The sequence below is a fragment of the Aliiroseovarius crassostreae genome (genome assembly GCF_025137635.1).
Lineage (GTDB): Bacteria > Pseudomonadota > Alphaproteobacteria > Rhodobacterales > Rhodobacteraceae > Aliiroseovarius > Aliiroseovarius crassostreae.
Genome location: NZ_CP080772.1, coordinates 624,510 through 739,334, shown reverse-complemented (window position 1 = coordinate 739,334; position 114,825 = coordinate 624,510). Strand labels below are relative to the sequence as shown.

General features: G+C 60.3%; 106 protein-coding genes, 1 tRNA gene and 1 riboswitch (2 of these 108 running past the window's edge). Of the genes, 51 read left to right on the top strand and 56 right to left on the bottom strand.

Annotated features, from left to right (window positions below):
• From K3J57_RS03570 to K3J57_RS03560, 3 genes are all read left to right on the top strand, one after another.
• Window positions 1–2,146, top strand: partial view of a thiamine pyrophosphate-dependent enzyme gene (locus tag K3J57_RS03570; protein WP_259797135.1) — the 3' portion only. 38 nt of this gene lie to the left of the window's left edge; the window shows 2,146 of its 2,184 coding nt (coding positions 39–2,184); its start codon lies beyond the left edge, outside the window; its stop codon occupies window positions 2,144–2,146.
• On the top strand, window positions 2,143–3,186 hold the full coding sequence (locus K3J57_RS03565) for an ACP S-malonyltransferase (protein ID WP_259797132.1): 1,044 nt from the start codon (window positions 2,143–2,145) through the stop codon (window positions 3,184–3,186). Before K3J57_RS03570 ends, K3J57_RS03565 begins: the two co-directional genes overlap by 4 nt.
• Window positions 3,187–3,369: 183 nt before the next feature.
• Window positions 3,370–6,480: a PAS domain S-box protein gene (locus K3J57_RS03560; RefSeq protein WP_259797129.1), complete on the top strand. Its 3,111-nt coding sequence runs from the start codon at window positions 3,370–3,372 to the stop codon at window positions 6,478–6,480.
• Window positions 6,481–6,609: 129 nt separating this feature from the next.
• On the opposite strand, the gene K3J57_RS03555 is transcribed toward K3J57_RS03560, so the two are convergent.
• The 7 genes from K3J57_RS03555 to K3J57_RS03525 form a co-directional block, all read right to left on the bottom strand.
• Window positions 6,610–7,755 (bottom strand): iron-containing alcohol dehydrogenase, encoded by a 1,146-nt coding sequence (locus tag K3J57_RS03555; RefSeq protein WP_259797126.1) that lies wholly within the window; start codon window positions 7,753–7,755, stop codon window positions 6,610–6,612.
• A 186-nt stretch (window positions 7,756–7,941) separates the two neighbouring features.
• The gene (locus K3J57_RS03550; protein ID WP_259797123.1) at window positions 7,942–9,324 is read right to left on the bottom strand and encodes an aldehyde dehydrogenase family protein; all 1,383 of its coding nucleotides are present in this window, start codon (window positions 9,322–9,324) and stop codon (window positions 7,942–7,944) included.
• Between the two features lie 104 nt (window positions 9,325–9,428).
• A complete protein-coding gene (locus K3J57_RS03545; protein ID WP_259797728.1) occupies window positions 9,429–10,790 on the bottom strand; it encodes a glutamine synthetase family protein in 1,362 nt (453 codons plus the stop codon).
• A gap of 58 nt (window positions 10,791–10,848) precedes the next feature.
• Entirely contained in the window at window positions 10,849–11,883 is a 1,035-nt protein-coding gene (locus K3J57_RS03540; protein WP_055188780.1) for a TRAP transporter substrate-binding protein, read from the bottom strand.
• A 51-nt stretch (window positions 11,884–11,934) separates the two neighbouring features.
• Window positions 11,935–13,437, bottom strand: a complete 1,503-nt coding sequence (locus K3J57_RS03535; protein WP_055188778.1) for a TRAP transporter large permease — start codon at window positions 13,435–13,437, stop codon at window positions 11,935–11,937.
• On the bottom strand, window positions 13,437–14,033 hold the full coding sequence (locus tag K3J57_RS03530; protein WP_055188776.1) for a TRAP transporter small permease subunit: 597 nt from the start codon (window positions 14,031–14,033) through the stop codon (window positions 13,437–13,439). The genes K3J57_RS03535 and K3J57_RS03530 overlap by 1 nt, the downstream gene beginning before the upstream one ends.
• Window positions 14,026–14,811: an N-formylglutamate amidohydrolase gene (locus K3J57_RS03525; protein ID WP_259797120.1), complete on the bottom strand. Its 786-nt coding sequence runs from the start codon at window positions 14,809–14,811 to the stop codon at window positions 14,026–14,028. The genes K3J57_RS03530 and K3J57_RS03525 overlap by 8 nt, the downstream gene beginning before the upstream one ends.
• 160 nt (window positions 14,812–14,971) lie before the next feature.
• On the opposite strand from K3J57_RS03525, the gene K3J57_RS03520 reads away from it, so the two are divergent.
• The gene (locus tag K3J57_RS03520) at window positions 14,972–15,844 is read left to right on the top strand and encodes a MurR/RpiR family transcriptional regulator (RefSeq protein ID WP_259794046.1); all 873 of its coding nucleotides are present in this window, start codon (window positions 14,972–14,974) and stop codon (window positions 15,842–15,844) included.
• A gap of 110 nt (window positions 15,845–15,954) precedes the next feature.
• Here K3J57_RS03520 and K3J57_RS03515 read toward each other — a convergent pair whose 3' ends face one another.
• The 11 genes from K3J57_RS03515 to K3J57_RS03465 form a co-directional block, all read right to left on the bottom strand.
• Window positions 15,955–20,016 carry a PEP/pyruvate-binding domain-containing protein gene (locus K3J57_RS03515; protein WP_259797117.1) on the bottom strand — a complete coding sequence of 1,354 codons (4,062 nt, stop codon included), beginning with the start codon at window positions 20,014–20,016 and terminating at the stop codon, window positions 15,955–15,957.
• Window positions 20,017–20,433: 417 nt separating this feature from the next.
• Window positions 20,434–22,275, bottom strand: a complete 1,842-nt coding sequence (locus K3J57_RS03510) for a GtrA family protein (protein WP_259797115.1) — start codon at window positions 22,273–22,275, stop codon at window positions 20,434–20,436.
• A complete protein-coding gene (locus K3J57_RS03505) occupies window positions 22,275–23,009 on the bottom strand; it encodes a class I SAM-dependent methyltransferase (protein WP_055188768.1) in 735 nt (244 codons plus the stop codon). Before K3J57_RS03505 ends, K3J57_RS03510 begins: the two co-directional genes overlap by 1 nt.
• The gene (locus tag K3J57_RS03500; protein ID WP_259786350.1) at window positions 22,999–24,012 is read right to left on the bottom strand and encodes a glycosyltransferase family 2 protein; all 1,014 of its coding nucleotides are present in this window, start codon (window positions 24,010–24,012) and stop codon (window positions 22,999–23,001) included. The genes K3J57_RS03505 and K3J57_RS03500 overlap by 11 nt, the downstream gene beginning before the upstream one ends.
• Window positions 24,013–24,360: 348 nt before the next feature.
• Window positions 24,361–24,435, bottom strand: a tRNA-Gln gene (locus K3J57_RS03495).
• Window positions 24,436–24,629: 194 nt separating this feature from the next.
• Complete coding sequence (gene kdsA, locus K3J57_RS03490; protein ID WP_259797113.1) at window positions 24,630–25,490, bottom strand: 3-deoxy-8-phosphooctulonate synthase; 861 nt, start codon at window positions 25,488–25,490, stop codon at window positions 24,630–24,632.
• A 1-nt stretch (window position 25,491) separates the two neighbouring features.
• Window positions 25,492–27,201 (bottom strand): KpsE/RkpR family capsule polysaccharide export protein, encoded by a 1,710-nt coding sequence (locus tag K3J57_RS03485; protein ID WP_259797111.1) that lies wholly within the window; start codon window positions 27,199–27,201, stop codon window positions 25,492–25,494.
• On the bottom strand, window positions 27,179–27,838 hold the full coding sequence (locus K3J57_RS03480) for an ABC transporter ATP-binding protein (protein WP_173485430.1): 660 nt from the start codon (window positions 27,836–27,838) through the stop codon (window positions 27,179–27,181). The genes K3J57_RS03485 and K3J57_RS03480 overlap by 23 nt, the downstream gene beginning before the upstream one ends.
• Window positions 27,839–28,068: 230 nt before the next feature.
• A complete protein-coding gene (locus K3J57_RS03475; RefSeq protein WP_259797108.1) occupies window positions 28,069–29,391 on the bottom strand; it encodes a Na+/H+ antiporter NhaA in 1,323 nt (440 codons plus the stop codon).
• A 143-nt stretch (window positions 29,392–29,534) separates the two neighbouring features.
• Window positions 29,535–30,581 (bottom strand): permease, encoded by a 1,047-nt coding sequence (locus K3J57_RS03470; RefSeq protein ID WP_259797105.1) that lies wholly within the window; start codon window positions 30,579–30,581, stop codon window positions 29,535–29,537.
• Between the two features lie 3 nt (window positions 30,582–30,584).
• Window positions 30,585–30,944, bottom strand: a complete 360-nt coding sequence (locus K3J57_RS03465; protein ID WP_259797102.1) for an ArsR/SmtB family transcription factor — start codon at window positions 30,942–30,944, stop codon at window positions 30,585–30,587.
• Between the two features lie 186 nt (window positions 30,945–31,130).
• Here K3J57_RS03465 and K3J57_RS03460 point away from each other — a divergent pair, with 186 nt between their 5' ends.
• Together K3J57_RS03460 and K3J57_RS03455 are read left to right on the top strand one after the other, a co-directional pair.
• On the top strand, window positions 31,131–31,757 hold the full coding sequence (locus tag K3J57_RS03460) for a uracil-DNA glycosylase family protein (RefSeq protein ID WP_259797099.1): 627 nt from the start codon (window positions 31,131–31,133) through the stop codon (window positions 31,755–31,757).
• A 9-nt stretch (window positions 31,758–31,766) separates the two neighbouring features.
• Entirely contained in the window at window positions 31,767–32,576 is an 810-nt protein-coding gene (locus K3J57_RS03455) for an SseB family protein (protein WP_259797097.1), read from the top strand.
• Between the two features lie 305 nt (window positions 32,577–32,881).
• Here the strand turns inward: K3J57_RS03455 and K3J57_RS03450 are convergent, their stop codons facing one another.
• Window positions 32,882–33,121 (bottom strand): accessory factor UbiK family protein, encoded by a 240-nt coding sequence (locus K3J57_RS03450; protein ID WP_055188747.1) that lies wholly within the window; start codon window positions 33,119–33,121, stop codon window positions 32,882–32,884.
• A 177-nt stretch (window positions 33,122–33,298) separates the two neighbouring features.
• On the opposite strand from K3J57_RS03450, the gene lgt reads away from it, so the two are divergent.
• From lgt to K3J57_RS03430, 4 genes are all read left to right on the top strand, one after another.
• Window positions 33,299–34,213, top strand: coding sequence for a prolipoprotein diacylglyceryl transferase (gene lgt, locus K3J57_RS03445; RefSeq protein ID WP_259797094.1), 915 nt, complete (start codon window positions 33,299–33,301; stop codon window positions 34,211–34,213).
• Entirely contained in the window at window positions 34,210–35,310 is a 1,101-nt protein-coding gene (locus tag K3J57_RS03440; protein WP_259797092.1) for a class I SAM-dependent methyltransferase, read from the top strand. The genes lgt and K3J57_RS03440 overlap by 4 nt, the downstream gene beginning before the upstream one ends.
• Window positions 35,311–35,390: 80 nt before the next feature.
• On the top strand, window positions 35,391–36,170 hold the full coding sequence (pgeF, locus tag K3J57_RS03435; protein WP_259794031.1) for a peptidoglycan editing factor PgeF: 780 nt from the start codon (window positions 35,391–35,393) through the stop codon (window positions 36,168–36,170).
• Between the two features lie 340 nt (window positions 36,171–36,510).
• A complete protein-coding gene (locus K3J57_RS03430) occupies window positions 36,511–36,654 on the top strand; it encodes a hypothetical protein (RefSeq protein WP_259776792.1) in 144 nt (47 codons plus the stop codon).
• A gap of 148 nt (window positions 36,655–36,802) precedes the next feature.
• Here the strand turns inward: K3J57_RS03430 and K3J57_RS03425 are convergent, their stop codons facing one another.
• On the bottom strand, window positions 36,803–37,303 hold the full coding sequence (locus K3J57_RS03425; protein WP_055188737.1) for an Lrp/AsnC family transcriptional regulator: 501 nt from the start codon (window positions 37,301–37,303) through the stop codon (window positions 36,803–36,805).
• A 273-nt stretch (window positions 37,304–37,576) separates the two neighbouring features.
• Between K3J57_RS03425 and trxB the strand changes: the two genes are divergently transcribed.
• From trxB to K3J57_RS03410, 3 genes are all read left to right on the top strand, one after another.
• Window positions 37,577–38,518 (top strand): thioredoxin-disulfide reductase, encoded by a 942-nt coding sequence (trxB, locus tag K3J57_RS03420; protein WP_259794030.1) that lies wholly within the window; start codon window positions 37,577–37,579, stop codon window positions 38,516–38,518.
• A 4-nt stretch (window positions 38,519–38,522) separates the two neighbouring features.
• Window positions 38,523–39,029 (top strand): RES family NAD+ phosphorylase, encoded by a 507-nt coding sequence (locus K3J57_RS03415; RefSeq protein ID WP_259786340.1) that lies wholly within the window; start codon window positions 38,523–38,525, stop codon window positions 39,027–39,029.
• 187 nt (window positions 39,030–39,216) lie between these two features.
• A complete protein-coding gene (locus K3J57_RS03410; protein WP_259797090.1) occupies window positions 39,217–41,292 on the top strand; it encodes a bifunctional sulfate adenylyltransferase/adenylylsulfate kinase in 2,076 nt (691 codons plus the stop codon).
• Between the two features lie 203 nt (window positions 41,293–41,495).
• Here K3J57_RS03410 and K3J57_RS03405 read toward each other — a convergent pair whose 3' ends face one another.
• Entirely contained in the window at window positions 41,496–41,723 is a 228-nt protein-coding gene (locus K3J57_RS03405; protein WP_259778759.1) for a DUF1150 family protein, read from the bottom strand.
• Between the two features lie 162 nt (window positions 41,724–41,885).
• A complete protein-coding gene (locus K3J57_RS03400; RefSeq protein WP_259772776.1) occupies window positions 41,886–42,296 on the bottom strand; it encodes an Hsp20 family protein in 411 nt (136 codons plus the stop codon).
• Between the two features lie 183 nt (window positions 42,297–42,479).
• On the opposite strand from K3J57_RS03400, the gene K3J57_RS03395 reads away from it, so the two are divergent.
• The 3 genes from K3J57_RS03395 (at window position 42,480) to K3J57_RS03385 (ending at window position 44,455) form a co-directional block, all read left to right on the top strand.
• Window positions 42,480–42,698, top strand: a complete 219-nt coding sequence (locus K3J57_RS03395) for a YdcH family protein (protein ID WP_173485416.1) — start codon at window positions 42,480–42,482, stop codon at window positions 42,696–42,698.
• 199 nt (window positions 42,699–42,897) lie between these two features.
• Window positions 42,898–43,386 carry a 5-(carboxyamino)imidazole ribonucleotide mutase gene (purE, locus tag K3J57_RS03390; protein WP_259786338.1) on the top strand — a complete coding sequence of 163 codons (489 nt, stop codon included), beginning with the start codon at window positions 42,898–42,900 and terminating at the stop codon, window positions 43,384–43,386.
• The gene (locus K3J57_RS03385; RefSeq protein ID WP_259797086.1) at window positions 43,379–44,455 is read left to right on the top strand and encodes a 5-(carboxyamino)imidazole ribonucleotide synthase; all 1,077 of its coding nucleotides are present in this window, start codon (window positions 43,379–43,381) and stop codon (window positions 44,453–44,455) included. The genes purE and K3J57_RS03385 overlap by 8 nt, the downstream gene beginning before the upstream one ends.
• A 346-nt stretch (window positions 44,456–44,801) precedes the next feature.
• Here the strand turns inward: K3J57_RS03385 and K3J57_RS03380 are convergent, their stop codons facing one another.
• Complete coding sequence (locus K3J57_RS03380; protein WP_259794027.1) at window positions 44,802–45,287, bottom strand: DUF2937 family protein; 486 nt, start codon at window positions 45,285–45,287, stop codon at window positions 44,802–44,804.
• A gap of 158 nt (window positions 45,288–45,445) precedes the next feature.
• Window positions 45,446–46,798, bottom strand: a complete 1,353-nt coding sequence (proS, locus tag K3J57_RS03375; protein WP_259772780.1) for a proline--tRNA ligase — start codon at window positions 46,796–46,798, stop codon at window positions 45,446–45,448.
• A gap of 194 nt (window positions 46,799–46,992) precedes the next feature.
• On the opposite strand from proS, the gene K3J57_RS03370 reads away from it, so the two are divergent.
• Complete coding sequence (locus tag K3J57_RS03370) at window positions 46,993–48,357, top strand: FAD-dependent oxidoreductase (RefSeq protein ID WP_259797083.1); 1,365 nt, start codon at window positions 46,993–46,995, stop codon at window positions 48,355–48,357.
• A gap of 147 nt (window positions 48,358–48,504) precedes the next feature.
• Here K3J57_RS03370 and K3J57_RS03365 read toward each other — a convergent pair whose 3' ends face one another.
• A complete protein-coding gene (locus K3J57_RS03365; RefSeq protein ID WP_259797081.1) occupies window positions 48,505–48,696 on the bottom strand; it encodes a hypothetical protein in 192 nt (63 codons plus the stop codon).
• 199 nt (window positions 48,697–48,895) lie between these two features.
• Between K3J57_RS03365 and K3J57_RS03360 the strand changes: the two genes are divergently transcribed.
• The 5 genes from K3J57_RS03360 to K3J57_RS03340 all read left to right on the top strand — a co-directional run bounded on the left by K3J57_RS03360 (window position 48,896) and on the right by K3J57_RS03340 (window position 55,581).
• Window positions 48,896–49,990 carry an AI-2E family transporter gene (locus K3J57_RS03360; RefSeq protein WP_259786332.1) on the top strand — a complete coding sequence of 365 codons (1,095 nt, stop codon included), beginning with the start codon at window positions 48,896–48,898 and terminating at the stop codon, window positions 49,988–49,990.
• The gene (locus K3J57_RS03355) at window positions 49,990–50,694 is read left to right on the top strand and encodes an HdaA/DnaA family protein (RefSeq protein WP_055188709.1); all 705 of its coding nucleotides are present in this window, start codon (window positions 49,990–49,992) and stop codon (window positions 50,692–50,694) included. Before K3J57_RS03360 ends, K3J57_RS03355 begins: the two co-directional genes overlap by 1 nt.
• Window positions 50,695–50,891: 197 nt before the next feature.
• Entirely contained in the window at window positions 50,892–53,108 is a 2,217-nt protein-coding gene (locus K3J57_RS03350) for an RNA degradosome polyphosphate kinase (RefSeq protein ID WP_259797079.1), read from the top strand.
• A gap of 63 nt (window positions 53,109–53,171) precedes the next feature.
• Complete coding sequence (locus tag K3J57_RS03345) at window positions 53,172–54,710, top strand: Ppx/GppA family phosphatase (protein WP_259794022.1); 1,539 nt, start codon at window positions 53,172–53,174, stop codon at window positions 54,708–54,710.
• Between the two features lie 135 nt (window positions 54,711–54,845).
• Window positions 54,846–55,057, top strand: a riboswitch (cobalamin riboswitch).
• A 92-nt stretch (window positions 55,058–55,149) separates the two neighbouring features.
• Entirely contained in the window at window positions 55,150–55,581 is a 432-nt protein-coding gene (locus K3J57_RS03340) for a DUF1636 family protein (RefSeq protein WP_259797075.1), read from the top strand.
• A 26-nt stretch (window positions 55,582–55,607) separates the two neighbouring features.
• On the opposite strand, the gene K3J57_RS03335 is transcribed toward K3J57_RS03340, so the two are convergent.
• From K3J57_RS03335 to K3J57_RS03325, 3 genes are read right to left on the bottom strand one after another with little or no spacing between them, the layout of a single operon-like run.
• Window positions 55,608–56,021 (bottom strand): hypothetical protein, encoded by a 414-nt coding sequence (locus tag K3J57_RS03335; RefSeq protein WP_259797072.1) that lies wholly within the window; start codon window positions 56,019–56,021, stop codon window positions 55,608–55,610.
• A gap of 46 nt (window positions 56,022–56,067) precedes the next feature.
• Window positions 56,068–57,084, bottom strand: coding sequence for an endonuclease/exonuclease/phosphatase family protein (locus K3J57_RS03330; protein ID WP_259797070.1), 1,017 nt, complete (start codon window positions 57,082–57,084; stop codon window positions 56,068–56,070).
• A gap of 3 nt (window positions 57,085–57,087) precedes the next feature.
• Window positions 57,088–57,774, bottom strand: coding sequence for a molecular chaperone DjiA (locus tag K3J57_RS03325; protein ID WP_259786326.1), 687 nt, complete (start codon window positions 57,772–57,774; stop codon window positions 57,088–57,090).
• A gap of 190 nt (window positions 57,775–57,964) precedes the next feature.
• Here K3J57_RS03325 and nhaA point away from each other — a divergent pair, with 190 nt between their 5' ends.
• Window positions 57,965–59,170, top strand: a complete 1,206-nt coding sequence (nhaA, locus tag K3J57_RS03320) for a Na+/H+ antiporter NhaA (RefSeq protein ID WP_259786325.1) — start codon at window positions 57,965–57,967, stop codon at window positions 59,168–59,170.
• A gap of 96 nt (window positions 59,171–59,266) precedes the next feature.
• Here the strand turns inward: nhaA and K3J57_RS03315 are convergent, their stop codons facing one another.
• From K3J57_RS03315 to K3J57_RS03275, 9 genes are all read right to left on the bottom strand, one after another.
• On the bottom strand, window positions 59,267–59,881 hold the full coding sequence (locus tag K3J57_RS03315) for a VOC family protein (RefSeq protein WP_259794016.1): 615 nt from the start codon (window positions 59,879–59,881) through the stop codon (window positions 59,267–59,269).
• Window positions 59,882–60,017: 136 nt separating this feature from the next.
• Window positions 60,018–62,144, bottom strand: a complete 2,127-nt coding sequence (gene scpA / locus K3J57_RS03310) for a methylmalonyl-CoA mutase (RefSeq protein WP_259794015.1) — start codon at window positions 62,142–62,144, stop codon at window positions 60,018–60,020.
• Window positions 62,145–62,225: 81 nt separating this feature from the next.
• A complete protein-coding gene (locus K3J57_RS03305) occupies window positions 62,226–62,756 on the bottom strand; it encodes a hypothetical protein (protein ID WP_259786322.1) in 531 nt (176 codons plus the stop codon).
• Between the two features lie 3 nt (window positions 62,757–62,759).
• A complete protein-coding gene (locus K3J57_RS03300) occupies window positions 62,760–64,805 on the bottom strand; it encodes an acetyl-CoA carboxylase biotin carboxylase subunit (protein WP_259786321.1) in 2,046 nt (681 codons plus the stop codon).
• A complete protein-coding gene (locus tag K3J57_RS03295) occupies window positions 64,795–64,992 on the bottom strand; it encodes a hypothetical protein (RefSeq protein ID WP_259794014.1) in 198 nt (65 codons plus the stop codon). The genes K3J57_RS03300 and K3J57_RS03295 overlap by 11 nt, the downstream gene beginning before the upstream one ends.
• Complete coding sequence (locus tag K3J57_RS03290) at window positions 64,973–65,170, bottom strand: hypothetical protein (RefSeq protein ID WP_173485398.1); 198 nt, start codon at window positions 65,168–65,170, stop codon at window positions 64,973–64,975. The genes K3J57_RS03295 and K3J57_RS03290 overlap by 20 nt, the downstream gene beginning before the upstream one ends.
• A gap of 354 nt (window positions 65,171–65,524) precedes the next feature.
• Entirely contained in the window at window positions 65,525–65,875 is a 351-nt protein-coding gene (locus tag K3J57_RS03285) for a hypothetical protein (RefSeq protein WP_173485619.1), read from the bottom strand.
• Window positions 65,876–65,889: 14 nt separating this feature from the next.
• A complete protein-coding gene (locus tag K3J57_RS03280; RefSeq protein ID WP_259797069.1) occupies window positions 65,890–66,378 on the bottom strand; it encodes a DUF6497 family protein in 489 nt (162 codons plus the stop codon).
• A gap of 16 nt (window positions 66,379–66,394) precedes the next feature.
• Window positions 66,395–67,927: an acyl-CoA carboxylase subunit beta gene (locus K3J57_RS03275; RefSeq protein WP_259786318.1), complete on the bottom strand. Its 1,533-nt coding sequence runs from the start codon at window positions 67,925–67,927 to the stop codon at window positions 66,395–66,397.
• 212 nt (window positions 67,928–68,139) lie between these two features.
• Here K3J57_RS03275 and K3J57_RS03270 point away from each other — a divergent pair, with 212 nt between their 5' ends.
• Together K3J57_RS03270 and K3J57_RS03265 are read left to right on the top strand one after the other, a co-directional pair.
• Complete coding sequence (locus K3J57_RS03270) at window positions 68,140–69,372, top strand: multidrug effflux MFS transporter (protein WP_259797068.1); 1,233 nt, start codon at window positions 68,140–68,142, stop codon at window positions 69,370–69,372.
• 115 nt (window positions 69,373–69,487) lie between these two features.
• Complete coding sequence (locus tag K3J57_RS03265; RefSeq protein ID WP_259797067.1) at window positions 69,488–70,903, top strand: helix-turn-helix domain-containing protein; 1,416 nt, start codon at window positions 69,488–69,490, stop codon at window positions 70,901–70,903.
• A gap of 119 nt (window positions 70,904–71,022) precedes the next feature.
• On the opposite strand, the gene K3J57_RS03260 is transcribed toward K3J57_RS03265, so the two are convergent.
• The 5 genes from K3J57_RS03260 to betI all read right to left on the bottom strand — a co-directional run bounded on the left by K3J57_RS03260 (window position 71,023) and on the right by betI (window position 76,773).
• Window positions 71,023–71,259, bottom strand: a complete 237-nt coding sequence (locus K3J57_RS03260; RefSeq protein ID WP_173485395.1) for an HP1242/YdcH family protein — start codon at window positions 71,257–71,259, stop codon at window positions 71,023–71,025.
• Between the two features lie 198 nt (window positions 71,260–71,457).
• Window positions 71,458–73,113, bottom strand: coding sequence for a choline dehydrogenase (gene betA / locus K3J57_RS03255; RefSeq protein ID WP_259797066.1), 1,656 nt, complete (start codon window positions 73,111–73,113; stop codon window positions 71,458–71,460).
• A gap of 10 nt (window positions 73,114–73,123) precedes the next feature.
• Window positions 73,124–74,584, bottom strand: a complete 1,461-nt coding sequence (gene betB / locus K3J57_RS03250) for a betaine-aldehyde dehydrogenase (RefSeq protein ID WP_259797064.1) — start codon at window positions 74,582–74,584, stop codon at window positions 73,124–73,126.
• A gap of 50 nt (window positions 74,585–74,634) precedes the next feature.
• Window positions 74,635–76,143 (bottom strand): choline-sulfatase, encoded by a 1,509-nt coding sequence (betC, locus tag K3J57_RS03245; protein WP_259794010.1) that lies wholly within the window; start codon window positions 76,141–76,143, stop codon window positions 74,635–74,637.
• A gap of 36 nt (window positions 76,144–76,179) precedes the next feature.
• Complete coding sequence (gene betI, locus K3J57_RS03240) at window positions 76,180–76,773, bottom strand: choline-binding transcriptional repressor BetI (RefSeq protein WP_259786314.1); 594 nt, start codon at window positions 76,771–76,773, stop codon at window positions 76,180–76,182.
• Window positions 76,774–76,975: 202 nt separating this feature from the next.
• Between betI and choX the strand changes: the two genes are divergently transcribed.
• The 6 genes from choX (at window position 76,976) to K3J57_RS03210 (ending at window position 81,494) form a co-directional block, all read left to right on the top strand.
• Window positions 76,976–77,908: a choline ABC transporter substrate-binding protein gene (gene choX / locus K3J57_RS03235; protein ID WP_259794009.1), complete on the top strand. Its 933-nt coding sequence runs from the start codon at window positions 76,976–76,978 to the stop codon at window positions 77,906–77,908.
• A gap of 77 nt (window positions 77,909–77,985) precedes the next feature.
• Window positions 77,986–78,594 carry a hypothetical protein gene (locus K3J57_RS03230; protein ID WP_259794007.1) on the top strand — a complete coding sequence of 203 codons (609 nt, stop codon included), beginning with the start codon at window positions 77,986–77,988 and terminating at the stop codon, window positions 78,592–78,594.
• A 14-nt stretch (window positions 78,595–78,608) separates the two neighbouring features.
• Window positions 78,609–79,439 (top strand): choline ABC transporter permease subunit, encoded by an 831-nt coding sequence (gene choW, locus K3J57_RS03225; RefSeq protein WP_259794006.1) that lies wholly within the window; start codon window positions 78,609–78,611, stop codon window positions 79,437–79,439.
• A gap of 2 nt (window positions 79,440–79,441) precedes the next feature.
• A complete protein-coding gene (choV, locus tag K3J57_RS03220) occupies window positions 79,442–80,482 on the top strand; it encodes a choline ABC transporter ATP-binding protein (protein ID WP_259797063.1) in 1,041 nt (346 codons plus the stop codon).
• Between the two features lie 131 nt (window positions 80,483–80,613).
• Window positions 80,614–80,991, top strand: a complete 378-nt coding sequence (locus K3J57_RS03215) for a hypothetical protein (RefSeq protein WP_173485386.1) — start codon at window positions 80,614–80,616, stop codon at window positions 80,989–80,991.
• A gap of 11 nt (window positions 80,992–81,002) precedes the next feature.
• The gene (locus K3J57_RS03210; protein ID WP_259797061.1) at window positions 81,003–81,494 is read left to right on the top strand and encodes a YdcF family protein; all 492 of its coding nucleotides are present in this window, start codon (window positions 81,003–81,005) and stop codon (window positions 81,492–81,494) included.
• A gap of 20 nt (window positions 81,495–81,514) precedes the next feature.
• Here K3J57_RS03210 and K3J57_RS03205 read toward each other — a convergent pair whose 3' ends face one another.
• From K3J57_RS03205 to K3J57_RS03185, 5 genes are all read right to left on the bottom strand, one after another.
• Window positions 81,515–81,916, bottom strand: a complete 402-nt coding sequence (locus K3J57_RS03205) for a hypothetical protein (RefSeq protein WP_259797059.1) — start codon at window positions 81,914–81,916, stop codon at window positions 81,515–81,517.
• Between the two features lie 175 nt (window positions 81,917–82,091).
• Window positions 82,092–82,691 (bottom strand): rhodanese-like domain-containing protein, encoded by a 600-nt coding sequence (locus K3J57_RS03200; RefSeq protein WP_259797057.1) that lies wholly within the window; start codon window positions 82,689–82,691, stop codon window positions 82,092–82,094.
• A gap of 30 nt (window positions 82,692–82,721) precedes the next feature.
• A complete protein-coding gene (locus K3J57_RS03195; protein WP_259786307.1) occupies window positions 82,722–83,042 on the bottom strand; it encodes an antibiotic biosynthesis monooxygenase family protein in 321 nt (106 codons plus the stop codon).
• 280 nt (window positions 83,043–83,322) lie between these two features.
• Window positions 83,323–83,760 carry a TFIIB-type zinc ribbon-containing protein gene (locus tag K3J57_RS16075; RefSeq protein WP_375542822.1) on the bottom strand — a complete coding sequence of 146 codons (438 nt, stop codon included), beginning with the start codon at window positions 83,758–83,760 and terminating at the stop codon, window positions 83,323–83,325.
• 90 nt (window positions 83,761–83,850) lie between these two features.
• Window positions 83,851–84,258, bottom strand: coding sequence for a universal stress protein (locus K3J57_RS03185; RefSeq protein ID WP_259786306.1), 408 nt, complete (start codon window positions 84,256–84,258; stop codon window positions 83,851–83,853).
• A gap of 472 nt (window positions 84,259–84,730) precedes the next feature.
• Here K3J57_RS03185 and ffh point away from each other — a divergent pair, with 472 nt between their 5' ends.
• The 7 genes from ffh to rimM all read left to right on the top strand — a co-directional run bounded on the left by ffh (window position 84,731) and on the right by rimM (window position 89,506).
• Window positions 84,731–86,248 (top strand): signal recognition particle protein, encoded by a 1,518-nt coding sequence (gene ffh, locus K3J57_RS03180; protein ID WP_055188646.1) that lies wholly within the window; start codon window positions 84,731–84,733, stop codon window positions 86,246–86,248.
• 18 nt (window positions 86,249–86,266) lie between these two features.
• On the top strand, window positions 86,267–86,818 hold the full coding sequence (locus K3J57_RS03175) for a GNAT family N-acetyltransferase (protein ID WP_259793998.1): 552 nt from the start codon (window positions 86,267–86,269) through the stop codon (window positions 86,816–86,818).
• The gene (locus K3J57_RS03170) at window positions 86,815–87,363 is read left to right on the top strand and encodes a GNAT family N-acetyltransferase (RefSeq protein ID WP_259793997.1); all 549 of its coding nucleotides are present in this window, start codon (window positions 86,815–86,817) and stop codon (window positions 87,361–87,363) included. The genes K3J57_RS03175 and K3J57_RS03170 overlap by 4 nt, the downstream gene beginning before the upstream one ends.
• Complete coding sequence (locus K3J57_RS03165) at window positions 87,360–87,656, top strand: chorismate mutase (protein ID WP_173485378.1); 297 nt, start codon at window positions 87,360–87,362, stop codon at window positions 87,654–87,656. Before K3J57_RS03170 ends, K3J57_RS03165 begins: the two co-directional genes overlap by 4 nt.
• A 93-nt stretch (window positions 87,657–87,749) precedes the next feature.
• Complete coding sequence (gene rpsP / locus K3J57_RS03160) at window positions 87,750–88,115, top strand: 30S ribosomal protein S16 (protein WP_259772815.1); 366 nt, start codon at window positions 87,750–87,752, stop codon at window positions 88,113–88,115.
• A 71-nt stretch (window positions 88,116–88,186) separates the two neighbouring features.
• Window positions 88,187–88,816, top strand: a complete 630-nt coding sequence (bluB, locus tag K3J57_RS03155; protein ID WP_259793996.1) for a 5,6-dimethylbenzimidazole synthase — start codon at window positions 88,187–88,189, stop codon at window positions 88,814–88,816.
• 150 nt (window positions 88,817–88,966) lie between these two features.
• Window positions 88,967–89,506, top strand: a complete 540-nt coding sequence (gene rimM / locus K3J57_RS03150) for a ribosome maturation factor RimM (protein WP_259786301.1) — start codon at window positions 88,967–88,969, stop codon at window positions 89,504–89,506.
• Here rimM and K3J57_RS03145 read toward each other — a convergent pair.
• A complete protein-coding gene (locus tag K3J57_RS03145) occupies window positions 89,503–90,492 on the bottom strand; it encodes a phosphotransferase (RefSeq protein ID WP_259797055.1) in 990 nt (329 codons plus the stop codon). The two genes, rimM and K3J57_RS03145, sit on opposite strands and share 4 nt — an antisense overlap.
• 51 nt (window positions 90,493–90,543) lie before the next feature.
• On the opposite strand from K3J57_RS03145, the gene trmD reads away from it, so the two are divergent.
• The 3 genes from trmD (at window position 90,544) to rpmE (ending at window position 92,495) form a co-directional block, all read left to right on the top strand.
• Window positions 90,544–91,506, top strand: coding sequence for a tRNA (guanosine(37)-N1)-methyltransferase TrmD (gene trmD, locus K3J57_RS03140; RefSeq protein WP_259797054.1), 963 nt, complete (start codon window positions 90,544–90,546; stop codon window positions 91,504–91,506).
• A gap of 381 nt (window positions 91,507–91,887) precedes the next feature.
• Complete coding sequence (gene rplS, locus K3J57_RS03135) at window positions 91,888–92,262, top strand: 50S ribosomal protein L19 (protein WP_055188631.1); 375 nt, start codon at window positions 91,888–91,890, stop codon at window positions 92,260–92,262.
• Between the two features lie 11 nt (window positions 92,263–92,273).
• Window positions 92,274–92,495: a 50S ribosomal protein L31 gene (rpmE, locus tag K3J57_RS03130; protein ID WP_173485372.1), complete on the top strand. Its 222-nt coding sequence runs from the start codon at window positions 92,274–92,276 to the stop codon at window positions 92,493–92,495.
• Window positions 92,496–92,706: 211 nt separating this feature from the next.
• Here rpmE and rimK read toward each other — a convergent pair whose 3' ends face one another.
• Window positions 92,707–94,089, bottom strand: coding sequence for a 30S ribosomal protein S6--L-glutamate ligase (gene rimK / locus K3J57_RS03125; protein ID WP_259797053.1), 1,383 nt, complete (start codon window positions 94,087–94,089; stop codon window positions 92,707–92,709).
• 484 nt (window positions 94,090–94,573) lie between these two features.
• Here rimK and K3J57_RS03120 point away from each other — a divergent pair, with 484 nt between their 5' ends.
• From K3J57_RS03120 to K3J57_RS03075, 10 genes are all read left to right on the top strand, one after another.
• Window positions 94,574–95,386, top strand: a complete 813-nt coding sequence (locus tag K3J57_RS03120) for a division plane positioning ATPase MipZ (RefSeq protein WP_259776749.1) — start codon at window positions 94,574–94,576, stop codon at window positions 95,384–95,386.
• A gap of 277 nt (window positions 95,387–95,663) precedes the next feature.
• Window positions 95,664–96,611: an ABC transporter permease gene (locus K3J57_RS03115; RefSeq protein WP_259793993.1), complete on the top strand. Its 948-nt coding sequence runs from the start codon at window positions 95,664–95,666 to the stop codon at window positions 96,609–96,611.
• Window positions 96,608–97,441 (top strand): ABC transporter permease, encoded by an 834-nt coding sequence (locus tag K3J57_RS03110; RefSeq protein WP_375542821.1) that lies wholly within the window; start codon window positions 96,608–96,610, stop codon window positions 97,439–97,441. The genes K3J57_RS03115 and K3J57_RS03110 overlap by 4 nt, the downstream gene beginning before the upstream one ends.
• On the top strand, window positions 97,438–99,066 hold the full coding sequence (locus K3J57_RS03105; RefSeq protein WP_259797052.1) for an ABC transporter ATP-binding protein: 1,629 nt from the start codon (window positions 97,438–97,440) through the stop codon (window positions 99,064–99,066). The genes K3J57_RS03110 and K3J57_RS03105 overlap by 4 nt, the downstream gene beginning before the upstream one ends.
• The gene (locus K3J57_RS03100; RefSeq protein WP_259797051.1) at window positions 99,063–100,508 is read left to right on the top strand and encodes an aldehyde dehydrogenase family protein; all 1,446 of its coding nucleotides are present in this window, start codon (window positions 99,063–99,065) and stop codon (window positions 100,506–100,508) included. The genes K3J57_RS03105 and K3J57_RS03100 overlap by 4 nt, the downstream gene beginning before the upstream one ends.
• Before the next feature lie 78 nt (window positions 100,509–100,586).
• Window positions 100,587–101,021: an acyl-CoA thioesterase gene (locus K3J57_RS03095; protein ID WP_259797050.1), complete on the top strand. Its 435-nt coding sequence runs from the start codon at window positions 100,587–100,589 to the stop codon at window positions 101,019–101,021.
• Window positions 101,022–102,197, top strand: a complete 1,176-nt coding sequence (locus tag K3J57_RS03090; RefSeq protein WP_259797049.1) for a winged helix-turn-helix domain-containing protein — start codon at window positions 101,022–101,024, stop codon at window positions 102,195–102,197.
• An 80-nt stretch (window positions 102,198–102,277) separates the two neighbouring features.
• Entirely contained in the window at window positions 102,278–103,018 is a 741-nt protein-coding gene (locus K3J57_RS03085) for an SDR family oxidoreductase (protein ID WP_259797046.1), read from the top strand.
• Window positions 103,019–103,201: 183 nt separating this feature from the next.
• The gene (locus K3J57_RS03080; protein ID WP_259797042.1) at window positions 103,202–104,224 is read left to right on the top strand and encodes a P1 family peptidase; all 1,023 of its coding nucleotides are present in this window, start codon (window positions 103,202–103,204) and stop codon (window positions 104,222–104,224) included.
• Window positions 104,225–104,530: 306 nt separating this feature from the next.
• Window positions 104,531–106,009: an NAD-dependent succinate-semialdehyde dehydrogenase gene (locus K3J57_RS03075; protein ID WP_259797040.1), complete on the top strand. Its 1,479-nt coding sequence runs from the start codon at window positions 104,531–104,533 to the stop codon at window positions 106,007–106,009.
• Window positions 106,010–106,139: 130 nt separating this feature from the next.
• Here the strand turns inward: K3J57_RS03075 and K3J57_RS03070 are convergent, their stop codons facing one another.
• The 7 genes from K3J57_RS03070 to K3J57_RS03040 form a co-directional block, all read right to left on the bottom strand.
• Window positions 106,140–106,595, bottom strand: coding sequence for an Hsp20 family protein (locus K3J57_RS03070; protein WP_259786287.1), 456 nt, complete (start codon window positions 106,593–106,595; stop codon window positions 106,140–106,142).
• A gap of 136 nt (window positions 106,596–106,731) precedes the next feature.
• Window positions 106,732–107,559 (bottom strand): trypsin-like serine peptidase, encoded by an 828-nt coding sequence (locus K3J57_RS03065; protein WP_173485360.1) that lies wholly within the window; start codon window positions 107,557–107,559, stop codon window positions 106,732–106,734.
• 94 nt (window positions 107,560–107,653) lie between these two features.
• Window positions 107,654–108,940 (bottom strand): glycolate oxidase subunit GlcF, encoded by a 1,287-nt coding sequence (gene glcF, locus K3J57_RS03060; RefSeq protein WP_259797039.1) that lies wholly within the window; start codon window positions 108,938–108,940, stop codon window positions 107,654–107,656.
• 1 nt (window position 108,941) lies between these two features.
• Window positions 108,942–110,066 (bottom strand): FAD-binding protein, encoded by a 1,125-nt coding sequence (locus K3J57_RS03055; RefSeq protein ID WP_259793981.1) that lies wholly within the window; start codon window positions 110,064–110,066, stop codon window positions 108,942–108,944.
• A 60-nt stretch (window positions 110,067–110,126) separates the two neighbouring features.
• Complete coding sequence (locus K3J57_RS03050; protein WP_259797038.1) at window positions 110,127–111,572, bottom strand: FAD-linked oxidase C-terminal domain-containing protein; 1,446 nt, start codon at window positions 111,570–111,572, stop codon at window positions 110,127–110,129.
• A gap of 157 nt (window positions 111,573–111,729) precedes the next feature.
• Window positions 111,730–113,847, bottom strand: a complete 2,118-nt coding sequence (locus tag K3J57_RS03045) for a hypothetical protein (RefSeq protein WP_259793979.1) — start codon at window positions 113,845–113,847, stop codon at window positions 111,730–111,732.
• On the bottom strand, window positions 113,844–114,825 hold the end of the coding sequence (locus K3J57_RS03040; RefSeq protein ID WP_259797037.1) for a DUF4159 domain-containing protein. The gene runs 1,847 nt beyond the window's last position; only the last 982 of its 2,829 coding nucleotides appear in the window; the start codon falls outside the window, past its right edge — the gene reads right to left on this strand; it ends in the stop codon at window positions 113,844–113,846. The genes K3J57_RS03045 and K3J57_RS03040 overlap by 4 nt, the downstream gene beginning before the upstream one ends.

Sequence of the window (114,825 nt, the reverse complement as noted above, 5' to 3'; positions counted from 1 at the left end):
GGCGGTGGAAACCGGCCGGTTTCCGACCGGGCGCCCGGCGGCAGGTCCCCTGTCTGACACGTTGGCCGTTGAGCTGTTTCGCGCGCAGGTTCTGAGCCGCAATCTCGACCGCCGCTCGCGCAGGATGCAGGCCGCAGGCGAAGGCTATTACACGATCGGGTCCAGCGGGCATGAAGGCATGGCCGCCGTGGCCGCGGCACTGCGCCCGGATGACATGGCCTTTCTTCATTACCGCGACGGCGCGTTTCAAACCATGCGATCGGCACAGGTGCCCGGCACCACCCCCGCCTGGGACATGCTCCTGAGCTTTGCCACCGCGTCCGAGGATCCCTGTTCCGGGGGGCGGCACAAGGTGCTGGGGTCAAAGGCGCTGATGATCCCGCCGCAGACCTCAACCATTGCCAGCCACCTGCCCAAGGCGGTGGGGGCGGCCTATTCGATTGGACTGGGCAAGCGGCATGATTGTGAACACAAGGTGCTGGCCGATGACGCGCTGGTGATGTGTTCCTTTGGCGATGCCTCCTCGAACCACTCCACCGCGCAAGGGGCGATCAACACCGCCTGCTGGACCGCGTATCAATCCGTTCCCCTGCCCCTTCTGTTTGTCTGCGAAGACAATGGGATCGGCATTTCCACCCGCACCCCGCGCGGCTGGGTGGGGGCAAATTTCTCGCACAAGCCGGGGCTGAAATACTTCCACGCGGACGGGCTGGATATGTATGACACCTACCGCGTGGCGCTGGAGGCGGCGGACTATGTGCGCACACGCAAGAAACCGGCCTTTCTGCATCTGTCGCTGGTGCGGCTTTACGGCCATGCGGGATCAGATCTGCAGCAGGCTTACCTGAAGAAAGACGTGTTTGAAGGCTGGGAGGCGGATGATCCGCTTTTGCATTCCGCGCGGCTGCTGACCCAAAAGGGCGTGTTGTCGGCCAAGGAAGTTCTGGCGATCTATCAGGAAAGCGAGGACCAATGTGCGCGTGTGGCCGAAGAGGTGATCACCCGGCCAAAGCTGAAAACGGCAGAGGGTGTGATGGCGTCCCTGATCCCTCCCCCCCGTATCTGCGCCCCCACCAACGGGCCGGACATGGCAGCGCGAGAGGTGGTTTTTGGAAGTGATTTCAAAGCACTGGATACGCCGCAACCGATGAACAAACTTCTGAACTGGGCACTGACCGATCTGATGCTGGAGCATGGCGAGATTGTCATGATGGGCGAGGATGTGGGCCGCAAGGGTGGCGTTTATGGTGTGACGCAAAAGCTGATCGACCGGTTCGGCCCGGACCGGATGATCGACACGCTTCTGGATGAACAGAGCATTCTGGGGCTGGCAATCGGTATGGGGCATAACGGGTTCATCCCGATGCCGGAAATCCAGTTCCTCGCCTATCTGCACAATGCCGAAGATCAGCTGCGCGGCGAAGCAGCGACGCTGCCGTTTTTCTCAAACGGGCAGTTCACCAACCCGATGGTGATGCGCATTGCCGGGCTGGGTTATCAAAAGGGCTTTGGCGGGCATTTCCACAATGACAACTCGCTGGCCGTCCTACGCGATATTCCGGGCATCGTAATCGCCTGCCCCTCGCGCGGGGATGAGGCGGCGATGATGATGCGCGAATGCGTGCGGCTGGCGCGGGAAGAGGCCCGCGTGGTGGTGATGGTGGAACCGATTGCGCTTTACCCGATGCGCGATCTTCACGCCCCCAAGGATGGCGGCTGGATGCGCCCCTACCCCGCGCCCGACCGGCGGATCGGGCTGGGGGAAGTGGGGGTCGAGGGCGATGGCCCGCTGGCAATCCTGACCTATGGCAACGGGCGTTACCTCTCAACACAGGCGGCGGCAGATCTGGCCGCAGAAGGGATCAACACCCGGATCATCGACCTGCGCTGGCTGGCGCCGCTCCCCACGGAGGGGATCCTGCAAGTCCTTGAAGGCGCAGAAAAAGTGCTGATCGTGGATGAATGCCGCACGACAGGCAGCCAGTCCGAGGCGTTGATGGCGCTGCTGCACGAGAGGACCAACCTGCCCCACGCACGCCTCGCGGCTGAGGACAGTTTCATCGCCACCGGCCCGGCTTATGCGGCCACCATGCCGTCGCGCGAAACCATCGCTGATGCCGCGCGCAGATTGTGGAGCGGATCATGACACGGAAGCAAACCGCCATTGTCGTCGCCCCCGGACGCGGCACCTATAACCGCGAAGAACTGGGCTATTTTGCGCGCCATCACGCGGATAAATCCGATCTGATGGCCGGGTTTGATGCCTATCGGTTGAGCCAGGGGCAGGAGCCGCTCTCCGCCCTGGATGGGGCAACCCGGTTCTCCGGGGCCCGCCATACGCGGGGCGACAATGCGTCGGGCCTCATCCATGCCTGTGCAGCTGCGGATTTCCTGTCAATCGACCGCGACAGGATTGATATTCTGGGCGTGACCGGCAACTCGATGGGCTGGTATATCGCGCTGGCCTGTGCGGGGGTGCTGGATCAGATCGGCGGGCTGGAAGTGGTCAACACCATGGGCACGCTCATGCACAAACATATGATCGGCGGACAGCTGATCTATCCGTTTGTGGATGAGACCTGGACAGAGATCCCCGGTGAACGCGCGAAGATCGAGGCAAAGATGTCCGAGATCACCGCCCGCCCCGGCCATATCCTGACCCTTTCGATTGATCTGGGAGGCATGCTGGTCCTTGCAGGAAATACCGAAGGTCTGGCGGCATTCGAGGCCGAAATGCCCGTGACACAAGGGCGTTTTCCAATGCGCTTGCCGGGTCATGCAGGCTTTCACACCGCCATGCAGGAACCGGTTGCGGCCGAGGGGCGCGCCCGGCTGGGGCAGGATCTGTTTGCCCGGCCCAACCTGCCGCTGATTGATGGGCGCGGCAAGATCTGGCATCCGCGGGCCACCGATTTGCACGCGTTGCGCAGCTACACTCTGGGCCACCAGGTGGTTGCCCCCTATGATTTCACCACGGCGCTTCGGGTGGCCGCGCGCGAGTTCATGCCGGATCTGTTCATCCTGCTGGGCCCCGGCACCACATTGGGCGGCGCGGTGGCGCAATCACTGGTGCGGCAGACCTGGCGCGGATTGCAGAACAAGGCGGATTTCAAGGCGCGACAGGCCGCAGCACCAGTGGTGCTGTCGATGGGGCAAGCGGATCAGCGTGCCCGCGTCTGCGGGTAAACTTGCACTCAGGGCCTCCCAAACTTAGCTCAACTTAAAGTTAATCTCCAAAGGCTAAATATCAGAGTTTAGCGCGAAAGAGTTGACGCAGAGACCAAGCTCCTTTCTACTTGAAGTTGGTTTCTCAACAGTCTTTCAGGCAGGCCTTTGGTAAAATTCGACCCACCGAGTTCCCGGCTGCTCGTGCCGCTTTGCGTCGCGCTGGCAACCTTTGTCACGCTGGCCGCCTTTTACCTGTCGCATCGGGAAACACAAAAACAGCAGCAACTCGAAGAAACCCGGATCGCCAGCGCCAATTTTGCAGCACGCCTTCAGACCCATGTGACAGCCCGGTTTGACACGGTTGGGCTGCTGGCCCGCCAGTTCCGCGAACACAGTTCGGTCGACAGTCTCGCCTTTCAGGTTGAGACCGATCTGTACCACCTGATGTTTCAGGAAACACAGGCGCTGAACTGGGTGGACCCGGATGGGGTCATCCGCTTTGTCACGCCGCTGGAGGGCAATCACGCCGCGCTGGGGCTTGATCTGCGCTCCTTGCCAATGCCGCGGGCCGCATTGGAGGCCGCACGGGAAAGAGGGCAGCTTCAGGTCACCCCGCCCATTGAACTGGCCCAGGGCGGGCAAGGTGTTGCGGCCTATATCCCGGTTCAGGACAGCGGCGCGGTGATCGGCTTTCTCAACCTCGTCTTTCGCACCACCCCCCTTGTGCAGACCGCCCTGGGAGGGGACGAGGGCGCGGCCTATGCCATTCGCGTCTTTGATGGGGAAACCGAGATCTTTTCCTCCTCCATCCGCCCCGGACAGAACGCGCCAGTGGCCACCCGGGACATCCAGTTGGCCAACCGCGTCTGGCAGGTTCACGTCAGCCCGTCCGCGTCCATCAGCACGATCCTGACCCAGCGCCAGAATGTTCTGGCCCTTGTTGTGGGGCTGCTGTTGTCAGGGGTGACCGGTTTTCTCAGTCACTTGGTGATCGAGCGCCAATTGTCCTTGCGTGAAAGCCAGAACCGGTTTCAGGACTTTGCCATGGCCAGCTCGGACTGGTTTTGGGAACTGGACAGCAACCTGCGCCTGCTCTGGGCATCGGACGGTCTGGCCGGATTTCTGGATCGATCCCCCGGCGACATTCTCGGGATGGATCCGATCACCCTGCGCGACCCGGCAGATGAGCATCCCAAATGGGACGCGTTGATGGAGGATCTGAAACTCCGACGCCCTTTCAAGGATTTCGACTATTATGTCCATGTGGGCGGGGAAACCAAATGGCTCCGGGTTTCGGGTGTTCCGGTGCGGGATGACGCGGGGGAGTTTTATGGCTATCGCGGGGTGGCGACGGATATTACCGAGCAGGTTTTCAGTGAAGAAAAAGCCCGCGAGGCTGCCGAGCTTCTGGCCAACAGCGTGGAGGACAGCAACGAGCTGTTCAGCCTGTGGGACAGCAAAGACCGGCTGGTTCTGGCGAACCGGAAATTTCGCGACATGCACAGCGACATCCCGGCCGCCATCACCCCCGGCACCACTTATTCGGACTTTGTGCGGGCAGCGATCAAACAGGGCTACATACCAACAGAAACACAGCATGAGGACAGGTTCCTTGCGGCCCGTCTGGCCGCACGTTCACAGCCTGACGCCCCCGCGATCGAGGTGACCCGCAACGACGGAACCATCCTGAATATCCGCGACCAGCATATCGCGGGGGGGGCCATTGTGACCATTGCGCAGGATGTCACCGAACAGCGGCGTTATGAAGACGCCCTGCGCGCCAGTCAGGAACGCTACGCCCTTGCGGTTCAGCAAGTGTCGATCTGGGATTGGGATCTTCTGGAGGACAGGCTGTACACCTCCCCCGGATTTGCCAAAAGCCTTGGCTATTCCCGTGAAGAGTTCGAGGAGATCAAGCAAAACTCCCTTTCATCTTTGCTGCATCCGGATGACCTGGCCGCATATCGGGCCAGGCTGGCCGAACACATAAACGCCCCCGGCCAGATCTTTTCCAACGAACATCGGTTCCGCACACGGACAGGCGCGTATCGCTGGTTCATGGCGCGCGGACAGGCGGTTGCCGATGTCACCGGGCGGGCGGTGCGATCAACCGGTGTTCTGACCGATATCACCGAACGGATCGAGCTTGAGGAGGAACTGCACCAGTCGCGCAAGATGGATGCGATTGGCCAGCTGACCGGCGGTGTGGCCCATGACTTCAACAACCTTCTGACCGTGATCATGGGCAATGCCGAATTGATCGGCGAGCAAAGCCCTGCGCCCGCGGTCGCCCCGCTGGTTGAGGCCACAATCCGCGCCGCAAGCCGGGGGGCCGAGCTGACCCAGCGCCTGCTGGCCTTTTCCATGCGCCAGCCCCTGCGCCCCAAACGGGTGGACCTGCCCGCGCTGCTTGACGGGCTGCCGGGATTGCTCACCCCTACGCTTGGCGCCACCATTGACCTTCACCTGCCCACAAATGATGAGGCATGGCCTGCCTTTGCCGACCCCGGACAGATCGAAAACGCGGTGCTGAACCTTGTGCTCAATGCACGGGACGCGATGCCGGACGGGGGCAATTTGACGATCGACTGTTTCAATCGCCATTTTGACACCCCACCGGACGAGAAAGAGCTGACACTGGAGCCCGGTGATTACGTGGTGATCCGGGTCACGGATACCGGGACAGGCATGTCGCAAGAGGTGATAAAACATGCCTGCGAGCCGTTTTTCACCACCAAGGGGGTTGGCAAGGGCAGCGGGCTGGGCCTGTCGATGGTCATGGGCTTTGCCCAACAATCCGGCGGTCAGGTGGTGATTTCCAGCCGGGAAGGTCACGGCACCACTATTGACCTCTACCTGCCGCGCGCACCGCAATCCCCGGACACTGCCCCTCAATCGCGTCCGATCCCCTCATCCCGGCCCAGTGGTCGCGGGGAGCATATCCTGCTGATCGAAGACGATCCCGCGCTGCGCCACCTCACCGAACAGATGCTGCACAAGCTGGGATATGCCGTGACACCGGCAGAACATGCCCAGGCCGCGCGCCGACATCTGGCACGCGATCCCGGGATCGACCTGATCCTTTCAGACGTCGTGCTGCCCGGCGGCACCAGCGGCCCGGCCTTTGTGGCAGAGGTTTTGGGGCATCGACCGGACATGAAGGTGATTTACATGTCCGGCTATCCCGCGAGCATCTTGGAAAAAGAAGGGCACGGGGCGACACATGAGATCCTGCTGCAAAAACCTTTCAAGATTTCCAACCTCGCCAAGGCATTGCAAAGCAAATTGCAACAGGACAAGCGCGCTGTCTGAGCCTTTTGCCCCTCAAAGGTTCCGACTTTGACCTTCGGCAGGGCAAGGTCGAAACGCTGTAAGAGGCATCCCTATCGTGGACGTTTCGGGACAAACATATGTTTCAAGCCTGCCCCGAAACACTTTGGATCAGATCACCGCGTCAAACAGGGTCCGCAGGTTTTCGCGGGTCAGTTCGACGGGGTTGCCGCCGCAGCTCGGATCTTTGATGGCGCCTTCCACCAGCGCATCCATCTGGTCCGTGCTCACGCCCATCTCGGACAGTTTGCGCGGGATTTCGAAACTGTCGTTGAACGCCTGCACAAAGCTCTGGAAGCCCTTGAAGCCGCCATTGACCCCCAGATACCCCGCCACCCGGTCGAAACGATCCGCGATCTCGGCCGCATTAAATTCAAGAACCGCAGGCATGCAGACCGCATTGGTGGTGCCGTGATGGGTGTTGAAAATCGCGCCAACCGGATGGGACAGCGCATGGATCGCACCCAGCCCTTTCTGAAACGCCGTCGCCCCCATGGCCGCGGCGGACATCATATGTGCCCGTGCTTCAAGGTCGGTGCCATCTGCATAGGCGCGCGGCAGATAGTCGATCACCAGACGCATCCCCTCAATCGCGATGCCCTGCGACATCGGGTGGTAATGCGGGGACGAGAACGCCTCGACGCAATGGGCAAACGCATCCAGACCGGTGCCCGCCGTGATGAATTTCGGCATGCCCATGGTCAGTTCGGGATCCGCGATCACCACGCTGGGCAGGACTTTCGGGTGGAAGATGATTTTTTTCTCATGGGTGAGCGAGTTGGTGATGATCGACGCGCGCCCCACTTCCGACCCGGTTCCCGCCGTGGTCGGCACCGCGATGATCGGGGCAATCGCATCCGCATCCGCCCGCGTCCACCAATCGCCAATGTCTTCGAAATCCCAGATCGGGCGGGTTTGGCCCGCGTAAAACGCCACCATCTTGCCCAGATCCAGACCCGAGCCACCGCCAAAGGCAATCACCCCGTCATGACCGCCGGCCTTATAGGCCTCAACGCCTGCATGCAGGTTGATCTCGGACGGGTTCGGGTCCACATCGCTGAACATGCCGCGCCCCAGGCCAGCGGCCTCCATGATATCCAGCGTCGCCTGAGTGATCGGCAGATCGGCAAGCCCCTTATCTGTCACCAGAAGCGGGCGTTTGATCCCCGCCTGCGCACAGGCCTCAGGCAGTTCCCGGATCCGGCCTGCACCGAATTTCACCGTGGTCGGATAGGACCAGTTTCCAACGAGTTGCATCTTCATATCCTCATAATTGAAGCGTTTCGAGATTGGGTTGCGTAACAGCATGAACTCAAAACGCACGAAACACCGAAATGGCGTGGGCGTTTCCACGTATTATTGTGCCCCAACAACAAGCAGAAACGCTTTGGATGCCTGCCCCCCCATGGGGAATGTCAGGAAAAGGGGGGCAGGCTGTCCCCCTTACGCGGTCACCTTCTTCAGGTGATAGCTTTTCGGGCGAGTCAGATTGTGAAAACCGATCACGGACAGGCCGCCACCGCGCCCGGTGTTCTTACAGCCGGTCCAGCACAGGCCGGGATCAAGATAATCGGCCCGGTTCATGAAGACGGTGCCGGTCTCGACCTGATCCCCCACACGGGCGGCACGATCCAGATCACGGGTCCAGAGGCTTGCGGTCAGGCCAAATTCACTGTCATTCATCAAGGCAATCGCCTCGTCATCGGACGAGACCTTCATGATACCCACCACAGGACCAAAGCTCTCGTCCCGCATCACCCGCATGTCATGGGTCACATTGGTCAGGATCTGCGGGGTCAGATACGCGCCCCCGTCATCCTCGGCGAAGGTCTCGATATGGGCCACGGCCCCCTCGGCCAGCGCCTCGGAAATCTGTGCGCGCACCTCATCGGCAAAGCGCACATTGGCCATCGGCCCCATCGTGGTTTCCGGGTCGAGCGGATTGCCCAGCTTATAGCCTTTCACGATCTCAACCGCCTTGGCGACAAAATCGTCATACAGGCTCTCATGCACATAGATCCGTTCGATCCCGCAGCAGCACTGGCCCGCATTGAACATCGCACCGTCGATCAGCGTATCCACCGCCGCGTCCAGATCGGCGTCCTCCATGACATAGCCCGGATCCTTGCCACCCAACTCGGTGCCAACGCCGGTAAAGGTGCCCGCCGCCGCGCGCTCCATCGCCTGACCGCCGCCCACGGACCCGGTGAAATTCACAAAATCAAACGCGTTGCCCGCGATCAGATCATTGGTCACATCATGTGAGAGGAACACGTTCTGGAACACGTCCTCGGGAATGCCCGCCGCATGGAAGGCTGCCGCCATACGCTCGCCCACCAGCAAGGTCTGGGTGGCATGTTTCAGCACAACCGTATTGCCGGCAATCAGCGCCGGTGCCACCGTGTTGATGGCCGTCATGTAGGGATAGTTCCAGGGGGCCACCACAAAAACCACCCCATGCGGCACGCGCTTGATATAGCGCTTGAACGTCTCGTCCTCGCCCACCGCAATATCGGCCAGCGCCTCAGCCGCAATCGACGCCATGTGACCGGCACGCTCATTAAAGCCACCGAACTCACCGCCATAACGCACCGGGCGCCCCATCATATGCGCAAGCTCTGGCACGATCTCATCATTCATCGCACCAACCGCGGCAACACCTGCCATCACAAGCTGCGCGCGCTCCGCCAAGGGCCGTGCGGCCCAATCCGCCTGTGCTGCGCGCGCACGCGCCGCCGCCGCAAAGGCCTCGTCCCGCGACAACACCTCGCGCTCGGCAAACACCGACCCATCAATCGGCGAGATACATTTCAACACCTGACCCATGCCAGCTCTCCATTCTCAGAAACAACTCCCCTTATTGTCTGGACATAAATATCCTGGGGGGGAGCCGAAGGCGGGGGGCAAAGCCCCCTATTTACATCAGAGCATCACGCCCGTTCGAAACCGCGCGCCACCTCGTAATCGGTCACAACGCGTTCAAAATCCTCGATCTCGACCTCAGCGGCACGCACATAGTGATCCACCGCCTCATCCCCCATCGCAGCGCGCAGCATCGCAGAGCCATGCAGCGCATCGCGGGCCGCACGCAGGTTGCCCGGGATCATGCCCGTCTCCCCCTGATAGACATCGCCCACCGTGGGGGCCTGCAGCTCAAGCCCTTCCTCGATCCCCGCAATACCCGCAGCCAGCATCCCCGCCATCGCCAGATAGGGGTTCATGTCAGATCCCGGAATGCGGCATTCCACACGGATTGCCTTGCTGCCATCGCCACACAGGCGATAGCCCGCAGTGCGGTTGTCCACCGACCAGATGATCCGGGTCGGCGCAAAGGTTCCCTTCATGAACCGCTTGTAGCTGTTGATATAAGGCGCCATGAAATAAGTGTAATCCGGGGCGTATTTCAAAAGCCCGGCCATATAGCTTTTCATCAGCGCCGACATGCCAAGGCTGTCATCCGGATCAAAGAACACCGGCTCGCCATCTTTCCACAGCGACTGATGCACATGGGACGAGCTGCCCACCTTGTCGTGATGCCATTTCGGCAGGAAGGTCACCGCATGACCCTGCTGCCAGGCGATCTCCTTGATCGCGTGTTTGGCAATCGTGTGATATTCCGCCGTGTCCATCGCCGAGGCATATTTGATGTTCAGCTCTTCCTGCCCGGTCTCCGCCTCGCCTTTCGAGTTCTCAATCGGCAGGCCCGCATTCCAAAGGTGGTTGCGGATCGGCCGCATCACGTGCTCTTCCTTGGTGGTCTGCAGGATGTGATAGTCCTGATTATAGCCGGAAATCGGCGCCAGATCGCGGAAACCTTCCTTGCGGATCTCGTCAAAGCTCTTCTCGAACAGGAAAAACTCCAGCTCGGTCGCCATTTTCGCGTCAAAGCCCATGGCCTCGATGCGGCGCACCTGGCGTTTCAGCATCGCGCGCGGGCTATGCGGCACCTCTTCATGGGTGTGGTGATCCAGAATGTCGCAAAGCACCATCACCGTGCCGTCCAGCCACGGCACCGGCCGCAGGGTCGACAGGTCCGGCTTCATCACGTAATCGCCATATCCCCGCTCCCACGAGGTCGAGGCATAGCCATCCGGCGTCGCCATCTCAAGATCTGTTGCCAGAAGATAGTTGCAGCAATGGGTTTCCTCATAGGCGCCCGCAACAAAATGACCCGCATGAAACCGCTTGCCCATCAGGCGCCCCTGCATGTCCGCAAAACACACAAGCACCGTGTCAACCGTACCGGAAGACACCTGCGATTTCAGGTCGTCAAAGCTCAGATTACCGGACATCATGCCCATCCTTTGTCTGTGGTTGCCCCGGCGCGCTCACGCCGGGGCGTATGAGTGTTCAGCCGTAACGATAGGGCCGGCCTGCCTTCTGCATATCGGCATTATAGCGTTTGAAGATGTCAACCACTTTGGCCTTGGTCGGGCTTTCCGAGGCGATCTCGTCCCAGAATTTCACCGCCGCATCTTCGACCTGTGCCCATTCCGCATCCGGGATCGAGGTCAGCTGCATCTTGGTGCCATTCACCCGCAGGCTGGCCTCACCACCCCAATACCACCACTGGCGATAGTAATGCGACTGGTCACAGCAGACCCTGAACAGGGTTTGCAGATCTTCCGGCAACTCGTTCCAGCGGCCCTGATTGGCAAAGAAGCTGCCGGCCCAGGCGCCCGAAATATTGTTGGTCAGGAAGTAGTTGGTCACATCAGCCCAGCCCACGGTGTAATCTTCGGTGATGCCCGACCAGGCGATCCCATCCAGCTCACCTGTCTGCATGGCGACCTCGATATCTTCCCAGGGCAGCGTCACCGGCACCACGCCGAACTGCGCCAGGAACCGGCCAGCGGTCGGGAAGGTAAACACCCGTTTGCCCTTCAGGTCCGCAAGCGAATGGATCGGGTCCTTGGTGGCGAAATGGCACGGATCCCAGGCCCCGGCCGAGATATGCTTCACCCCGACCTTGGAATATTCCTCGTCCCAGATTTCATTCAGACCATATTGGTTAAACAGCACCGGCACGTCGAGCGAGTAGCGCGAGGCGAACGGGAAATACCCCCCGAAAACAGTTACTTCGGTGGGGGAGGCCATGCTGTCATCATCCGATTGCACCGCGTCGATCGTGCCGCGCTGCATCGCGCGGAACAGCTCTCCGGTGGGGACCAGCTGATCGGCGTAATAAAGCTCGATCTGCATCCGGTCGCCGGCAATCTTGTTGAACTTGTCAATGGCGGGTTTCACCACATGTTCGGCCAGCGCCGCACCGGCATAGGTCTGCATCCGCCACTTGATGGTGGATTGGGCAATGGCAGGGGCGGCCAGCGGGGCGGCCAGCGCCCCCACCCCGGCAGTGGTCAAAAACTTGCGTCTCGTTGTCATGTTTCAGTCTCCTTGTGGTTCAATCGGCCCCGTGGCGCGGGGCTCTTATGGTTATTTTCCGTAAACGGTTTCCGGCAGCCAAAGGGCGATCTGCGGGAAAATCATGATCAGCGCGAGGGCCAGCACCATCACCAGTGCAAAGGGGATGATCGAGACATAGATGTCCTTCAACCCGATCTCAGGCGGGGCCATCGCCCGCATCAAAAACAGGTTATAGCCAAAGGGCGGTGTCATATAGGCGATCTGGGTGGTGATCGTATAAAGCACCCCATACCAGATCAGGTCAAAGCCCAGCGCCCCCACCAGCGGCACGTAAAGCGGCGCCACGATGACCAGCATCGCAGTGTCGTCCAGAAAGGTGCCCATGAGGATAAAGCTCAGCTGCATCAGGATCAGGATCATCCAGGGGCTGAGGCCCAGACGTTCGGTGAACAGATCCTCGATCGCCTTCACCGCGCCCAACCCGTCGAAAATCGCCCCAAAAGCCAGCGCTGCCAGAATGATCCACATGAACATGCAGGAAATACCCAGCGTCGAACGCACCGAGGTTTCAAAAACAGCGCGCGTCATCCGCCCCTTCAGGACCGCCGCAAAGAACGCAGCCATCGCCCCGATGGCCGAGCTTTCCACCAAAGAGGTCCAGCCATTCACAAAGGGGACCATCATCGTGGCAAATATCGCCAGCGGCAGCACGCCGGAAAACAGCAGACGGTATTTCTCTTTCATATAGATATCTTTGTGAAAGCCCGGCAGGGTGCGGGTCACAAAGGCCAGCGCCGCCAGACCAAGGGCCAGGCCAAGCGCGGGCTTGGCACCAATCCCGCCGCTCATCACCAGCATCGGCACCAGCACCAGCCCGCCCAGAACGACGTAATTCAGGCGCAGCGGATGGGTGGTGATCTGGTCATATTCCGCCAGATCCTCCGGCGCCATGGCCGGGCCGAGATGCGGCTGCATCCGGGCGCGCAGATAGATATAGACGACAAACATCGTGGCCATCATCAGGCCGGGGATCACACCCGCCAGCCACAACTGCCCCACCGGCTGGCGGGCAATCATTGCGTAAAGCACCAGCACCACCGAGGGTGGCACCAGAATGCCCAGGCTGGATCCCGCCTGAATGGTGCCCGTCACCAGGATCTTGTCATAGCCGCGCCGCAACAGCTCGGGCAGCGCAATGGTCGCCCCGATTGCCATCCCCGCCACGGAGAGGCCGTTCATGGCAGAAATCAGCACCATCAGCCCAACCGTGCCAATGGCCAGCCCGCCTTTCACCGGCCCCATCCAGACATGGAACATCCGGTAAAGATCATCGGCGATTTTCGACTCCGACAGCACATAGCCCATGAAGATGAACATCGGTAGCGTCAGCAGCGGATACCATTTCATCAGCTTCATCGCGGCCGAAAACGGGATCTCGACCCCGCCGGTGCCCCACAGGAACATCCCCGCAATGGCCCCGACAAAGCCGATGGCCCCGAACACCCGTTGCCCGGTCAGCAGCATGACCATCATGCCCGCAAACATCACGGTGGCGATCATTTCATAAGACATTACAGCTCAACCCCACGCAGGCGTCCGATATCGCGGAACAGTTCGGCAAGACATTGCAAGAGCATCAGGAAGACGCCGAAGCAAAGGATGAATTTCACCGGCCACAGATAGGGCCGCCAGGCAGTGGAGCTGCGCTCCAGATAGCCCATTTTCTCGCCCGCCGCGGCGGGGCCTTCGGTCAGGGCGGTGGTGAAGAGATCCCAAAAGAAGGTGACCGGCTCCAACCCGAAATAGCCCAGGCTATAGGCGGTGGAACTGATCGCCCCATAAAGCAGGATCCCCAGATAGGTGATCAGGAACAGAACGGTGAACGCATCCACCATGGCCTTGGTGCGCGGCGACCAGCTTGCGTAAAACAGATCCATCCGCACATTGGACTGCATCTGGATCGAATATGGCCCGCCCAGCACGTAATAGGCCACCATCACGAACTGCGCGGTTTCCAATGTCCAGAGCGACGGATTGAAAAAAGTCTTGGAGACAGAGGACCAGAGCAGCACCCCCACCAGCGCAAAGATCAGATACATGGCAATGCGACCGATAAAGCGGTTCATCGCATCTATCCCGCGCACATAGGCCCGAATGGCATTAGGCATCATTGCCTCCTTCCGGTTCAAGTGCTGCCAGCGCCGGGCGCAGCAGGGTCAGGATTTCTTCCGCCATGGCCACCTCATCCGCAGGCGTCGCAACCAGATCATTGCGCAGCTCAATCATGACATTGGCCAGACCATGAGACAGCCCGTGCTGCTTCAGCGAATGGGTGACCCCGTCCGCCGGACCATAGGGTTCATTGCGGGCAATGCGCCGGTGCGGCAATGCGCAAGACCGGGTCAGCATGGCATCTGCCAACCGGCTGTCCGCATCATGTAAAATGCCAATCTCAACCGCGCGCGGCGCCCCGTGATAGACCGGCGTGAAACTGTGGATCGTGACTAGGACGGTCTGTTGCCCCCGTGCCCTGCGCGCCGTGATCAGCTCGCTCACCGTGTCACAAAAGGGCACATAGATCTGATCCGCGCGCGCGCGCCTCTCTTGCAAAGACAGCCCCCGATTGCCGGGCACCTCGATCAATTCGGATTTTTCGGGCATGGCGGACGGCGCTTCGGGCGGGCGATTGCAGTCATAAACCAGCCGCGACACCCGGCTGGCGACCATCGGCGCGTCCAAAGCCTGCGACAGGTAAAGCGACACGGCGCGGGCGCCGGGATCCCATGCTGCATGGCTCAGACGATCCTCGTCCCGCAGGCCAAGCTCCTCATATTGCGTTGGAATTTGGCTGGAAGCATGTTCACACAGCAACAGCACGGCGCCCGTGCCATCACGGTTCACAACCTCAACCGCCTCCTCTCGCGTCAGACCTGAGCCTTCCGGCATCGCAGACCTCCCTAAACCTGCTAATTTTGGAAAAATCTTTTCATGAAGAGATTTTTGTGTCAATAATTTTTCACGTCCGTAATTTAACAGACACCGCGCACCCTTTTCTTTCAAGGCCCAAACGCCTAAGAAACATGCGTGTCGAACAGTGGAGGAGCCGTTGACCAAGCCACCAGCCACGGTCCGTGACCTGATCCGCGAGCACTATCCCACCCTGACCCAGTCAGAGCGGAAGTTTGCGAATCTCTTGATTGAAAACTACCCGGCGGCGGGGCTTGCTTCGATCACCATCGTCGCTGAAAACGCCAATGTCTCGACCCCCACCGTGGCGCGCATGGTGCAGAAACTCGGCTTCAAGGGATATCCGCAGTTTCACCGCGCATTGCTGTCAGAGCTGGAGGCCAAAGTGTCCGGCCCGACCAAGCGGCGTGACAACTGGGCCAGCGACGCGCCCGAGGGGCATATGCTGCACCGGTTCTCGCTTGCGGTGACCGACAACCTGCAACAGACCTTTTCCAATCTCGACCCGGCCCAGTTTGATGCGGCGGTCCGGCAGCTCGCCAATACCGAAGGGCGGCTTTATGTGGTGGGCGGGCGGATCACCCGCGCGCTGGCGGATTATGCCTTTACCCATTTCCAGGCCATCCGGCAGCGGGTGACCCACATGACCTCCTCCTCTGCCACATGGCCGCATTACGTGCTGGACATGGTCGAAGGGGACACGCTGCTGATGTTTGACGTGCGGCGATACGAGACCAACCTGCAACGGCTGGCGGAGCTGGCGTCAGAACGGGGGGTGAAGGTCATTCTGGTGACGGACCAATGGGCCAGCCCGATCGCCACCGTGGCCGATCACATGTTCAATTGCTGGGTGGAAATCCCGTCCGCCTGGGATTCGAACATCTCGTCCATGATGCTGCTGGAAGCGATGATCACCGCGACGCAGGAGGAAAGCTGGGACAAGACGAAGGAACGGTTTGACCGGCTGGACGAGCTGTTTGACATGACCCGGTTGTTTCGCAAGTTTTCCTGACCGCCAAAGCGTTTCGACTTTTCCCTGTCTCAGGTGAACGCCGAAACGCTTTGGGGCAGAGGTCCCCCCCTGCCCCCGCGGACCAGCCTGCGCCAGTTTCCGCTCCTGCCTCATGCGCTGCGTGACAGCACCACAGGGGCCTCTTCAGGCAGCACAATCGACCCATCGGTTCCGACCGTGACCTGCATCCCCTGCTGTAACCCATCAAGCCCGGAACAGCCGACACACATAAGGATGTCCTTTTCGCGGGCAACAATGGCCATGTGGCTCAACCAGCCGCCAATCTCGCTCAGAACGGCCCCTGCGCGGGTGACATAGGGCAGCCATGACGGGCTGACCATGCGACAGACGATAATGTCGCCATCCTGAAACCCCGAGAACAGCTCGGCGCTGGAGCCGCCATCCTCGCCCACCACAAAAACCCGACCTGTTGCGCTGGCACTGCCCGACACGCAGGTGCCGCCAAGTGCACCGGCCTCTGCCGCTCCATGGAGGGGCGTCGCCGCAGACATCAGCTCGCAGTCACGCAAGGTCAGCGCATGTTGCTTGGGCGCTTTTTTCAGCAGGCGTTTGCCGCGCTTCATACGCCATTTGGCGCGGGCTTTGTAAATCGACGGGTCGGTCAGCGCGAGCCGCGGCAGTTCTTCCATCTTCAGCTGGAAGATCAGCTCCCCCAGATCGGTCTTTTCCGACAGGGCAAGAATGGCCCGGCGCAGCTCGGCCACAACCCGAAGCGCCTCATGCTTGGCCAGCTCCTTCAGGTCCTGCATCGCGATGGCCAGATCCACCGGATCCTGCGGCGCGCCCTGTGGCAGCTCTTCACATTCGGCTGATTGCGACACGGCCCCGTCCAGCATCGGCCAGAGCAGCTCGGGATTTTCCGCATAACGCGGCAGGCTGAGTTCGTAATCCACATCCGCCCGGTGGCCCATCATTGCCAGCAGGGTGCGCCGCCTTGCCTTTTTGCCTTTCAGGCGCGCACATTGGTCGATCATGCTGACCGGTGCGGACTGTAAAACCGGATGCATGAGCCGGGCCTGTGCTTCGGGGTCCTGCCCGGCCTGCTCGGCGGCCTCCCCCTGGGTGAAGCCTGCCAGAATATTGACCTTTTCCGCCTCGACATAGATCCCCTGCACCAGCATGTTGCGCAGGGTCTCAATCGCATTCACGATCTGCGTCTCGGTCAGGGCGCGATAGTCAACCGCCTGCCAGAAGGCCAGATCTTCGTGCAGGGTGGGCATGGTTTTCTCACGGAACTCCGTCAGCATGGCCCGCGCCTGACGGCGCAACTGCCGCGGCTTGCTGCCGGTCAGGCGCAGGGCCATCTGCTCTTTCAACGCGCAATTCACATAGGTGCGGCCAAAGAAATTGACCAGGTGGCCGGGGCGCCCTTCGGGCAGGTTATAGCCCACCCCCAGCTGACGACATGCCATGTCCAGACTGCCCCCGGCGGCCCAGAGCTGCCCCATGAGCGAGAAGGAAAGCGGGGTTGGGCGGGGCAGGACTTCGGACATTTCGTCCTGCTCCAGCACCACACGATCCGCCTCACTGCCCGCGACCATTTTGAAGATCCGCCGCCATTCCGCCGTGCGCGCCTGTTCGGAGGCGCCCCCGGCCCCAAGCGTGGTGATGTCACGGCTTTGCACAATCTGGAACGCGCCCCCGGCATAGGCCCATTCAATGTCCTGCGGGCAGCCGAAAATCTTTTCGATCTTGCGGCCAAGCGCCAGCAGCGGTGCAAGGTCTATCGGCGCGGTTTCATCCGAGGTGGGCAGTTGCGTATAGCGACCAAAGCGCAGGCTTTGCGGTGTGGCCCGGCCCGACACGAGGTCATCGCCACAGCCCGCCACCAGTTCAACCATGCTCAGCCCCGGTGCGGTCGGATCCTGCGTGAACAGAACCCCGGCATAATCAGCCCGCACCATATGCTGGATCAGGATATTGCCGTCATGGCCCTCGGGATCCTGCCCCGCCTTGCCCATGTCATAGCTGCCCACCCGCGCCGCGGTGAACGAGGCGATCACGGTGTCAAGCGCCTGCACCATGTCATCGGGGCGCACATCCAGCACGCTGTCAAAGACACCGGCGAAACTCTGCTCGACCCCGTCTTCGCTGGACGCCGAACTGCGCACGGCGCAGGGGGCCTGGCCCAGCAGGGCCGAAATGCGTGCGGCAAAGGCCTGTTTCCGCTCTGCGGTCAGCGTGGCAAAGGCAAGGATCCCCTCGTTGCGCAGCACAACCCCATTCGGCACCGGCACACCTGCGTTTTTCAGAACCGACAGGCGATAGGCCTTGTTTCCGCTGCCTTCAAGCCGGTCGGTATCGGCGAGCGGGATAACCCGATCCGCCTGCCCCGGCCCGGCCCAGCGGCGCAGCCTGCCCTTGATCCCTGCCCATGACCGGGCCAGCGCCCCGGTGACATAGGCCCGTTGGATCAGGAGCAGCACAAGGCTGGTGCAGAGATAGACATTGCCTGCCGCACTCAGCTGGAACACCAGTGCAAACATGGCCGGCGCCCCCAGCGCCCAGTAAAGGACCGCCTGCCGTCTGGTCTTGGCCACCGCCCAGTGCAGATAGGTTCCCGCGAGCAGAGAAAACAGCAGGGGCAGAAGATAGGTCCCGTCCGGCGCCCCCAGCTGTGCCACCCACAAGAAAGGCGTCTCGACGGTTTTGGCCGCCTGTTCGGTGGCACTCAGCCCCAGCATCATCACCGGCAGGAACAGCAGGGCCATCAGGTTGCGCATCGGCGTCAGCCCCTTGTCGGCGTTGAACTGCTGGATGGCGCGCGCACGACGGGTCGGGTCATCGCGCAGACTGTCCTTGAGGGATTTCAGCTCTGCCGCATGGCGCGCTGACACGATCTGATCCCGTTCGGATTTCAGGGCAATCGGCAATACCATCAGGCGCGACAGCAGCGACAGGCCCACCAGCCCCAGCACGAAATGCGAGCGTTCTGCGACCCAGCTCAGCCCGGTGGCCAGAAGGGTCACGGCGCGTTGCCAGAGCGTGACCTGCTGTTCGGCCAGCCACTCCTGCACATGCGGTTTCGGCTGCGGGGCGACAAAATACTCCCACGGGGTGGTGTAGCGGCCAAGGAACTCGATCCCTGCCTCACTCATTTCCAGCCCCAGCACCTGCGACATGAAACAGCTGCGCCGGTCATAACAGGCGGCAATGGTCGGTTTGTCCTGCAATTGGGCAATGCGAGACTTCAGCTCATCCGTAGGCAGGGCGCGCACCGGGATATTGATGGCACCGGGCAGATGGCCCGTCGCAAAATCACCGGGATAGCGGGTATCCACAATTTGCAGGTTCCCATCCGCCTTCAGCGTTTCGAAATCTTCGGTGCTGAGCAGCACATCCTTGCCCGGATAGTCAGGGATCGCGCGCAGGTCAGACAGGGTTTCCACCGCCTTGTCGCTGTAGCCGCGCCCCTCGACAATCCACTTTTCGATCCCGCCTGCGATAAAGCGGCAGTCGATCCCGCGGGCCGCCAGTTCGGCGCAGGTTTCACTGCTGCGATTGCCATTGTGACAAAACAGGACCACCTGTTTGCCCTCCAGTGGGATGTCGGATTTCAGGAAATCGGGAAACCGCACATGCTGTGCACCCGGCAGGGTGCCCATCCGGCGTTCGGCGGTTTCACGAATATCGAAAAACAGCGTGTCGCTCTGCCCATCGGTCGTGTCCAACAGGCGCTGCGCGTCTGCGGTGCTGATTGCCAGCGGGTTGTCCGTCTGTTTGGAAAAGCTTGTTTCCTTCAGGTTCTTGTCCTGAATGCTTGTCCCATCAAACTGGGCCGGACGGGTCAGCGTGGCCTGCAGGCGCGCAAGTTCACGCGCTTCGTTTGAACGATATTGCCACAGGTTGAGCGCGCCCAGGGCCAGTGCGGACAGAACCAGGAAAGCCACCAGCCGGGTCGGGAAACGGCCCCCTTTCCCCCCAGCGCGGGGGGCAATTCCAAACCGGCGGGCAATCAGGGCCGCCGTGCCGGTGACCGCCGCAAATCCGACCGCAAACACCTGTGAGAGAGAGGAAACGGACCCGATCACCAGCTCCGGTGACGGGATCGCCATGGCCTGCCCCGGGGTCAGGATCCCCACCGAGACGAGCGGTATGGCCAGCCCGAACATGGGAAAATAAGTCGATCTGCTTGGCTTTGTGGCTTGCATGGTCCGTTCCTCACTCACGCCCAGCCCCCCGGCTGCTTTAATATTGATTCAATTAATAGATGTTTCTGATGGTTAAGAAATCCTTAATTAAACAATTGGTTAACGCGAATTTCTCAAAAAACACCAACACAAAGACGTTACTCTGGGTTGTGGCGCCTTTTGTGCGGCCCCCTGTTTTCCAGACACAGGGCTGGAAAACAGGACCCTGCAAACAGGGGCGCCCCGCGGGAGGACCCGCAGGAGGGAGTGCATAAATCAGGTTGGAGAAACGCCGAAGAAAAGCGCGTATATGTGAGGCCGCGCAACACAGCGATCAGAGCAACCCCACGGGGGAACGGCCGCTCAAATGAGGTTGGAAAAACGGTCAGAGATCCGGGTATGTAAGCTGCGGCGGCGCGGGCCGAGGCGCCTTGCGCGTCACTTCAATCGCCAGATATCAAACCGATCCGACACCGCCTCAAGCCTGTACCCCGTCATGATCTGGTCAAACGCCGGGTTGGTCGCAAAAAACGCCATCCAGTCAAAATTCGGCGTGTCGAAATAACCAGAATTCTTGTCCACGATCAGGACATCCGGTTGGAAACCGCGTAGGTCGTCAATGACATGATCACGTGTCTGATCAAGGATTGCTTGCAGCGCGGCGCATTCCTCCCTCTGAACGTCACAATCAAGGCGCTCAAGCTTGTTCACCGGAGCGGGCACCTGCCAGATCGCGGGATATCGGCTAGCCCAATCTGCCCCTGCCAAATAAGCTGTCATCGGCCCGAGATAAACATGCGTGGTCAGCATGTTGACGCGGTCAGCACCCGAGATAACCCCCGCAAGGTGAAACGCCTGCGGATTTTTATACAGGCCCCGCTTCACCCCCATCGTGGTGGCAACGGCAAAAATAATCACACCTGTCGTCACCGCAATCCAATTCGAGCCACCCGAAACGATCAACCATGCCATTCCCAGCAAGAAAAAAGTCACAAACGGGATGCTTTGATAAAAATAGCCGGTCCATTGCGCCAGATAGGATACCAACCCGGCCAGCGTCGCCACGGCAAACAGGCCGATTGCTGCCGATTTTCGGCTGGCAATATAGCCGCTGGAAAACCCGATAATTGCAAGAAAAGCAAAGCGCGAAACTCTGTGCAGGACCACGGCCCCGGCAAATCCATACGCCCCGTAGACCTGCCCGGCAACCGGCACAATCTCGGTGAAATAAGCCGGATGAATGAACGCGACATAGAGCAGATAAAACGCTCCGACAGCGAGGAAGATCCAGTTTGCCGCTGAGAAAATGCGCCGCCAGTCACCTGTTCTCGCCACCTGCCAAAGCGTTATTAGGATTGGCAAAATCAGAAAGTGCGGCTTGAGGCAGACCCCCATCGCGGCAATCAGAGCCAGCCACAGATTATCTCGATCCCGCCCATTCGGCCCCGACGGCAACTGGTCCAGCAACCATGGCATGACCAGAACAACAAACAGATGATCCCTTTGTGCCAGATTTCCATAGGCAGGAACAATCAGCGCAACCGCCAGCAGCAGTTGAAAGAGAACTCGGCGCGGGACGCTCAGAACCGCCTTGGAAGAAATGACAGTCCAGCAAAGCGTAAGAGAGGCCGAAAACACGATGGCAAAGACGACATATTGCGCATTCACCAGCGACAGATCCCCCCATCGTGACAGAAGAACTGCGGGGATCGTATAATAGAAGTTCAGGGGGGGATTGACCTCGACCAAGCCGCTGTAAAGCGGTGTCCCGTCCAGCCAGCGTTCCGTGGCAACCAGATACCAGATGATATCATGGTTAAGTGGCTGGCCCCAGTAATAGGCCAAAACCACAAGGCCGCACAGCCCCGACAGCCCCATCCCAATCCACATATCCTGCCCGCGGTGTGTTTTTTGCACAAAGACCCAACCCGCAAGCAGCAGATAGGTCAGCACCGGCACCGTAACCGCCACCAGTGCCATGGCCTGCCAAAACGGCCGCCCCAGCTGGTCATAGATAACCCAGGTCAGGGCCGTGCTCAGGATCAGGCCACATCCGGCGGCCAGGACAAAGCGGGGGAAATGGAACTGGTGGTCCAGCTCGGTGCGGAAAGTCAGACGGGCATGGCCGAAATAGGAAATCAGGACCGCGGCACTGAACCCGCCGAAATTCGATAAGATCCCGGAAAGCGTGGTAAGGTTGGCCAGCAGCAACGCGGTCAGAAAATGGGTGGCCGTGCCCGCGCCCCCAACCAGCACAAAGGGAACCAGCCGGGAGCGCATCACGCCCCCTCGCGCCTTAAAACAGCGCCGAGCGACAGGCCAACCGGCATCGGCAGGCGGCCGACCAGGTGGCGTTCCGTGGCAAACACCGCCTGAAGGGCGCGGTTCAGCATCGGACCGGGCAGCGCATCATCCGGCGCCTCACTTCCTGTCAGTGCCTTTGCCCCCCGCAATCCAAGGGCCACGGGAAACAGCAATGAATTGAAATAAAACTGAAACTCGACCTTCAATCCGGCCTGCTGCGCAACGGATAACAGGGTCGATTTTGTGTAGCGGCGGAAATGGTGATGGGCCTCGTCATGGCGGGACCACAGCGCCTGAAACGCGGGCACGGTAAGGAAGATCGCGCCCTTTTGCGACAGCCTTCCGGCCAGCGCCTCAAGCGCGGCGCGATCGAGTTCGATATGTTCCAGCACATCGAAAAGCGCAATCACATCATAATGTTTGTCCCCAAAGGGGATCTCATTGGGCAGGGCCCCGAAGGGGATGGTCAGCCCGGACGAGGCCTGCGCCATATTGCGCGCAAATTCATCATATTCGAACGCATCCAGCGCCCCGAACCCCTGCAGCAACGACAGGTTCCCGCCGGTTCCACAGCCAGCTTCAAGGATCTGCGCCTCAGGTCCGGGGCGGATATGCCGCTCCAGCACGGTTGCTATGATTTTCCGGCGCGCAACAAACCACCAATGTTCCGCCTCGATCTCCTGCATCCGCAGGTAAACATCACGATCCACGCCCGGCCCCTTCCGTGTCGTCGACAACCGAACGCACCACGTAAAGCGGGCGACGGCGCACTTCCTCGTAGATGCGCCCGACATATTCCCCGATAATTCCGAGGATGAACATGTTCATGCCGCCGAAACTCAGGATCAGGATCAGGGTCGAGGCATAGCCGGGGGTATCGACCCCGTAGATCAGCGTGCGCAGCAGGATGAAGGCGGAATAGGCAAGCGACAGGCAAAACAGGATCATGCCCATATAGGTCCAGATCCTGAGCGGCGCGGTGGAGGAGGCAAAAATGCCGTCCAGCGCGAGTTTCCACAGTTTCCAGTAGGACCAGACCGTTTCGCCCGCTTCGCGCGCGGGGCGCTCATAGGCGACCTCCTCGACGTCGAACCCCACCCAGCTGAAAATCCCTTTATTGAACCGCGCCCGTTCCCCCAGCAACAGGACCACATCCACCACCTCGCGGTCCAACAGTCTGAAATCACCGACATTTCTGGGAATGGGGTGATCGGCCAGCGCGTTGAAGACGCGATAAAACGCACCGGCGCTGGTGCGCTTCATCCAAGTGTCCCTTTCACGCGAACTGCGGCGTGCATTCACGATCTTTGCCCCGGCTGCCCATTTTTCCACCATATCGCCAATCAGTTCGGGCGGGTCCTGCAGGTCAACATCCATCGGGATCACCGCATCCCCGTCCGCATGGGCAAGACCAGCCGCCAGAGCGGCCTCTTTGCCAAAGTTTCGCGACAGGTTCACCAGCCTGACCTTCCAGGGGGGACTGCTGGTTTCGGCAATCCTGCTTTCGGTCCGATCCGAACTGCCATCATTCACAAACAGGATTTCAAACTGAAAACGGTCCGCCAGCCCGGACAGTGGCTGGGTCAGCGCCTCGAAAAAGGGCGCGATGGCCTGTTCTTCATTGAAAACCGGCACCACCAGGGAAATCAAAGGACGCCCGTCCCCTTGACAGGTGTCGCCGGATTGGGATGTGCCGGGTTTCGTTTCAGCCATAAATAAGTTAATTCTCTTGCATCAAAACATCAAATTCAGACCGGACATAAGGGCAATGCGAAAGCCCCGCTTCTGCCCGGACCGGAGGATACCAAACACAAGCAGGGCGGATCATATCTGTATTCCCACCGCGCCCGGATGCGGCCTCTGGTCCGATCTGCCGTTACGTTATCCTAAAGGACTGAAAGCGCGGCAATCAATCCCAAACTCGTCGCGGAACAAGAGCGGGCTTGCCATCCGTGGCAATCCGGCGACCCCAATAATTGGATTCGCCGAAAATGGGCTCCAATCAAGGCGACCTCATCACCAGATTTCTCTGGCGGCGCTTGGATCAAAATCTTGTGGAAGTGGCTGGGGTGGTAGGATTCGAACCTACGGTACACTGTACCAAAAACAGTTGCCTTACCACTTGGCTACACCCCAGCAGTGAGCGTGTAAGTATCCAAAGCCCGATTGCGGCGCAACCCCAAAATCGCAGATTTTTTCAAAAATTATGCCGTGCTTTTCGGGCGGTAAAAATGGGGGAAAACGGGCATTCGGAGGCAAGGCATCCCTTTGCTCGGAATGGGCGCCAATCGGCTGTTATCCCAAGGGGCAAGCGTTCACTCAGGCTGCGATTACACCCCCGGAAGAGGGCGCGATTTCGCCAGCTGATCAAACGCTGCAAGGTCGGAAACAACGCCCGGCATGTCCGAAAGCGCAATCATGTTGGGGCCATCAGATGGGGCATTGTCCGGGTCAGGATGGGTTTCGATAAACACCCCCGCAATCCCCAGCGACACCGCCGCACGCGCCAGAACCGGCGCAAACACACGTTGCCCCCCGCTGGACGCCCCCTGCCCCCCCGGTGCCTGCACCGCATGTGTCGCATCCATGATCACCGGGTAGCCCAGGCGCGCCATTGTGGGCAGGCTGCGCATATCTGTCACCAGTGTGTTATAGCCAAAAGAGGTGCCGCGCTCGGTCAGCAGGATCTTGTCATTCCCCACCCCGGCCCCCGCCCCGGCTCCGGCCAGTTTGGCGGTCACATGTTGCATATCCCAGGGCGCCAGAAACTGTGCCTTTTTCACATTCACCACCCGGCCCGTCTGTGCTGCGGCCACCAGCAGGTCGGTCTGGCGGCACAGGAAGGCCGGGATTTGTAGGATATCTGCGACCTCAGCTACGCGGGCGCATTGCGCACCCTCGTGCACGTCGGTCAGGACCGGGATGTTCAACGCGGATTTCACCTCGGCCAAAATGCGCAGCCCCTCGGTCAGGCCCGGTCCACGCGGCGACGTCAGAGAGGTGCGGTTGGCCTTGTCGAACGACGCCTTGAACACGTAGCCCACGCCGCAATCAGCACAGATCCGCGCCATTTCACGCGCAATCTCAAGCGCGTGATCCAGCCCTTCAAGCTGGCAGGGGCCGGCAATCACGGTCAGGGGCAGATTATTGGCAATCTGCACCCCACCAGCCGTGACAACTGTAGTCGCCATGTTACGCCGAGACCTGTTCGCGCAGCACCGACGCGGTCAGCGACATCATCAGATAGATCCCGGCAAAGACCAAGAAGGAGAGCAAGGTATTTTCGAACTTGCGCGGATAGGTCGGTTCATCCGGCGCCACGGGCTGCACCCCCAGTTCCAGATAACGGGTCTGCTTGTTCGCCTCGATCCGGGCGGTTTCAAGCTGCTGGAGCGATTGCTGCATCAACAGCACACGGGTTTCCAGATTGGTTTGCGCGATGCGCAGCTGTGCATTCACCGAAGCAAGCGATCCTTCGGCCCCGTTTTCCGTCAGCTTGGCGCGCAGTTCGGCAATCAGCGCCTCCAGCCGCTGAATATCGCCACGCGTGCCCTCAACCCGTGCTTTATTGGGGCGGGAATTGTCCAGAAGCTGTTGTAATGTGAGGCGCTTTTCCTGCAGCTGGGTTTCGAACCCGGTGATCTGGCCCATCAGGGCGGTCGCATCCGACGTGGCATCAAACACGCCCAGTTCTTCTTGCAGCTTCAGCACCGTATCCTGGGCGGCAAGCATATCGCGTTCCGCCTCTTCATAGGTTTCGCGTGCGCCCTGCATCTGGTCATTGCGTAGGCGCTGGGACAGGTTATCCACCCGTTCTTCGGCATAGTTGATCAGGGCCTGCGAAAATTCCTGACTGAGAGCGGGAGAAGGAGCGATCACCTCCATCTTGATGATCCCCTCGGTCGGATCATAGCCGATTTTCACATTTTTCTTGTAGATCTTATAGGCTTGTTCATTGGAAGCATCCTCTGACAAGCGTTGCAACCCGTCGATCTCATCCGCGCCGAACGCCTGTTTAAAGCCAAGATCCGCGTTCAGGCGCAGCATGGCGTCGCGGGAGGTGAGATAACTTTGCACCGTGATGGAATCCTGCGAGGTCGCCAGACCAGAGCCGGAGAACAGCCCCCCAATCCCGCTGCCAGCCGCCCCTTCCGATTTCTGAATGATAAATTCGGACTTGGTGGCATACATCGGCGTGGCAAGGGTGTAGAAATAGATCCCCGCCAGAAGCGTGGGCAGGAACACGAAGAAGGACAGGCGCACCAGGAGCATCGCGAGCTTTTTGCGGCGACGCTTTGCGATATCCATCTGGATATCCATGATCGCCTTGGCGCGATCAGCGGCATCCAGAACCTGAGGCGCCGGCACTTTGGGCTTGTCCACCGTCTGGGGCAGTTTGATCTGGTCCTCATTGGCGGTTTTCTCAGGTGCGACCAGCTCCAGCATCGCGGCGCGTTTGAACGGGTCAATGCCAGCCTTGCGCAATTGCAGCACCGCATCCAGATCAGACACGGCGTTGATGCCGTGTTTCTGGGCAACCCGGCGGGCCATGCGCAATTGGCGTCCCGTCAGGCCCTCTGCGCGGATCGCCGCCATTTCGGCATCCGTTGCCCCCTCAGCGGCGCTGCTCACATCCCCACTCTGAGAAGACTGGCTGGCAGAGGGCGCAGCGGTGGCAAATTTTCCGGTGGGAAATCCGTCCTCATGCCCGGCCAGCGCAGCCTCTTCCATCGGATTGAGCTGGCGCGGCGTTTGCCCACCGGGCGCCGGGCGCGACGGACGCGGCGGCGCGGCGGCGGGTCCGTGATATGTCGCAGCTCCTTCGCCCGGTGTCGAACCCGGTGTAGAAGAAGACGCCCCACGCCGGATGCGGAACTTTTTAGCCTTGGGTTTCGTAGTCATAAAGTTGCTTCGCCTCTTCCAAGGTATCAAACATGTAGAACTGACCATCACGCAGCACGGCGGCTGAGCGGCAGAATTTTTCGATCGTCTTCGCCTGGTGCGACACGATGATGACGGTGGAGTTTTTCAGCCGTTCGGCCAGAACATCCCCCGCCTTGCGGTTGAACTCGGCATCAGTGGTCTGCGGCATCCCCTCGTCAATCAGGTAGATGTCGAAATCCAGAGCCAGCAGCAGCGAGAACGTAAACCGCGATTTCATCCCCGAGGAATAGGTGCCGAGGGGGAAATCATAATACTCCTCCAGCCCGCACAACCAGCGGGTAAACGCCTCGATATAATCGGGGTCCAGCCCATAGAGCTGGGCCACGTAACGCGCGTTTTCCTTTGCGGAAAGCTTGCTGATCACACCGCCCATGAAGCCCAGTGGAAAGGAGATACGGCAATTGCGGATGATGTCGCCCTCATCCGGTTTTTCCAAGCCACACATCATGTTGATCAGCGTGGTTTTCCCGGTGCCATTGCGTGCAAGGATGCCGAGCGAATTGCCCAGCTCAACCCGGAACGAGGCTTTTTCAAGGATCACCTTGCGCCTTTCCCCGGTCCAGAAGGACTTGCTGACATTTACGAACTCGAGCATGCACACGCCCCGATCACTGCTGACTTGCCTGCCGCCCATTGATGACGGGCTTTCTGCGCTTTTAACACGCGCTTGGTTAACAAGGACCTATAGCGCCCCATTTAGGCAACATTATGTCTGAGGGGGCTATCAGAAGACAATGTCAAAACGAAATCCAAACCGAAGTTCCCTCCGGTTTGGGGTGTTTTTTCCATAAAATCCGAGGGAATTACCCCCGAATTGCGCAACAATCAGTGCGCATGCGCCTCTTCTTCGCTGTGTTGTTTCTGAACATTCAACAGTTTTCCCGCGGCAAATGACAGGAAAACAGCGCCGAAACTGAACAGGGCGCCCATCTTGGCGGCGTCCTGCACCGCCCCTGCCGGGAAGGCGACGGAGGCCACGAACAGCGAGACGGTAAAGCCGATGGCCGAGACAAACCCCACCACCACCAGATCCATCGTGCGCATTCCCGCAGGCAGGCCCAGCCGCATCGGATAGGCGGCCAGCCAGCCGAAGAGCAAGATCCCCACCGGCTTGCCGATGATCAGCCCGGCAAGCACCAGCCAGGTGGCCTCGGAAATGGCGTTGAACTCGACCCCGGCATTCAGAAGGCCGAAGAAGAACAGCACCACTTCGACCGGCCCCGCCATCGCGTGTTCCATCTGGTTGAGCGTGTCCTTGAGGTATTTCTCGGCGTCCGAGAAGATCCCGAAGGCGCGGTCAGCATGGGGAATGGCAGGAATGACCGGCAACAGGCCCAGCGCGGGGTGGATGCCCGCCTGTGCAAACCCGTACCAGCTGACGCAACCGGCAAGCGCGTAGGGCAGCCAGCCCAGTTTCGTGCGCACCCAGGTCGAGCGGCGTCGCATCTGATCCCCCACATCCATCTTGCGCGGCAGCCAGTTGAACACGACAAAGGCCAGCACAGATGCCGCCACGGACAGAAGCAGCCATTCCGGGGCCAGTTCGCCCGATGGGTAGAAAATCGCGAGGATGATCAGCCCGGCCGCATCATCGGCAATCGCCAGCAACAGCAGGAAACGCACGGCCGGGTGACCCGCCCCAAAGACCAGACGCCCCACAAGATAGGAAAACGCAATATCGGTTGCGGTGGGAATGGCCCAGCCGCGCGCCACCGCGTCAAAGGTGCTTGACCCCAGCAGCAGCGCGATCCCCAGATAGACCGCAATCGGCCCCAGCATCCCGCCCGCCGTGGCCACCAGCGGCGTGGCCGCTTTCTTGCCGCGCAGCGAGCCGTTTTTGAGGATCACCGCCTCCCACACCTCTTTCCCTGCAATCGCAAAGAACAGCGCCATGAGCATGTCATTGACCAGATAGTGGAACGTCACCACCTTGCCCGCATCCCCATATTGGAAATACTTGGCATATTCCGTGCCGAAAGCCGTTTCCCAGTGGTGAATATCCACCCCAACCCAGCTGTTGAACCACAAAGGGTATTCAACAAAGTGATGGTAGGAATGTGCATTGGTATTGGCCCAGACCAAGGCCAGCAGCGCGCCGCTGATCAGCAGCACCGAATAGGTCGTGATGAAATTCCACACACGATACATGGTTTACCCCGTTTTTTATTGAAACAGACCGGTTGCCCCTGACGGCAACCAGCCTGCTTTCTTCCATTATCCTTCCGAAATAATGCAAAGGGGCCCGTTTCTCAATGGCGCCCTCCTCATGGCCCCCGGAAGTCGGACCCGTGTCAGATCGGGGCAACCATATTCCAGCCAAGACCGGCAAGGACCGCGCCAACGACAGCCAGCGCCAAATATGCGACAAAGACACGCGGTTTCACCAAGGCCCAGACAGCCACGGCCGCGGGGATGCAGCTGACGCCACCTGCGATGACAAAGGACATCGCAGCCCCCTGGCTCATCCCCTGCGCCAGCAGCGCCTCAACCATCGGCACCGCGGCATACCCGTTGAGATAGGCCGGTGCCCCAACAAAAGCGCCCAACAGGATTGGCCCGATCCCCTCGCCGCCCAGAACCTGGGCCACCCAGTCTGCGGGGATATATTTCAGCATCAGGGCTTCGATCAGATAGGCCAGCAACAGCCATTTTCCGAGGAAAAAAGCGTTCTCAGCGGCGGTGGTGCGGAAAATCGCCCGCCGGTCCGCCTCTTGCCAGAAACGCCAGTTGATTGCGCCGGACAGAGGAGAGACCTCGTCCCCCGCCCCGCAGCCCGACGAACAACAGCTTTTCACCGGCGCGTTCTTCAACGGGTCCGCAAACAGGAATGACCCGGCCAGCGCCTTGACCGAAAAACCGCCCATCAAGCCGATCATCACGGCGGCAAACCCCTTGGCCAGCGCGAACTCCACCCCCAGCGTGCCTGCGGTAATGGCAAACATTGCCGGGTCCATCAGCGGCGAGGCCAGCCAGAAGGCCATGACCGCGGAAAGCGGCGCGCCCACGGCCAGCATGGCGGCGATAAAGGGGATCACTTCGCATGAACAGAAAGGCGAGATCCCGCCGAACAGGGCCGCCAGCACAATCATCCGGGTCTCTCGCCCTTCAAAAGCCCGCGCCAGAAGCGTTTCGGCATTTGTGGCTTTCAGATAGGCCACGGCCAGAATGGCAAACAGGATGAAGGGGGCCGTATGGGCCAGCGCGCCAAACGCAAAGGTCAGGGTTGGCCAGATGTCATCCGGGGCGATGAACCAGAGTATGACCGGGATCAGGGCTGACGCCACCAGGGCGCCGTCCAGTTTCCACTTGCGCGGGGCAGTTGCAGGAATATCTGTCATGGCTCAGTCACTTTCCCTCTTCTCATCTTCGCTCGTCTCATCCGCGCAATCTGCGCAGCATTCCGACAACAGATACTGCGACAGGGCCCGCATCACCTCATAATCAGCGGCCGCGCAGATGATCGATCGGCCCTGTTTCACCTGCGTCACCAGCCCGGCGGCGGCAAGGATCTTCATGTGGTGGGTCAGGGTTGATCCGGTCACGCCGGACCGCTCCCCCAATGTGCCGATGGTCAGGCCGTCCGCCCCTGCACGGACCAGAATGCGCAACACGGACAGGCGTTGTTCTGAGCCCAGAGCCGCAAATTGGGACGCGGCGACGGGGGGCGAAAGCGGGCAGAGGGTGGGGACACCTATTTTCATACTTTTAGAAATATCGAAATTATTTCTTTGCGCAAGAGATATTTTCACAAGTCTCGAAATAATGCCCAGCACGCTCCGTGGCAACAGCGTGAAATGGAAACGCCTACATATCTCTTGGTCTTGGCGCCAATGCCCCCTACCCTGTTCCCACTCCGCCCCCCAATTTCCACGACAGCGCCGCAAAAGATGCCCGACCCCGCCACCGACATCACCTCTCTGATCCGCGAGCTGTCTGCCTGCACACTCTGCCGGGATCGGTTTGCCGCCACCCAAACCAACCACGCCCCCCGGCCGGTGGTCTGGTTTCAGCCAGGCGTGCGTCTTCGCATCATAGGCCAGGCCCCCGGAATGCGGGTTCATCAGTCGGGCCTCCCGTTTGACGACCCGTCCGGTGATCGGCTGCGCCATTGGATGGGGCTGGGACGCGAGGTCTTTTATGATCAGCGCCGCATTGCCATCACCCCAATGGGGTTCTGCTTTCCCGGCTACTCTGCAAAAGGCGCCGACCTGCCGCCGCCAGCAATCTGCGCCCGAACCTGGAAGGCGAAGGTGGATCAGGCGCTCGGTGCGGTGCCGCTGACCCTGCTGGTGGGGGGATATGCGCAAAAAGCCTATCTTGGCGGGACATCCAGCGTGACCGAGCGCGTCCAGGGCTGGCGCGACCATGCCCCGCACTGCTTTCCCTTGCCTCATCCGTCCTGGCGCAATACGGGTTGGTTGAAGAAGCACCCGTGGTTCGACGCCGAGCTTTTGCCCGCGCTGCGCGCCCGGATCAAAGCCGTGCTGAACGAGGCACACCCCGACGACAGATAGGCGACTGACATGACCGACACCAACCTTCCCCTCGAAACCCCATTGGACCACGCCCACGGCGCGATGCAGGCAGATCTGGAAAATGATGCGGTGCGACTGCGGTTTTACGAACGCCTCGCAGATGGGGAGCTTTTCGTTTTACTGGCCAAAGAGGCGGCGGGGCAGGATGAGGAGCTCGAGCCGGAAGTGGTTGAGGTTGAAAAAGACAAGTATCTACTTGTTTTTGACACGGAAGAGCGACTTTCGGCCTTCACCGGCCACCCCTCCCCCTATGCCGCCCTGCCGGGGCGCGTGGTTGCCGGGATGCTTGCCGGACAGGGGATCGGGCTTGGGGTCAATCTGTCCGTCGCCCCCTCGTCCATCCTGATCCCGGCAGAAGCGATGGAGTGGCTGGCCACCACATTGCAATCCGGCCCGGAAGAGATTGAGGCACGTGTGGCTGAGATCCACGCCCCCTCCGCCCCCGAGGCGCTGATCACGGCGCTGGATGCGAAGCTTGCGTCGGCAGGGGGGCTGGCCGCGATGGCCTGTCTGGCGGGGGTCACCTATGCGGACGGGCGCAAAGGCCATGTGCTTGGGTTCATTGACGCCATGGAAGGTGCCGAAAATGCGCTGGCCGGCGCGGCCAACGAAGCCCTGACTTTTTCCGGCATCGAAGCCGGACAGATGGATGTTGGTTTTTTTGCGGGCGAAGATGTGATGGCCCGCAAGCTGGCCTCTTACGGGCTGCGCTTTGACCTGCCGGTGCCGGAGACGCCTGAACCGCTGAAACCAATTGCGCCGGGCTCTGACCCGGAGAAGCCGCCAATCCTGAAGTAATCGGGCTTGAAATAATCGGGCCTGAAGTGGCCTGTGTGAGGTGGCCCGTCTGAGGTGGCCTGTGTTCTGAAGCCAATCAGGGGCGCTGCCCCTCGTGCCCGCTCTCAGAGCGGGCCTTCACCCCGAGATATTTGAAACAAGAAAAAAGCGACAGGGAAAAGGGAGGGGGCCGGTCCCGCCAGAGGGGCCAGAGGGAAATGGCAGCGCGGCCTGAGTGGCACAGGAGCTGACACGGGGAACTAACACCGGACCAAATACGGCGCCAAACACGGCACCAGGCGCGGGCAGGCGGCGAGCTTTGGGTGTTACTTGCTTTCCAGCGCCTCGATCCGGGCCTTGAGCGCCTCGTTTTCCTCGCGCGCTTTCTGGGCCATGGCGCGCACCGCATCAAATTCTTCGCGGGTGACAAGGTCACGATCCGCCAGCCAGCGGTCCATCCAGGATTTCATCGCGCTTTCGGCCTCATCCTTGGCGCCCTGAGCCACGCCCAGCGCGTTGGTCATGATTTGCGACAGGTCATCAAACATCTTGTTGCGGCTTTGCATCGGGATCTCCTTGGGCGGCTAGGGGCAATTGCCCTTCATGTGCGGACAAACGCTATATGGGGACAAACGCCGCCGGAGACAAGGTGATGCATGCGCCCTTGCAGGATTTCACCGTCTTGAAGGGGCGGCGGCGTGCCCCCATTGACACCCGCGGGCGGGCCAGTCAGGAATGCGGCCATGATTATGGCCATCCCCTTCCCCGCCCTGACGCCCGAGATCTTTACGATCGAGCTTGGTCCGATTTCATTTGCCCTGCGCTGGTATGCGATGGGCTATCTGGTGGGGATTGCCATTGGCTGGTGGATCATCGCCCAGGCGCTGAAACGTCCGGCACTGTGGCGGGCCGGTCCGCCGATGGAGCGGGCGCAGCTGGAGGATCTGGCCACCTGGATCGTGCTGGGCATTATTGGCGGCGGGCGGCTGGGCTTTGTGCTGTTTTATCAACCCGACTATTACCTGTCGAACCCGGTGGAGATCCTGAAAGTCTGGCAAGGGGGGATGTCTTTTCATGGCGGGTTCCTTGGCGTGATTGCCGCGGTGTTTTTCTGGTCGCGCCGGCGCGGATTGCCCGTGGCATCGGTGGCCGACTGTCTGGCAATTGCGGCCCCGATCGGGATCGGGCTTGTGCGCATCGCAAATTTCATCAATGCCGAGCTGTGGGGCCGTCCGACCGACCTGCCCTGGGGGGTGATTTTCCCGGGCGAGGCTGCGCAGACCTGTGCCAACCTCGCCAACGGGGCCTGCGCCCGTCATCCAAGCCAGCTTTATGAAGCGGCCCTTGAGGGCGCCGTGCTGGCCGCCGTTCTTTTGCACCTCGCCTTCAGGTCCGGCTGGCTGAAACGCCCCGGAGCGCTGACCGGCGGGTTTTTTCTGGGCTATGGGCTGGCGCGGTTCACGGTTGAGTTCTTCCGGCTGGCGGATGCGCAGTTCATCTCGGCCGACAACCCCTTTGGTCACGTGATCCGGCTGGGGGATTATGGCATCACCATGGGGCAGACCCTGACCCTGCCGATGATCGTGATCGGGGCGGCCACGCTGATCTGGGCGTTTCGCCGCCCGCTTGAAGATCCTGCCAGGGACCAGACCACATGAGCGCGCACCAGATCCCCCCCTCGCTAACCGACCTTCTGTTGCGGCGCATCAACAAGACCGGGCCCATGACCCTGTCCGAGTTCATGGGCGACTGCCTGCTGCATCCGGTCCACGGCTACTATGCCACGCGCGACCCGTTCGGGCAGGCGGGGGATTTCATCACCGCCCCTGAAATCAGCCAGATGTTTGGTGAGATGCTGGGATTGTTCATGGCGCAGGTCTGGATCGATCAGGGGCGCCCTGCCCCCTTCACCCTTGCCGAGCTTGGCCCCGGTCGCGGCACATTGATGGCGGATATGCTGCGCGCCACGGCGGCTGTGCCCGGGTTCCACGCGGCACTTGACCTGCATCTGGTCGAAGCCTCCCCCGTGCTGCGGAAAGCCCAGAGGGATCGGCTGGCCCCGGCTGCAATCACCCATCATGACGTGGCCCAGACCCTGCCAGATCAGCCCCTGTTCCTGATCGCCAACGAGTTTTACGACGCCTTGCCGATCCGCCAGTTCATCCGTGATGGCAAGATGTGGCGCGAGCATCAGGTCGGCGAAGAAAACGGCACATTGCGCATGGGGCTGACCGCCCCCTTGCCGCAGGCGATGCTGGACCATCGGCTGGACGATACCCGCGATGGTGATCTTGTCGAGATCTGCCCCGCCCTTGGCCCGATCACCGAAGAGATCGCCACCCGCATCAACACCTATGGCGGCGTGGCGCTGGTGATTGATTACGGCGACTGGCGTTCGCTGGGGGATACGCTTCAGGCGCTTTCGGCCCATCAGACGGTCGGATTGCTTGAAGCTCCGGGCGCGGCAGATCTGACCGCGCATGTGGATTTCGAACGCATTGCCCATTTTGCCGCACCGCTGACCCACTCGCTTCTGACCCCTCAGGGGGTGTTTCTGGAACGGCTTGGGATCACCGAGCGGGCCCAGGCGCTGGCGGCAAAGATGCAGGGACAGGCGCTGGAAAGCCATATCTCGGCACATCGGCGCTTGACCCATCCCGATGAAATGGGGACGCTCTTCAAAGTGCTCGGGCTGACTCGTCCGGGTGCACCGGCGCTGCCGGGGCTGGAAATGGCCCCTTCCGGACCGCGCTGAGCGCCGGGCATTTCGACAGACCTCACCTGACCGGTCCGATCCGACCGCTCACCCACCCGAACCAACCCGATGGTGACCTGATGATGCTGGAAATCCTGAGTTCCGACACGCTGCGTTCCGATGCTTTGCGGCATGGGTTCTTTACCCGAAAAGGCGGGGCGTCCTCGGGGGTGTATCGCGGGCTGAACTGTGGCTCGGGCAGTCAGGACCAATCAGAGCTGGTAAAGATCAACCGTGACCGGGTGGCGGCAGCGATGGAGGTGGCTCCGGCGGCGCTGTGCGGGGTTTTTCAGGTCCATTCCGCAGATGTGGCCACAATCACCGCAGCGCAGGTTGGCGACAAACCACAGGCCGACGCACTTGTGACCGCAACACCCGGACTTGCCCTGACCATCCTCACCGCGGATTGCCAGCCAGTGCTGTTTGCCGACGCCAAGGCGGGGGTGATCGGCGCGGCCCATGCCGGATGGAAAGGGGCGCTGGATGGGGTGTTGGAAAACACGATCGCGGCGATGGAGGCGCTTGGCGCCACGCGAGAAGGCATCCACGCCGTGATTGGCCCCTGCATCAGCCAGCGCAATTATGAGGTCGGGGCGGAGTTTTTTGACAGGTTCACCGCCATTGACCCCAGCTATGGCCAGTTCTTTGCACCGGGTCAGAACACACCGGGTCAGGACAAACGGATGATGTTCGACCTGCCCGGCTTTGGCCTGCATCGCCTGAAGGCAGCGGGCGTGGGACAGGCGAGCTGGGTGGGCCATTGCACCTACGCGGATGAAGACCGGTTCTATTCCTATCGTCGCGCCTGCCACCGGAACGAGGCCGATTACGGTCGGCTGATCTCGTCGATCCGCCTGTAGACCCCTTTCGAAACACCCACTGCATCAAAGCGATCCGCGCGCGTCGCGCGACACCCGTGGCCAGGTCTTCCCGAAACGCTTTCAACCCGCTCTGGTTCAGGGCGATCCTGCCCCGTTTTGGCCCCATTTGCGCGAAACAATCGCGACTGATGCGGCAAATTGGACGGGATCCCCGGGACAATTCCCTTATTTTTTAGGGTTCAACCTGCCACTCCGGCCGATTGTCGCCGATTTGGCAAAAATGCCCAAGGACTGCCCAAACTGTGCCCGAATCCCTCGTTAGACCTGAGATCAACACATGATCACATGTCCCGAAGAGGGCAGAGCAATGAGGCACGACATGAGCAAGCAAGGCAAACCCCGTCCGCAAACCCGTCGCTGGATGAAATGGATCATTGAGGCCGAGGCCGACACCTCTGCCCTGCCCTTCACCCGCGAGAACCGTCAGGCGAAGAAAGACCCAAAAGCACAGGACGCGGCGTAAGCGATATCGCTTGAGAGTGCCGCCGCAAGACAAAAGCCGCCTCCCTCCCGGGCGGTTTTTGTTTGTTTGGCGGCCAGCGCACGCCCAAAACTCTTTGGTGTTTTTGCCCGGAGTTTTTGCAAAACTCCGACGCGTCCTGCTCAGAAGATCAGGGCGTTTCTGCCATCCGCGCTTCCAGCACGTCAAAGGGCACGCCCGGTTCATCCTTGGCGCCGCGAATGACCAGCGAGGTTTTCACCGATCCCACATTGGGCGTGGTCAGCAGGTCTTCGGTCAGGAAGCTTTGGAAGGTCGACAGGTCGGGGGCCACGCATTTCAGGATGAAATCCACCTCGCCATTGAGCATGTGGCATTCGCGAACAAGGGACCATTCGCGGCATTTCCCCTCAAACGCCACCAGATCCGCCTCGGCCTGACTGACCAGACCGACCATGGCAAAGACCTGCACTTCAAAGCCCAGCGCGCGCGAATCCACATCCGCGTGATAGCCTTTGATCAGCCCCATTTCCTCCAGCGTGCGCACCCGGCGCAGGCAGGGCGGCGCGGAAATACCCACGCGCTTGGCCAGCTCCACATTGGTCATACGCCCATCGGCCTGCAACTCGGCAAGAATCATGCGGTCGATCGGGTCTAGCTTATGTCCGGCCATGCGAATTCCTTCTGGCGCCTACTCAATGAAATTGCGCAAACACTAGCCGCCCTTGGTTGCTTGCGCAACAATCTTTCGCCAAAACGCAACATTCTTGCAGATCCGACCATTCGGCAGGCAAAGGCGGCACGGAACGGCAGGATCAGCGAGGGCAACGAGAGGGGCAGACGGGGACACCGCAGGGTCAACACGGGTTCAATACGGGGGCTTCCCTCGGGCCGCCTGCGCCCCTATATCCAGAGGCGTTGAACAATTCAAAGCAGGAATGCCCCGATGTCCGAGACCCGCCACACCAAAGTTCTGATCATTGGCTCCGGCCCTGCCGGTTACACTGCCGGGGTCTATGCCTCGCGCGCCATGCTTGAGCCGATCCTGGTGCAGGGGATGGAACCGGGGGGCCAGCTGACCACCACCACCGAGGTCGAGAACTATCCCTCTTTCATCGACATCCAGGGGCCAGAGCTGATGATGAAGATGGAAGAACATGCGCGCACCATGGGCACCGAAATCATCGGTGACATCATTGTCGATCTGGATCTGTCCAAACGCCCGTTCACGGCCAAGGGGGACAGTGGCACGCTTTATACGGCTGATGCGGTGATTCTGGCCACGGGCGCACGCGCCAAATGGCTGGGCCTGCCGTCAGAAGAGAAGTTCAAGGGCTTTGGCGTCTCGGCCTGCGCGACCTGCGACGGGTTCTTCTATCGCGGCGAGGAAATTGTCGTGGTGGGCGGCGGCAACACCGCGGTTGAGGAAGCGCTGTTCCTGACCAAGTTTGCCTCCAAGGTCACCCTGATCCACCGCCGCGACGAACTGCGCGCCGAAAAGATCCTGATTGATCGGCTGATGAAGAACGAAAAGATCGAACCGCTGTGGGATCACACGCTGGAAGAGGTCGTTGGGGACGAAAACCCGCTGGGTGTGACCGGCGTGCGGGCGCGCCATGTCAAAACCGGCGAGATCACCGAGATCCCGGCCAAGGGCGTTTTCATCGCCATCGGCCACGCCCCTGCCAACGAGTTGGTCAAAGACACTCTGGAAACCCATATGGGCGGCTATGTGGTGACCAAACCCGACAGCACCGCCACCTCGATCCCCGGAGTCTTTGCCGCAGGCGACCTGACCGACCACAAATACCGTCAGGCGGTGACCTCGGCTGGCATGGGCTGCATGGCAGCACTTGAGGCAGAGCATTTCCTGGCTGAGCAGGAGTAAACAGGTGGGCCTGTCTGTGCCCAGCTATTTCAAACCGGTGGTGGGGCGTTTTTGGCGCGCCACCTTTCAGGGGCAGGAGGCCCGGCTTCTTTCCCCGGCCCGCGCCCCAAACGGGCGCTGGCATCATGATGGCGAGAACGCGCTTTACCTCTCAGCCACGCCAGAGGGGTGTCGCGTGGCGGTCAAGGCCTATCAGCGCCCCGATGATCCGCCCCGCGTCATTTTCCCGCTTGAGGTCTCTGCCGCGCATATCGTCGATCTGTGCGCGCCATCCGTGCGGGACGCCCTGGGGATGTCTCTTGAGCGGATCCATGTCTTCTGGGCCGATTTACACGCTCAGGGGCAGTTCCCGCCAACATGGGAGATCAGCGACCAGCTTCGCAGGGCCGGGGCGGAGGGCATGCTGACCCCCTCCCGCTCTCGCCCGGAGCTGACCCATCTGACCCTGTTTCGCTGGAACGAAGACCATGCGCCTGCAGTGCGGGGGACACAGAACCCCATTCCGTTCTAGGCGTTTGAACGACGGTCACATGCCCGGCGCGTTCCAAGGAGCACACGTGTTTTGGAACACTGTTCCCCCAATCCCACACTTGGCACTATTTCCCCCCAAATCGGGTCATTTACTCTAATTATGTCTTTTCGTATGCGGCTGTTCATGTAATGCGTTCACGCGTGAACACACTTTGAGTCGAACCAGAATGCCCGCCACACCGCCCCCCTCCTCACCTACGGAAGACGATCTGCGCTTCCTTCTGCTGCGCCAGCTGGACGCAGCGCCGGAAGGCTCGCAACGCGCGATTGCCGCGGCGGTGGGGATATCATTGGGTCGGTTGAACGGACTTCTGCGTGCCACCGCCGATCAGGGGCTGATCCAGATTGGCAAGCGGGGCGGACCGGACAAGCGGCAACGTTTTTCCTACGTCATCACCGCCAAAGGGGCCGCAGAGAAAACCCGCCTCAGAGATCAATTCCTTGCCCGCAAATTTGCCGAGTATGACGCGCTGCACGCCGAGTTGACCGGTTCGTCCAGCGGTCTTTCCCCTTTGAAACACAGGACACATCCCATGCAAGACAACCTGACCCCCATCCCCGAGCTGTATGTCTCATATGAAAGCGCGCAGAAGCTGAAAGTTGAAGCCGCTGACCTGACCAGCCACGACCTCAGCCCGCGTCAGATCTGTGATCTGGAGCTTTTGATGAACGGTGGCTTCAACCCGCTCAAGGGCTTTCTGAGCGAGGAAGATTACAATGGCGTGGTGGAAAACATGCGCCTGGCAGACGGCTCGCTCTGGCCGATGCCGATCACCCTGGATGTGTCGGAGGAGTTCGCAAACTCGATCGAACTGGGGCAGGACATTGCCCTGCGCGATCAGGAAGGTGTGATCCTGGCCACGATGACCGTGACCGATCGTTGGGAACCCAACAAGGCACGCGAAGCCGAGAAGGTGTTTGGCGCGGATGACGATGCGCACCCGGCGGTGAACTACCTGCATAATGTGGCCGGTAAAATCTATCTGGGCGGCCCGATCGTGGGTATCCAGCAGCCGGTGCATTATGACTTCCGCGGCCGCCGCGACACGCCGAACGAACTGCGGTCGTATTTCCGCAAGCTGGGCTGGCGTCGCGTGGTGGCGTTCCAGACCCGCAACCCGCTGCACCGCGCCCACCAGGAACTGACCTTCCGCGCCGCTCGTGAAGCACAGGCCAACCTGCTTATTCACCCGGTTGTCGGCATGACCAAACCGGGCGATATCGACCACTTCACCCGCGTGCGTTGCTATGAGGCGGTGCTGGATCAATACCCTGCCGCCACCACCACCATGTCGCTGCTGAACCTGGCAATGCGCATGGCTGGCCCGCGCGAAGCGGTCTGGCACGGCCTGATCCGCAAGAACCACGGCTGCACCCATTTCATCGTCGGCCGCGACCACGCAGGCCCCGGCAAGAACTCGGCCGGTGAAGATTTCTATGGGCCCTATGATGCGCAGGACCTGTTCCGCGAGCATGAGGCCGAGATCGGCATCGAAATGGTCGACTTCAAGCACATGGTTTACGTGCAGGACCGCGCCCAATACGAACCCGCCGATGAGATCGAAGACAAGGACAACGTGACCATCCTGAACATTTCCGGCACCGAGCTGCGCCGCCGCCTGCAGGAAGGTCTGGAAATCCCGGAATGGTTCTCGTTCCCGACCGTTGTGGAAGAGCTGCGCAAGACCAAACCACCGCGCGCAGAGCAGGGCTTTACCGTGTTCTTCACCGGCTTCTCGGGCTCGGGCAAATCGACCATTGCCAACGCGCTGATGGTGAAACTGATGGAAATGGGCGGGCGTCCCGTGACCCTGCTGGATGGGGACATCGTGCGCAAGAACCTGTCGAGCGAGCTGGGCTTCTCGAAAGAGCACCGTGACCTCAACATCCGCCGCATCGGCTATGTGGCCTCCGAGATCACCAAAAATGGTGGTATCGCGATCTGCGCCCCGATTGCCCCTTACGCCACCACCCGCCGCGCGGTGCGTGAAGATGTCGAGCAATTCGGTGCCTTTGTCGAAGTTCACGTGGCAACCTCGATCGAGGAATGTGAACGCCGTGACCGCAAGGGTCTCTACAAGCTGGCCCGCGAAGGCAAGATCAAGGAATTCACCGGGATCTCCGATCCCTATGACGTGCCGGTGAACCCGGAACTGACGGTGGAAACCGAGAATGTCGAAGTGGACAACTGCGCCCACCAGGTGCTCTTGAAGCTGGAAAGCATGGGGCTGATCAAGGGCTAAGCCCCTGCCCCGAATGCCCACTACAAAACAGAAAGGCCAGAGCCCCGCTCTGGCCTTTTTTCATTTCGTCTTTTTTTAAAGCGTTTCGACTTTAACCTGAGACAGGGGAAAATCGAAACGCTACAAGAGATATCAATGTTGTGGGCGTTTCGGAATAAACATGTGTCTCAAGTTTATCCCGAAACGCTTGAGAAGCGGCGCGATCAATGCACCGCAACCGGGGTCAGATCATGCTGCCGCGCCAGCGCAAAGGCCAGACGTCGGCCATGCACCACGGCCAGGCATTCCCCATCCTCATGATGCACCGAATAAAGCCGGTCCATGCCGTCCACCTGTGGGCGCATCTCTTCAGGCAGCTCTTCCGGCAAGACCGAGCGGATATAGACGGTCCGGCTTTCGACTTCGGGCAGGAATTCAAATGTAGCATCCATGATGGGCCTCCTTCCTTCTCAAGCGTCAAAGGGCGCTTACGCCTCCCCGTTTTCATACCAGCGGGGGGGGCTTATTACAGATATGGGGTCCGGCGCAGGCCATTGCCCGTCCGATAACATCAGAGTGATTGCAGATTGATGTGGGCTTAACGCAGCGCCCGCTCAGCCTTTGTTGATCTGGATCGTCTGCACCACCTGCTCAGGCTCCGCGCGTTCCAGATCAATATGCAGCAGTCCGTTTTCGGTGGAGGCCCCCACCACCTCGACGCCATCTGCCAGCACAAAGCTCTTCTGGAACTGCCGCCCGGCAATACCGCGATGCAGGAAAACGCGATCCTCGCTGGTCTCTTTCTGCGCACCGCGCACCACCAGCTTGGCATTTTCCACCGTGATCGAGAGGTCCTCATCGGCAAAACCGGCCACGGCCAGTGAAATCCGATAAGCGCGCTCGCTCACCTGTTCGATATTGAAAGGGGGATAGCCATCCTTGGATTTGGCGGCTTGTTCCACCATCCGCTCCAATTGCTCAAATCCCAGCAGGAACGGGTGGGTGGCCAGGGTCATCTTGGTCATCAGTCGGTCCTTTTTCACGATAAAGCGACGCGTGGTCGGGGTCCCGATCGGCAACCCCTTCGGGTAAATATGGGGTGGAGCGCGATCAGGTGCAAGGGGGCGCGCGCTGCCACGGCTTTTCCTTGGCGTTAACGGTTTTGCGCGATAAGCTCTTACCACCACTTGGGAATCGACCTGCTGACCATGAGCAATGCCAAAGAAATGAAAACCAATGACGTGCTCCGGGTGGAGCTTGAGGTTTTCAAAGCGGAACACCGTGATCTTGACGAAGCCATCCACGCGCTTGAGGAAAGCGGGCGGGCGGATCAGTTGCGGCTGAGGCGGTTGAAAAAGCAAAAGCTGGCCCTGAAAGACAAGATTGCCCGGATCGAAGACAAGCTGACCCCGGATATCATCGCCTGATCCTGCAGGGCGCGCGACCGCACACATTCGTATCACCTTCGCCCCCGAAGCGCGGCCTTGGTCGGGACGTTCGGAAAATTCACGAAAAAGCGTGCGGAAGCGGGACAGATTGCCCCTCCCGGCCTTTTGCCCGATTGCATCATACCCCCCTGCCCCTATAAGTAAGCCCAACTTTATTGCGCCATCATCGGGGGACCACATGACGGATGTGAAGGTCGGTATCATTATGGGCAGCCAGTCGGACTGGCCCACCATGAAAGAAGCGGCAAATGTGCTGGACGAACTGGGCGTGGCCTATGAGACCCGGATCGTCTCGGCCCACCGGACCCCGGACCGGTTGTGGGAATATGGCAAAACAGCCGCGGATCGGGGCCTTCACGTGATCATCGCGGGCGCGGGCGGTGCGGCACATCTGCCCGGCATGATGGCCTCAAAAACCCGCGTGCCCGTTGTGGGCGTGCCGGTCCAGACCCGCGCGCTGTCCGGTGTCGACAGCCTTTATTCGATTGTGCAGATGCCCAAGGGTTTCCCGGTGGCCACCATGGCCATTGGCGCAGCGGGCGCGGCAAATGCGGGGCTGATGGCCGCGGGCATCCTTGCCACTGCAGATGAAGAGCTGGCCGAGCGTCTGGACGCCTGGCGCGCAGCCCTCGCCGCCTCGATCCCGGAGGTTCCGGTTGATGAGTGAGATCCTGCCCACCGGCGCCACAATCGGCATTCTCGGCGGCGGCCAGCTGGGCCGCATGCTCTCGGTTGCGGCCTCCCGCCTGGGGTTCAAAACCCATATCTTCGAACCCGGTGCAAACCCGCCCGCAGGCCAGGTGGCCGACCAGGTGACCACCGCAGGCTATGATGACGTGACCGCTCTGGAAACCTTCGCCAAATCGGTCGATGTGATCACCTATGAGTTCGAGAACATCCCAACCGCCGCACTGGATGCGCTGGAAGCCCTCGCCCCGATCCGCCCGGGCCGCGAAGCGCTGCGCGTCAGCCAGGACCGGATCGTTGAGAAGGATTTCCTGTCCGATCTGGGACTGGCCACCGCCCCTTACGCCAATGTGGAAAGCATCGAAGATATGGTGGCGGCGGTTGCCGCAATTGGCGCCCCCTCGATCCTGAAAACCCGCCGTTTCGGTTATGACGGCAAAGGTCAGGCACGGCTCAAGACCACCGAGGATGCGGATGCGGCCTTTGCCGACATGCAGGGTGCTCCGGCGGTGCTGGAGGGGTTTGTCAACTTCACCCATGAGATCAGCATCATCGCCGCACGCGGCGTGACCGGTGAAGTGGCCTGTTTTGACCCGGGTGAAAACGTGCACAAAAACGGGATCCTTGATACCACCACCGTGCCTGCACGCCTGACAGGTGCCCAGCGCACCGACGCCATCCTGCTTGCAGGGCGGATCCTGAGCGCCCTCGACTATGTCGGCGTGATGGGGGTGGAGCTGTTTGTGACGCCAACAGGTCTGATCGTGAACGAAATTGCGCCCCGCGTGCATAATTCCGGTCACTGGACCCAACAGGGCTGCACCGTGGACCAATTCGAACAGCATATCCGCGCCGTGGCCGGGTGGCCGCTGGGGGACGGATCCCGTTTTGCGGATGTGGTGATGGAAAACCTAATTGGTGATGACATGGACCGCGTGCCCGAGATCGCCCGCGAAGCCAACGCCTCGCTGCATCTTTACGGCAAGGCCGATGTGAAACCCGGGCGCAAAATGGGCCATGTGAACCGGATTGTGCCCGCCGCAAAATAAGCTTTGATGCGTTTCGGGAGAAACCTGTGGCCAATGCCCCTCCTGAAACGCCCCGCCTGATAACCTCTTTCGCCGCATTTCGCGTTCCAAATCCTTGGGCAAGACCGAAACAAATCAGTCAGCAAAGTGGCCCTCTGCTCACGCATCGGGCCGCTTCCGGTGGCTCACTTTGTGAGCCTGTTGGGGCTTTGCCCCCGAGCCTTCGGCTCTCCCCCAAGATATTTTTGACAAGAAAAAAGGGAAAGGGAATACTCCAACCTCCCCTTCTTCTTGGTTCAAATACTCCGGGGTGAGCGAGCTTGTCTCGCGAGGGGCAGCGCCCCTTATCACCCAATCTCACCCTGTCTCACGCAAACCGGCGAAAGGGCATGGTGATCACGCCCAGAACAAGCGACAGGATCAGCCAGCCGCCGACAAAGCCGATCCCAGCGCTGATCAGCCCATCGGCGGTCACGGGCACAGCGGGGCGAAACTCGTCCCACGTATCCTGCACCAGATCCGTATCCCGGAAATGCCAGAGCTTGGTCAGACGCATCAGCGGCTCGGTTTGTTTCAGCGATGTGTAGGCGGCATCGAGCCGGTCGAACCGCGCAAGGTTTCCGGCCATCTGGTCACGCAGGTCGTTTTGGAACTCTGAACCACTCATCTTTGCGAGGGCCTCTTCGCGCGTATACCCTGCGGCCTCGGCGGTGAAGTCAAACCCTTTGGCAATCACCATCAATTCGGTGCGCGCACCGGAGAGGCGCTGCAGGTATTGCTGTGAAAATTCAGGAAATTGCGAAAGACCCACTGCCCCGGCCAGCCCGCCTGCCATGGTGATTGCTCGGATCATGTCTTTGCCCTTTTCGGCTTATCTGCGCGTATGGCAAGCATGCCGGGACAGGCGGAGTTGGGTCAAGGGGACGCGGGGCATTCCTTTCCCCCACGCTTATATCCGCGCATCAAAAAAGGGGGCGCGCGGCCCCCTTTTCCAGATCAGTTTCAGCTTTCTTACAGCCCGCGCACGTGGTGCGGTTCATAGATCTCGATGATCTTGGCCACGGCCGCTTCGGGCGACATCTCTTCGCTTTCACCGGTGCGGCGAGAGGTGACTTCGACCACACCGTTTTTCAGGCCGCGCGGGCCCACGGTGATGCGCCAGGGCAGGCCGATCAGGTCCATGGTGGCGAACTTGCCGCCCGCGCGTTCCTTGCGGTCATCATAGAGCGGTTCCAGCCCGGCTTTGGTGAGTTCTTTGTAAAGCGCGTTACAGGCGGCGTCGGCTTCGTCGTCGCCCTGTTTCAGGTTCACGATCCCCACATGGAACGGCGTCACCCCTTCGGGCCAGATAATGCCCTTGTCATCATGCGAGGCTTCGATGATCGCCCCCAGCAGGCGCGACACGCCGATGCCGTGTGACCCCATATGGACCGGCACATGGTTTTGGTCTTTGTCGACCACGGTGGCGCCCATGGCTTCGGAATATTTGGTACCGAAATAGAAGATCTGGCCCACTTCGATCCCACGCGCCACGCGGCGGCGTTCTTCGGGGATCTGATTGAAGATCGCCTCGTCATGGGTCTCGTCGGTGCGGGCGTATTTCGAGGTGAATTCCTCCATCACCCCCTGACACTGCGCCACGTCATCATAGTCGATCTCGCGGTCGCCAAAGGTCATGTCGGTCACGGCGCTGTCATAGAACACTTCCGACTCGCCGGTTTCGGCCAGCACGAGGAATTCATGCGTGTCGTCACCGCCAATCGGACCACTATCCGCACGCATCGGGATCGCCTGCAGGCCCATACGCTCATAGGTGCGCAGGTAGCTGACAAGGTGGCGGTTATAGGCGTGCAGCGCGTCTTCCTTGGTCAGGTCGAAATTGTAGCCGTCTTTCATGTAGAATTCACGGCCGCGCATCACGCCGAAACGCGGGCGGATTTCATCGCGGAATTTCCACTGGATCTGGTAGAGCGTGAGCGGCAGGTCTTTGTAGCTGTTCACATGGGAACGGAACACATCGGTGATGACCTCTTCATTGGTCGGACCATAGAGCATGTCACGGCCATGGCGGTCCTCGATGCGCAGCATTTCTTCGCCGTAATCATCATAGCGCCCGCTTTCGCGCCACAGGTCCGCCGGTTGGATCGTGGCCATCTGCATCGGCACGTGACCGGCGCGGATCTGTTCCTCATGCACGATGTTTTCGATCTTGCGCAGCACTTTGAAGCCAAGCGGCAGCCAGGTATAGATCCCGGCAGCCTGCTGTTTGATCATGCCAGCGCGCAGCATGTAGCGATGCGAGACGATCTGGGCCTCGGCGGGGGTTTCCTTCAGGACCGGCAGGAAATAGCGGGAAAGACGCATGTTGTCCTCATAAATTCCATGTTTGCAAGCGGTCTACGCGATCAGGCAGGCAAGAGCAATGGGCAGGGCGAGCATGGCGGCACCCTGCCCTGTTTCGCCACAAGATATGCCATTTGCGACCGGCCTTGTGTCGCCACTGTGTTTGCGCAACCATCGCGCTGTGCCAAGGTGCCCCCACCTGTTTCGGAGCCCCCATGACCCAGACCATCCTTGAACCCGCCCGCGAAATCCCGGTGATCCATCAGACCGATGTGCTTGTGGTTGGATCCGGCCCCGGCGGGTTGGCCGCCGCATTGGCGGCAGCCCGCGCCGGTGTCGAGGTCACGTTGCTGGATCGGTTCGGCTGTTTCGGTGGCAATATCACCACCGTGGGCGTCGAAGGCTTTGCCTGGTATCGCCATGAGAAAACCGTTGAGGCCGGCGGCATAGGCTGGGAATTCGAAGAGCGCGCCAAAGCCATGGGGGCCGCCGTGCCGGAGAGCCAGTCCCTGTCCTATGAGCTGGACAGTGAGGGGTTCAAACTGGTTGCAGATCGTCTGGTCGAAGAGGCCGGCATCCACCCGATGCTGCATCGCCAATTCGTCGCCCCCCTGCGCGAGGGCAATCACATCACCGGCGTCATTGTCGAAAGCAAGGCGGGGCGCGAGGCCATTCTGGCCAAACGGGTGATCGACGCCACGGGGGATGCGGATATTGCCCATATGATGGGTGCCCCCACAGTGAAAACTCCGGTCGAGGAGATGCAGGCGGCCTCGGTCATGTTCCATATCGCGGGGGTCGACAAAAAGAAATTCATGGAGGGCGTGAAGGCCGATCCACAGACCTATGCGGATTGGTCCTCCGGCGAATGGGAGGTGGAGACCTCCGGCAAAGAGGACGAGATGTTCTCGCCTTTTCTGGCCAAACCCTTTGCCCAGGCCATCCGCGAGGGGCATATGCCCGCGCATCTCAACACCATCGGCGGCACCTGGGGCGCGGTGCATGACAGTGGCGAGATGACCTATATGAACCTTGTGCATCTGGCGGGGATTGACGGCACGGATCCGGACAGCATGACCCGAGGCGAGATCGAGGGGCGCAAGCAGGCGATGACCGCCATTGATGCGCTGCGCCGCTACACACCGGGCTGCGCGCAGGCGCGGCTTAGAAATTTCGGCATGACCATCGGCATTCGTGACACGCGCAAGATCGACGCGGCCTATAACCTCACCGAACAGGATATGCGCCATCAGGGACGGTTTGAGGATACAATCGGGATCTACCCCGAGTTTATTGACGGCTACGGCATCCTGATCCTGCCCACCACCGGGCGCTACATGCAGGTGCCATACCGCGCGATGTTGCCAAAAGGGGTGGAGGGATTGCTGGTCACGGGACGTGCCATCGGCGGGGACAAGGTGGCCCATGCTGGCACGCGCAACATGGCCTGCTGTGCGGTTGCGGGCCAGGGCGCGGGCGTGGCTGCGGCGCTATCGATCAAGTCTGGGGTCTCACTTGATGCGGTGGACATCCGGGCGGTGCAGCATGAGCTGAGACGACAGGGTGTTCGGATTGACTGAGGGGGCGAAACGGGTTGGGAAGACACCTCTGCCCTGATCTGATCTGTCGCGACCTGCCCCGAAACATCCGTACAATCGGGATGTCGTCCCGCGACAGCAGGAGAAAGCCTTCCGGGTTTTATCTGTTTTTCAGATAGCGGCCCCAGCTCAGATCGACCCGGACACGCTGATCTTCACTTCGTTTTTGGTGGCGAGAGAGGTGCCCTGACCCTCTTCATATTTCACACCAACCCCCACCTCTCCCGAGGTGGTAATTCCCGATTTTTTGGGTTCATATTGATGCCCGTCGCACCCTGCCAGAAGGGTTGCAACCGCCCCAATCGCCATAAGAAATCGCATTGCTGTTTGCCTTTTCAACAGTTTGACCACAGTCTGACCCAGGCATCGGGAAAGGAAAAGCGGTTTTCCGCAGCCAGAGGATCAGTCAGCACAATTCTGCCCGCCCGACCCCAAAGGCCCCTCGCCCGGACGTTCACCCGCCCCCTTGAAAAACCACTGTGGTTGGGCGACATAGGGACAGATTTCAAAAGGACATCTCATGCCCCTTCCAGTTGAGACCCAAGCCAAATACTGGACCGCGGCCATGCTCATTCTGGCGCTGGCGCTGTGGTATCTTGGCAATGTGATTCTGCCCTTCGTTCTGGGCGGCGCAATTGCCTATTTCCTTGATCCGGTGGCGGACCGGCTGGAGGCGATGGGGTTGTCACGGGTGCTGTCAACGGTCCTGATCTCGTTGTTTGCGATGCTGATTTTTGTGATTGCAATTCTTCTGGTGGTGCCGACGCTGGTCAATCAGGCCCTTGCCCTGGTCGACGCGGCCCCCAAGCTGCTCAGCCAGCTACATGCCTTCATCAGCACCAAATTCCCCTCATTCCTTGAAGAAAACGGCACGTTGCGCCAGTCGCTCGACAGCATTGGCCAGGCCATTCAGTCGCGTGGCGGCGAGTTGGTCGGCAGGCTGGTCTCATCAGCGATGAGCGTGCTCAACATCGTGATCCTTCTGGTGATCACCCCGGTTGTCGCCTTTTACCTGCTGCTGGACTGGGATCACATGGTGGCGAAGGTGGATGCGCTTTTGCCTTTGGATCACGCCCCGACAATCCGCACAATTGCCCGCGATATCGACAAGGTTCTGGCCAGCTTCATCCGCGGGCAGGGCTCTGTCTGTCTGGTGATGGGGAGCTATTACGCGGTGGGGCTGATGCTGGTGGGGCTGCAATTCGGCCTTGTGGTCGGGTTCATTGCCGGGCTGATCACCTTTATCCCCTATGTCGGTGCGCTGGTGGGCGGCGCCCTTGCGATCGGCCTGGCGCTGTTTCAGTTCTGGGGCGAATGGTGGAGCCTGGGCGGCGTGGCCGCAATTTTCTTTGCCGGACAGTTCCTTGAGGGCAACATCATCACCCCGAAACTCGTCGGCAATTCCGTGGGTCTGCACCCGGTCTGGCTGATGCTGGCTCTGTCTGTCTTTGGCTCGCTATTTGGGTTTGTCGGGATGCTGGTGGCCGTGCCGGTGGCCGCCGCCATCGGCGTGATCGCCCGTTTCGTGATCGGGCAATACAAGATCGGGCGCCTTTATCAAGGCGTGGCCGGTCGACAGAACACCGTAGCCGAAGAAGAGGCAAAGGACCTTTGATGCAGGATCAACTTGCCTTTGACCTGCCCGTGACCCCGGCGCGGGGGGTGGATGATTTTCTGGTCACGCCGTCCAATCAGGCGGCGATGGCGATTGTGAACGGCTGGGCGCTCTGGCCCAATCAGAAACTGGTTCTGGCAGGCGCAGGCGGCACGGGGAAAACCCATCTGGCCCATGTCTGGGCGGATCAGTCCGGGGCGGAGATCATTCACGCCGACCGCCTGGACACAACCGTGATCGAGGCGCTTGCGGGTGGATCGGTGGTGGTTGAGGATGTGGACCGGATCGCCGGGGACCGCGCGTCTGAGACCGCGCTGTTTCACCTGCACAATCTGGTTCTGGCCGAAGGTGGCTGGCTGATGCTGACCGCCGAAGATGCGCCCTCGCGCTGGGGGCTGCGCCTCCCCGACCTGCGATCACGCATGGAAGGCACCACGCTGGCCCGGCTGGAGCCCCCCGATGACATGCTATTATCCGCGGTTCTGGTCAAACTGTTCCATGACCGCCAGATCAGTGTAAATGCCAATCTGGTCGACTATCTTGTGCCCCGGATGGAGCGGTCTTTAGCGGCGGCGGGGCATCTGGTGCAGGCTCTGGATCAGGTCGCCCTGTCCGAACAGCGCCCGATCACCCGTGCACTGGCCCAGCGGGTGTTGGGCATTGCGGCCAGTGGCGACTTTGGTGGCGATTTCGGTGGCGATTAACGCCTTTCCAGTAATTTCCGTGATCCAACGATACCTGGCGAGCTTCAGGGGCTTTGCCCCTCGCGAGGCAAGCTCGCTCACCCCAGGATATTTACGACAAGAAAAAGCGGCAGGCATGTGGGGCCGGCTTGCTGGACAAGCCACGCAGGCAGGCGTAACGTCACATCGCCGTTACAAAACACCGCGATAGAGCTGTCATGACCAAAGCCGAGACCCCCAACACGCCGCTTTCCGACTTTCTGCACGCCCCGTTCCCGGAGGCGGCAGAATTACCCCCCGAGGAGACGGCGGGACCAAAGCGGTTTTTCAACCGTGAACTGAGCTGGCTTGGCTTCAACTGGCGGGTTCTGGAAGAAGCGGAAAATCCGCGCGTCCCGCTGTTGGAACGGCTGCGGTTTCTGTCGATCTCGGCCACCAATCTTGACGAGTTTTACACCGTGCGTGTGGCCGGGCTGCGGGAGTTGGTGCGCGAAGACGTGACCACCCCCGCAGCAGACGGTTTGCTGCCCGCCGAACAGCTGGCACTGATCAATCAGGACGCCCGCGCCCTGATGGCGCGCCAGCAATCCACCTATGACACGCTGACCCGGCAGATGCGCGACCAGGGCATCATTATCGAGAAGCGCGCCGACCTTACCCCGGAGGACAAGGCCCATCTGGATCAGGTTTTTCTGAGCCAGGTTTTCCCGGTTCTCTCACCATTGGCCATTGACCCGGCGCACCCCTTCCCGTTCATCCCCAACACTGGCTTTGCGCTGGCGCTGCAGCTTGAGCGCAGCAAGGACCGGCAGAAACTCAAGGCGCTGCTTCCGATCCCGCAACAGATCAACCGCTTTGTGCGCCTGCCTGCCGCTGAGGGTCAATGTCGTTTTCTGCCGCTGGAAGACCTGCTGCTGGAACATCTGTCGAGCCTGTTCCCTGGCTATGTCGAGAAGGGCAACTGCGCCTTCCGCATTCTGCGTGACAGTGATCTGGAGGTCGAAGACGAGGCTGAAGATCTGGTGCGCGAATTTGAAACCGCTCTTAAACGCCGCAAACGCGGCGAAGTGGTGCGGATGAAAATCACCAAAGGTGCCCCCGATGCCCTGATGCGGATGATCAAACGCGAACTGCGCGTGTCCGGTGACGAGATCGTGGAGGTGGACGGGATGATCGGCATGGCCGATCTGGGTGAGCTGGTGCTGAAAGATCGCCATGACCTTCTGTGGCCCAGTTTCAGTCCTCGTGTGCCGGAACGTGTTCAGGACCACGAAGGGGACATGTTTGCCGCGATCCGCCAGAAGGATATGTTGCTGCACCACCCGTATGAAACGTTTGACATGGTGGTGCGATTTCTGAACCAGGCGGCGCGCGACCCGAATGTGGTGGCGATCAAACAGACGCTGTATCGCACGTCCCATGACAGTCCGATTGTAAAAGCCCTGTGCGAAGCGGCGGAGGACGGGAAATCCGTGACCGCTCTGGTGGAACTCAAGGCCCGCTTTGACGAAGCTGCAAATATCCGCCAATCACGCCGTCTGGAGCGCGCCGGGGCCCATGTGACCTATGGGTTCATCAACTACAAAACGCACGCCAAAATCTCGACCGTGGTGCGGCGCGAAGGGGATGAGCTGGTGACCTATACCCATTATGGCACCGGCAATTACCACCCGATTACCGCCCGCATTTATACCGACCTCAGCTTCTTTACCTGCGACGCGGCGCTGGGACGTGATGCGACCAAGGTTTTCAACTATCTCTCGGGCTATGCCGAACCTCAGGGGCTTGAAAACCTGGCCATTTCACCGCTCAACCAGAAAACCACGCTGATTGCGCTTATTCGGCGCGAAGCAGATCTGGCCAAAGACGGCAAACCGGCCGAAATCTGGGCCAAGATGAACTCTCTGGTCGAACCCGACGTGATCGACGCGCTTTATGAGGCCTCCCAGGCGGGGGTAAAAATCAGTCTGGTGGTGCGGGGCATCTGTGGGCTCAGACCCGGCATCTTAGGCCTGTCCGAAAACATCCGGGTCAAATCCATCGTCGGGCGTTTTCTGGAACATTCCCGTATCGTCTGCTTTGGCAATGGGCACGGGCTGCCGTCGAAAAAAGCGCGCGTTTACATCTCGTCCGCCGACTGGATGGGGCGCAACCTGAACCGGCGGGTGGAAACCCTGGTCGAGGTCAAGAACGCGACGGTGAAGGCACAGATCGTCAGCCAGATCATGGCCGCGAACTTGGCGGATGTGGCGCAGAGCTGGGTGATGGGGCCAGATGGCAGCTTTGCCCGCACCGACCTGTCCGCGCTGGATCACCCGTTCAACTGCCACCGGTTCTTCATGGAAAATCCGTCCCTCTCGGGACGCGGATCCGCCGGGGCATCAGACGTGCCGAAACTGGCCCACAGCCCCGAAGAACCTGCGGATCTGGATTGACCCGGGGCTGCTGAAATGGGCATAGTCAGCAAGGAAACAGGAAGACGGGCAGGGATTTCCAACATGAATACAACAGCTTCCACCGACGAGTGGGGTCCGTTTGGTCGCCCGATCTTTGAAGACCCCTCCGCCCGTGCCTTGTCGCGCGTAGGCGTGGTCGATGTGGGGTCCAACTCGGTCCGCATGGTGGTTTTTGACGGTGCTGCCCGTTCGCCCGCCTATTTCTTCAACGAAAAAATCCTCTGCGGCCTCGGATCCGGGCTTGCCCAGACCGGGTGCCTGAACCCAGAGGGCCGGGCGCGGGCGCTGGCCGCAATCAAACGGTTTCAGCTTCTGGCCAAAGGCATGCACCTGCCCCCGCTGACCGCGGTGGCCACCGCCGCAGTGCGTGAGGCCACGGACGGGCCGGAGTTCCGCGACGAAGTCCTGCGTGAAACGGGGCTCAAACTCTACGTGATTGACGGCGAAGAAGAGGCCCGGCTGTCTGCGCAGGGCGTTTTGCTTGGCTGGCCTGAGGCCAAAGGGCTGATGTGCGATATTGGCGGCAGTTCGCTGGAGCTGGCCAGGATCAATGGAGGCCATGTTGGCAAACGCATCACCTCCCCTCTCGGACCGCTGAAACTGGCCGACACCCCAGGCGGAAAGAAAGGGCTGAAGGCTGAGATCGCCCGGGTGGTGGATGAGCTGGCCGCCGAAATGGGCACGGATCACAAACGCCTGTTTCTCGTGGGGGGAAGCTGGCGCGCCATTGCGCGGCTTGACATGGAACGCCGCAACTACCCTTTGACGGTTTTGCACGAATACCGCATGCCGCTGAAATCACTACAAAAAACCCTGAGCTGGATTGAAAAGGTGGATCTGGAAGAGATCCGGCAACGCACCTCCACCTCGGCCACCCGTATGGCACTGGTTCCGATCGCCGCGCTTGTGCTAAAACGCTTGATCCATGTATTTCGCCCCAAGGAAATCGCCGTCAGCTCCTACGGGATCCGCGAAGGGATGCTTTATGAACAGATGCCAAAGCCCATTCGCAAACGTGACCCCCTGATCGAGGCCTGCCGCTTTGCCGAACAAAAGGACGCGCGCGTTCCTGGCTTTGGCAAAGCCCTCTATGACTTTCTCACCCCGCTTTACAAATCCGCGCGGGCGGACCAGAAACGGGTGATCAAGGCCGCCTGCCTGCTGCATGATGTGAGCTGGCGCGCCCACCCCGACTATCGTCACGAAGTCTGTTTCGACAACGCCACCCGCGCCAATCTTGGGGGGCTCACCCATGAAGAACGGGTGTTTCTCGGCCTGTCCCTGCTGCACCGCTATAAAAACAGCCGCCAGGGATCGCGATTTGAAAACCTGTTTGAAATTCTCGGCGAAAAGGACCTGATCCGGGCCGAGGTTCTGGGCAAGGCCATGCGCTTTGGCGCCATGTTCGCGGTGGATGGGCCACAGGACAAGGCGGAGCTGAAATGGTATCCCAAGAAACGCGAGTTGCATTTGCACCTTGCCGCAGAAGCCCGTGATCTTTTCGGCGAGGTTGCCGAGAGCCGGTTTGACGCGCTCTGTGCAGCACTTGACGCCACCTCAAACGTCAAAACTCTGCGCTGAGCCTTCGCTTTTTCTTGCTGAAAATACCTCGGGGTGAGGCCGCCAGGCCGAGGGGCAGCGCCCCTGCCCCCGTTCTTGTCCCTGTTCATGCCCCTCCCCACATACGCTTCTTGCTTGACACCGGCCGCGTCCTGCGTCACCCATTTCTCAGATGGTTCCCGGATCTTTCCACCAGAAAGTTTCGGGTGAAAAGGGAATGTGGTGCGGTCGGATCTCGGCCAATTCCACAACTGCCCCCGCAACTGTAAGCGGTGAGCTGTTTTGAAAAACCACTGGGCGCCCCCCGGGAAGGATCAGAACCGCCAAGACCCGCAAGTCAGGAGACCTGCCATCTAATGAAACTCAACCCGGGCGGGGTGCCCCGGCAGGAGGATCGCAGGCGGCCAGAATGCCCCCTCTTCCCCCCGCCCCATCCCGCATCTTACGCGCGGAGGGCGTCATGTACCGGACACAGATGCAGACGGTGGGACAGACCACAACAACCACACCGACCCAGAAGGGGCAGCAGCTTGTTCTCTGCACCCCCTGCCCCCATACCGGCCAGATCTGCACCGCAGGTCATGCCATGATGGTTCAGCTTCAACAGGCCATCACCGCCGCACGCGACAGTATCGAGGACGGGTTTGAAATCTCGGGCCATGCTGAAATGGGGGGCTGTGGCCGAACCTGCCTCGTGGCCTATCATGCCACCCGCAGCGAAACACATGTTTTCGGCGATGTGGAAGAAGGTGAGGACATCTCTGCCCTGCTCGATTTCGCTCGCAACAATCACGAGGCATTGAACCGCGGCACGACACCGCTTTCCCCCAGCGGCCTGCAGCGCACCCCTGGGTGCGTCATGGCCATGCGCCGGGGAGCTGCCCTGTTCTGACCTTCAGGCCAGGCCTTTGTGCGGCTTTACAGATCCGTTCCCCCGTCCGGTGTCGCAGCTTCAGGCGGGACAGGAGGCTGTGGCAATTTACGCCGCAAGATAATGTCACCATTGGGAAGCACTTCCGGCGGGTGATAGGCAGACAGATCCCCCATTTCCGCCATCAGATCCTGCCAGCCTTCGTGCAATTGCCTGGCCCAATTTTCGGCCATGCCCTCGGCCAGCCCGTCACGCATCGGGGACATTTCCTGCGCCAGCCCGTCCAGCAACATCTGCAAGCCGCGCGACATCAATTCCGCACCGTCTTCCAGCTTGGGATCCCCCTCGGGGGACGACGGCGGAGACGGCTGGGGGGATTGGGGTTGGCCCGTCTCAGCCAGCCCCGGGGAGGACAAGGCAACAAGCCCTGCCAGCAAGGTGGGTTTCAGGATCTGTTTCATACGGAAAATATGGGGCGCAGAGATCGGTATTTCCAGTGCGCAAGCGTCAAAGATCAATATCCAGCGTGACCGGAAAGTGATCCGAGGCGGTCAACAGCGCCTCGCGCAGGGCCTCAGCCCGATAACAGAGCGGGTCGTCAAACGGGTGCCAGATGCGCCAGACCGGGTCAAACCCGCGCAGGTCCTCGGAAATCATGATATAGTCGAGTAGCGCCTGCAAATATCGCTTCTGGCTCGCAATATAAAACCGGGCAGAGCTGATGCGGGCCGCCGAAGGGCGCGCCAAAAAGCGTGCCGCATGTGGATCATACAGACAGGGGCCTTCGCCCTCGCCCATTACAATTTCCACCCCTGACCGGCCAAACAGCTTTTCATATTCATCAAGCCCCGGACCATCGTTGAAATCCCCCAGCACAATCACCTGTTCCCCCGCTTCAAGAAGCTGGTCCACCCGTTGCCGGATCCAGATACATTGCGCCATCTGCTTGCGGCGGTTTTCGATGCTGATACGGATCGCCTCTTCCGCATTGCGGGCCCCATGCGGGGCTTTCGACTTCACATGCACCCCGATCAGGCGCAGTTTCTGCCCGTTTTTCCGCAGTGTCAGCGCCACCTCCAGCGGGGGTTTGGAAAACACCACCGGATCGGGATTGGCATCCACATCCAGATCCAGATGGAAGGCACCGTCAAAGCGCGGCGCATACTGGCCCTGTGCCGCCCCCCAAGGATCATGTTTTGCCTCAAACTGGTCCGGGTCATATAAAAGCGCGATTTCCTGCTGGGTGTCATTTGCAAACCCGATCAGAGCCTTACGTGCCCGCAGGCCAAAAATCCGCGCGAAACTTTCCAGAGCTTTCACGGTCGAACGGCGGCGATTTTCATCTGGGGCTTCGACCACCATGATCAGGTCGGCTTCAAGCAATTTGAACACCACCCCGGCCGCTTTGAGCTGCGCCCGCCGGGTCACGCCCCTCCTTGTGGCCAGTTCCGCATCCGCAATCGGGCGCCCCGTATCATCAAACAGCGTGTTGAACCATTCGACATTATAGGTAGCGATACGCATGGGTCAGTGGCTCCCCTGACGTGCATTGATCTCTTCCCAGGCGCGGTTCACTGCAATCAGCCGCTTTTCCGCCAGCTTGATCGCCTCTTCCGGCACCCCCCGCGCCACCATCACATCGGGATGACTGTCGCGCACGGCCTGGCGCCAGACCTTGCGAATTTCACGGATCGGCATGTCCTTGGGCACCCCCAGCACCTGATAGGGGCACGCCTCGGCGTCCGGCACGAACCGCGCCCGCAACGCAAAGAACTTCTCTTCCGGGATGCCAAAAATGCGCGCCACATGAAGCAGGAATTCATTTTCGTTGGGGTGGTATTCCCCATCTGCCAGCGCAATGAAAAACAACCCTTCCATGAGGTCGAAAAGCGCCGGGTCGGCTGGTCCGAACATATCGGCAATCCGCTGGGCATAGAGGTCAAACCCGGCCACATCGGTGCGCGCGAGGTTGAACACCCTGGCTGCCTGCTTTTCCTCTCCGCGCGGGATGGTAAACACTTCTCGAAAGGCGGACACCTCGTCACGCGTCACCAACCCATCCGCCTTGGCCATCTTGGCCCCCAGCGCGATCACCGCGATGGCAAAACCGGCTGAACGTTCAGGCGGTGTGCGCAAATGGGCAAACACGTCAGACAGGCTTTCGCCCTTGGCCAGCGCGGACAGCGCATCAGATATGCGGGACCAGATCGACATGGCTCCTTCCTACACGCTCCTGTCCGCAATAACGAGCAGAAAGACGGGGCCAGTCATGATGCAAATCATGTGGCAAATCACGCAGATCGGCTTCGGTGCTTTTCTTCAAGCAATCAGACTGTCCAGACCTTGAACCCGGGCAGTTTGCCCCTATCTGAAAGTGAATGTGACAAAAACGATCAGGGATACAATGCTCACCCGCTTTCTTGACAAATTCTTCCGCCATGATGCCGCTGGTGGCATCCTTCTGATGCTGTCGGCAATTGCCGCGCTGATCGCAGCGAACTCACCCGCGGCAGATGCTTTTGCCAGTATATTCGACGCGAAGTTTTCTGTTTTGCTCAACGGGGAGGGCCTGTCGAAACCGCTTCTTCTGTGGGTCAATGACGGGTTGATGGCGATCTTTTTCTTCCTGATCGGGTTGGAGCTGAAGCGGGAGATCCTGGAAGGGAAGCTGAAAAACCCGCGCGACGTGGTGCTTCCGGGCATGGCGGCGCTGGGGGGGATGCTGGTGCCTGCGGTGATTTATGCTGCCATCAACTGGTCCAACCCCGCCACGCTGGGTGGCTGGGCCATTCCCGCGGCCACGGATATTGCCTTTGCGCTTGGGGTTCTGGCGCTGCTCGGAAAGCGCGCACCGGCGGCGCTCAAGGTATTTCTGCTAACCCTGGCCATTCTGGACGACCTTGGTGCGATTATTGTGATTGCGCTGTTTTACACGGCTGAACTCAAGGTCTCTTACCTGATTTACGCCCTTGTGCCGCTGGTTCTGATGGGGTGGCTGAACATGAAGCGCGTGCACCGGGTTGCGCCCATTCTGATGCTGGGGGTTGTGCTGTGGGTGCTGGTGCTGAAATCCGGGGTGCATGCAACACTGGCAGGTGTGGCCACGGCGTTTTTCATCCCGTTGACGGATAAATGGGGCAAATCCCCCCTGCACGCCTTGGAACATGCGCTGACGCCTTACGTGTTTTTCCTGATCGTGCCGATCTTTGCCTTTGCCAATGCCGGGGTGAGCTTTGAGGGGATGTCGCTTGCAGCCCTGCTCGCCCCCGTGCCTCTGGGTATTGCGGCCGGGCTGGTTCTGGGCAAGCAGGTTGGTGTCTTTGGCCTGACCTGGCTGACGGTCAAGACCGGTCGTGCCGCGCTGCCCCATGGGGTGGGCTGGCAGCATGTCTATGGCATCTCGGCACTGGCTGGCATCGGCTTTACCATGTCGCTCTTTATTGGCGGGCTGAGCTTTTCGGACCCTGCTTTGATGAATGATGTGCGGCTTGGGGTTCTGCTGGCCTCTGCCCTATCCGCAGTGATCGGATTTTCTGTGCTGTATGCCGCGGGAAACCCGGCAGATGAGCGAGGACGCAAGCCTCTGCGTTCGGAGAAGGCCCAGAGTTAAAGCGTTTCGAAAGAACTCCGTCTGGGCGCAGCTCTGTGCCCAGACCTCCCTCAAAGCACTACAGCCCAGGGGTTACGGCCGGGGAGATCCCGTCGTTTACAGTTGCACCATACCCCCCGGGGTATCGATCCACGCAGACAGTCCGGGCGCGCCGGAATGCAGCGTGATCCGCTTGTCGATCACCAACGGGGCCAGCGCCACCGAAAGCGCTTCGGCCTCGGGATGGGTGATCTCCAGCGCGGCCAGACGCAATCCGTGATCGGGCAAGGCAGCGGCGGGGCCTGCTGTCTGCCAGCTCAGCAAACCGGGGGCACAGCCCGCAAAGGGCAGACGCCCATCTTCGGGCACGGCCATCTGCCAGCGATAGGTGCCACGCTCCAGTTCCAACACATCCCCGATGCCCTCAGGCGCCCGGTGCAGCGCCTCTTCAATCTCAGGCACCCGCACCACCCAATTGGTCAGCCGGGCATCGCCGGTAAAATAATCTAGGTCAAACCAGCGGGCGTGGCTTGGCCGCGCGGCGTCCGGGTCAATGGCGATCACTTCAAGGTAGATATCAGGACCAAGCGACAACAGCCGGTTATGCGTGCCCATCAACGGGTGCTGCCCGCCGCCTGCCATTGGCACCCCAAGTGTTGCCTGAATAAATTCCACCCCTTCAGCCAGGGTGGCAGAGGCAATGACAAGGTGGTCGATCGTGCCCAGCGCCATGGATAGTCTCCGATTGGTTCCGGGATGAGGCTGGCGGGAAATGCCGCCAGCTTCAAGGATTTTGTGCCGCTCCGACGTGACAATGACGGGGGCGTTGCCAAGGAAGCGGGAGGACTCCCGCCCCTCACCGCGCAGTTTAGCTGCGAACCTCACGCACGATTTGCAGCACTTTTTCAGCAGCTTGCGGGATGTTGGTGCCCGGGCCGAAGATGGCTTTCACACCACTTTCATAAAGGAAATCATAATCTTGCTGCGGAATAACCCCGCCGCAGATCACGATGATATCCTCAGCACCCTGCTCTTTCAAAGCCTGCACCAACTGCGGCGCCAGCGTCTTGTGACCCGCGGCCTGCGACGAAATACCGACGATATGCACGTCATTGTCAATGGCGTCCTGAGCCGCCTCGTCCGGGGTCTGGAACAGCGGGCCCACGTCGACGTCAAAGCCGATATCGGCAAAGGCGGTGGCGATCACCTTGGCGCCACGGTCATGCCCGTCCTGCCCCATTTTCACGACGAGCATACGCGGGCGGCGGCCTTCGGCCTCAGCGAAGTCTTCGACCGATTTCTGGATCTGGGCAAAGCCTTCATCACCCTCATATGCGGCGCCATAGACACCGGCGAGGGTTTTCACTTCGGCGCGGTGGCGGCCAAATTCTTTTTCCATTGCCATGCTGATCTCTCCGACTGAGGCGCGGGCGCGGGCCGCTTCAACAGCGGCCTCGAGCAGATTGCCACCTTCTTTCGAGCGGCGGGTCAGCTCATCAAGGGCAGCCTGACAGGCGGCCTCATCACGGGTTGCGCGGATGTTTTCAAGGCGGGCAATCTGGCTGTCACGCACGGCCATATTGTCCACGTCGAGGATTTCGATCTCGTCTTCCTGGGCAAGCTTGTATTTGTTCACGCCAACGATGACCTCGTCACCCTTGTCGATCATGGCCTGACGCTTGGCGGCCGATTCCTCGATCCGCAGTTTCGGCATCCCCGAGGCCACGGCCTTGGTCATGCCGCCCATTTCCTCGACCTCTTCCATCAGGGCCCAAGCCTTGTTGATCAGCTCATCCGTCAGGCTTTCCACATAGTAGGAGCCCGCCAGCGGGTCGACCACATTGGTGATGCCGGTCTCTTCCTGCAAGATGATCTGGGTGTTACGGGCAATGCGCGCCGAGAAATCGGTGGGCAGCGCAATCGCCTCATCCAACGCGTTGGTGTGCAGCGACTGGGTGCCACCCAGGGCTGCCGACATCGCCTCATACGCGGTGCGGATCACGTTGTTATAGGGGTCTTGTTCCTGCAGGCTGACGCCCGAGGTCTGGCAGTGGGTGCGCAGCATCTTGGAACGCTCCGACTTCGCGCCGAACTCGCTCATGACGCGGTGCCACAGGGTACGGGCAGCGCGCAGCTTGGCGGCTTCCATGAAGAAGTTCATGCCGATCGCGAAGAAGAAGCTCAGACGTCCTGCGAATTTATCCACGTCCATGCCGGCCTCGATGGCGGCACGCACATATTCACGACCATCCGCCAGCGTGTAGGCCAGCTCCTGCACCAGGTTCGCACCAGCCTCTTGCATGTGATAGCCAGAGATCGAGATCGAGTTGAACTTCGGCATCTCGTTCGAGGTGTATTCGATAATGTCCGAGATGATCCGCATCGACGGCTCAGGCGGATAGATATAGGTGTTGCGCACCATGAATTCTTTCAGAATGTCGTTCTGAATGGTGCCCGCCAGCAGCGATTTGTCATGGCCCTGTTCCTGGCCGGCCACAATGAAACTCGCAAGGATCGGGATCACGGCCCCGTTCATGGTCATCGAGACGGAGACTTTGTCGAGCGGGATGCCGTCAAACAGGATCTTCATGTCCTCAACCGAGTCGATCGCAACGCCGGCCTTACCAACATCGCCAACCACGCGCGGGTGGTCACTGTCATAACCCCGGTGAGTGGCCAGGTCGAAGGCCACGGACACGCCCTGCTGACCAGCAGCAAGGTTGCGGCGATAGAAGGCATTGGATTCCTCAGCGGTCGAGAACCCGGCATATTGACGGATGGTCCAGGGCCGGCCAGCATACATGGTCGCCTTCACGCCACGGGTGAAGGGACCAACGCCGGGAATGCCGCCCATATGATCGAGGTCCTTGGTGTCGTCAGCCGTGTAAAGCGGTTTGACATCAATACCTTCGAGGGTTTCCCAGTTCAGGTCCTCAACCGCGCGACCGCGCAGTTCCTTTTCGGCCAGCTCTTTCCACTTCGCTGTATCGCTCATGGCGTTATCCTTTCATATGCCCGCGTCCCCGGGCGACATCATGTTCTGTGTGGGCAAACGCTGCCCGCGGGGCCGGAGGGGTCAATAGGTGTCCCCGGCGGCGAAAAACAATTTGCGTTCAACCGGGTCGAGCACCATGACCCCGTCCAGTTCAGCCGAATAGGCCAGAACCGCGCCGGGCCGCGTCATCGCCGCGTGAAACCCCGGTTCGATCTGATCGTCCAGGCAGGGGCCAACCTGGGCAGCGGCCCCAAGCGCGTGTTTGCCAAACCAGCCATCATTGGCGAGCAGCATGGTATCGGTGAGCTGATGCGGGCTGACGCCCTCCATCTGGATCGCTGCGCGGCCCACCAGCCCGTAAATGCCCTGCGCGTCAGACGGGCTTTCGCCCATCGGCAGGTCAGGCCCGACCTCATTCGTGCGCACCCGAAAGACGGCGGCGGTGCAACGGGGGCCACTTTCAAACCCCAGCGTATCGCCGAGCTGGAACCACGCTGACAGCGTGGCGCGCAGCTTGCTTTCGCGGTGCAGGTCACAGCCGCCCAGCGTCACCACGGCGGCGAGCGCAACAAGCGCCCCGCTGCGGGACATATGCCGGGCGGCCATGGTCATGGATTATTCGAACTCCATGATCACTTCGTCGACCGCAAGGCTGTCGCCGGGACCTGCGTTGATCTTGGACACCACACCGGTTTTCTCGGCGCGCAGGATGTTTTCCATCTTCATCGCCTCGATGGTGCAGAGCGCCTGACCTTCCTGAACTTCCTGCCCCACTTCCACGTCGAGCTTCACGATCAGACCCGGCATCGGGCAGAGCAGCATCTTTGAGGTGTCGGGAGCGACCTTTTCAGGCATCAGCTTGGCCAGTTCGGCCTGACGCGGGGTGCGCACGCGCACAGCCAGATCGGCGCCACGGCTCCGCATCCGGAACCCCGAGGTGATTTTATTCACCTTCAGAACCAGCTTCTCACCATCCACTTTCAGCTTGGCCAGGCTGTCGCCTGGAGTCCAATCGCTTTCGACGCGCAGCTTACTCCCATCATCGAATTTAACAGTGGAACCTTCTTTGTCAGCTTTGATTTTCACTGCAAATTCTTGATCTTGCAGTGTCACAACCCATTTCTTGCCAACCTTGCGCTCGTGATTGTCCATCCGGCCCGAGATACGGGTGCGGCGGATTTCCGTCACGCGATACATGGCCGCAGCCGAGGCCGCGATCCGCTTCAGCGCCTCTTCGCCAAGGGTCACACCCTCAAACCCGTCCGGGTACTGCTCTTCGATGAAGGCAGTGGTCATGTCGCCCGAGATGAAGATCGGGTGATCCATCACGGCCGAGAGGAACGGCAGGTTGTGGCCGATGCCTTCCACTTCGAAGCTGTCGAGCGCCACGCGCATCGCCTCAATCGCCTCATCACGGGTCGGCGCCCAGGTGCAGAGCTTTGCAATCATCGGGTCGTAATACATGCTGATCTCGCCGCCTTCATAGACGCCGGTATCATTGCGCACCGCATGTTTGCCGGATTTGGCATCACCCTGCCATTTGTCGTTTTCCAGCAGCGGGCCAGCGGCACGTTCGACCGGCGGACGATAAGCGGTCAGGCGACCGATCGAGGGCAGGAAGTTGCGATAGGGATCTTCTGCGTAAAGACGGTTTTCAATCGCCCAGCCATTCAGCTTCACATCGTCCTGGGTGATGGTGAGTTTTTCACCAGCGGCCACGCGGATCATCTGCTCGACAAGGTCCACACCCGTGATCAGCTCGGTCACTGGGTGTTCCACCTGCAGGCGGGTGTTCATTTCGAGGAAGTAGAAGTTCTTGTCGCCATCAACGATGAATTCCACGGTGCCCGCCGAAGAATAGCCCACGGCCTTGGCCAAGGCCACGGCCTGTTCGCCCATGGCGCGGCGGGTCTCTTCGTCCAGGAAGGGCGACGGGGCCTCTTCGACCACTTTCTGGTTGCGGCGCTGGATCGAACATTCACGCTCGCCCAGATAGATGCCATTGCCGTGGCTGTCGCACAGAACCTGAATTTCGATGTGACGCGGCTGGGTCACGAATTTCTCGATGAAGATCCGGTCATCACCGAAGCTGTTGGCAGCTTCGTTTTTCGAGGACTGGAATCCTTCGCGGGCTTCCTCATCATTCCATGCAATCCGCATGCCCTTACCGCCGCCACCGGCGGAGGCCTTGATCATCACCGGGTAACCGATCTCATTCGAGATCTTCACGGCCTCATCAGCGTCTTCGATCAACCCCATGTAACCGGGCACGGTGGAGACTTCGGCCTCCTGCGCGATCTTTTTCGAGGTGATCTTGTCCCCCATGCTTTCAATCGCACCAACCGGGGGGCCGACAAAAGCCACGCCCGCGGCGTCCAGGGCCTCGGCGAAGCGGGAGTTTTCCGACAGGAACCCATAGCCCGGATGCACCGCTTCGGCGCCAGTTTCCTTGATCGCCTTCATCACATTGTCGATGACGATATAAGATTGGTTGGCAGGCGGCGGGCCGATGTGAACGGCCTCATCGGCCATTTTCACATGAAGGGCGTTCCGATCAGCGTCGGAATAAATTGCCACGGTCTGAATGCCCATCTTGCGGGCGGTCTTGATCACACGGCAGGCGATTTCGCCCCGGTTTGCAATCAGGATCTTATTGAACATATCCTGTCCCTTCTTCATGTGTATGCGGAGCGTATCCCCGCGGATTGGCAACAAAAAACCCACCGGTGGATGATCCACCAGCGGGCATGTCTTGCAGGGGGGCAGACAGCTGCACCCCCTCAATTTCGATATCAAAGCCTACATGGGTCTGCTGATCGGCCTTGGCCTCAGCACGCGCCCACATCATCGCAAAGGGCCCCGGCACCGGCCCCGATGGCCGCACCGGTAAGCACATTGCCATTGGCAACACCGGCAATGACCGCACCGGTGGCTGCGCCTGCGCCTGCGCGCTCGAGGTCGTTCCATTGACAGCCAGCAAGCACGGCAGCGATTGCAAGCCCTGCAAAGAGTTTCTTGAGTTGCATGTTCCATCACCCAGATCAGTTGTATTTACACGCAATTCTGTGCGCGGATCCTGTGTGGGGGCAAGTCGAACCGAAGAAGATGCGCGGCGGTTTGCGCATGCGGGGTTTGCTGTCGCCTGTGATGCGGACCTTGCGAAAAAGAAACCCGGCCCGGACCAAGAGGTCCGAGACCGGGGAGAAGAAGGGGAAGGGTTGTGGTTTTGACGAACCACGACAAAACGCGGGGATAATGCGCTTGTCTGATAAGAAGATTGGCACGCAGGCAGCCCATTGCAAGAGACCCCTGGCAAAGTTTTTGCCATTTGGGCCGGTTCTTGCCGGTTGGATTGGGCTGCGAGCGAAAACATGCCTAACTTACGCCCCCTCGAATGCTTCGGGAAACGAGGCGCGGGCGCGATCGACATCGATCACCAGCATCGCTTCGTAACTTGCGGGATCAAAGGGATCTTCCGCCGCGACCACCTCGCGTCCGAACAACCAGCTCAACCGGCCGGCATCCAGATTTCCGCGTTCAAACGGCTGGTCGCCAAAATTTTCCCACAACGCCTGCATGAAGCCCGCATCTGCGCGGCGATCCGCCGGTTTGCGATCCGCATAGCGTTCGCGTGCCTTGAGCGGCGTCGCCCCGTCCTTGCTGGCGCGGCGCAGGGTGAATTGATAATCGGTGCCGGGCAGACGACCCGGAAATCCACGATGTTTCAGCATATATGGCAATGCCATCAGAAGCCCTCCCAGAAACAGGCCCCATCCTCGGGGCGGTAGGCTTCGAAATACTGTGTTGCATCGGGATCCGCCATGCCGAACTCGACCTCACGGTCCGCAAGCACGATAATGATCTGATCCGGCAGGGCGGCGGCCCCGGCCATAAGGCGGGGCAAGACATAGTCCTGACACAGCGCGGCCATGTCCTCTTCCGCCTGGGCAAAGCTCACATGGGCCATGTCCCCGGCAATGGTCGGAGCAAGAAACCGGTAACGCACCGCCACCCCTTCGGCGCTTTCCACGCCCTGGATCACATCCAGAAACTCGACAGGCTGCCCCGAGGGGACCGAGACCGGGTCACCTTCGACCCAGGGTCCGCGCTTGGTTCCAGCCCCTGCAGGCGCGGGCGCAGACAGGGCAAGGCCCAGGGAGAGCAGAGCGGCAAAAGCCCCTACCCCAACCTGGCCCCGAAGGCCCTTATATATCTGCGCCAGCGTCATTTTCATACGTCCTCGACTGCCCTTACAGCGGGATATTGTCGTGTTTTTTCCAGGGGTTCTGGAGTTTCTTGCCACGCAGGGCGGCAAAGGCACGGGCCACACGTTTGCGGGTCGATCGCGGTTGGATCACCTCGTCGATAAAGCCACGTTCCGCGGCCACAAACGGGTTGGCGAAACGCTCTTCGTAATCCGCGGTGCGCTGCGCGATCTTATCGGCGTCGCCCAGTTCGGAACGATACAGGATCTCGGTCGCGCCCTTGGCGCCCATCACCGCGATCTCGGCCTTCGGCCAGGCGTAGTTGAAATCGCCGCGCAGGTGCTTGGACGCCATCACGTCATAGGCGCCGCCATAGGCCTTGCGGGTGATCACGGTCACTTTCGGAACGGTCGCCTCGCCATAGGCAAAGAGCAGTTTAGCACCGTGTTTGATCACACCGCCATATTCCTGCGAGGTCCCCGGCAGGAAGCCCGGCACGTCGACCAGCGTCAGGATCGGAATTTCGAACGCGTCGCAGAAGCGCACGAAACGGGCCGCCTTGCGCGAGCTGTCAATGTCGAGACAGCCAGCCAGCACCATCGGCTGGTTTGCCACAACACCCACGGTCTGGCCTTCGAGGCGCACGAAACCGGTGATGATGTTTTTGGCGTAATCTTCCTGGATCTCGTAGAAATCGCCCTCATCCGCGAGCTTGGTGATCAGCTCTTTCATGTCGTAGGGCGTGTTCGGGTTGTCCGGCACCAGCGTATCGAGGCTTTCGTCGATCCGGGCAGGATCGTCAAAGAACGGGCGCACCGGCGCCTTTTCGCGGTTGTTGAGCGGCAGGAAATCGACCAGACGACGCACTTCGGTCAGCGCCTCGACGTCGTTTTCAAACGCGCCATCTGCCACGCTCGATTTCTTGGTATGGGTCGATGCCCCGCCCAGTTCCTCAGCGGTCACAACCTCGTTGGTCACGGTTTTCACAACATCGGGACCGGTGACAAACATGTAAGAGGTGTCTTTCACCATGAAGATGAAATCGGTCATGGCGGGCGAATACACGGCCCCACCGGCGCACGGCCCCATGATCACCGAGATCTGCGGCACCACGCCCGAGGCCATGATGTTGCGTTGGAACACTTCCGCATAACCGGCAAGGCTGTCGACGCCTTCCTGAATACGCGCACCACCCGAATCGTTCAGCCCGATGATGGGCGCGCCGTTCTGCACGGCCATATCCTGGATCTTGCAGATCTTCTGTGCGTGGGTTTCCGACAGCGAGCCGCCAAACACGGTGAAGTCCTGCGAGAACACATAGACCTGACGACCGTTGATGGTGCCCCAGCCGGTGACAACACCGTCACCTGCGGGCTTATCCGCTTCCATGCCGAACTCGACACAGCGGTGGGTCTTGAACATGTCGAACTCTTCGAACGAGCCCTCATCGAGCAAAAGCTCGATCCGTTCGCGGGCGGTCAGTTTGCCCCGCGCATGTTGGCTGTCGATCCGGCGTTGACCGCCCCCAAGACGGGCTTTCTCACGGCGGTTTTCCAGTTCCTCGAGGATATCTTTCATCTGGCGCACTCCTTGATTTGCAGGCAGGCTAGACTGGAAAACCGTTTCACAAAAGGAAAAACACGCGAATTTGCAAAGTAATTGCAAGGATGAATTTGCAAATTGCATAACTGCAAATTCATCTCGCACTTTCCCCACCTGTGCCCTACCGCACAGCCGTCGCGCAGGAAAAGGGACTGGACGTTTCAACCGCCCGCTTTTAGCGATACGATATGACTTTGCCAGACAACCCAGTTCTTCCGCGATCAGAATTCCTGAACCCTGCCACCCCGCCCAGCCTGTTTACGCTGACTTTTGTTGCGGCCATGGCGGCGGTGTCGATGAACGTGTTCCTGCCTTCCCTGCCGGGGATGGCCGCCTATTTCCGGGCGGACTACCACCTCGTGCAGCTTTCCGTAGCACTCTACCTGTTCGTGAATGGCACGTTGCAGATCGTGGTTGGTCCGCTGTCGGATCGCTTTGGCCGCCGACCGGTCATTTTCTGGGGATTTGCGGCCTATATCCTCGCCACACTGGGCTGCGTGATGTCCCCGACAATCGAGACCTTTCTTTGCTTTCGCATGATGCAGGCCACGGTTGCGGTCGGGATGGTTGTCTCTCGCGCGGCCATCCGCGACATGGTGCCAGGCGATCGGGCGGCCTCCATGATCGGATATGTGACCATGGGCATGTCCCTGGTGCCGATGCTGGCCCCGACCCTGGGCGGTTTTCTTGATCAACTTTATGGCTGGAAGGCAAATTTCTGGCTGCAAAGCCTGACGGGTCTGCTGGCGCTTTTGTTGATCTGGCGCGACATGGGGGAAACCTCCAGCCGCCAGTTTGCAGGCTTTGGCGCACAGTTTCGCGCCTATCCCGCCCTGCTTGGCTCCCCCCGGTTCTGGGGCTATTGCCTGACCGCCACCTTCACCTCAGGCGCGTTCTTTGCCTATCTCGGCGGCGCGCCCTATGTGGGCAGCGAGATTTACGGAATGGACCCCGCACGCCTGGGTCTTTTCTTCGGCACCCCGGCTGCGGGCTATCTGATCGGCAATTTCCTGTCGGGACGGTATTCCGTGCGCATGGGCATGACACGCATGATCCTGGGGGGCTGTCTGGTCACCGCAACGGGTATGGCGACCCCGATCGGAGTGTTCGCCCTCGGGTTTGGCAATGAATACGTGTTCTTCGGCTTTATGATCCTAGTGGGCATTGGCAACGGGATGACCCTGCCCTCAACCAGCGCGGGCATGATGGGGGTGCGCACGGAACTGGCGGGCAGCGCGGCCGGGCTGGGCGGCACGTTGATGATGACGGGCGGCGCGGCAATCTCGGCCCTGTCCGGCCTCGTTCTTGGGGACGGCGACGACGCGATGCCCCTTTTGCTGTTGATGTTCCTGTCCTCGGCCCTTGCGGTCCTGTCGATGCTGGCGGTTTTGTCCCGTGAGAGGCATCTGGGACTGCGGTGACGCCGCGAGCTGACACGTCAAAACAGTTTTGACGGCACCTCTTTGCAAATGCTACGCATAGATCCAGATGGATTTGCAAACCCCCGCAGGCCATCCGGAATTGTGAGGACAGATCATGGCCACCCAGAAACTCTATGCCGGTGTGAAACTGCGCGAAATCCGGTCACGGCTTGGGCTGACGCAGAAAGTGTTTGCCGAAAAGCTTGGGGTCAGCCTGCCTTATCTCAACCAGATGGAAAACAACAACCGTCCGGTCTCAACCGGGGTGGTTCTGGCGCTTGCACAGGAATTCGGCTTCGACGTGGCAGAGCTGTCAACGGGGGACGCTGAGCGCCTGGTCAGCGATATGCGCGAAGCCTTTGCCGACCCGGTCTTTTCCGACATGCCCCCCCTTGCGGATCTTCGGCTGGCGGCCTCAAACGCACCGGCGCTGGCCCACGCCCTTCTGGAACTGCATCGCGCCTATCGCATGGGGCATGAACGCCTTGCGGCAATGGACGAGAATATCGGCGACGCAACCGTCAGCGAATCCCGCACCGCGCAGGCCTCGCCCTGGGATGAGGTGCGCGACTTCTTTCACTATTGCGACAATTACATCGACGCCGTGGACCGGGCCGCCGAACATTTCGCCACGAATGCGATAAATCGCGGCCTCAGCAATTCGACCCTTGCTGAGAGCACCCTGACCGAACGCAGTATTACCATCCGGCACGAAGACAGCCAGATCACCCGCCATTACGACCCAGAACACAAGGTGCTGACCCTGTCCACCCGTCCGCCACGCGCAACACAGGAATTCCAGCTGCTGATGCAGGTGGCCCTGATCACGCAGGACGCCCTTTTGGAGGCCACGCTGGACTTTGCCCGGTTCCAGACCGAGGAGGCGCGCGCCGTCGCCAAGCTGGGTCTGGCCAATTACTTTGCCGGGGCGGCCCTCCTGCCCTATCGGGATTTCCTGGCCGCCGCCCACGACACCCGCCATGACCTGGAACGTCTGGCAGACCGGTTCGGGGCCTCGATTGAGCAGGTTGCCCACCGGCTTTCGACCTTGCAGCGCCCCGGATCCAAAGGTGTGCCGTTCTTTTTCGTTCGTGTCGATCAGGCTGGCACGATCACCAAGCGCCACTCGGCCACGCGGTTGCAATTTGCCCGGTTCGGCGGCGCCTGCCCGCTGTGGAACGTGCATCAGGCCTTTGAAACGCCAGGACGTTTTCTGAGGCAGCTTGCCCAGACGCCCGATGGGGTGAAATATTTCTGCCTTGCGCGCAACGTGACCAAATCCGGCGGCACGTTTTCCGCGCCGGTGCGCCGCTATGCCATCGGCCTGGGCTGTGAAGTGAAACACGCGGGGGCGTTGGTCTATACCGATGACATGGACATATCGAATGACGCGGCGTTCGAACCAATTGGTGTCAGCTGCCGGATTTGCGAGCGCGCCCATTGCCATCAGCGTTCGGTGCCCCCACTGGAACGCAAACTGCGCATAGATCCCTATGCGCGCGGTGTGCTGCCCTATGAGATCGACCGTTGACGATCTGCCGAGTTGAACCACGGAGACCGTCTGCAGTGACGCCCCGCAAGCCCCTCCCCCCCCAAAAAAAAAGACCCCGCCAACAAAGTGACGGGGCAAGGGGAAATTTGTGATACGGATTACGCGCTCAACAGGCGGTAGATCTCGTCCTTCAGGGCGGCGCGTTTCTTGCGCATGCCTTCTTCGGTGAATTGGTCGGTCGGCTCCACGTTGGTTTCTGCACGGTGCACCGCGCGGTTCACCTCATGGTATTCATCGGTCAGCTTGGCAAAATGAGCGTCTGATTGTTTCAGACCCTGCAGTTTTTCGGCGTATTCCGGGAACTCTTCGTGCAGTTCGTGGGGGGTGTTGGACATTCGCGGCTCTCCTCTCGCTTTGTTCGTCCTGAGAGTGCAACTGTCGCCGAGTCGGGGCTTTGACGCGGATCAAAATGCGAGGATTTATGTCGGGTTTCGAATGTGACGGGGAAAGGGGCGCTGCCTGACGCGAGGCGCCCCCCCTGAGTATTTGCACCAAGAAGAAGGGGCGGCCTGTCAAAGCCGCCCCGATTGTCTTTACCGCTGGCTGGTTTCCCAGTTTGGATTGATCCATGGCCCTTCGTTGGCGCGCGGCAATTGGCGACCCAGAATATGGTCCGAGGCTTTCTCTCCGACCATGATCGACGGGGCATTGAGGTTGCCATTGGTGATCCGCGGGAAAACCGAGCTGTCCGCAAGGCGCAGCCCCTCCACACCGATCACCCGCATTTCCGGGTCAACCACGGCTGTTGGATCATCCGCGCGGCCCATACGGCAGGTGCCACAGGGGTGGTAGGCGCTTTCGGCATGTTCGCGGATGAAGTCATCCAGCTCATCATCCGACTGGTAATTCACACCCGGCTGGATTTCGTGTTTCACAAAAGGTTCAAACGCGGCTTGCGAGAAGATCTCACGCGTGAGCCGCAGGCAGGTGCGGAAATCTTCCCAGTCCTGGTCGGTGGACATGTAGTTGAAGAAAATCCGCGGCGCCTCTTTCGGATCTGCCGATTTCAGGGTGATTTCCCCGCGGGACGGCGACCGCATCGGGCCGACATGGGCCTGGAAACCATGCCCTTCGGCGGCGGCCTGACCGTCATAGCGCACGGCGATGGGCAGGAAGTGATACTGGATATCCGGGTATTCCACGCCCGCGCGCGAGCGAATGAACGCCGCACTTTCAAACTGGTTCGATGCCCCCAGCCCTTTTTTGGTGAACAGCCACTGCGCGCCCAGCACCCCTTTCCAGAACAGGTTCCAGTAGCGGTAAAGCGTGATCGGTTGTTTTGAGGCATATTGCATATAGACCTCAAGGTGGTCCTGCAGGTTCTGCCCGACCCCCGCGCGATCTGCGGCAACCTCGATCCCGTGCTCTCTCAGATGCGCCGCCGGACCAATTCCCGAGAGCATCAGGAGTTTGGGCGAGTTGATCGAACTTGCGGCAATGATCACCTCGGCCTGCGCCTTGATCACGTCGATCTTGCCGCCGCGTTCAACCTCAACCCCGGTGGCGCGGCCGTCTTCGATCACCACCTTGCGGGCGAAGGCGCGCACCACCTCACAATTGCCGGTCTTTTGCGCCGGGCGCAGATAGGCGTTGGCGGCGGACCAGCGGCGGCCCTGCCAGACGGTTTGCTCCATCGGGCCAAAGCCTTCTTGCTGCTGGCCGTTATAATCCCCGGTGACCGGGTATCCTGCCTGCTTCCCGGCCTCGACAAAGGCGTGAAACAACGGGTTGCGGCGCGGGCCGCGGGTGACATGCAAAGGTCCCTCCTTGCCGCGCCAATCCTCATCCCCGCCATGACCGCCAGAATGCCATGTTTCCTGGCGTTTGAAATAAGGCAGCACGTCGGCGTAGGACCAGCCATCCGCCCCCTGTTCGGCCCAGTGATCAAAATCCCGGGCGTGGCCACGCACGTAGACCATGCCGTTGATCGAGCTGGAGCCACCGATCACCTTGCCGCGCGGGGTGACAAGCGTGCGCCCGCCCAGATGCGGTTCGGGTTCGGTCTGAAACCCCCAGTCATAGGTCTTCATGTTCATCGGATAGGAAAGCGCCGCAGGCATCTGGATGAACGGGCCGGCATCCGTCCCCCCATGTTCGATCACGATGACCTTTTTGCCAGCCTCGGACAAGCGATAAGCCATGGCACAGCCTGCGCTCCCCGCCCCGATGATCACGTATTCTGCTTGCATATTCAGATCCTTAGAACGGCGCTTCAATCTGGCTCATCCGCACATAGACGGTTTTGAGCTCGGAATAGTGGTTGATTGCGGCCTTGGAGTTTTCACGCCCCACGCCGGACATTTTTGACCCGCCAAACGGCGCCTCGACCGGCGCATCATTGTAGGAGTTGATGAAGCAGGTGCCCGCCTCGAACCCGGCCACCACGCGATGCGCACGGGTGATGTCCTGGGTAAAGACACCTGCGGCAAGGCCGAACTCCGTGTCATTGGCGCGCGCCATGACCTCTTCTTCGGTTTCGAAATCGAGAACGGCCATGACCGGGCCAAAGATCTCTTCGCGGGCGATGGTCATATCGTCGGTCACATCCGCAAAAACCGTGGGCTGCAGGAAGAACCCGTCCCCCTCGATGCGGTCGCCGCCATAAGTCAGCCGCGCGCCCTCTTCCTTGCCCTTGGCGATATAGTTCATCACGATGTTCAGCTGCCCTTCGGACACCATCGGCCCGAACGACGTTTCCGGGTCGAGCGGGTCGCCGATCACCGCGTTTTCCAGACGTTCCGAAAGGCGGTTGAGGAAGGCTTCTTTGATGCCCTTCTGCACAAAGACACGGGTGCCGTTCGAGCAGACCTGACCGGTCGAGTAGAAGTTGCCCAGAATGGCGCCTGACACGGCGTCATCCACATTGGCGTCGTCAAAGACGATCATTGGCGACTTGCCGCCCAGTTCCATGGTGACATGTTTCATGCCCTCGGCGGCGGCGGAATAGACCTTGCGCCCGGTTGGCACCGATCCGGTCAGAGACACCTTGTCGACCTCGGCATGGGTCACCAGTGCCGCCCCGACATCGCCATAGCCCTGCACCACGTTATAGACACCGGCGGGCGCGCCGGCCTCGACCAGGATCTCGGCCACTTTCAGCGCACAAAGCGGGGTGGTTTCTGATGGTTTGAACACCATTGTATTGCCACAGGCCAGCGCGGGGGCGCCTTTCCAGCAAGCGATCTGGGTTGGATAGTTCCACGCGCCGATGCCGACACAGACGCCCAGCGCCTCACGGCGGGTATAGACAAAATCCCCGCCCGGAAGCTGGATATGTTCGCCAGTCAGGGATCCGGCCAGACCGCCGAAATATTCCAGCGCATCGGCCCCGGACGTGGCATCGACAACGGATGTTTCCTGATAGGGTTTGCCGGTGTCATAGGTTTCGAGGATCGACAATTCGTGGTTGCGATCCCGGATAATGTCAGCGGCCCGACGCAGGATGCGGCCCCGCTCGGTGCCGGACATCGCTTCCCATTCCTTTTGCGCAGCACGGGCGGCGGCGATTGCGCGCTCCACGATTTCATGGGTGGCGGAATGCACCCGCGCCACCACTTCGCCGGTGGCCGGATAGATCACGTCGATCGGCGCACCATTGGTGTCCTCGACATATTCGCCGCCAATGAAATGGCTGGCTTTCGGTTGGGTTACGATTTTCATTTTGTGCCTCCGGCGGGGTATTTGGGATCAGAAGAAAGGGCGTGCGCGGATCATTCGCCGCGCGGGAAACGTTTGCTTTCTTCCAAAGTGTCGAGGTTCATGTGGTTGCGCATGTAGCGTTCGGATGCTTTTTGCAGCGGCTGATAATCCCAGGGGAAATAGGCCCCATTGCGAAGCGCCTCATAGACCACCCAGCGGCGGGCCTGACTTTCACGCACTTCATTATCATAGGCGGCCAGATCCCAACGCGTATCGGCCTTGGCCCGGAACCCGGCCAGCACCTCGGCATGGGCGGGATCTTCGGCCAGATTGGTCAGCTCATGCGGGTCATCGGACAGGTTGAAAAGCTGATCCGGGTCCAGCGCGCAGCGGTTATATTTCCAGTCCCCTTCGCGGATCGACACAAGCGGCGCGTAGGAGGCTTCTGCGGCGTATTCCATCGCCACCGGGCTGGTGCGGGCCTGGCCTCCTGCCAGCGGCAACAGGCTTTCGCCATCCACCCAGGGCATCACCTCCTCCAACGACACCCCGGCCAGATCGGCCAGCGTGGGGGTGACATCAAGCGTGGACACGGGGGTTTCGATCAATCCCGGCTCCAACCCGGGCGCCGAAATCATCAGCGGCACGCGGGCTGACCCTTCATAGAAGTTCATCTTGAACCACAGCCCCCGCTCCCCCAGCATGTCGCCGTGATCGGAGACAAAGACGATGATTGCCTCCTGACGGGTTGCTTCAAGAATGTCCATCATCTCGCCCAGCTTGTCGTCCAGATACGAGATATTGGCGAAATAGGCGCGGCGCGAGCGGCGGATATTTTCTTCGGTGATATCGAAATTGCGCCAGTCATTGGCATCGAAAATCCGCTTTGCGTGCGGGTCGTGATCTTCGTAATCCCAGGCGGGCACCTCGGGCAGAAGATGGTCGCAATCCTCGTAAAGATCCCAGTATTTGCGGCGGGCCACATAGGGGTCATGCGGATGGGTGAAGCTGACGGTCAGGCACCAGGGGCGATCATCATTGCCGCGCGCAAGATCATAAAGCTTGGCGCAGGCATTGTAGGCAACCTCGTCATCATACTCCATCTGGTTGGAAATCTCGGCCACGCCAGCCCCGGTGACAGAGCCCATATTGTGATACCACCAGTCGATCCGCTCGCCGGGTTTGCGGTAATCCGGGGTCCAGCCAAAATCGGCAGGATAGATGTCGGTGGTCAGGCGCTCTTCGAAGCCATGCATCTGATCGGGACCGACAAAATGCATCTTGCCGGACAGCGCGGTGTAATAGCCCGCGCGACGCAGGTGATGGGCATAGGTCGGAATGTCCGAACGAAACTCGGCAGCATTGTCATAAACCCCGGTGCGACGGGGCAACTGACCGGACATAAAGCTCGCCCGACCCGGTGCACAAAGCGGCGAGGCGGTATAGCTTTTTTGAAAGCGCACCGACTTTGCTGCCAGCTTTTTCAGGTTCGGCGCATGCAGCCAGTCAGCAGGGCCATCGGGGAAAAGCGTGCCATTACACTGATCCACCATGACAATAAGGATATTGGGTTTGGTCATCTGAGCATCTCCCTGTTCGGCGGTCTTTTCAGCAGATCACTGCCCGCGCGCCTTCAACATCACATCAATGAATTCCAGAACCTGGGCGGTGGCGCGTTTGCCACTGGGGGTTTCTTCGCGCAGGGCATGGCGAATGAACTGCCCGTCGATCTGGGCGGCAATCATGTCGGCAAGGTCATGAACCTCCTGTGCGTCCCCCTTCACCAGCGGGCGCAACCCATAGACAAGATTGGAATGCAGCCGGTGCTGGTAAACGGCCAGAAGGCGGCGCGCCCCATCAGAGGATTGGCTGAGCACATAGAAGTTAAGCCAGGCCGCGATCACTTCGGGGCGGAAGTTGCCCGCTTCGAAATTGGCGCGGACAATCGCCTCGACCCGCGTGCGCGGGGTATCCGCCCCCAACAGGGCCGCCCGCACCTGCGCACCGTAAACGGACAGGATGTGCCGCATGGCCGCGAGGAAAATCTGGTCTTTTCCACCGAAATAGTGATGCGCGAGTGCTGAGGACATGCCAGCCCGCTTGGCGATCTGACTGACCGTCACATCCAGCGACCCCTTCCGCCCGATCTCACTAATCGTAGCGTTTACAAGGGCTTTGCGGCGAATTGGCTCCATTCCCACCTTGGGCATCTGACCATCCTGTTTCGATTTCTTTTGACAGGCTTGCGTTTTTTTAATTGACTCGTCAATCAATAAAAACAAAAAACATGTTCAATGAATGTCGGTTTGACACCAGCAGGGGCTGGGATAGTGTCGCAAACATATGAGAAGGCGGCGTTTTCCCTCTTTCTTTGCTGTAAGTTCAAACCGCACCAACCAACGGGAGCAAACCATGAAATTGAAATCCACCCTATCCGCCCTGGCCCTGATGGCCACCGCGACCACCGCCATGGCGGATGGTCATTGTGGCAAGGTCACCTTCTCTGACGTGGGCTGGACCGACATCACCGCCACCACCGCAGCCACCACGGTTGTGCTGGAGGCACTGGGCTATGAAACCGACATCAAGGTTCTGTCCGTGCCGGTGACCTACACCTCGCTTGCCAAAGGGGACATCGACGTCTTCCTCGGCAACTGGATGCCGACCATGGAAGCCGACATCGCCCCCTACCGCGAAGCGGGCACCGTCGACACCGTGCGCACCAATCTGGAAGGTGCGAAATACACGCTGGCCGTCAACAAGGTTGCTGCTGATCTGGGCATCAAGGATTTTGCCGATATCGCCAAGCATGCGGATGCCCTGGAAGGCAAGATTTACGGCATCGAACCGGGCAATGACGGCAACCGCCTGATCCAGTCGATGATTGATGGCGATGCCTTTGGCCTGAAGGGTTTTGAAGTGGCCGAAAGCTCGGAACAGGGCATGCTGGCGCAGGTGGCCCGCGCGGACAAGAAAGACGAGCCGATTGTCTTCCTTGGCTGGGAACCCCACCCGATGAACGCCAATTTCGAGATGTCCTACCTGACCGGTGGCGATGACTTCTTTGGTCCCAATCTGGGCGGCGCCGTGGTCGATACCAACACCCGTGCAGGGTACGTGACCGAATGCGCCAACACCGGTAAGCTTCTGCAAAACCTGTCCTTCTCGCTGGCGATGGAAAATGAGATCATGGGCGCCATCCTGAATGACGGCCAGGATCCGGCAGAGGCCGCGAAAGCCTGGCTGGCCGCCAACCCGGATGCCTTCATGGCATGGCTCGACGGTGTGACCACCAAAGATGGCGGCGATGCAGTGGCCGCTGTGAAAGCCTCGCTGGGCATGTAATTTCACCCAGCTTTCAGAGGGGGGGGCGGACATCGGTTCGCCCGCCTTTTACCTTCTCCCAAGCCTACGAGTTCCAAATGAAGCGGACAATTCTATCAGTCCTATCAGTATTTGCCCTCATCGCGTTTTCAGGGGGCGCTGCAGCGGACTGCCCGTCAAAGCGCGATTTGAAATCAGGCATCCGGCTTGAGCGCTCGTCACCACTTCTCATCTCGACCTTTACGCAAGCGAGGAACAGCCCCGCATTTACCGAAAAACGAACCCAATCGATAAATGGCAGAACCGAAAACAAAACCACCACCTATTTGAACGCCCTTATGCCTACAGTGTTGAAAAATGACCGTGGAACTTTTGAGTTTGCCTATGGTCAGGATCTGTCTACCAAGATCAAAGCGCTTCGCAGGGGGCCGCTTACCACGTCTCTTGCGCTTTTGGTGAACGGTAAGCAGACAAACACTGGACGGTTTACCCTGACCTTCATCCAAGAAAGCAGCGTGAAGATTGGTCAATGCCGTTATAAAACCTGGGTGGTCAAAGCAGAACATTTCCTGAATGGCCGTGGCACCAACCCGTTCGTTCAACATTATTCCCCCGAGCTGGGCATTTCGCTTGGCGCAATCAAACTTGATGCCGACGGCACGCCACTTCAGTCAGTGGAGTTCGACCGCATCAGCACAGTGAAATAGCAACAGGGACCAATATGAACTGGCTCACCGACACAAAGCTTCCCATCGGGAAAACAATTGCCGACGCCTTTGACTGGCTGACCGATGCCTTCGGCCCGCTGTTCGATACGATTGATGACGTGCTGAGCGAAGGGATCGACGGTTTCCTTTGGCTGCTGCAGGCCCCGCCTGCCCTGCTGATCATCGCCCTGTTCGGAGCCCTGACCTGGTATCTGCAACGCAGCTGGGGCCGTGTCACCGTGGTGGTGCTCTGCTTCTTCTACGTGCTCAATCAGGGCTATTGGGAAGAGACCACGGAAAGCCTGACACTGATCGTCTTTGCGGTGATCTTCTGCATGGGGGTTGGGGTGCCGATTGGCATCTATGCCGCGCACCGGCCTCGCTTTTTCAAGGCGATCCTGCCGATCCTCGACATGATGCAGACGATCCCCACCTTCGTTTACCTGATCCCGATGATCGTGCTGTTTGGCATCGGCATGGTGCCGGGCCTTGTCGCAACCTTCATCTTCGTGATCCCCGCCCCCATTCGCCTGACCCAACTGGGGGTCAGCCAGGTGCCCACGGCCCTGACCGAGGCGGGCGCGGCCTTTGGCGCCACCCGGATGCAGACCCTGTGGAAGATCGAGCTGCCCTCGGCCTTTCCGCAGATCATGACCGGTCTCAACCAGACCATCATGCTGTCGCTGTCGATGGTGGTGATTGCAGCCCTTGTGGGCGCGGATGGCCTTGGTGTTCCGGTGGTGCGGGCGCTCAATACCGTGAATGCCTCTCTGGGGTTCGAAAGCGGGCTGGTGATCGTTGCGGTTGCCATTGCCCTTGACCGTATGCTGCGTGTGGAGAGCTGATCATGACCGCTGTTGAATTTGATAATGTCTCGATCGTCTTTGGCGACAAACCCCGATCCGCCCTGCCCGCAATGGATGCCGGCAAGGATCGGGGGCAGGTGAAGGCGGAAACCAGCCAGGTGCTGGGGGTGCATAACTGCTCTCTCTCTGTCGCCGAAGGGGAAATCCTGGTGTTGATGGGCCTTTCAGGGTCCGGCAAGTCGACCCTGCTGCGCGGCGTGAATGCCCTCAATCCGGTGGTGCGTGGCTGTGTGCGGGTGAATGACGGCAACGGGTTGGTTGATGTGACCAATGCAGACGCCGCCACCCTGCGCCGGATCCGCCAGAACAACGTCGCCATGGTATTCCAGCAGTTTGGCCTGCTGCCCTGGCGCACGGTGCGCGAAAATGTCGGCCTTGGGCTGGAACTGGCCGGCGTCCCCTTGGCCACTCGCAACACCAAGGTGGATGAGCAGCTTGCCCTTGTGAACCTGACCGAATGGGCCGAACGCAAAGTGGGTGAACTGTCAGGTGGTATGCAGCAACGCGTGGGCCTTGCCCGTGCCTTTGCCACCGACGCCCCGATCCTTTTGATGGACGAACCCTTCTCGGCCCTTGACCCGCTGATCCGGGCGCGGCTTCAAGACGAGCTGATCGAGCTGCAACACAAGCTCAAGCGCACCATCATCTTCGTGTCCCACGATCTGGACGAGGCGTTCAAACTGGGCGACCGGATCGCCATCATGGAGGGGGGGCGCATCGTGCAATGCGGCACCCCGCGCGAGATTTTTACCAATCCGGTGGATGAATATGTGGCGGATTTCGTCGCCCATATGAACCCGCTGGGCGTTCTGACCGCCCGCGATGTGATGGAGCCGCCGGGCCCCGAAATCCTGCCGATGCAGGTGGGCAAATTCACCCCCGTGCGTGAGATCCTTGAAATGATGACCGACACGGAAAACCGCGTCTCGGTCGTGCATGAAGGCGCGTTGATCGGTGAGGTGGTGCGCGCCCAGGCAATCGAGGGGCTTTTGGATCCGCGCAGCATCAGCTCCGGCCCCTGAGACACGCCCCAAACAAGATACCAGCCGGGACAAGAGACCCCCTCTTCTCCCGGCTGGTCGGGCCTCCGAATTATGGGATTTCTGCCCACCCTACTTGCTGTTATGGTGCAGATATCTTTCGGAGGCCCCTTATGTTACGACCCTTTTGCATCAGTCTCACCCTGTTGGCTCTGACCGCCTGCGCCACGCCGCAACAACGCTGTATTTCAGATGCGTCCGCGACCATGCGCAAGGCAGAACGCAATGCGAAACGCATCGAAGGCAATATCGCCCGAGGCTATGCCATCCACCGCCAGACCATCCGCGTTCCCACGGTGGAAATCTGCACCAACCCGGACGGGTCGACCTATACCTGCATGGATCACGATCACCAGGTGATCGAAACACCTGTCGCCATCGATATTGCAGAAGAGCGGCGCAAGCTGGCCGAACTGCGAAAGATTATCGCCCAAGAGCGACCCAAAGTGGCGAGCGCCACACAAAGCTGCATCGCCCAGTTCCCTGAATAAAGGTCGACGCTGTGTCGCTTCCCCCTGCTGCCCCCAAAACCGCCTTGGTGCTGGGGGCCAAGCTTACCCCAGACGGGCGCGCCACCGGCGCTCTGCGCAGGCGTGCAGGCCATGCGGCCCAGCTGTGGCATCGCGGAGAGATCGACCTGATTGTGGTTTCTGGTGGTGTGCCGCAATCCGGGATCACCGAAGCCTCCGTAATGGCTGAACTGCTGCGCGAGACCGGCGTTGCAGGGGAGAGAATCATTCTGGAAGATCAGGCCCGCAACACCTGGGAGAATATCGCCCTCTCCCGCTCTCTCATCCCGGTGGGGGCAGAGATCACCTTGATCACAGACAGCTATCATGCGCCACGGGCCAGACTGATGGCACGACGTCAGGGGGTGAGGGTCCGGGTGGATTGCCCGTCGGATCGCCACACGCCCATCCCCCTCAGACTGCAAAGCCGCCTGCGCGAGGCGGCGGCAATGCTGTATTATCTTTTCCTCGGCCCACGCCTCTGAGCGGCAAAGCCAGATCATATTTACTTGCTGACACTCACCTGCACCGAGGTGCCCAGACTGCCGCGCCCATAGATGCGCACATATACCGTGGCCCCTCCCTGCACCAGATTTCTGGCGGCCTTCGGGTCAATGGATCCGTTCTTCACCATCTGTTCCATGATTGCGCGATTGTCGATTGATCCAAAGAAGGGATCCCACTCATCGCCCGACTGACTGACGCCAAACCGGTGGTAGTTGGCACGATCCTGACGCAGCACCTGCCAGGGTTCACTCAGGCGGGCGCCTTTGTCATTGGTCAGGTCCGCCTTGCCGATATAGGCCCGATAGGCACCAATCAGTTCATCTGCCATTGCCGGCATCACCGCCCCCGTCAATGCAAGAGCGGCCACGATCGGCAGGGCAACGGATTTCACAATAGCCATGATAGGTCTCCCTGTTTGGGTCAGTTTGCGGCCTGCGTCAGCTGTGGTCAATTATCCCCTGCCACCATATGCGTTTGTGGGCTTGGTGGCCACAGTCGCACTTGGCGAAGAGAGGCCAGCGGGGGATCCCCCAAGCCCACCGGCCTGAAGATGGTCAATCACCCGCCGGCATCAATCAACCGCCAGTAACAGTCAGCCCCAGCATACGCCACGCATGCATTCCACCGCGATAATAATGGATGCGTTCGGCCGGATACCCTGCCTCGATCATGCGGCGGATGGCCGTGGGCGACTGACCACACCAGTTCCCGTTGCAAAACAGCGCCACCGGTTTGGCACCTTCACAGTCGAACCCGTCGAAATCCACTTCGCAGCCCAGCTCATCCAACCGGTCGGCGGCCTCGTTATACGGAATGGAAATCGCGCCCGGAATGGTGCCGGTGGCATGGTGGTCAGCGACACGGCTGTCGACCACAATCACCTCCGGATCTTGCAAGAACTCCAGCATTTCCAACTCCCCCACCGGCGTCACCCCCGGTGCCGGATACATCGGCTGCACGCAGAAATTCGGACACGCGCGCGAGGTGCGCGCCCATTCACCGGACAGTTCATTGGCGGTGTCCTGCACCCGCTCGATCACCACATCTCCGCTTGTGGTGGGCACGGTGACCGAGGCGATATCGGGCCTGATATTCACCTCCCCTGCAAGAACCGGCCCGGCAATAACCGAACTGGCCAGGGCCGAAACGGCAGCGGCAAAAAAGATCTTTCTCATAATTCATCCTGTTGGTTTTATGAAGTCTTGTCAGTTGTAGGTTTCAAATACGTCGTACATCACCGGCTCAAAGCTCTTGCACAGCTCGGCAATCCTGCGGTTGCGTTCCCTCATCTCGGGCGTGCGCAGCATCGCCTGGAAATCTTCGCGGCGGCTCCATTGCGAATAATTGGCGATCCGCGTCTGCGCATCGTTCACATGCAGACCTGCCCCCATGAAGCCCGGCTGTTTCGAAATGAAATTCTCATAGGCATCGGTCAGCGCATCCAGAAGGTCCTGACAGGTGCCGGGGGTCATCTCAAAAGTGGTAATGACGGTCTGGTAATCGGGGGCTTTGCTGATGGTGGGCATGGTGTCCTCCTTGTTGTTCTTGGTTGTTCCTGGCCTGACTTCACTCGGACCCGACTTTCGCGGGACTGGCTGTCACGGGTGGGAACCGATCCGCGAAACAACCACCAAGGGGCAGCACGCCGCAGGACCATGGCCGTCCCTGACCGCCACTGACCGCCGCGGGGGTACGGATCAAAACGTCACGGCACCCATAAGAAAAGCCTAACCCCCTTTTAAATATATGAATAGGTGTTTTTGACAGGAGGCCGCAAATGACGCAGAGGCCCCCCTTGTTTTCAGATCAGTCGAAAACGTCGAACAGCTCTTTCAGGAAAGATGTGCGCTTTTTCTTGCGATAAGATTTCTTGTATCCCGCGCGTTTGTCGTCAGAGCCACGCTTCTCATATCGATGTTTTTTACCGCGTGCCTTGCCACGACCATCGTCATCATACTGCGGCTCCCCTTCGGCCTCTTCCCAATCCCGCCGCGGGTCGGGATCACGGTCGCGCAAAAGGCGCGGATCATCCGGCATATCCTCTGATGTCCGACGCAAGCCGGACGCGAGGGCCTCGCGATAAGGGTCTGGATCAGCCAGCTCCACCGCAGGCGTGGCTTTTTCAATGATCTTGTCCAATTCACCTCGATCCAACCACACACCACGACATTGCGGGCAATAGTCGATTTCGACCCCCTGCCGCTCTGCCATCCTCAATTCAGCGCCATCAACGGGACATTTCATCACCAGTTCCTCCTGTATTGAACAGGATATGGGCATGAAAAAAGCGGGCAACAAGGCCCGCCTTTCCCAAGTTACTGATCTCGTAAAGGATCAGCGTGACACATGCACACAGCAGGGCGCATGGCGCACAACCCGCGCCGCCGTTGAGCCCAGCAGGAAATCAGTCAGACCCGGACGGTGCGACGCCACAATGATGCAATCAATGTCATGACGCGTGGCATAATCCACAATCGCGTGCCCCGCATGCCCGGACACAACCTTGGCGTCCACCCCAGGCATATCAGCCAGTTCCTGCTGCAGCCGGTCCTCCAGCTGATGCGCATTGTCCGAGATCTGCCCCTCGGGCAGGTATTGCGCCACGTAAGAGGGAATTTCCTCCATCACGTGCAGCGCGGTGATCTTCGCACCTTCATCAGCCAGCACTTTCGCTATCTTCAGCGACTGATTGCTGTCACGGTCATGATCAAGGGCGATCGGGACGAGGATGTTCTTATACATGAGGGCGCTCCTTTTTCCTGCGCGCATATCCATTCACAGCCGACGGTAAGCCTGAAATGAGAGCGCCACCATGATCGAAGTCAAACATTTACCCCTTCCATCGGGGCCAGCCACCGTGTCCGCCCCCTGCCCCAGATCCCGCCCCAGATCCCAACCCAAACCATCGCACTTTTTCTTGTCACAAATATCCCGGGGTGAAGGACGCAGTCCGAGGGGCAGCGCCCCTGTGGTCGCCACCCCTGCCTGGCTGCAGAACGGCTTGCTGGCTTGACTCTGCCCCCAAGACACCCTAAATCCTCCTCAAACCCCGGGAGTCGTGTCACTTCCGGTCCCTTGGCCTATGCCGGGATCGCCCCCTGTCAGCGCGTCGCGCCCACAGGGGCAGATCGCGTTGGCCTATCGGGAACCCGCTTGGATTGTTGCACCCCGGCCCCTATCTTTGGGGCAGAAAAAACGGCGAAAGGAGCCGCAAATGTTTGAGAGCCTGTCAGATCGCCTCTCCGGTGTCTTTGACCGCCTGACGAAACAGGGTGCCCTCTCTGAGGAAGACGTGAAAACCGCCCTGCGCGAAGTGCGCGTGGCCCTGCTTGAGGCCGACGTCTCGCTGCCGGTTGCGCGTGATTTCATCAAGAAAGTGCAAGAGGCCGCCACCGGTCAGGCCGTGACCAAATCGGTCACCCCCGGCCAGCAGGTCGTGAAGATTGTTCATGACGCGCTGGTGGATGTGCTGACCGGCGAAGGGGAACCCGGTGCACTGAAAATCGACAGCCCGCCCGCCCCGATCCTGATGGTTGGTCTACAAGGTGGCGGTAAAACCACCACCACGGCGAAGCTCGCCAAACGGCTGAAAGAAAAAGACGGCAAGCGCGTGCTGATGGCCTCGCTGGACGTTTATCGCCCCGCCGCAATGGACCAGCTTGCGGTGCTTGGCACACAGATTGGCGTCGATACTCTGCCGATCGTGAAAGGTCAAAAACCCGCCGACATCGCCAAGCGCGCCAAGCAACAGGCGACGATGGGTGGTTATGACGTCTACATGCTCGACACGGCCGGACGTTTGCATATCGACGACGTGCTGATGGGCGAGGTCGAGGAAGTCTCCAAGATCGTCACTCCGCGCGAAACCCTTCTGGTGGTTGACGGTCTGACCGGTCAGGTCGCCGTCGAGGTTGCACAGGAATTTGACGACAAGATCGGCATCTCGGGCGTGGTTCTGACCCGTATGGACGGTGACGGGCGCGGTGGTGCGGCCCTGTCGATGCGCGCCGTGACCGGCAAGCCGATCAAATATGTCGGCCTTGGCGAAAAGATGGACGCGCTGGAAACCTTCGAACCGGACCGGATCGCGGGCCGGATCCTGGGCATGGGCGACATCGTGGCCCTTGTGGAAAAGGCACAAGAAACCATCGAGGCCGAACAGGCCGAACGCATGATGAAGCGGTTTGCCAAGGGTCAGTTCAACATGAACGACCTGAAGACGCAGCTTGAACAGATGATCAAGATGGGTGGCATGCAGGGGATCATGGGGATGATGCCCGGCATGGGCAAGATGGCCAAACAGGCCGAAGCCGCCGGCATGGATGACAAGGTTCTGAAACAGCAGATCGCCCTGATCCAATCCATGACCAAGCGCGAACGCGCCAACCCGCAAATCCTGCAGGCAAGCCGCAAGAAACGCATCGCCGCCGGCGCGGGCATGCAGGTTTCCGACCTGAACAAACTTTTGAAAATGCAACGCCAGATGTCCGACGCCATGAAAAAGATGGGCAAGATGGGCAAAGGCAAGATGCTGAAACAGGCCCTTGGCGGGATGTTCGGAAAAGGCGGCGGCATGCCCGATATGGGGGGCATGGATCCGTCGCAAATGGATCCCAAAGCACTGGAAGCCGCGGCAAAAGCCATGGGGGGCAAACTGCCCGGTGGCCTGCCCGGCCTCGGCGGCCCTGGCGGTCTGCCCGGTGGCCTCTCGGGCCTTGGCAAGAAGAAATAAGGCAAAGCGGACCCCGTCATGAATGTCACGATCGAAACCCCGCGCCTTGTGTTGCGCCAGCCCGAAATGGGCGACTGGGAGGCTTTCGCCACCTTCCTGGGGTCGGATCGTGCCGGTTTCATCGGCGGGCCCTACAGCGACCGCAACGCCTGGCGCGCCTTTGGCCATATGGCCGGGCATTGGACCCTGCTGGGGTTCGGTCTGTTCGTGGGCGTCGAGAAATCCTCGGGCAAACCCGTGCTGTCCGCCGGTCCATGGAAGCCGGTCGGCTGGCCCGAAGCGGAAATCGGCTGGTCGGTCTGGGACCCCTCCATCGAGGGCAAAGGGCTGGCATTCGAGGCGGCACTTGCGACCCGCAGCTGGGCATATGAGACCCTCGGCTGGGACACTTGCGTCAGCTATATCGACGAGGACAACCTGCGTTCGGTTGCGCTGGCAAAACGGCTGGGCTGCGAAATCGATCCGGACGCGCCGCGCTTTGCGGTCGAAGAACCGCTGGATGCAAACCCCTATCACGTCTGGCGCCACCCTGCCCCGGACACCGATGGCAATCCGGAGGCCTATGCATGACACGCCTATCCGGTATCCCCACCCTGACCACAGACCGCTTGACCCTGCGCGCACCGGCTGAAGCTGATTTTGAGCATGTGGCCACCTTCTTTGCCTCGAAGGAGCGCAGCTGGGGCTTTGGTGGACCGTTGGACCGCACCGGCGCCTGGCGCTGGTTTGCTGCCAATATTGGCCACTTCGCGCTGAAAGGGTTTGGCTTCTGGTTCCTCGAAACAGCCGAGGGTGAAACCGTTGGCATGGTGGGACTGTGGGGCCCTGAAGGCTGGAACGAGACCGAGCTGGGCTGGGTCATGTTCGAAGGGGCAGAAGGCAAGGGTTATGCCCGTGAGGCCGCCGAAGCGGTGCGGGCTCATGCCTATGACGCGCTGGGCTGGGACGCGCTGTGTTCCAACATTTTTCCCGGCAATGCACGTTCCGTCACGCTGGCCGAACGCATGGGCGCCCGCCTTGAGGCCGAATGGGACAGCCCGACCCACGGAACAGAGCTGGTCTATCGCCACCCCTCAAAGCAGGAACTGGCAGAGATGAAGGAGACACGCGCATGAGTGACGCAGCCATCCGCGCAGCCGAGCTGCTGAAAGAGCATCGTGAAAGCATCGACCGGCTGGACGCGATCCTCGTCTACACGCTGGGCGAACGGTTCAAGCATACGCAGGCCGTAGGCAAGCTCAAGGCGACCCATGATCTGCCCCCGTCGGATCCGGCCCGTGAAGCGTCACAGATTGAGCGGCTTGAAAACCTTGCCCGCCGCGCCGATCTGGACCCGGAATTTGCCAAGAAATTCCTGAACTTCATCATTGATGAAGTGATCAGGCATCATAAAAAACATCAGGAATAAAACCCTGAGATCGCAGGAACAACCGAACACCGAATTGGGGCCATGCTGCACCGCGGCCAACCCCCTCAATAGCTGGAAAAAAGGAAAACTCTCATGGCTATGAAAATCCGTCTTGCCCGTGGTGGCTCAAAAAAACGCCCCTTCTACCGCGTTGTGGCCGCTGACTCGCGTATGCCGCGCGATGGCCGTTTCATCGAGAAACTGGGCACCTACAACCCGCTCCTGCCGAAAGACAGCGAAGAGCGCGTGAAACTGGACATGGAACGCGTTCAGCACTGGCTCGACCAAGGCGCCCAGCCGTCGGATCGCGTTTCGCGCTTCCTCGAAGCTGCGGGCGTTCTGGCCAAGAAAGAGCGCAACAACCCGAAAAAAGCCGTTCCGGGCAAAAAAGCACAGGAACGTGCCGAGGAAAAAGCAGCCAAAGCTGCTGAGGCTGCTGAAGCCCCGGCTGAGGAGTAATCCTCTTTCGGGCTGGCAACCGGGCAGACCGGCCTTGCCAGCCCTGACGGAGAACGGGAGAAAGATCTGCGATGCACGCCTTTTCCGACGCGTTTCAATCGGATCTTGAAACCCTTATGCGGTGGCGGCGCGATGTGCGCCGCTTCCGTTCCGACCCGGTGGACGAGGCGCTTTTGCAAGACTGCCTCGACACCTTCCTGCTGGCCCCTTCCGTGGGCCTGTCAGAACCCTGGCGCGTGGTCAGGGTGGAAAGCGCGCGCGCACGCAAGGCGGCGTTTGAAAACTTTCAGGCAGCGAACAAGGCTGCCCTTGCCGGGTATTCCGGCGAAAAAGCAAAGACTTATGCGGAATTGAAGCTCTCTGGGATGCGTGATGCCCCGGTGCAATTGGCGGTTTTCTGCGATGAGGACACCGCCAAGGGGTCTGGGCTGGGCGCAGGCACAATGCCTGAAATGCGCCGCTATTCCGTGGTGTCGGCCATCATGCTGTTCTGGCTTGCGACCCGTGCCCGTGGGTTGGGACTGGGCTGGGTATCGATCCTTGACCCCGAGCAGCTTTGCCGCGATCTGAATGTCCCGGACACTTACAAGCTGGTTGGGTATTTCTGTCTGGGCTGGCCTGAGGCTGTGACAGACAGCCCCGAGTTGGAAGAACAAGGCTGGGAGGTCCGCCGGGGCCACCTGCCACTTGAAATGAGGTAATGAAATGGGTTTGATTTTCCGTCCTATCCGCACCATTCTTCTGCTGGGATCCGTTTTCCTTGCTGGTGTCTTTTTCGAACGGTTCCAAATGAAAGACACCTGTCTGGACCGGGGCGGATCCGTTCAGAACGGCATTTGCACAGGTGTGAAATGAGCGACGATCGGATTTGTGTGGGCGCCCTTGCGGGGGCCTTTGGGGTGCATGGCGAGGTGCGGATCAAAAGCTTTTGCGCGGATCCCGGCGCCATTGCCGATTATGGCACACTCTGGTCCGAAGATGGCCGCAAAAGCTATGAAATCACCCTGTCCCGGCCGATTAAAAGCGGCTTTGCCGGGCGTGTCTCGGGGATTGCAACAAAAGAACAGGCGGATGCGGCCCAAGGGGTGCAGCTTTACGCCGACCGCGATGCCCTGCCCTCATTGCCGGATGACGAGTTTTACCACGCTGACCTGATTGGCCTGTTGGTTCTGGATGCGGGCGGGCACGAACTGGGCCGGGTGAAAGCCGTGCATAATCATGGTGCAGGGGATGTGCTGGAAGTGCTGGGCCCCGGCATGAGCACCGGTGCGCTCCTTCCGTTCACCCGCGCGGCCGTGCCGACCGTTGACCTCACCGCAGGGCGCATCATCGCCGATCCGCCTGACGGGGTGTTTGCCTCTGACGAAGACGACCACGAGGGTACAGATTAAAGCACAAAGACCTGTTCGGCAAATTTCAAAATCTGCTGCAATCGGTGTTGCTGCCCCTCGCGTCGGTCCTCGCGCCGTTTCGGGATGTCACTCCAGTCGCCCAACACCTGAATTGGCAGGATATATTCCAGCGCAGGCCGGGCCGCTTTGGCAAGGTCCGCTCCGTATCCCGCCCAGAACGCCTGAACCGGAGCCGATGAGGGATCGGGGTCAAACCACCCGTGATAGCGCACGAGAAACTTGCCAAGGTCATGCGCAGTCGCAACCTGACACACCGGACCGAAATCAATGCCGACAGCCCCCTGATCCGTGATCAGAAGGTTGCGCAGATGCAGATCCCCATGGGTGGCCGCAGTCAGGGTTTCCTGCCCCCGGGCTTTTTCAGCCATGTCCGGGATCTGCGCCGCACAGGCAAGAAACAGGTCGCGCCTAGGCACATCCACACTGCGGTTTTCAGCCTGCGTGCGCATCGTTTCGGCCCATCGAAGCATTGCATCCGGTTTGATCAACCGCGTCTCACCCAGCATCTTCCGGTGAAACCGCCCCAGCCATGTGCCGCACGCGGCCAAGACCTCACACCGATCGGCCAGCCCCAGATCCGCCAATTCCAGCATCTGATGGGCAGAGCGGCCCGGAATGTGGCGAAGCACAAGGCTGCGCGTGTCCGGGTGGACCGAGAGGATATCCGGCACCGCCTCTGGGCCAAGGATATCCAGCGCGTGGCGATGCCCTTCCACATCCCGCACAAAACCGGCGATATCCGCCCCCGTGGTGTCGCCTTTCACCACCACATCAATCGCACCACCCGGCTCCGCCCCTTGCGCCATTCCGGTAAGACGCAACACAAAGCGGCGCCCCTTGTCATTTTTCCGGTCCGCCAGCAGCACGGGCCTGAGCTGGGGCAGATGTGGCCGGAGCCAGTCATGATGGGCCGCGACCTCCAAGGCCTCGTGCAAAGCGTCCTGACTGTGCATTTCGTCGATCACCAACCCGTTCCAACTGTTTGCATTTTGATCAATCTGTCGTAGACAGCCCCCATGTCAGACGTCAATAAAAATACGCCGCAGCAGCAATCGGACACAGCCGGTGAGACCGGTACATCGGCCCCTGGGACCGACACGTCGCAGGTCAGCACATCCGAGGGCCGTGCATCCGAGAGCAGCAAATCGCAGGCCAGCAAATCTCAGGCCAGCAAATCGCATGGCCGCCTGTCCATTTCGGCCAGCCTGAAGCCGCGCGAGTTGATGAGCCCGACACCGCGATTGGCGGGGGCGTGGACTGCAAAAATCATCACGCTTTTCCCCGATGCCTTTCCCGGCGTTCTTGGCGAAAGTCTGACGGGCCGCGCGCTGAAAGACGGCAAATGGGCGCTGGAAACCATTGATCTGCGCATTTTTGGCGTGGGCAAGCACCGCAATGTGGATGACACCCCGGCGGGGGGTGGGGCCGGAATGGTTCTGCGCCCGGATGTTTTAGGACGTGCAATCGAAATGGCGCAATCCGGCGCGCCGCAGGATCGCTTGGGCTGGCCGATCATCTATATGTCACCGCGCGGCAAACCGCTGGATCAGGCAATGGCGCGGCGATTTTCGAATTGCCGTGGCATGACCGTGCTCTGCGGTCGCTTCGAAGGTGTTGATGAGCGCGTGCTGGAACACTACCAGATCGAAGAGGTGAGCCTGGGCGATTTTGTCCTGACCGGCGGAGAGATTGCCGCCCAGGCGATGCTGGATGCCACTGTCCGCCTGATCCCGGACGTGCTCGGCAACGCCGACAGCATCGACGAGGAGAGCTTTTCTCACGGGCTTTTGGAACATCCTCAATACACCCGCCCCGCCGAATGGAACGGGCGCAAGATCCCCGACGTGCTGATGTCTGGCCACCATGGCAAGATCGCCGAATGGCGCCGGGAAAAAAGTGAAGAAATCACCAAGGCCCGCCGCCCGGATCTGTGGGAAAAGCACCTGCTGGATGACGGGACGCAGCCCGACGACAAATAGGCCACCCAATCGCAGGGGCGCCATATTGATCACCCCCTTTTCGGCCCGACCGGCGCGCCTTTCCCCGCCAGCCCCACATGGCAGCGCCTGACGGTTTCGCCACCTGTGCACGGGGCCTTGATCCCCTTCCCGGATTGGCCTATACCGCCCTTGTTCACCGGCTCAATGAGTCGAGTGGACCTGTTTTGTTTGGGCCGCGTTCTTTCCGCGGGGTGGGCTGCAAGGCGCACCGGGGCACACCGGCAAGGCAGCAAAAAGAAACGACGACGTATTCTCCCGCGGGCACGGATGGCACCATCTGACTGGACCCGATGAAGGCGCGGAGCTCTGGGCGACAGCAACCTTTGCGGAAAAACCGCAAGCAGATTTAGGAGAGATCAGATGGACCTGATCGCACAGCTCGAAGCGGAACAGATCGCTTCGCTGGGGAAAGAGATCCCCGACTTCAAAGCCGGCGACACCATTCGCGTAGGCTTTAAGGTGACCGAAGGCACCCGCACCCGTGTGCAGAACTACGAAGGCGTCTGCATCGCGCGCAACAACGGCAAGGGCATTGCCGGTTCGTTCACCGTTCGCAAAATTTCCTTCGGTGAAGGCGTGGAACGTGTGTTCCCGCTCTATTCGACCAACATCGAATCGATCACCGTTGTGCGCCGTGGCCGTGTGCGCCGCGCTAAACTCTACTACCTGCGTTCGCGTCGCGGCAAATCCGCCCGTATCGCAGAAGACACCAACTACAAGCCGAAGAAAGCCTGAGGAGCGTCAGCATGAAAAAGGATATCCATCCCGACTACCACATGATCGACGTCAAAATGACCGACGGCACGATCGTGCAAATGAAATCGACCTGGGGCAAAGAAGGCGACACCCTGGCGCTGGACATCGACCCCACCGCTCACCCGGCCTGGAACGGCGGCAGCTCGCGTCTGCTGGACACCGGTGGCCGCGTGTCGAAGTTCAAATCGAAATACGAAGGTTTTGGCTTCTAAGTCAGACGTCTTTCGAACAGGAAACGCCGTCCCTCGGGGCGGCGTTTTTTGTTGGATGTGACCTGTTTCTTGTCTTGTCGGGCACTTTTCACACCAGATCACGGCCATATCAGATCGCGGCAAGGTCACGCGGCGATGGGACGGCTGTTGAGACGCGCCCTGAAAGGGCTGGAAGCAGGACCCGTCTCATCTCTGACCTTTTTGCGAAAGTCTATTTGCGCCGCTTGGTCCGTGGCAGTTTCGGGGCCACCTGTTTTTCGATATGCTCAATCACCTGCGCGGCGATATCTTTGCCGGTGGTTTTCTCGATACCTTCCAGCCCCGGAGAGGAGTTCACCTCAAGCACTTTTGGCCCGTTTTCAAAGCGCAACAGATCGACACCGGCAAATTCCAGACGCATGGCCCGGGCGGCTTTCAGCGCGGTTTCGCGCTCCTGCTTGGTGATCCGCACTTTCTGCGCACTGCCACCCTGATGCAGGTTCGAGCGAAACTCACCCGGCGGGCCCTGCCTGCGCATCGCAGCCACAACCTTACCGCCAAGAACGATACAGCGGATATCCTCGCCTGCCGCTTCCTTTACGAAATGCTGGACCAGAAAATCCGCCTTCAACCCACGAAACGCAGAAATCACGCTTTCCGCGGCCTTGCGGGTTTCTGCCAGAACCACCCCCTTGCCCTGTGCACTTTCCAGAAGTTTCAGAATAACCGGAGCGTCACCGACCAGATTGATCAGGTTCTTGCTGTCTTTCGGGCTGCGCGCAAAAGCGGTGTCAGGCATGCCAATCCGGTGGCGTGCCAGGACCTGATGCGCATGCAGCTTGTCGCGCGAGATCGAGATCCCTTCCGAACCGGACAGGCAATAGGTGCCGGTGCTTTCAAACTGACGCACAACCGAGGTGCCATAGGAGGTGATTGACGCCCCGATACGCGGGATGATCGCATCAAAATGGGGCAGCTTGCGGCCATCATAATGCACTTCGGCCCCAACCCCCTGAATTTTCATGTAACACCGCGACGTGTCGATCACTTCCACCGAATGCCCGCGCTCTTCGGCGGCGGCAATCAGGCGGCGGTTCGAATAGTTCTCAGGCTCACGCGTCAGGAGCGCCAAGCGCAGGGCGCGTTTGGTCCAGTTGCTGCGAGGGAAGCTCCGATAGGCATCAAAACTCAGCACCGGCTGCTGGAAACTGAGCGCAGGCATGACCTGAACGTCCCCCGTCAGCGCGGTGCGCCCCAGCAACATCCGATAGGCCATTGCCCCGCGATCGGTCAGTGTCACCTCGATCGGCCAGCTATGCTCGCCCATCGAGATCACCGTTTCGATCACAAATCGCAGCTCCGTTTCGCCATTTGACGAGGTGACCTCGCGGCGGTCTTTCAACGGGGCAGAGCAGATGATTTCCAACGCGGCATCATCCGGGTCCGGGTGAATGGCAAACCGCACCATCGGGCGATCCGCCGGGCCGAAAGGTTCGATTGCAAATGCGTGCAGGGCAGACGTTTTCGCCCCGGTATCCACCTTGGCCTTCACGGCGGGCAGGCCCAGTTCAGGAAGGGCCAACCATTCTTCCCAACCCACGGAAAAACGGGTCATCACGAGTTCCTCTCATTTCGTAAGAACGCCGACCTCAGCATTTGGGCCGATAAAATACGGCGCGAATCATGGCATGAGGATCGATCCTGACTTTCCTATGCGGGCAAACGGGCAGCGTGCCAATAGAAATATTTGCGACACCTTTCCGACGGATGTCATAAGCGGCGGGTATGAGGTGGGGGCGTAGTAGGCCCGCGGGCACCTGCGCGCCAGATCACAGCTTCCGCCGTCAATCACAGCAGAGGGCAGCCCCCGCCCCGGCGCACACCCGACCTGGTCACCTTGCTCCGAACAGGTCTGCCCCCACCCCGCTCACCAGAGGGGTGGGGGCCCAGAACTGACCCAATGACCCTTTGACAGCAAAGCAACATTTGCTCAATCAAGGGGTGAATTGGCCTGTATTCCCCCTCTTCCCCCTGCCCCATATCGGTCTTATAGTCGCGCCACCTGATGGCTGCATAACATAACAACCGGGGATACAGGCGTGGCACATATTATTGTTGTGGGGAATGAAAAAGGCGGGGCCGGCAAGTCCACCGTCTCGATGCATGTGGCGACCGCACTTGCGCGGTTGGGAAAGTCGGTTGGGGTGCTGGATCTGGATCTGCGCCAGAAGACCTTTGGCCGCTACATGGAAAACCGGCGGGCGACGATGGAGCGGCTTGGGCAGGAGTTGCCCACACCGCATTACCAGGACCTGCCCGAGATTGATCAATCCGCGCTGGAGCCGGGCGAAAACCCGTTTGACCGCCGCCTGTCGATTGCGGTTTCGGGGATGGAGGCAGACCGCGATTTCATCGTGATCGACTGCCCCGGCTCGCATACAAGGCTGAGCCAGGTCGCCCATTCTCTGGCCGACACGCTGATCACACCAATGAATGACAGTTTTGTCGATTTTGATCTGCTTGCCCATATTGATGCGGAAACCAACAAGGTGCAGGGACCGTCGGTCTATTCGGAAATGGTCTGGAATGCGCGGCAATTGCGGGCGCAGGCCGGGTTGAAACCGATTGACTGGGTGGTGGTGCGCAACCGTCTGGGCGCGCAGATGATGCATAACAAAAAGAAGGTCGGGGATGCGCTGGAGGATCTGTCGAAGCGGATCGGGTTTCGCGTCGCTCCCGGTTTTAACGAGCGGGTGATTTTCCGTGAGCTATTCCCACGGGGCCTGACCCTGCTGGATCTGCGCGACGTTGGGGTTGCGGGACAGATGAACATCTCAAACGTGGCCGCAAGACAGGAATTGCGCGAGTTGCTGAAGGCCCTGAACCTGCCTGATGTCGAGGTTCGGTTCTGATCGGCTCCGGTCAGATTTGAGACTTCAGAACGGCAAAAGACGCGGGTGGCCTGCGTCTTTTTCTTTTAGGGTCTGTTGCGGGAAAGTGCGGATACGGGACGGATGAGGACGGGTATTTTCAACATATGCCAAAGGGGCTCTGCCCCTCGGCCCTGCGGCCTCACCCCGGGATATTTCTGACCAGAAAATGAAGGCAGCCTCGGCGCGCGCGCAGCGATGCCGGTGGCGCGGGGGATTTGAGCTTTCACACCTGGCGCAGGCCCGCTAACGTCTTCACATGTTTCGCTATCTTATCCTCCGCGCCCTGTCCCTGGGGGCAAGCCTGCTGGTGGCCTCATGGGTGATCTTTGCGATGATTGAGCTGGTGCCCGGCGATCCGGCCGCCTTCATGCTGGGATTGAATGCACAGCCCGACACCGTGGCCGCCTTGCGCCGGGAGCTTGGGTTGGAAGGCACTGCGATCACGCGGTATCTGAGTTGGATGGGGGGGATGCTGACGGGGGATTTTGGCACCTCCTACACCTATCGTGTCGCCGTTTCCGAACTGGTCCGGGAACGTCTCACCCTCTCATTGCCACTGGCGCTTTATGCCCTTTTCCTGTCCACCGCGATCGCCATTCCGGCCGGTCTTCTGGCCGCCAGCCGGCGGGGGCGCGCGACGGATCTAGGTGTGATGGGGGCCACGCAACTGGGCGTTGCGGTGCCGAATTTCTGGTTTGCCATGCTGTTGGTTCTGGTCTTTGCCATCAATCTGCGTTGGTTTTCCGCCGGTGGGTTTCCGGGGTGGGAGGCCGGGGTTCTGCCGGCACTCAAGGCGTTGACATTACCCGCAATTGCGTTGGCCCTGCCGCAGGCATCGATCCTTGCGCGGGTGATGCGGTCTGCGCTGCTGGATGTACTGCATCAGGATTACATCCGCACCGCGCGCGCCAAGGGGCTTTCGGTCGGACAGGCGACACGGCGGCACGCGCTGCGCAACGCATTGATCCCGGTGGTGACTATTCTGGGGCTGCAGTTTTCCTTTCTGCTGGCCGGTGCCATCATCATTGAAAACGTGTTTTTCCTACCGGGTCTGGGGCGGTTGATCTTTCAGGCCATCACGCAGCGCGATCTGGTGGTGGTTGAAAGCGTGGTCATGCTGCTGGTTTTTGCAGTGATCCTTGTGACATTCCTTGTGGACGTCACCTATGCGCTGGTGGATCCACGCCTGCGGAGGCGCTCATGAAACGCCTGCCCCTGTCCCTTTGGATCGGCGCCGGTCTGAGCGCCCTGTTCCTGATTTTGGTATCTGTGTCATTCCTCTGGGTGCCCCATGACCACATGACCTTGAACATCGCGGCCAAGCTTCGGGCCCCTTCGGCACAATACTGGCTGGGCACGGACCATTTTGGCCGCGATCTTGTGTCGATGCTGATGGTGGGTGCCCGCACATCAATTGCCGTCGCCGTGCTGGCTGTGGGTATCGGGATCGGGATCGGTGTGCCGTTGGGGCTGATGGCCGCCGCAAAGCGGGGATCCGTTCTGGACGAGGTGATCATGCGCGCAAACGACCTGATCTTTGCGTTCCCCTCTCTGGTCATTGCCATCCTGATCACCGCCAGCTTTGGCCCCTCGGCCACCAATGCAATCCTTGCGATTGGCATCTTCAACATCCCTGTTTTTGCGCGTGTGGCCCGGGCCGGAGCCCTGACAATCTGGACCCAGGATTTCATCATGGCCGCCCGGGTGGCCGGCAAGGGCGCGGTCAGGATCAGCGCCGAACACATCCTGCCCAATATCGCCAACCTGTTGATTGTGCAGGGAACAATCCAATTTTCACTTGGCATTTTGGCGGAGGCCGGGCTGAGTTATGTCGGGCTGGGCGCACACCCCCCAACGCCAAGCTGGGGGCGGATGCTGGCCGAAGCACAGACGATGATCTACACGGCCCCACGGCTTGCCATTGCACCGGGCATGGCAATTGTGCTCATGGTTTTGGGGTTGAACCTGATGGGCGATGGACTGCGGGACCTGTTGGATCCAAGACTGCGCCGCCTGCGCGAGGGGGCCGCATGATCGAGACCCGAAACCTGTCCCTGACCATTCACGACACCCCGATCCTGCAAGATGTCGACCTGTCGATTGCGCCCGGTCAGGTGGTTGGACTGGTGGGCGAAAGCGGGTCGGGAAAATCCCTGACTGCTCTGGCCCTGATGGATCTGTTGCCGCAGGGGGCCAAAACCGGAGGAGAGATCCTGCTGGATCGCGCCCCGCTGCCGACCCGCGCACGCACGCGGAGTGACACAGCCATGAACCGGCTGCGCGGCCAGCGCCTGTCGATGATTTTTCAAGAACCGATGACCGCCCTGAACCCGGTCAAGACCATCGGTGATCAGGTGGCAGAAACGGTGCTGATCCACGGGGCGGCCAGTCGTGCTGAGGCGCGGCGCATCGCGCAGGAAAAACTCCTCCGCGTGGGATTGCCCCCCGATGAGGTGCCAGCGGACCGCTACCCGCACGAGCTTTCAGGTGGACAGCGCCAGCGGGTGTGCATTGCCCAGGCGATTGCGCTCAGACCAGATCTGCTGATCGCCGACGAACCCACAACGGCGCTTGATGTGACCACGCAGGCGCAGATCCTCGACCTGTTGCGGGAACTGGTCCGCGAAGAGGATATGGGGCTGCTCCTGATCACCCATGACCTCGCGGTTGTTGCGCAGATGGCAGATCATGTGGCGGTGATGCAACGGGGTGTAATCGTCGAACAGGGTCCCACGGAGCACCTGTTTCGCACCATGTCACATCCCTACACGCGGGCCCTTCTTGCGGCTTCGGCCCATCAGCCTGATCGCGCAAGACCTGCCCGCGCGGCCCCGCTTCTGGCGGTGCACAACGCGACGCGCGACTACCGGCTGCCGCGCAAGTCTCTGTTCGGCCCGGCCCCACATTTTCGCGCCGTGAACGGGGTCAGCTTCACGCTGGACAAAGGTGAGAGCCTTGGTCTTGTTGGCGAAAGCGGTTGCGGAAAATCCACCCTCACCCGCGCCATTCTGGGGCTTGAGCCCGTGCAGGCCGGAGAGATCATGCTGGATGGTCAGCCCATCACCCCCGCGATGCCCGCCTCCCGGAGATCGGGGCTACAGGTCGTGTTTCAAGACCCGTACGCCAGTTTCAACCCGCGCTGGACCGTGGAACGTATTCTGTCCGAGCCCTTTCACCTGACCGGCCGCCCCGCGAACTGGCGGGATGCAATCTTGCAGGCGCTGGACGATGTGGGCCTGCCAGCAGACAGCCTGTCGCGCTATCCGCACGAGTTTTCCGGCGGACAGCGCCAGCGCATCGCCATTGCCCGCGCGCTGATCCTGCGGCCTGACCTGATTGTTCTGGACGAAGCGGTGTCGGCGCTGGATGTTTCGGTTCGGGCACAGATCCTTGACCTTCTGACAACCCTGCAACGCGACAAGGGGCTGGCCTATCTGTTCATCAGCCATGACCTTACGGTGGTGCGCAATATCACCGACAGGGTGCTGGTGATGAAAGCCGGCGAGATTGTCGAAGAAGGCCCCACCGATCGCGTCTTTGATCAGCCGCAGCACCCCTATACCCAGGCCCTGATCAGCGCCGCCCCGGTCATCCCGTCAAACTGGCATCCCGTCGGACTGGGCGCCCGGCACGAACACTCACCCACAGGAGGAGCATGATGGAAGCGCTTTGGTTTGATCCCACCCAGATCCTGATCGCAGGCCAATGGCAGGCAGCCTCGGGCGGCACCTTGCCGGTAGAGGACCCATCGACCGGCGCAGAGATTGCCCGCATTGGCCGCTCGGACGCCGCAGATGTCGATGCGGCTGTCAACGCGGCAAATGCCGCCCTGCAAGGCTCCTGGGGGCAAATGTCCGCGCTGGAGCGGGGCCGGTGCCTTACCCGCATGGGGCGGCTGGTGGAAACGCGTATCGACGAACTTGCCGAGCTGGAAGCCCGTGATGTGGGCAAACCTCTCACCCAGGCGCGCAATGATGCGGTCGCACTGGCCCGGTATCTGGAGTTCTACGGCGGTGCGGCAGATAAAATCCACGGCGAAACAATCCCCTATCTTGAAGGCTATACCGTCTACACCCTGCGTGAACCCCATGGGGTAACCGGCCATATCGTGCCCTGGAACTATCCGATGCAGATCATTGGCCGCTCGGTGGGGGCGGCTTTGGCGATGGGCAATGCCTGTGTCCTGAAGCCCGCCGAAGATGCCTGTCTTACCGCGCTGGGATTTGCCCGGATCGCCGAAGAGGCCGGGTTGCCGGCGGGTGCGCTGAATGTGGTGCCCGGGCTTGGTCGGGTAGCGGGGGCTGCGCTCGCGTCCCACCCTGCGGTGCACCATCTCAGTTTTACCGGTTCGGTTGCGGTCGGGGCTGAGGTCCAGCGGGCCGCGGCCACCAATGTGGTGCCGGTTACGCTGGAGCTTGGCGGGAAGTCCCCGCAGCTGGTGTTCGCGGATGCCGATCTTGACGCCGCCCTGCCCTTTCTGGTCGGGGCCTGCATTCAAAATGCGGGCCAGACCTGTTCCGCCAGTTCCCGCATCCTGGTTCAGCGTGGCATCTATGACGACGTGGTCCGGCGCATGGGTGCGGCTTATGATGCGTTGCGGGTAGGTCCGGCGATGGAAGACCTGTCGGTCGGCCCGTTGATTTCAGCACGACAAAAACAGCGGGTCGAGGGCTATCTTGCCCAGGGGACTGATCTGCGCCTCGCGGGGCGTGGCCAGATTGGCGACCTGCCCGAGGGCGGGCATTACGTTGCTCCAACCCTGTTTGCGGATGTGCCACCGGAGCACCCTCTTGCCCAGGACGAAATCTTTGGCCCGGTTCAGGTGATCATCCCCTTTGACACCGAAGAGGAGGCGGTCGCCATTGCCAATGGCACGGAATACGGGCTGGTTGCGAGCCTCTGGACCGAGAGTGGTGCCCGGCAAATGCGGCTGGCCAAAAAGCTGCGGGCCGGACAGGTTTTCATCAATAATTATGGGGCGGGCGGCGGGGTTGAACTGCCGTTCGGCGGCGTTGGAAAATCCGGCCACGGGCGCGAAAAAGGCTTCGAGGCGCTCTATGGGTTTTCGACCCTCAAAACAATTGCCGCCAAACATGGCTGACACCGCGCGCGCCCATCATGCCGAAACGCGTTCCGGGTCCGGAGCACGCCGGACCTGCAACGCATCAAGGAGAGCCGAATGCCGATGATCGAAACGTTCCGCCGCATCGTGGACCCAAGCGATTGCGACATGCTGGGTCACATGAATATCAGCCGCTATTTTGCCTGTGTCTCGGATGCGGGGCTTGGCCTGATGAGTGCATTCGGCCTCGGGCAGGATCAGATCATCGGCGGGCGCAGGCAGGCCTTTGCCGTGGTCCATTTCGACACGAATTTTCATAAAGAGGTGCGGCCCGGTGAATGGATCTTCATCCGCTCTGGCATTACCGAAATCGGGCGGCGCTCGGCGACATTTCATCACCGGATGTTCAGGGCCACCGATGAAACGCTGTTGTTTGATGCCACGGCCAAGGCCGTGCTGATGGACCTTGAGCGGCGCAAAGCCACGGTGATTGACGCGCCGCTTGCCCAGAACATGCGCCGCTATCTGATTGATCACGGGCAGGTGGCGTAGATGGCGCCGCTGACGATTTCCAACGCTGATCTGCGCCGGTTGTGGATCTGGACCAATGGCCTGGCCGACACGCCCACCGGGCCTTGCGACCTCATGGGAATTGTCGACCGGCTGGGGTTCGTGCAGATCGACACGATCCGCAATGTGACCCGCGCCCATAACCACATCCTGTGGTCCCGCAATCAGAACTACCGCGAGGGGCGCATCTGGGATCACTTGTCCCACCGCGACCTGTTTGAACATTTCACCCATGATGCCAGCCTGATTGCAGGCAATATGCTGCCCTACTGGACCCGCCAATTTCGCAGACTTGGCGAACATGTGGCCCGGCATGACTGGTATCAGTCGAAACTGGCACAGGACCAGATTGCCGCCATTCTCAAACGCATCGAGGAGGAAGGTCCGCTTTCGACCCACGCTTTCGACACCAAGGTGGCCTCGCGCGAGATGTGGGCGCGCCCACCCCATAAAAAGGCGCTCGACCAGATGTGGTATGGCGGCACATTGGCCACCTGCTACCGCAGGAATTTCGTGAAATTCTACGATCTGGGCACGCGGGTGTTCCCTGAGGTCTTGCCTGCGGCTTTGCCGGCACAAGATCCGGTTGAGGACGCCGAAGCGGTGGACTGGCTGTGTCGCGCCGCAATGGATCGGCTGACCATTGGCACGGTGGGAGAGATCCAGCGATTTTGGGACGCCATGTCGGCGCGGGAGGCAAAACTCTGGGCAGAGACGCAAAGAGATCTTGTTCCGGTTGACGTGGTCTGTGCAGATGGCACCCGCCGGTCGGTTCTGGCACATCCGGATATCGAAACCCGGCTGCAAAATGCCCCTGCCCCTACGTCGCGACTGCGTATCCTCAACCCGTTCGACCCGATGATCCGCGACCGTAAACGCACCGAACGGATCTTTGGATTTGAGTATCGCAATGAAATGTTCGTGCCCAAGGCGCAGCGAAAATGGGGCTATTATGTCTATCCCTTGCTGGAAGCGGCGCGCTTTGTGGGGCGGGTTGAGTTGAAGGCCGATCGCAATCAAGGAACGCTGAGCGTGATCGGGTTCTGGCCAGAACAGGGGGTGCGCTGGGGCGCGCAGCGACGCGGCAAGCTGGAGGCGGAACTTGCGCGATTTGCCCGGTTTGCAGGGCTTGAACGGGTCACCTGGCACCTCCCCTGAGGGTTGCCCTTGCCAGCCCGATGAAAGCGTCGCAAGGTAATGACAAGAGATTTGAAATCAAGGACTTCGGGGGCCCGCCCATGCGACTTAAGGGAAAGACGGCGATTGTAACCGGGGCGGCCTCAGGCTTTGGGGCCGGGATTGCGCGCAAATTTGCGACCGAAGGCGCACAGGTGATGGTGGCAGACCTGAATGCCCCCGAGGCCAAAACGCTTGCACAAGAGCTGGGGGGGATTGCCCAACACGTGGATGTGTCGCGTTCGGACAGCGTGGATGAGATGGCCGAGGCCGCCCGCAGGCATTGGGGCCATGTTGATATTCTGGTCAATAATGCCGGTATCACCCATTTGCCGAAACCGATGGAAGAGGTGACGGAAGAGGAGTTTGACCGCGTGTTTGCGGTGAATGCAAAATCTGTCTACCTCACCGCGCGTGCCTTTGTGCCGATGATGAAAAAGGCCGGGCATGGCGCGATCCTGAATGTGGCCTCAACAGCCGGAATAAGCCCGCGCCCGAACCTCAACTGGTACAATGCGTCAAAAGGCTGGATGATCACCGCCACCAAGACCATGGCGGTTGAGCTGGCCCCCGCGGGGGTGCGGGTCAATGCCATTTGCCCGGTGGCGGGGGACACGCCGCTTTTGGCAAGCTTCATGGGGGAAGACACCCCCGAGATGCGCACCAAGTTTCTGGCAACCATACCGATCGGCCGGTTCTCTACCCCGCAAGACATGGGCAATGCGGCCTGTTTTTTGTGTTCGGATGAAGCGAGCATGGTAACAGGGGTTGCGCTGGAAGTGGATGGTGGGCGCTGCATTTAAAGCGCCCCACCTTATACCTGAAGCAGGGATAAGGTGGGGTGCTGCGTAATATACGAGCGTTTCGCGCGTTCCGCCGCAAACCAGTCATACAGGTTTTGGCGGAACGCTTTAGGGGAAAGGGGCGCTGCCCCTCGGCCTTGCGGCCTCACCCCGGGATATTTGGAACAAGGAAAAGAGGGTTTCATGAAGCCGGGTGCACGAAATCTGATAACGGATGTGGCGGGATTGCGGGTTGGCAATGCCGAAGATCAGACTGTCAAAACGGGTGCCACGGTTCTGGTCGGTGACGCGCCCTTCACGGCGGCGGTTTCGGTCATGGGCGGCGCCCCCGGCACACGAGAGACGGATCTTTTGGCCCCGGACAAGCTGGTTCAGCAGGTGGATGCGTTGGTGCTTTCCGGCGGGTCGGCCTTTGGGCTGGATGCGGCATCGGGCGTGGCCGATGGTTTGCGCGCAGACGGGCGCGGGTTTCGGGTGGGCACCCAGACGGTTCCGATCGTCCCCGGGGCCATCCTGTTCGATCTGATGAACGGGGGGAACAAGGCGTGGGAGGAGAACCCATACAAGGCGCTGGGCATCGCTGCTCTGAAGGCAGCTGGTCCGGTCTTTTCACTGGGATCCGTCGGGGCGGGTTGCGGCGCAACGGTTGGAAAAGCCTTTGGAACCGCGCTGAAGGGCGGGTTGGGGTCATCCTCTTTGGTCTTGGACAATGGAATCACTGTGGGGGCGTTGGTTGCCGTAAACGCGTTGGGGGCGGTTACAATGGGGGATGGGCCGGAGTTCTGGGCCGCCCCTTGGGAAATGGGAGCCGAGTTCGGAGGGTTGGGCTCTGGTCGGCATGACCCACAGCTGGAACCCACGCCGGAGACCAGCCTTGGAGAAAACACCACCATTGCCATTGTCGCCACGGATGCCAACCTGACACAGGCCCAGGCCATGCGCATGGCAACAGCGGCCCATGACGGCATGGCACGTGCAATCCATCCCAGCCACACACCGTTTGATGGGGATTTGATTTTTGCCGCGGCCACGGGGCAAATTGATCTTGAAGCCGGAGAATTCGACACCCTTCGCCTGGGCCATGCGGCGGCCACCTGCCTTGCCCGGGCCATTGCACGCGCCGTCCATGCCGCAACGCCTTCTGAAGGAGATTTTCTGCCCAGTTGGAGCACGCGATTTGGCAATGAGGGTGAGAGAAGTGGATAGTGCCCAACATGCGCTGATCGTTTTGATGGTTCCGTGATTTTCACCGCAAACTTGATCCGGGCCATAGATACTCTGCGCAAACCGGGGCATATCCGGGCCAATCTTCGAAACATTTCTGCAATTACAGAAGGATCTCTCAAGAAGTCTGGATTGCTCCGGCCTTTCTGGATGAAATTCTCCAAGCGGTAAGGTATGTCGGTTTCACATGCCGCCCTGCGGATATGATCAAATTTACTTGACGCGTTTGCGCAGGGATGCCCATATCAAATTTCGCATCCGCTCGAAAACGTGAAATGGGAGAAGCACATGGCCGTCAATGCAACTGAGCTGAAAAGCCTACTGAAAGACCCCTCGCTGGTCGAAACCCGCGCCTATGTGAATGGCCAGTGGATCGACGCGGACGATGGTGCAACATTCACCGTCTCCAACCCGGCGCGCGGCACGGAAATTGCGCAGGTGGCGGATCTGAGCCGGGTCGAAGTGGCCCGTGCCATCGAGGCCGCCGACATCGAGGGCCGCAAATGGGCGAAACGCACCGCCAAAGAGCGCGCCAATATCATGCGCCGCTGGTATGAGCTGATGATGGAGAACCAGGGAGATCTGGCAATCATCCTGACCGCTGAAATGGGCAAGCCACTGGCAGAAGCCATGGGCGAAATTGCCTATGGGGCCTCGTTCATCGAATGGTTTGCGGAAGAAGCCAAGCGTATCTACGGTGAAACCATCCCCGGCCACCAGCCTGACAAGCGCCTGATGGTGATCAAGCAGCCGATTGGTGTGGCGGCCTCGATCACGCCGTGGAACTTCCCCAATGCGATGATCACCCGCAAATGTGGCCCGGCGATTGCAGCGGGCTGCGGCTTTGTGGCCCGCCCTGCGGAACTGACCCCGCTGTCCGCCCTTGCGCTGGCTGTTCTGGCCGAACGCGCCGGGGTGCCTGCCGGGGTGTTCAACGTGGTGCCCAGCTCGCGCGCTTCTGACATTGGCAAGGAGTTTTGCGAAAATCACAAGGTGCGCAAACTGACCTTTACCGGCTCAACCGGAGTGGGTCGGATCCTGCTGGGGCAAGCCGCAGATCAGGTGATGAAATGTTCAATGGAACTGGGTGGAAACGCCCCGTTCATCGTGTTTGATGACGCGGATCTTGATGCGGCTGTCGAAGGGGCCATTGCCTGCAAATTCCGCAATAACGGCCAGACCTGTGTCTGTGCCAACCGGATTTACGTGCAGGAAGGGGTCTATGACGCCTTTGCCGAAAAACTTGCCAAAGCGGTTGCGGCCTTGCCGGTGGGGGATGGGCTGGATGAAGGGATCGCCCTTGGCCCGCTGATCAACGAAGGTGCGGTCAACAAGGTTCGAGAGCATATTGCCGATGCGACCTCAAAAGGGGCCGAGGTGATCCTTGGTGGCAAGGCGCATGACCTTGGTGGGCTGTTCTTTGAACCAACCATTGTGAAAGGTGCCACAAAGGAAATGGCGTTTGCCTCAGATGAGACCTTTGGGCCACTTGCGCCGCTGTTCAAGTTCAAGGACGAGGACGATGTGATCGCCCAGGCCAATGACACGATTTTCGGCCTCGCCAGCTATTTCTTCGCCAAGGATCTGAGCCGCGTCTACAAAGTGGCGGAAGAGTTGGAATATGGCATTGTCGGCGTGAATACCGGCATCATTTCAACCGAGGTGGCCCCTTTTGGCGGGGTCAAGCAATCGGGTCTGGGACGCGAAGGATCACGTCATGGGATCGAGGATTACCTTGAGATGAAATATATCTGCATGTCGGTATAAGCCGCTAAGAAATGAAAAGAGGGGCATTTGACCCTCTTTTTTTGTGCTGCGCTCATCCCGTTTTGCAGTCTCAGCAAAAAGGGCACGGGGTGTCCCCCACGCCCGTGCGGTCGCCACGTTGACAGATGGGTCAGACCTCAACCGCCTTGCTTTCAACGGCTTTCGGACCATTGATTTCAATCTGGCGTGGTTTCAGGGCTTCTGGCACCTCGCGGGTCAGGTCGATATGCAACATACCATGTTCATGGCTGGCCCCGGTCACCCGCACATGATCAGCAAGGTGGAAGCGACGTTCAAAGGCACGGGTGGCAATGCCACGGTGCAGATAGGTCCGATCGCCATCTTCAGGGAGTTTCTTGGCCGAAATCAGCAGCGCATTTTCCCGCACTTCAACGCTCAGCTCATCTTCTGAAAACCCGGCAACGGCGACGGAAATACGCCAGGCATCGTCATCGGTCTTTTCAATATTATAAGGGGGGTAGCTGTCACGGCTGCCTTCGTTGGTCAGCACGCGGTCCATCAGGTCGGCAATTTGATCAAATCCAACCGTGGCACGATACAGCGGAGTCAGGTCAAAATTTCGCATAGGGTGTCCTTTCCAAAAGCGACATCAGATTTGCGCCTTCCCTTTTGGGACAGGCAGAACACAGGCCCGCCACTGCGGCACCTGTAATCAGGATGTAGGCGTGTTTTTATCGCTTTCAAGAGGTGGCTGAGCACCCTCAGGGGCGGGCAAATTTTGCCCCGCCACCCCGGTTGGGCTCCAGCTCCAGTCGCCGCACATTGGGGGTGGATGTGGTCTCGACCTGCTCAAACATCCCATCACCGCGTGCCAGAATGGATTTCAGCTCAGCCAGCGGTGCTTCGAGATTGGTGCCGAGGGACACGGGGATATCGCGCACCATGGCTTTGGCTGAAATTACCGACACAATACGCGGCTCGCCATTTTCCACCACAAAGACAGGTGCGCCGGAAGAGCCGAAATCCACCTCGCAGGACATGACAAGCACACCGGACTGGCGTGCCAGAACCTGGCAGGTTTCCTGCAGAGCCGGGCTTTCGGCACGATCATGCGCATAAGAGACAACACCAACCTCCGCGCCTTTGCGCGGACGGTGGAGCGTTGCAAACGGCTTGACCGAAGATTTTCGGATGGGTTGATCCAGTTCCAGCAAGGCAAGGTCATTGACCACCCTTGCCGCATTGTTCAGATCCTTGAAGGCAAATTTCGGATGAACAAGCGCACGACGCACCCCGCGATAGGCCGACGCGCGCCCATTGCGCCACCCGGCCAGAAACTCGATTTCATCCGCTTCATATTGCCGCCCGGTCACCTTGTCGAACATGCAATGGCCCGCCGTCAGAACCAGGTTTTCGGAGATCAGTGCGCCGGTGCAGAAACTGTCGCCTGCCATATTCAAACGCCCGACAGCTTCCCAGCCCCGGCTGTCATCACCGGTCATCAGTTTCTGCAGAGGGGATGGATCGGATGCCCCAAGCGGCCCTGTGAACCACAGCACCACCGCGACAAACGCGAATAGTTTCTTCATGTCTTTGCCTCAACCGGGGCATTGAGTGCCCTCTCATAGGGGCAGCTTAGGGGCAAACTCTGTCTCAGGAAAACCCAAAAACGTTTAAAGCGGGTTAAAGAGCAATTAATTTCCGAGGTTGTGGCCCACCAGTTGCCCAATCCAGAAGCTCAACCGTATGCACAACCGGCACCTCGGTTCCCGAACCAATCTGCAACATGCAGCCGATATTTCCCGCCGCAATCACCTGCGGCGCCCGCGCTTCAAGCGTTTCGATTTTGCGCGCCTTCAATTGTGCCGAGATGTCAGGCTGCAAAATATTGTAGGTTCCTGCGGACCCACAGCATAAATGCGGATCCTTGGGGTCAACCACCTCAAACCCGGCCCGTTCAAGCAAACGTCTCGGAGGTGTTTTGACCTGCTGGCCATGCTGCAGCGAACACGCAGAATGATAGGCCACCCGCAGGCCCATTTGTCGCTCTGGAAGCTCAAGTTCCATCAAAAGTTCGGTCACATCACAGGCCAGTTCAGACACTTTGGCCGCATCCTCTGCCAGCGGTGCGTTGCGAAACATATGGGCATAGTCCTTCACCGTTGTCCCGCATCCGGATGTGTTGATGACAATTGCGTCCAGCCCCTCCGTATCATGTTCCGCCATCCAGGCCCGGATATTGCGCGCCGCCTGAGCGCGGCTATCCTCCTCCTTGCCCATATGGTGGGTCAGCGCACCACAACAGCCCATGTCGCGGGCAATCACCACCTCACACCCCAATCGGGTGAGCAACCGGATGGTCGCATCATTGATATCCGTATCCAGCGCCTTCTGCGCACATCCGGTCAGCAAGGCGACACGCTTCCTGCGTGCGCCCTTCGGCGGGAACACCTGCGGCTGATCATTGGCAGAGGGGCGTGGCAGTTTCGGCGGCGCCATCTCCAACATTGCCCTGAGACGGGGATCCGGCAGGAGGCCACGCAAGGGGCGTCCCGCCCGCGCCAGCGTCATCGCTGTGCGAAACCGGCGGGGAAAGGGGATGATCCTTGCCAGCGCCCAGCGCAGCAGCCGATCCAGAAACGGGCGCCTGTAGGTCTTTTCGATATGAACGCGCGCATGGTCGATCAGATGCATGTAATGCACCCCCGACGGGCAAGTGGACATACAGGCCAGACAAGACAGGCACCGATCCACATGTTCCACGGTTCTGGCATCCGCTGGCCGCCCGGCCTCCAGCATATCCTTGATCAGATAGATCCGCCCCCGCGGACTATCAAGCTCATCGCCCAGAACCTGATAACTCGGGCAGGTCGCAGTGCAGAACCCGCAATGCACACAGGCGCGCAGGATCTCATTGGCCCGTTCGATGGCAGGATCCTTCAACTGCTCTTCGGTAAAATGCGTTTGCATCTCAGCCCCCCATCAGGCCGGGGTTCAGCACCCCGTTTGGATCAAATCTCTTGCGCAGGGCAGCACTTATGACCGCAAGCGGCGCAGGCTCTGGCGGAAAGACAGGCACCTTTGCACGCGTCGCGGCCGACGCCCGGACCAAAAGCGCATGACCGCCCAGACGGTTCACTTCGGATCGGATCAGCGAGGCAAACGCCTCTTGCCCCTCATCAACACGCATCCAGACAAGCCCCCCGCCCCAGTCATACATCACCTCCGGTTCGATGGATGCCAGCGCGCGCACCAGACCCGGCCCATCCGAAGGTTTCACCGAGATGCGCCAGACCGCACCGGGTTTATCAGCAAACGGCGTCACCTGACGCAGTTCCTCCCAACGGCGAGAGGAAGCCTCTCCCTCCACCAGTTCAAACCCCCGCAGCACCCCCTGTTGAAGCGCGCGCGCACGGTAGGCAACCGAAGCGGCCAAGCCCTCGATACGCACCCGCGCTTCACCGCCAACACAGGCCGCCCCGGTCACGTCATATGGCGATCCCAAAGCAGCAGACAGGCGCGCCACCGCCTCTGCGTCACGCAATCCCTGCCCAACCAGTGTGACCTCTGCTTCCGGCAGAGCCTGCACTTTCAGGCTCACTTCGCTGAGAACACCCAGCGTGCCCCAGGATCCGCACAGCAGCTTGACCAGATCATAACCAGTGACGTTTTTCATCACCCGGCCACCGTTCTTGATCACCCGACCACACCCATCGACAAATCGCACCCCAAGGCAATGATCCCGCACCGCCCCCGCCTGAATACGCCGTGGCCCTGAGCTGTTTGACGCAACCACTCCACCAATGGTCGATGCCCCTTCCACGCCCAGAAGGGTCTGAAAATCCGAATGTTCGAACGCCAGACGCTGCCCTTCTGACGCCAGCAACGCCTCGATCTCTGCCAGCGGCGTCCCCGCTTGCGCCACAAGCGTCAAAGCACCGGGTTCATAAAGCGTTACCCCTGTCAGCCCCGCGACGGACAGCGTTTCCCCTTCCACCGGCGCCCCGATCCCCCGGGTGCCGCCCCCCTGAATGCGCCAGGACGCGCGCGCGCCTGCCAAAATCTCGGCCAGATCAGCCTCAGTCTCAGGTGTCATCATCTTTTTCTTGTCCCAAATATCCCGGGGTGAGGCCGAATGGCCGAGGGGCAGCGCCCCTTATTCCACTCCACCTTCCGCGCGCCGGCCGGCCGTCAACGCAAGGGGGAAAACTTTCGCAGGGTTCAGGATCCAACCTGGGTCGAACACATCCTTGACCGACATCTGAGCCTCAAGATCCACGGCTGAATACTGCACCTCCATGAGGTCTCTCTTCTCCACGCCCACACCATGCTCTCCGGTCAGGCACCCCCCCACTTCGACACAAAGGCGCAGGATATCCGCGCCAAATGCTTCGCATTTTTCAAGGTCCCCGGGTTTGTTGGCATCGAACAGGATCAGTGGGTGCATATTGCCGTCCCCCGCATGGAACACATTTCCCACACCAAGCCCGTACTCCGCGCTCATCTCGCCAATGCGTTTCAGGACATAGGGAAGTGCGCTGACCGGTATGGTCCCATCCAGACACATGTAATCATTGATCTGCCCCATGGCGCCAAAGGCCGATTTGCGCCCCAACCAGATCCGCGCGCTTTCCTCAGACGAGCCGCTTTCACGGATCTCCACCGGATCGTGGCGACGCGCGATCTGGATGATGCGCGACAGCTGATCATCGATCTCGCCCTCCGATCCTTCCACCTCGATGATCAAAAGCGCCTCGCAATCGGGGTAACCTGCGCCCGCGAACGCCTCGGTGGCACGAATGCAGGGCCGATCCATGAACTCAATCGCGACGGGCAGGATCCCGGATTTGATAATGTCCGAAACACAGGCCCCCGCGACCTCATTGCTGTCAAAGCCAATCAGAACGGGCCGCGCCCCTTCCGGGCTGGCAAGAATGCGCAGCGTTGCTTCGGTCACGATGCCCAGCTGGCCTTCGGAGCCGCAGATCAGCCCCAGAAGATCCAGCCCCCCCGCATCCAGATGCGCGCCCCCTATCTCAACCACCTCACCATTGGCCATGACCATCTTCACCCCCATCAAGTTGTTGGTGGTGACACCGTATTTCAGGCAATGGGCCCCGCCGGAATTCATCGCAATATTTCCTGAAATGGCACAGGCCAGTTGCGATGACGGGTCCGGGGCATAGAAAAACCCGTGTTCCTCAACCGCAGCGGTCACCGAGAGGTTGGTGCGCCCGGCCTGCACCCGGATAAAACGGTTGTCGTAATCCGTTTCCAGAACCTCGTTCATGCGCGCCACGCCAAGCACCACGCTGTCCGCTGTCGGCAGGGATCCCCCGGCCAGGGACGTGCCCGCCCCACGGGGCACCACCGGCACACTCTCTTCAAAGCAGATCGTCATCACAGCGGCCACCTCTTCGGTGGATCTGGGCAGAACGGCACAAAGCGGTGGGCATTTATATGCGGTTAGCGCGTCACACTCATATACGCGAAGTTCTACCGGTTCATGGATGACGCCCTCGTCCCCCAAGGCCGATTGCAAACGCCTGACAATCCTGGCCTTGCGGCCAAGCACGCTGTCATCTGGTTTGGGCATATCCATGGTGGTTCTCTCGGCTGGCTTGCTGCACTGATTGGTAAGAAAATATAACCAATCAGTGCAGCAAGCAAGAGCGCGCACCAATATTGAGGCTTTTAAGGCGCAAAATTCCGGTTGCAGCTGGGTGGGCCACCTACACACCGATCCAGATCCCGAAGTGTCAGCCCGACCGGCGGCGCCCTTCCAGCCACCAGGCCAGTATCACTGCGCCTGCGACACTCAAAAGCCACAGCAGCGCAGGCAGCACAGGCCGCAACCGCAGATCCCGGCGAAGATAGGCGTTGCGTGGCTGGTATCCGATCCATCCCCGCCCGGACACCACGTCCCCGGCATCTATCGCCCGCAGCCTTGGCAACCCGGTTTCGAGCAACCAGACCCTGCCGAGCCTTGCCGGAAGAACGCCCTCCAACGCGTCCGGAGAGACCAGCGGCTGGGCAAACTCTTTTGGTGCCGCCGCGCCATGCACCGCGACCGCCGTCATGTCCCCCTGCGAGAACCGGTAGACGCCTTGCGCGCGCCCCTCAGCCGCGTCCCCCTCCCCGGAAAGCTGCGCCATGAAACGTCCCGGCCCGTCCGGTTGCATCAACATTTCTTGCCTCTCCCCTTCCGGCGTTTGCACAAATAAGGGCTCCGGCGTGTCAGCAAGGGTCTGCCGGGTGACCACGATGCCCCCGTCTTCGGTTTCCCGAACATTCAGCGCCTCTTCCTCAAGCTCCGGCTCTCCCATCATCCAATGGGCGAGCCGCCGCAAAAGCTCCAGTTGTGGCCCGCCTCCGTCAAACTCCCGCGCCCAGAGCCAGAGCTGATCGGTGGCAATCAGCGCCACACGCCCCTCGCCTGCGCGGTCCAGTGCCAGCAAAGGCCGCCCTGCGGGAGACTGGAGAACCACCTGCCCGCTATCTTGCGCAACCTCCAGATGGCGCAGCCACTTTCCCCAGGGGTTGTCGGTGGGCGTATCGGTGGGCGTATCGGATTGCAGCGCCCGGGTAACCGGGTGGCGCTGGCCCAGCCCTGTCACTTCCGGGCGCATCGCTTCGTTGATCACAAGACCGGTTGGTCGGGCCGGCAGGACCTCTCCGAGAGGGGAGCGGGACAGGCTTTCCGCGCCGGCAAATTCCGGGCCGGCCGCAACCAGCACCGCCCCGCCGCGGTCCACGTAATCGCGCACGCTTTCCAAATAGTATCCCGGCAGGATTCCCCGCAGCCGATAACGATCGAAAATGATCAGGTCAAATTCGTCAATCTTGTCGATGAAAAGCTCCTGCGTCGGAAAGGGGATCAGGCTCAGCTCATTTACCGGCACCCCGTCCTGCTTGTTTGGCGGGCGCAGAATCGTGAAATGCACCAGATCGACAGAGGCATCTGATTTCAGCAGATTGCGCCAGGTGCGTGTTCCGGGGTGAGGTTCGCCAGACACCAGCAGCACCCGCAACCGATCACGGACTGCATTGATACGCAACGCCGCCTGATTGTTTCGATCCGTCAACTCGCCCTCAAGCGGCACGAGTTCAAGATGCACCACGGTTTCACCTGCATGGTCGAGGTTGACGGGAAGCTCCATGTCTCGTCCCACCGGGATGATATGGCGGCTTGGTGCGGCCCCATCGACAGAGAGGCGCAGCTCGGCCGGCCCTTGCTCGAAAGGCCCCAGCGCCTCAACCCTCAGCTGGATCACCGCAGGCTCTCCTGCCAGGGCAAATCTCGGCGCCCGCAGGATGGTCAGGCGCCGATCCCAATCCGACTGCCGACCCGTTTGCAGAAGATGCACCGGCACGGAAAGCGCGCTCAGGCGCGCGGCAGCGGGTTCAAAATCCTGAAGCCCCCCGTCGGAAACGATCACCACCCCCGCCAACTGTGCCAGCGGCAGGGTCGCAAGCGCCTCATCCAACACGGGCATGAGCAACGTGCCCTCGTCACCGGGCGCGGTCGGGATCACATACTGCCGCAGATCAAGCTGGGCGGCACCGGCGGCCTGCCCAAGCCAGCCCAGCGCCTGTGCCCGCATCTGGGCCCGGTCACCAAGGCTTTGCGATGCGCTTTCATCAGACAGCACCAACAGAATATCCGGCAGCGGATCACGGGTTTCCTCTTGCAGTTTCGGCCCCGTCAGCATCACTCCCAGCGCCAGCAGCGCAAGGGCGCGCAGCGGCCATCCCGGCAGTCTGCGCCAGACCACCACGGCCAGAAACACCACGCCCAGCACCGCGAGAAATGCCAGCCACGTCCATGGCAAAAGGGGTGCAAACAGGATCTGCAAATCGGGAAAAGGGTCGTTCATTGCCCTAACCTCTGCAAAAGCGCCGGGACATGTACCTGATCGGATTTGTAATTTCCGGTCAGCACATGCATCACCAGATTGATCCCGAACCGCAGCGCCATTTCGCGCTGACGCTCGCCGGCATAGCCGCGTCCCACCGGCAGGATCGGCCTTCCATCGGGACGTATGGCCCAGGCCCCCGCCCAGTCATTTCCACCAATAATCACAGGGGTCACCCCGTCATTGAGCAGGCGAAATGGCATCCCCTCCACCTGCTCTGCCCCGCGCGAAGCGGCCTCGGCCCAGACCGGACCACTGTGACGACCGGGGAAACTGTCGATCAGGTAAAAGCTCCGTGTCAGAACATGATCGGGCGGGATCGGGTCGAGGGGCGGCAGGGACAAAGGGGCCGCCAGATCCTGCAATTTCCGCGTCTCTGCCCCGCCGCCGCCAAGGCCTGCATCACGGGTGTCAAACAAGATCAGCCCCCCCGTTGCCAGATATTGCGCCAACCGATCATAGGCCGATGCGGATGGCAGGGGTTGCTGCTCTGAGACCGGCCAATACAGCAGCGGAAACACTGACAGCTCATCTTGCTCAAGATCCACCCCGACCGGGGCGGCGGGTTCAACCGAACTGCGCGCAAACAAAGCCTCGGACAAGCCCATCAGCCCCGCCTGGGCCAGCCGGTCCAGATCGGCATCCCCCGTCAGCACATGTGCCAGCGTCACCTCGGCGGCGGCGCGGGCCACCTTGCCACCATCAGCCTCGCCTGCTCCCGCCCCCTGCGCGCGCGCAACATCAGGCACCGCCACAAGCGCCGCCCCGGACAAAATCACGGTCAGGATGAAGACCCGTGGAACATCCCGGGCCGCTGCCCTTACAGGGGTTTGACCAAAAATCCGGCCGGAGACCCAGAGCGTCGCGATCCCATCCAGCAAAATCAGCAAGAACGCCACCAAAAGCACCTGCCCGGCGAATTCCCGTGGGCCGGTCTCA

Excerpts from the sequence above, each read along its gene's own strand:
- K3J57_RS03565 (WP_259797132.1), top strand. The coding sequence starts at position 2,143 with ATGACACGGAAGCAAACCGCCATTGTCGTCGCCCCCGGACGCGGCACC.
- K3J57_RS03555 (WP_259797126.1), bottom strand. The coding sequence starts at position 7,755 with ATGCAACTCGTTGGAAACTGGTCCTATCCGACCACGGTGAAATTCGGT.
- K3J57_RS03550 (WP_259797123.1), bottom strand. The coding sequence starts at position 9,324 with ATGGGTCAGGTGTTGAAATGTATCTCGCCGATTGATGGGTCGGTGTTT.
- K3J57_RS03545 (WP_259797728.1), bottom strand. The coding sequence starts at position 10,790 with ATGTCCGGTAATCTGAGCTTTGACGACCTGAAATCGCAGGTGTCTTCC.
- K3J57_RS03540 (WP_055188780.1), bottom strand. The coding sequence starts at position 11,883 with ATGACAACGAGACGCAAGTTTTTGACCACTGCCGGGGTGGGGGCGCTG.
- K3J57_RS03535 (WP_055188778.1), bottom strand. The coding sequence starts at position 13,437 with ATGTCTTATGAAATGATCGCCACCGTGATGTTTGCGGGCATGATGGTC.
- K3J57_RS03530 (WP_055188776.1), bottom strand. The coding sequence starts at position 14,033 with ATGCCTAATGCCATTCGGGCCTATGTGCGCGGGATAGATGCGATGAAC.
- K3J57_RS03525 (WP_259797120.1), bottom strand. The coding sequence starts at position 14,811 with ATGCCGGAAGGCTCAGGTCTGACGCGAGAGGAGGCGGTTGAGGTTGTG.
- K3J57_RS03515 (WP_259797117.1), bottom strand. The coding sequence starts at position 20,016 with ATGCAAGCCACAAAGCCAAGCAGATCGACTTATTTTCCCATGTTCGGG.
- K3J57_RS03510 (WP_259797115.1), bottom strand. The coding sequence starts at position 22,275 with ATGCGCTCCCGGCTGGTTCCCTTTGTGCTGGTTGGGGGCGCGGGCACG.
- K3J57_RS03500 (WP_259786350.1), bottom strand. The coding sequence starts at position 24,012 with ATGGCTGAAACGAAACCCGGCACATCCCAATCCGGCGACACCTGTCAA.
- kdsA (WP_259797113.1), bottom strand. The coding sequence starts at position 25,490 with ATGGCGACTACAGTTGTCACGGCTGGTGGGGTGCAGATTGCCAATAAT.
- K3J57_RS03485 (WP_259797111.1), bottom strand. The coding sequence starts at position 27,201 with ATGACTACGAAACCCAAGGCTAAAAAGTTCCGCATCCGGCGTGGGGCG.
- K3J57_RS03480 (WP_173485430.1), bottom strand. The coding sequence starts at position 27,838 with ATGCTCGAGTTCGTAAATGTCAGCAAGTCCTTCTGGACCGGGGAAAGG.
- K3J57_RS03475 (WP_259797108.1), bottom strand. The coding sequence starts at position 29,391 with ATGTATCGTGTGTGGAATTTCATCACGACCTATTCGGTGCTGCTGATC.
- K3J57_RS03470 (WP_259797105.1), bottom strand. The coding sequence starts at position 30,581 with ATGACAGATATTCCTGCAACTGCCCCGCGCAAGTGGAAACTGGACGGC.
- K3J57_RS03465 (WP_259797102.1), bottom strand. The coding sequence starts at position 30,944 with ATGAAAATAGGTGTCCCCACCCTCTGCCCGCTTTCGCCCCCCGTCGCC.
- K3J57_RS03460 (WP_259797099.1), top strand. The coding sequence starts at position 31,131 with ATGCCCGACCCCGCCACCGACATCACCTCTCTGATCCGCGAGCTGTCT.
- K3J57_RS03455 (WP_259797097.1), top strand. The coding sequence starts at position 31,767 with ATGACCGACACCAACCTTCCCCTCGAAACCCCATTGGACCACGCCCAC.
- K3J57_RS03450 (WP_055188747.1), bottom strand. The coding sequence starts at position 33,121 with ATGCAAAGCCGCAACAAGATGTTTGATGACCTGTCGCAAATCATGACC.
- lgt (WP_259797094.1), top strand. The coding sequence starts at position 33,299 with ATGATTATGGCCATCCCCTTCCCCGCCCTGACGCCCGAGATCTTTACG.
- K3J57_RS03440 (WP_259797092.1), top strand. The coding sequence starts at position 34,210 with ATGAGCGCGCACCAGATCCCCCCCTCGCTAACCGACCTTCTGTTGCGG.
- pgeF (WP_259794031.1), top strand. The coding sequence starts at position 35,391 with ATGATGCTGGAAATCCTGAGTTCCGACACGCTGCGTTCCGATGCTTTG.
- K3J57_RS03430 (WP_259776792.1), top strand. The coding sequence starts at position 36,511 with ATGAGCAAGCAAGGCAAACCCCGTCCGCAAACCCGTCGCTGGATGAAA.
- K3J57_RS03425 (WP_055188737.1), bottom strand. The coding sequence starts at position 37,303 with ATGGCCGGACATAAGCTAGACCCGATCGACCGCATGATTCTTGCCGAG.
- trxB (WP_259794030.1), top strand. The coding sequence starts at position 37,577 with ATGTCCGAGACCCGCCACACCAAAGTTCTGATCATTGGCTCCGGCCCT.
- K3J57_RS03410 (WP_259797090.1), top strand. The coding sequence starts at position 39,217 with ATGCCCGCCACACCGCCCCCCTCCTCACCTACGGAAGACGATCTGCGC.
- K3J57_RS03405 (WP_259778759.1), bottom strand. The coding sequence starts at position 41,723 with ATGGATGCTACATTTGAATTCCTGCCCGAAGTCGAAAGCCGGACCGTC.
- K3J57_RS03400 (WP_259772776.1), bottom strand. The coding sequence starts at position 42,296 with ATGACCAAGATGACCCTGGCCACCCACCCGTTCCTGCTGGGATTTGAG.
- K3J57_RS03395 (WP_173485416.1), top strand. The coding sequence starts at position 42,480 with ATGAGCAATGCCAAAGAAATGAAAACCAATGACGTGCTCCGGGTGGAG.
- purE (WP_259786338.1), top strand. The coding sequence starts at position 42,898 with ATGACGGATGTGAAGGTCGGTATCATTATGGGCAGCCAGTCGGACTGG.
- K3J57_RS03385 (WP_259797086.1), top strand. The coding sequence starts at position 43,379 with ATGAGTGAGATCCTGCCCACCGGCGCCACAATCGGCATTCTCGGCGGC.
- K3J57_RS03380 (WP_259794027.1), bottom strand. The coding sequence starts at position 45,287 with ATGATCCGAGCAATCACCATGGCAGGCGGGCTGGCCGGGGCAGTGGGT.
- proS (WP_259772780.1), bottom strand. The coding sequence starts at position 46,798 with ATGCGTCTTTCCCGCTATTTCCTGCCGGTCCTGAAGGAAACCCCCGCC.
- K3J57_RS03370 (WP_259797083.1), top strand. The coding sequence starts at position 46,993 with ATGACCCAGACCATCCTTGAACCCGCCCGCGAAATCCCGGTGATCCAT.
- K3J57_RS03365 (WP_259797081.1), bottom strand. The coding sequence starts at position 48,696 with ATGCGATTTCTTATGGCGATTGGGGCGGTTGCAACCCTTCTGGCAGGG.
- K3J57_RS03360 (WP_259786332.1), top strand. The coding sequence starts at position 48,896 with ATGCCCCTTCCAGTTGAGACCCAAGCCAAATACTGGACCGCGGCCATG.
- K3J57_RS03355 (WP_055188709.1), top strand. The coding sequence starts at position 49,990 with ATGCAGGATCAACTTGCCTTTGACCTGCCCGTGACCCCGGCGCGGGGG.
- K3J57_RS03350 (WP_259797079.1), top strand. The coding sequence starts at position 50,892 with ATGACCAAAGCCGAGACCCCCAACACGCCGCTTTCCGACTTTCTGCAC.
- K3J57_RS03345 (WP_259794022.1), top strand. The coding sequence starts at position 53,172 with ATGAATACAACAGCTTCCACCGACGAGTGGGGTCCGTTTGGTCGCCCG.
- K3J57_RS03340 (WP_259797075.1), top strand. The coding sequence starts at position 55,150 with ATGTACCGGACACAGATGCAGACGGTGGGACAGACCACAACAACCACA.
- K3J57_RS03335 (WP_259797072.1), bottom strand. The coding sequence starts at position 56,021 with ATGAAACAGATCCTGAAACCCACCTTGCTGGCAGGGCTTGTTGCCTTG.
- K3J57_RS03330 (WP_259797070.1), bottom strand. The coding sequence starts at position 57,084 with ATGCGTATCGCTACCTATAATGTCGAATGGTTCAACACGCTGTTTGAT.
- K3J57_RS03325 (WP_259786326.1), bottom strand. The coding sequence starts at position 57,774 with ATGTCGATCTGGTCCCGCATATCTGATGCGCTGTCCGCGCTGGCCAAG.
- nhaA (WP_259786325.1), top strand. The coding sequence starts at position 57,965 with ATGCTCACCCGCTTTCTTGACAAATTCTTCCGCCATGATGCCGCTGGT.
- K3J57_RS03315 (WP_259794016.1), bottom strand. The coding sequence starts at position 59,881 with ATGGCGCTGGGCACGATCGACCACCTTGTCATTGCCTCTGCCACCCTG.
- scpA (WP_259794015.1), bottom strand. The coding sequence starts at position 62,144 with ATGAGCGATACAGCGAAGTGGAAAGAGCTGGCCGAAAAGGAACTGCGC.
- K3J57_RS03305 (WP_259786322.1), bottom strand. The coding sequence starts at position 62,756 with ATGACCATGGCCGCCCGGCATATGTCCCGCAGCGGGGCGCTTGTTGCG.
- K3J57_RS03300 (WP_259786321.1), bottom strand. The coding sequence starts at position 64,805 with ATGTTCAATAAGATCCTGATTGCAAACCGGGGCGAAATCGCCTGCCGT.
- K3J57_RS03295 (WP_259794014.1), bottom strand. The coding sequence starts at position 64,992 with ATGATGTGGGCGCGTGCTGAGGCCAAGGCCGATCAGCAGACCCATGTA.
- K3J57_RS03290 (WP_173485398.1), bottom strand. The coding sequence starts at position 65,170 with ATGCAACTCAAGAAACTCTTTGCAGGGCTTGCAATCGCTGCCGTGCTT.
- K3J57_RS03285 (WP_173485619.1), bottom strand. The coding sequence starts at position 65,875 with ATGCTGAAACATCGTGGATTTCCGGGTCGTCTGCCCGGCACCGATTAT.
- K3J57_RS03280 (WP_259797069.1), bottom strand. The coding sequence starts at position 66,378 with ATGAAAATGACGCTGGCGCAGATATATAAGGGCCTTCGGGGCCAGGTT.
- K3J57_RS03275 (WP_259786318.1), bottom strand. The coding sequence starts at position 67,927 with ATGAAAGATATCCTCGAGGAACTGGAAAACCGCCGTGAGAAAGCCCGT.
- K3J57_RS03270 (WP_259797068.1), top strand. The coding sequence starts at position 68,140 with ATGACTTTGCCAGACAACCCAGTTCTTCCGCGATCAGAATTCCTGAAC.
- K3J57_RS03265 (WP_259797067.1), top strand. The coding sequence starts at position 69,488 with ATGGCCACCCAGAAACTCTATGCCGGTGTGAAACTGCGCGAAATCCGG.
- K3J57_RS03260 (WP_173485395.1), bottom strand. The coding sequence starts at position 71,259 with ATGTCCAACACCCCCCACGAACTGCACGAAGAGTTCCCGGAATACGCC.
- betA (WP_259797066.1), bottom strand. The coding sequence starts at position 73,113 with ATGCAAGCAGAATACGTGATCATCGGGGCGGGGAGCGCAGGCTGTGCC.
- betB (WP_259797064.1), bottom strand. The coding sequence starts at position 74,584 with ATGAAAATCGTAACCCAACCGAAAGCCAGCCATTTCATTGGCGGCGAA.
- betC (WP_259794010.1), bottom strand. The coding sequence starts at position 76,143 with ATGACCAAACCCAATATCCTTATTGTCATGGTGGATCAGTGTAATGGC.
- betI (WP_259786314.1), bottom strand. The coding sequence starts at position 76,773 with ATGCCCAAGGTGGGAATGGAGCCAATTCGCCGCAAAGCCCTTGTAAAC.
- choX (WP_259794009.1), top strand. The coding sequence starts at position 76,976 with ATGAAATTGAAATCCACCCTATCCGCCCTGGCCCTGATGGCCACCGCG.
- K3J57_RS03230 (WP_259794007.1), top strand. The coding sequence starts at position 77,986 with ATGAAGCGGACAATTCTATCAGTCCTATCAGTATTTGCCCTCATCGCG.
- choW (WP_259794006.1), top strand. The coding sequence starts at position 78,609 with ATGAACTGGCTCACCGACACAAAGCTTCCCATCGGGAAAACAATTGCC.
- choV (WP_259797063.1), top strand. The coding sequence starts at position 79,442 with ATGACCGCTGTTGAATTTGATAATGTCTCGATCGTCTTTGGCGACAAA.
- K3J57_RS03215 (WP_173485386.1), top strand. The coding sequence starts at position 80,614 with ATGTTACGACCCTTTTGCATCAGTCTCACCCTGTTGGCTCTGACCGCC.
- K3J57_RS03205 (WP_259797059.1), bottom strand. The coding sequence starts at position 81,916 with ATGGCTATTGTGAAATCCGTTGCCCTGCCGATCGTGGCCGCTCTTGCA.
- K3J57_RS03200 (WP_259797057.1), bottom strand. The coding sequence starts at position 82,691 with ATGAGAAAGATCTTTTTTGCCGCTGCCGTTTCGGCCCTGGCCAGTTCG.
- K3J57_RS03195 (WP_259786307.1), bottom strand. The coding sequence starts at position 83,042 with ATGCCCACCATCAGCAAAGCCCCCGATTACCAGACCGTCATTACCACT.
- K3J57_RS16075 (WP_375542822.1), bottom strand. The coding sequence starts at position 83,760 with ATGAAATGTCCCGTTGATGGCGCTGAATTGAGGATGGCAGAGCGGCAG.
- K3J57_RS03185 (WP_259786306.1), bottom strand. The coding sequence starts at position 84,258 with ATGTATAAGAACATCCTCGTCCCGATCGCCCTTGATCATGACCGTGAC.
- ffh (WP_055188646.1), top strand. The coding sequence starts at position 84,731 with ATGTTTGAGAGCCTGTCAGATCGCCTCTCCGGTGTCTTTGACCGCCTG.
- K3J57_RS03175 (WP_259793998.1), top strand. The coding sequence starts at position 86,267 with ATGAATGTCACGATCGAAACCCCGCGCCTTGTGTTGCGCCAGCCCGAA.
- K3J57_RS03170 (WP_259793997.1), top strand. The coding sequence starts at position 86,815 with ATGACACGCCTATCCGGTATCCCCACCCTGACCACAGACCGCTTGACC.
- K3J57_RS03165 (WP_173485378.1), top strand. The coding sequence starts at position 87,360 with ATGAGTGACGCAGCCATCCGCGCAGCCGAGCTGCTGAAAGAGCATCGT.
- rpsP (WP_259772815.1), top strand. The coding sequence starts at position 87,750 with ATGGCTATGAAAATCCGTCTTGCCCGTGGTGGCTCAAAAAAACGCCCC.
- bluB (WP_259793996.1), top strand. The coding sequence starts at position 88,187 with ATGCACGCCTTTTCCGACGCGTTTCAATCGGATCTTGAAACCCTTATG.
- rimM (WP_259786301.1), top strand. The coding sequence starts at position 88,967 with ATGAGCGACGATCGGATTTGTGTGGGCGCCCTTGCGGGGGCCTTTGGG.
- trmD (WP_259797054.1), top strand. The coding sequence starts at position 90,544 with ATGTCAGACGTCAATAAAAATACGCCGCAGCAGCAATCGGACACAGCC.
- rplS (WP_055188631.1), top strand. The coding sequence starts at position 91,888 with ATGGACCTGATCGCACAGCTCGAAGCGGAACAGATCGCTTCGCTGGGG.
- rpmE (WP_173485372.1), top strand. The coding sequence starts at position 92,274 with ATGAAAAAGGATATCCATCCCGACTACCACATGATCGACGTCAAAATG.
- rimK (WP_259797053.1), bottom strand. The coding sequence starts at position 94,089 with ATGACCCGTTTTTCCGTGGGTTGGGAAGAATGGTTGGCCCTTCCTGAA.
- K3J57_RS03115 (WP_259793993.1), top strand. The coding sequence starts at position 95,664 with ATGTTTCGCTATCTTATCCTCCGCGCCCTGTCCCTGGGGGCAAGCCTG.
- K3J57_RS03110 (WP_375542821.1), top strand. The coding sequence starts at position 96,608 with ATGAAACGCCTGCCCCTGTCCCTTTGGATCGGCGCCGGTCTGAGCGCC.
- K3J57_RS03105 (WP_259797052.1), top strand. The coding sequence starts at position 97,438 with ATGATCGAGACCCGAAACCTGTCCCTGACCATTCACGACACCCCGATC.
- K3J57_RS03100 (WP_259797051.1), top strand. The coding sequence starts at position 99,063 with ATGATGGAAGCGCTTTGGTTTGATCCCACCCAGATCCTGATCGCAGGC.
- K3J57_RS03095 (WP_259797050.1), top strand. The coding sequence starts at position 100,587 with ATGCCGATGATCGAAACGTTCCGCCGCATCGTGGACCCAAGCGATTGC.
- K3J57_RS03090 (WP_259797049.1), top strand. The coding sequence starts at position 101,022 with ATGGCGCCGCTGACGATTTCCAACGCTGATCTGCGCCGGTTGTGGATC.
- K3J57_RS03085 (WP_259797046.1), top strand. The coding sequence starts at position 102,278 with ATGCGACTTAAGGGAAAGACGGCGATTGTAACCGGGGCGGCCTCAGGC.
- K3J57_RS03080 (WP_259797042.1), top strand. The coding sequence starts at position 103,202 with ATGAAGCCGGGTGCACGAAATCTGATAACGGATGTGGCGGGATTGCGG.
- K3J57_RS03075 (WP_259797040.1), top strand. The coding sequence starts at position 104,531 with ATGGCCGTCAATGCAACTGAGCTGAAAAGCCTACTGAAAGACCCCTCG.
- K3J57_RS03070 (WP_259786287.1), bottom strand. The coding sequence starts at position 106,595 with ATGCGAAATTTTGACCTGACTCCGCTGTATCGTGCCACGGTTGGATTT.
- K3J57_RS03065 (WP_173485360.1), bottom strand. The coding sequence starts at position 107,559 with ATGAAGAAACTATTCGCGTTTGTCGCGGTGGTGCTGTGGTTCACAGGG.
- glcF (WP_259797039.1), bottom strand. The coding sequence starts at position 108,940 with ATGCAAACGCATTTTACCGAAGAGCAGTTGAAGGATCCTGCCATCGAA.
- K3J57_RS03055 (WP_259793981.1), bottom strand. The coding sequence starts at position 110,066 with ATGACACCTGAGACTGAGGCTGATCTGGCCGAGATTTTGGCAGGCGCG.
- K3J57_RS03050 (WP_259797038.1), bottom strand. The coding sequence starts at position 111,572 with ATGGATATGCCCAAACCAGATGACAGCGTGCTTGGCCGCAAGGCCAGG.
- K3J57_RS03045 (WP_259793979.1), bottom strand. The coding sequence starts at position 113,847 with ATGAACGACCCTTTTCCCGATTTGCAGATCCTGTTTGCACCCCTTTTG.